The organism is Nocardia sp. NPDC050175 (assembly GCF_044459885.1).
Lineage (GTDB): Bacteria > Actinomycetota > Actinomycetes > Mycobacteriales > Mycobacteriaceae > Nocardia.
Genome location: NZ_JBITJI010000012.1, coordinates 168,466 through 282,543, shown reverse-complemented (window position 1 = coordinate 282,543; position 114,078 = coordinate 168,466). Strand labels below are relative to the sequence as shown.

Annotated in this window: 104 protein-coding genes and 1 tRNA gene (2 of these 105 cut by a window edge); 48 read left to right on the top strand and 57 right to left on the bottom strand. The window is 67.7% G+C overall.

Going from position 1 to position 114,078, the window contains the following annotated elements:
- The 6 genes from ACIBK2_RS34540 to ACIBK2_RS34515 form a co-directional block, all read left to right on the top strand.
- Positions 1–440, top strand: partial view of a uroporphyrinogen-III synthase gene (locus ACIBK2_RS34540; protein ID WP_396973541.1) — the 3' end only. The gene continues 772 nt to the left of window position 1, outside the view; only the last 440 of its 1,212 coding nucleotides appear in the window; its start codon lies off the left edge, out of view; the stop codon is at positions 438–440.
- Positions 437–1,195, top strand: a complete 759-nt coding sequence (locus ACIBK2_RS34535; protein WP_396973539.1) for a sirohydrochlorin chelatase — start codon at positions 437–439, stop codon at positions 1,193–1,195. Before ACIBK2_RS34540 ends, ACIBK2_RS34535 begins: the two co-directional genes overlap by 4 nt.
- A 226-nt stretch (positions 1,196–1,421) precedes the next feature.
- Positions 1,422–5,465 (top strand): amino acid adenylation domain-containing protein, encoded by a 4,044-nt coding sequence (locus tag ACIBK2_RS34530; protein WP_396973537.1) that lies wholly within the window; start codon positions 1,422–1,424, stop codon positions 5,463–5,465.
- Positions 5,462–6,175, top strand: coding sequence for a DUF6875 domain-containing protein (locus ACIBK2_RS34525; RefSeq protein ID WP_396973535.1), 714 nt, complete (start codon positions 5,462–5,464; stop codon positions 6,173–6,175). The genes ACIBK2_RS34530 and ACIBK2_RS34525 overlap by 4 nt, the downstream gene beginning before the upstream one ends.
- 40 nt (positions 6,176–6,215) lie before the next feature.
- Complete coding sequence (locus ACIBK2_RS34520; RefSeq protein ID WP_396973533.1) at positions 6,216–7,193, top strand: alpha/beta hydrolase; 978 nt, start codon at positions 6,216–6,218, stop codon at positions 7,191–7,193.
- 42 nt (positions 7,194–7,235) lie between these two features.
- Positions 7,236–7,577 (top strand): TfoX/Sxy family protein, encoded by a 342-nt coding sequence (locus ACIBK2_RS34515; protein WP_396973532.1) that lies wholly within the window; start codon positions 7,236–7,238, stop codon positions 7,575–7,577.
- Positions 7,578–7,579: 2 nt separating this feature from the next.
- Here the strand turns inward: ACIBK2_RS34515 and ACIBK2_RS34510 are convergent, their stop codons facing one another.
- Positions 7,580–9,283 (bottom strand): metallophosphoesterase, encoded by a 1,704-nt coding sequence (locus ACIBK2_RS34510; protein WP_396973530.1) that lies wholly within the window; start codon positions 9,281–9,283, stop codon positions 7,580–7,582.
- Between the two features lie 193 nt (positions 9,284–9,476).
- Between ACIBK2_RS34510 and ACIBK2_RS34505 the strand changes: the two genes are divergently transcribed.
- The 5 genes from ACIBK2_RS34505 to ACIBK2_RS34485 all read left to right on the top strand — a co-directional run bounded on the left by ACIBK2_RS34505 (position 9,477) and on the right by ACIBK2_RS34485 (position 12,253).
- A complete protein-coding gene (locus ACIBK2_RS34505; protein ID WP_396973528.1) occupies positions 9,477–9,923 on the top strand; it encodes a cupin domain-containing protein in 447 nt (148 codons plus the stop codon).
- 62 nt (positions 9,924–9,985) lie between these two features.
- A complete protein-coding gene (locus ACIBK2_RS34500) occupies positions 9,986–10,903 on the top strand; it encodes a hypothetical protein (RefSeq protein WP_396973526.1) in 918 nt (305 codons plus the stop codon).
- Between the two features lie 29 nt (positions 10,904–10,932).
- A complete protein-coding gene (locus ACIBK2_RS34495) occupies positions 10,933–11,190 on the top strand; it encodes a hypothetical protein (RefSeq protein WP_396973524.1) in 258 nt (85 codons plus the stop codon).
- 153 nt (positions 11,191–11,343) lie between these two features.
- Positions 11,344–11,796, top strand: a complete 453-nt coding sequence (locus ACIBK2_RS34490; RefSeq protein WP_396973522.1) for a VOC family protein — start codon at positions 11,344–11,346, stop codon at positions 11,794–11,796.
- Between the two features lie 22 nt (positions 11,797–11,818).
- A complete protein-coding gene (locus tag ACIBK2_RS34485) occupies positions 11,819–12,253 on the top strand; it encodes a YdeI/OmpD-associated family protein (RefSeq protein ID WP_396973520.1) in 435 nt (144 codons plus the stop codon).
- A gap of 4 nt (positions 12,254–12,257) precedes the next feature.
- On the opposite strand, the gene mtnC is transcribed toward ACIBK2_RS34485, so the two are convergent.
- From mtnC to ACIBK2_RS34460, 5 genes are all read right to left on the bottom strand, one after another.
- Entirely contained in the window at positions 12,258–12,947 is a 690-nt protein-coding gene (gene mtnC / locus ACIBK2_RS34480; protein WP_396973518.1) for an acireductone synthase, read from the bottom strand.
- Complete coding sequence (locus ACIBK2_RS34475; RefSeq protein WP_396973516.1) at positions 12,944–13,519, bottom strand: 1,2-dihydroxy-3-keto-5-methylthiopentene dioxygenase; 576 nt, start codon at positions 13,517–13,519, stop codon at positions 12,944–12,946. Before ACIBK2_RS34475 ends, mtnC begins: the two co-directional genes overlap by 4 nt.
- Positions 13,516–15,186 (bottom strand): S-methyl-5-thioribose-1-phosphate isomerase, encoded by a 1,671-nt coding sequence (mtnA, locus tag ACIBK2_RS34470; RefSeq protein ID WP_396973514.1) that lies wholly within the window; start codon positions 15,184–15,186, stop codon positions 13,516–13,518. The genes ACIBK2_RS34475 and mtnA overlap by 4 nt, the downstream gene beginning before the upstream one ends.
- A gap of 127 nt (positions 15,187–15,313) precedes the next feature.
- On the bottom strand, positions 15,314–15,661 hold the full coding sequence (locus tag ACIBK2_RS34465) for a DUF1330 domain-containing protein (RefSeq protein WP_396973512.1): 348 nt from the start codon (positions 15,659–15,661) through the stop codon (positions 15,314–15,316).
- 104 nt (positions 15,662–15,765) lie between these two features.
- Positions 15,766–18,078, bottom strand: coding sequence for an arylsulfatase (locus tag ACIBK2_RS34460; protein ID WP_396973511.1), 2,313 nt, complete (start codon positions 18,076–18,078; stop codon positions 15,766–15,768).
- A gap of 276 nt (positions 18,079–18,354) precedes the next feature.
- On the opposite strand from ACIBK2_RS34460, the gene ACIBK2_RS34455 reads away from it, so the two are divergent.
- From ACIBK2_RS34455 to ACIBK2_RS34440, 4 genes are read left to right on the top strand one after another with little or no spacing between them, the layout of a single operon-like run.
- Complete coding sequence (locus ACIBK2_RS34455; protein ID WP_396973510.1) at positions 18,355–19,941, top strand: ABC transporter substrate-binding protein; 1,587 nt, start codon at positions 18,355–18,357, stop codon at positions 19,939–19,941.
- Between the two features lie 5 nt (positions 19,942–19,946).
- Positions 19,947–20,906 (top strand): ABC transporter permease, encoded by a 960-nt coding sequence (locus ACIBK2_RS34450; RefSeq protein WP_396973508.1) that lies wholly within the window; start codon positions 19,947–19,949, stop codon positions 20,904–20,906.
- The gene (locus ACIBK2_RS34445) at positions 20,903–21,772 is read left to right on the top strand and encodes an ABC transporter permease (protein ID WP_396973506.1); all 870 of its coding nucleotides are present in this window, start codon (positions 20,903–20,905) and stop codon (positions 21,770–21,772) included. Before ACIBK2_RS34450 ends, ACIBK2_RS34445 begins: the two co-directional genes overlap by 4 nt.
- The gene (locus ACIBK2_RS34440; RefSeq protein ID WP_396973504.1) at positions 21,769–23,577 is read left to right on the top strand and encodes a dipeptide ABC transporter ATP-binding protein; all 1,809 of its coding nucleotides are present in this window, start codon (positions 21,769–21,771) and stop codon (positions 23,575–23,577) included. The genes ACIBK2_RS34445 and ACIBK2_RS34440 overlap by 4 nt, the downstream gene beginning before the upstream one ends.
- Positions 23,578–23,647: 70 nt before the next feature.
- Here ACIBK2_RS34440 and ACIBK2_RS34435 read toward each other — a convergent pair whose 3' ends face one another.
- The 6 genes from ACIBK2_RS34435 to ACIBK2_RS34410 form a co-directional block, all read right to left on the bottom strand.
- On the bottom strand, positions 23,648–23,848 hold the full coding sequence (locus tag ACIBK2_RS34435) for a hypothetical protein (protein WP_379285514.1): 201 nt from the start codon (positions 23,846–23,848) through the stop codon (positions 23,648–23,650).
- A gap of 145 nt (positions 23,849–23,993) precedes the next feature.
- Complete coding sequence (locus ACIBK2_RS34430) at positions 23,994–24,755, bottom strand: methyltransferase domain-containing protein (protein WP_396973501.1); 762 nt, start codon at positions 24,753–24,755, stop codon at positions 23,994–23,996.
- Between the two features lie 44 nt (positions 24,756–24,799).
- A complete protein-coding gene (locus ACIBK2_RS34425; RefSeq protein WP_396973499.1) occupies positions 24,800–26,533 on the bottom strand; it encodes an NTP transferase domain-containing protein in 1,734 nt (577 codons plus the stop codon).
- 100 nt (positions 26,534–26,633) lie between these two features.
- Positions 26,634–27,377, bottom strand: coding sequence for a VOC family protein (locus ACIBK2_RS34420; RefSeq protein ID WP_396973497.1), 744 nt, complete (start codon positions 27,375–27,377; stop codon positions 26,634–26,636).
- 40 nt (positions 27,378–27,417) lie between these two features.
- Positions 27,418–27,714 (bottom strand): MGMT family protein, encoded by a 297-nt coding sequence (locus ACIBK2_RS34415; protein ID WP_357380677.1) that lies wholly within the window; start codon positions 27,712–27,714, stop codon positions 27,418–27,420.
- Positions 27,715–27,717: 3 nt separating this feature from the next.
- Positions 27,718–28,494: an alpha/beta hydrolase gene (locus ACIBK2_RS34410; protein WP_396973495.1), complete on the bottom strand. Its 777-nt coding sequence runs from the start codon at positions 28,492–28,494 to the stop codon at positions 27,718–27,720.
- 113 nt (positions 28,495–28,607) lie between these two features.
- Between ACIBK2_RS34410 and ACIBK2_RS34405 the strand changes: the two genes are divergently transcribed.
- Both ACIBK2_RS34405 and ACIBK2_RS34400 read left to right on the top strand, forming a co-directional pair.
- The gene (locus ACIBK2_RS34405; RefSeq protein WP_396973493.1) at positions 28,608–32,438 is read left to right on the top strand and encodes a PD-(D/E)XK nuclease family protein; all 3,831 of its coding nucleotides are present in this window, start codon (positions 28,608–28,610) and stop codon (positions 32,436–32,438) included.
- Positions 32,439–32,634: 196 nt separating this feature from the next.
- Entirely contained in the window at positions 32,635–36,498 is a 3,864-nt protein-coding gene (locus tag ACIBK2_RS34400) for a UvrD-helicase domain-containing protein (RefSeq protein WP_396973492.1), read from the top strand.
- Here ACIBK2_RS34400 and ACIBK2_RS34395 read toward each other — a convergent pair.
- Positions 36,455–36,868, bottom strand: a complete 414-nt coding sequence (locus ACIBK2_RS34395) for a hypothetical protein (protein ID WP_396973491.1) — start codon at positions 36,866–36,868, stop codon at positions 36,455–36,457. The genes ACIBK2_RS34400 and ACIBK2_RS34395 overlap by 44 nt on opposite strands.
- Before the next feature lie 140 nt (positions 36,869–37,008).
- Here ACIBK2_RS34395 and ACIBK2_RS34390 point away from each other — a divergent pair, with 140 nt between their 5' ends.
- Positions 37,009–38,064, top strand: coding sequence for a potassium channel family protein (locus tag ACIBK2_RS34390; protein ID WP_396973490.1), 1,056 nt, complete (start codon positions 37,009–37,011; stop codon positions 38,062–38,064).
- 45 nt (positions 38,065–38,109) lie between these two features.
- Positions 38,110–39,012: an NAD(+) diphosphatase gene (gene nudC / locus ACIBK2_RS34385; protein WP_396973488.1), complete on the top strand. Its 903-nt coding sequence runs from the start codon at positions 38,110–38,112 to the stop codon at positions 39,010–39,012.
- 60 nt (positions 39,013–39,072) lie between these two features.
- Here the strand turns inward: nudC and ACIBK2_RS34380 are convergent, their stop codons facing one another.
- Positions 39,073–39,303, bottom strand: a complete 231-nt coding sequence (locus tag ACIBK2_RS34380) for a mycoredoxin (RefSeq protein ID WP_379285741.1) — start codon at positions 39,301–39,303, stop codon at positions 39,073–39,075.
- Positions 39,304–39,424: 121 nt separating this feature from the next.
- Between ACIBK2_RS34380 and ACIBK2_RS34375 the strand changes: the two genes are divergently transcribed.
- From ACIBK2_RS34375 to ACIBK2_RS34365, 3 genes are read left to right on the top strand one after another with little or no spacing between them, the layout of a single operon-like run.
- On the top strand, positions 39,425–39,847 hold the full coding sequence (locus ACIBK2_RS34375; protein WP_396973486.1) for a hypothetical protein: 423 nt from the start codon (positions 39,425–39,427) through the stop codon (positions 39,845–39,847).
- Positions 39,844–40,278: an EVE domain-containing protein gene (locus ACIBK2_RS34370; protein ID WP_396973484.1), complete on the top strand. Its 435-nt coding sequence runs from the start codon at positions 39,844–39,846 to the stop codon at positions 40,276–40,278. Before ACIBK2_RS34375 ends, ACIBK2_RS34370 begins: the two co-directional genes overlap by 4 nt.
- A gap of 9 nt (positions 40,279–40,287) precedes the next feature.
- The gene (locus tag ACIBK2_RS34365) at positions 40,288–40,740 is read left to right on the top strand and encodes a MarR family winged helix-turn-helix transcriptional regulator (RefSeq protein WP_396973482.1); all 453 of its coding nucleotides are present in this window, start codon (positions 40,288–40,290) and stop codon (positions 40,738–40,740) included.
- On the opposite strand, the gene ACIBK2_RS34360 is transcribed toward ACIBK2_RS34365, so the two are convergent.
- Positions 40,735–41,994: a low temperature requirement protein A gene (locus ACIBK2_RS34360; RefSeq protein ID WP_396973480.1), complete on the bottom strand. Its 1,260-nt coding sequence runs from the start codon at positions 41,992–41,994 to the stop codon at positions 40,735–40,737. The two genes, ACIBK2_RS34365 and ACIBK2_RS34360, sit on opposite strands and share 6 nt — an antisense overlap.
- Before the next feature lie 51 nt (positions 41,995–42,045).
- On the opposite strand from ACIBK2_RS34360, the gene ACIBK2_RS34355 reads away from it, so the two are divergent.
- The 3 genes from ACIBK2_RS34355 to ACIBK2_RS34345 all read left to right on the top strand — a co-directional run bounded on the left by ACIBK2_RS34355 (position 42,046) and on the right by ACIBK2_RS34345 (position 45,119).
- A complete protein-coding gene (locus ACIBK2_RS34355) occupies positions 42,046–44,214 on the top strand; it encodes an ATP-dependent DNA helicase UvrD2 (protein WP_396973612.1) in 2,169 nt (722 codons plus the stop codon).
- Positions 44,215–44,325: 111 nt separating this feature from the next.
- Positions 44,326–44,658: a hypothetical protein gene (locus ACIBK2_RS34350; protein WP_396973478.1), complete on the top strand. Its 333-nt coding sequence runs from the start codon at positions 44,326–44,328 to the stop codon at positions 44,656–44,658.
- 137 nt (positions 44,659–44,795) lie between these two features.
- Positions 44,796–45,119 (top strand): WhiB family transcriptional regulator, encoded by a 324-nt coding sequence (locus tag ACIBK2_RS34345; RefSeq protein WP_396973476.1) that lies wholly within the window; start codon positions 44,796–44,798, stop codon positions 45,117–45,119.
- Positions 45,120–45,360: 241 nt separating this feature from the next.
- Here the strand turns inward: ACIBK2_RS34345 and ACIBK2_RS34340 are convergent, their stop codons facing one another.
- A complete protein-coding gene (locus ACIBK2_RS34340) occupies positions 45,361–45,969 on the bottom strand; it encodes a helix-turn-helix domain-containing protein (RefSeq protein WP_396973474.1) in 609 nt (202 codons plus the stop codon).
- A gap of 142 nt (positions 45,970–46,111) precedes the next feature.
- Here ACIBK2_RS34340 and ACIBK2_RS34335 point away from each other — a divergent pair, with 142 nt between their 5' ends.
- Both ACIBK2_RS34335 and ACIBK2_RS34330 read left to right on the top strand, forming a co-directional pair.
- Positions 46,112–47,215 (top strand): aryl-sulfate sulfotransferase, encoded by a 1,104-nt coding sequence (locus ACIBK2_RS34335; protein WP_396973472.1) that lies wholly within the window; start codon positions 46,112–46,114, stop codon positions 47,213–47,215.
- Positions 47,197–48,591, top strand: coding sequence for a uracil-xanthine permease family protein (locus ACIBK2_RS34330; RefSeq protein WP_396973470.1), 1,395 nt, complete (start codon positions 47,197–47,199; stop codon positions 48,589–48,591). Before ACIBK2_RS34335 ends, ACIBK2_RS34330 begins: the two co-directional genes overlap by 19 nt.
- Here the strand turns inward: ACIBK2_RS34330 and ACIBK2_RS34325 are convergent.
- The 4 genes from ACIBK2_RS34325 to ACIBK2_RS34310 all read right to left on the bottom strand — a co-directional run bounded on the left by ACIBK2_RS34325 (position 48,528) and on the right by ACIBK2_RS34310 (position 52,950).
- A complete protein-coding gene (locus ACIBK2_RS34325; protein ID WP_396973468.1) occupies positions 48,528–48,944 on the bottom strand; it encodes an SSI family serine proteinase inhibitor in 417 nt (138 codons plus the stop codon). The genes ACIBK2_RS34330 and ACIBK2_RS34325 overlap by 64 nt on opposite strands.
- Before the next feature lie 162 nt (positions 48,945–49,106).
- Entirely contained in the window at positions 49,107–50,450 is a 1,344-nt protein-coding gene (locus tag ACIBK2_RS34320) for an ABC1 kinase family protein (RefSeq protein ID WP_396973466.1), read from the bottom strand.
- A 77-nt stretch (positions 50,451–50,527) separates the two neighbouring features.
- Positions 50,528–51,433 carry a hypothetical protein gene (locus ACIBK2_RS34315; protein WP_396973464.1) on the bottom strand — a complete coding sequence of 302 codons (906 nt, stop codon included), beginning with the start codon at positions 51,431–51,433 and terminating at the stop codon, positions 50,528–50,530.
- An 86-nt stretch (positions 51,434–51,519) separates the two neighbouring features.
- Positions 51,520–52,950 carry a zinc-dependent metalloprotease gene (locus tag ACIBK2_RS34310; RefSeq protein ID WP_396973462.1) on the bottom strand — a complete coding sequence of 477 codons (1,431 nt, stop codon included), beginning with the start codon at positions 52,948–52,950 and terminating at the stop codon, positions 51,520–51,522.
- A gap of 125 nt (positions 52,951–53,075) precedes the next feature.
- Between ACIBK2_RS34310 and ACIBK2_RS34305 the strand changes: the two genes are divergently transcribed.
- Positions 53,076–54,101: a PDZ domain-containing protein gene (locus ACIBK2_RS34305; RefSeq protein WP_396973460.1), complete on the top strand. Its 1,026-nt coding sequence runs from the start codon at positions 53,076–53,078 to the stop codon at positions 54,099–54,101.
- A 2-nt stretch (positions 54,102–54,103) separates the two neighbouring features.
- Here the strand turns inward: ACIBK2_RS34305 and ACIBK2_RS34300 are convergent, their stop codons facing one another.
- A complete protein-coding gene (locus ACIBK2_RS34300; protein ID WP_396973458.1) occupies positions 54,104–54,712 on the bottom strand; it encodes a PPA1309 family protein in 609 nt (202 codons plus the stop codon).
- A gap of 224 nt (positions 54,713–54,936) precedes the next feature.
- On the opposite strand from ACIBK2_RS34300, the gene ACIBK2_RS34295 reads away from it, so the two are divergent.
- Positions 54,937–57,933 carry a UPF0182 family protein gene (locus ACIBK2_RS34295; RefSeq protein ID WP_396973456.1) on the top strand — a complete coding sequence of 999 codons (2,997 nt, stop codon included), beginning with the start codon at positions 54,937–54,939 and terminating at the stop codon, positions 57,931–57,933.
- 236 nt (positions 57,934–58,169) lie between these two features.
- Here the strand turns inward: ACIBK2_RS34295 and ACIBK2_RS34290 are convergent, their stop codons facing one another.
- Positions 58,170–58,730, bottom strand: coding sequence for a transglycosylase family protein (locus ACIBK2_RS34290; RefSeq protein ID WP_396973454.1), 561 nt, complete (start codon positions 58,728–58,730; stop codon positions 58,170–58,172).
- Between the two features lie 553 nt (positions 58,731–59,283).
- Here ACIBK2_RS34290 and ACIBK2_RS34285 point away from each other — a divergent pair.
- Positions 59,284–59,357, top strand: a tRNA-Met gene (locus ACIBK2_RS34285).
- Positions 59,358–59,455: 98 nt separating this feature from the next.
- Here ACIBK2_RS34285 and ACIBK2_RS34280 read toward each other — a convergent pair.
- A complete protein-coding gene (locus tag ACIBK2_RS34280) occupies positions 59,456–59,707 on the bottom strand; it encodes a hypothetical protein (RefSeq protein WP_396973452.1) in 252 nt (83 codons plus the stop codon).
- A gap of 371 nt (positions 59,708–60,078) precedes the next feature.
- Here ACIBK2_RS34280 and ACIBK2_RS34275 point away from each other — a divergent pair, with 371 nt between their 5' ends.
- Complete coding sequence (locus tag ACIBK2_RS34275) at positions 60,079–61,500, top strand: NaeI family type II restriction endonuclease (protein WP_396973450.1); 1,422 nt, start codon at positions 60,079–60,081, stop codon at positions 61,498–61,500.
- Between the two features lie 36 nt (positions 61,501–61,536).
- On the opposite strand, the gene ACIBK2_RS34270 is transcribed toward ACIBK2_RS34275, so the two are convergent.
- Together ACIBK2_RS34270 and ACIBK2_RS34265 are read right to left on the bottom strand one after the other, a co-directional pair.
- Positions 61,537–61,983 carry a GNAT family N-acetyltransferase gene (locus ACIBK2_RS34270; protein WP_396973448.1) on the bottom strand — a complete coding sequence of 149 codons (447 nt, stop codon included), beginning with the start codon at positions 61,981–61,983 and terminating at the stop codon, positions 61,537–61,539.
- A gap of 78 nt (positions 61,984–62,061) precedes the next feature.
- On the bottom strand, positions 62,062–62,724 hold the full coding sequence (locus ACIBK2_RS34265) for a TetR/AcrR family transcriptional regulator (protein ID WP_396973446.1): 663 nt from the start codon (positions 62,722–62,724) through the stop codon (positions 62,062–62,064).
- Between the two features lie 101 nt (positions 62,725–62,825).
- Between ACIBK2_RS34265 and ACIBK2_RS34260 the strand changes: the two genes are divergently transcribed.
- On the top strand, positions 62,826–63,452 hold the full coding sequence (locus ACIBK2_RS34260; RefSeq protein ID WP_396973444.1) for an NAD(P)-dependent oxidoreductase: 627 nt from the start codon (positions 62,826–62,828) through the stop codon (positions 63,450–63,452).
- A 2-nt stretch (positions 63,453–63,454) separates the two neighbouring features.
- On the opposite strand, the gene ACIBK2_RS34255 is transcribed toward ACIBK2_RS34260, so the two are convergent.
- Positions 63,455–64,717, bottom strand: coding sequence for an MFS transporter (locus tag ACIBK2_RS34255; protein WP_396973442.1), 1,263 nt, complete (start codon positions 64,715–64,717; stop codon positions 63,455–63,457).
- Between the two features lie 203 nt (positions 64,718–64,920).
- On the opposite strand from ACIBK2_RS34255, the gene ACIBK2_RS34250 reads away from it, so the two are divergent.
- On the top strand, positions 64,921–65,724 hold the full coding sequence (locus ACIBK2_RS34250; protein ID WP_396973440.1) for a VOC family protein: 804 nt from the start codon (positions 64,921–64,923) through the stop codon (positions 65,722–65,724).
- Positions 65,725–65,787: 63 nt separating this feature from the next.
- Here the strand turns inward: ACIBK2_RS34250 and ACIBK2_RS34245 are convergent, their stop codons facing one another.
- The 4 genes from ACIBK2_RS34245 to ACIBK2_RS34230 all read right to left on the bottom strand — a co-directional run bounded on the left by ACIBK2_RS34245 (position 65,788) and on the right by ACIBK2_RS34230 (position 68,308).
- A complete protein-coding gene (locus ACIBK2_RS34245) occupies positions 65,788–66,351 on the bottom strand; it encodes a hypothetical protein (RefSeq protein WP_396973438.1) in 564 nt (187 codons plus the stop codon).
- A gap of 120 nt (positions 66,352–66,471) precedes the next feature.
- Entirely contained in the window at positions 66,472–67,143 is a 672-nt protein-coding gene (locus tag ACIBK2_RS34240) for a response regulator (RefSeq protein WP_396973436.1), read from the bottom strand.
- Entirely contained in the window at positions 67,140–67,976 is an 837-nt protein-coding gene (locus tag ACIBK2_RS34235; protein ID WP_396973435.1) for a sensor histidine kinase, read from the bottom strand. Before ACIBK2_RS34235 ends, ACIBK2_RS34240 begins: the two co-directional genes overlap by 4 nt.
- Positions 67,937–68,308, bottom strand: coding sequence for a hypothetical protein (locus tag ACIBK2_RS34230; protein ID WP_396973433.1), 372 nt, complete (start codon positions 68,306–68,308; stop codon positions 67,937–67,939). Before ACIBK2_RS34230 ends, ACIBK2_RS34235 begins: the two co-directional genes overlap by 40 nt.
- A 210-nt stretch (positions 68,309–68,518) precedes the next feature.
- On the opposite strand from ACIBK2_RS34230, the gene ACIBK2_RS34225 reads away from it, so the two are divergent.
- Positions 68,519–69,406, top strand: coding sequence for a sterol desaturase family protein (locus ACIBK2_RS34225; RefSeq protein WP_396973610.1), 888 nt, complete (start codon positions 68,519–68,521; stop codon positions 69,404–69,406).
- Positions 69,407–69,448: 42 nt separating this feature from the next.
- On the opposite strand, the gene ACIBK2_RS34220 is transcribed toward ACIBK2_RS34225, so the two are convergent.
- A complete protein-coding gene (locus tag ACIBK2_RS34220; protein WP_396973432.1) occupies positions 69,449–70,255 on the bottom strand; it encodes a nuclear transport factor 2 family protein in 807 nt (268 codons plus the stop codon).
- 87 nt (positions 70,256–70,342) lie between these two features.
- Positions 70,343–71,320 carry an SDR family NAD(P)-dependent oxidoreductase gene (locus ACIBK2_RS34215; RefSeq protein WP_396973430.1) on the bottom strand — a complete coding sequence of 326 codons (978 nt, stop codon included), beginning with the start codon at positions 71,318–71,320 and terminating at the stop codon, positions 70,343–70,345.
- 86 nt (positions 71,321–71,406) lie between these two features.
- Between ACIBK2_RS34215 and ACIBK2_RS34210 the strand changes: the two genes are divergently transcribed.
- On the top strand, positions 71,407–72,750 hold the full coding sequence (locus ACIBK2_RS34210) for a TIGR01777 family oxidoreductase (RefSeq protein ID WP_396973428.1): 1,344 nt from the start codon (positions 71,407–71,409) through the stop codon (positions 72,748–72,750).
- Positions 72,751–72,759: 9 nt separating this feature from the next.
- Here ACIBK2_RS34210 and ACIBK2_RS34205 read toward each other — a convergent pair whose 3' ends face one another.
- The 5 genes from ACIBK2_RS34205 to ACIBK2_RS34185 form a co-directional block, all read right to left on the bottom strand.
- Complete coding sequence (locus tag ACIBK2_RS34205; protein ID WP_396973426.1) at positions 72,760–74,016, bottom strand: class I SAM-dependent methyltransferase; 1,257 nt, start codon at positions 74,014–74,016, stop codon at positions 72,760–72,762.
- Positions 74,013–74,735, bottom strand: coding sequence for a DUF1365 domain-containing protein (locus ACIBK2_RS34200; RefSeq protein ID WP_396973424.1), 723 nt, complete (start codon positions 74,733–74,735; stop codon positions 74,013–74,015). The genes ACIBK2_RS34205 and ACIBK2_RS34200 overlap by 4 nt, the downstream gene beginning before the upstream one ends.
- Positions 74,732–76,039 carry an NAD(P)/FAD-dependent oxidoreductase gene (locus ACIBK2_RS34195; RefSeq protein ID WP_396973422.1) on the bottom strand — a complete coding sequence of 436 codons (1,308 nt, stop codon included), beginning with the start codon at positions 76,037–76,039 and terminating at the stop codon, positions 74,732–74,734. The genes ACIBK2_RS34200 and ACIBK2_RS34195 overlap by 4 nt, the downstream gene beginning before the upstream one ends.
- A gap of 291 nt (positions 76,040–76,330) precedes the next feature.
- Positions 76,331–77,176, bottom strand: a complete 846-nt coding sequence (locus ACIBK2_RS34190; protein WP_396973421.1) for a MerR family transcriptional regulator — start codon at positions 77,174–77,176, stop codon at positions 76,331–76,333.
- Between the two features lie 90 nt (positions 77,177–77,266).
- Complete coding sequence (locus ACIBK2_RS34185) at positions 77,267–77,629, bottom strand: hypothetical protein (RefSeq protein WP_396973419.1); 363 nt, start codon at positions 77,627–77,629, stop codon at positions 77,267–77,269.
- Between the two features lie 131 nt (positions 77,630–77,760).
- Here ACIBK2_RS34185 and ACIBK2_RS34180 point away from each other — a divergent pair, with 131 nt between their 5' ends.
- The 3 genes from ACIBK2_RS34180 to ACIBK2_RS34170 all read left to right on the top strand — a co-directional run bounded on the left by ACIBK2_RS34180 (position 77,761) and on the right by ACIBK2_RS34170 (position 80,781).
- Positions 77,761–78,327 carry a lipocalin family protein gene (locus ACIBK2_RS34180; protein ID WP_396973608.1) on the top strand — a complete coding sequence of 189 codons (567 nt, stop codon included), beginning with the start codon at positions 77,761–77,763 and terminating at the stop codon, positions 78,325–78,327.
- 119 nt (positions 78,328–78,446) lie between these two features.
- Complete coding sequence (locus tag ACIBK2_RS34175) at positions 78,447–79,772, top strand: cryptochrome/photolyase family protein (protein ID WP_396973417.1); 1,326 nt, start codon at positions 78,447–78,449, stop codon at positions 79,770–79,772.
- 223 nt (positions 79,773–79,995) lie between these two features.
- Positions 79,996–80,781, top strand: coding sequence for a PIG-L deacetylase family protein (locus ACIBK2_RS34170; protein ID WP_396973415.1), 786 nt, complete (start codon positions 79,996–79,998; stop codon positions 80,779–80,781).
- Positions 80,782–80,786: 5 nt separating this feature from the next.
- On the opposite strand, the gene ACIBK2_RS34165 is transcribed toward ACIBK2_RS34170, so the two are convergent.
- On the bottom strand, positions 80,787–82,313 hold the full coding sequence (locus ACIBK2_RS34165) for a sensor histidine kinase (protein WP_396973413.1): 1,527 nt from the start codon (positions 82,311–82,313) through the stop codon (positions 80,787–80,789).
- Positions 82,314–82,685: 372 nt separating this feature from the next.
- Here ACIBK2_RS34165 and ACIBK2_RS34160 point away from each other — a divergent pair, with 372 nt between their 5' ends.
- Positions 82,686–83,504 (top strand): amidohydrolase family protein, encoded by an 819-nt coding sequence (locus ACIBK2_RS34160; RefSeq protein WP_396973606.1) that lies wholly within the window; start codon positions 82,686–82,688, stop codon positions 83,502–83,504.
- Here ACIBK2_RS34160 and ACIBK2_RS34155 read toward each other — a convergent pair whose 3' ends face one another.
- Entirely contained in the window at positions 83,505–83,900 is a 396-nt protein-coding gene (locus tag ACIBK2_RS34155) for a hypothetical protein (protein WP_396973411.1), read from the bottom strand.
- Positions 83,901–84,134: 234 nt separating this feature from the next.
- Here ACIBK2_RS34155 and ACIBK2_RS34150 point away from each other — a divergent pair, with 234 nt between their 5' ends.
- Entirely contained in the window at positions 84,135–84,653 is a 519-nt protein-coding gene (locus ACIBK2_RS34150; RefSeq protein WP_396973409.1) for an AAA family ATPase, read from the top strand.
- A 63-nt stretch (positions 84,654–84,716) separates the two neighbouring features.
- Here the strand turns inward: ACIBK2_RS34150 and ACIBK2_RS34145 are convergent, their stop codons facing one another.
- Positions 84,717–85,364: a class I SAM-dependent methyltransferase gene (locus ACIBK2_RS34145; RefSeq protein ID WP_396973407.1), complete on the bottom strand. Its 648-nt coding sequence runs from the start codon at positions 85,362–85,364 to the stop codon at positions 84,717–84,719.
- 61 nt (positions 85,365–85,425) lie between these two features.
- Positions 85,426–87,129 carry a cytochrome c oxidase subunit I gene (gene ctaD, locus ACIBK2_RS34140; RefSeq protein ID WP_396973405.1) on the bottom strand — a complete coding sequence of 568 codons (1,704 nt, stop codon included), beginning with the start codon at positions 87,127–87,129 and terminating at the stop codon, positions 85,426–85,428.
- 375 nt (positions 87,130–87,504) lie between these two features.
- Between ctaD and ACIBK2_RS34135 the strand changes: the two genes are divergently transcribed.
- Positions 87,505–88,797, top strand: coding sequence for a cytochrome P450 (locus tag ACIBK2_RS34135; protein WP_396973604.1), 1,293 nt, complete (start codon positions 87,505–87,507; stop codon positions 88,795–88,797).
- Between the two features lie 6 nt (positions 88,798–88,803).
- Here the strand turns inward: ACIBK2_RS34135 and ACIBK2_RS34130 are convergent, their stop codons facing one another.
- Positions 88,804–89,040, bottom strand: coding sequence for a hypothetical protein (locus tag ACIBK2_RS34130; RefSeq protein WP_396973403.1), 237 nt, complete (start codon positions 89,038–89,040; stop codon positions 88,804–88,806).
- 230 nt (positions 89,041–89,270) lie between these two features.
- Here ACIBK2_RS34130 and ACIBK2_RS34125 point away from each other — a divergent pair, with 230 nt between their 5' ends.
- The gene (locus tag ACIBK2_RS34125) at positions 89,271–90,101 is read left to right on the top strand and encodes a mycofactocin-coupled SDR family oxidoreductase (RefSeq protein WP_396973401.1); all 831 of its coding nucleotides are present in this window, start codon (positions 89,271–89,273) and stop codon (positions 90,099–90,101) included.
- Between the two features lie 117 nt (positions 90,102–90,218).
- Positions 90,219–92,192 (top strand): cytochrome c oxidase assembly protein, encoded by a 1,974-nt coding sequence (locus tag ACIBK2_RS34120; protein WP_396973399.1) that lies wholly within the window; start codon positions 90,219–90,221, stop codon positions 92,190–92,192.
- 61 nt (positions 92,193–92,253) lie between these two features.
- Here ACIBK2_RS34120 and ACIBK2_RS34115 read toward each other — a convergent pair whose 3' ends face one another.
- Together ACIBK2_RS34115 and ACIBK2_RS34110 are read right to left on the bottom strand one after the other, a co-directional pair.
- Positions 92,254–94,515 carry a heavy metal translocating P-type ATPase gene (locus ACIBK2_RS34115; RefSeq protein WP_396973397.1) on the bottom strand — a complete coding sequence of 754 codons (2,262 nt, stop codon included), beginning with the start codon at positions 94,513–94,515 and terminating at the stop codon, positions 92,254–92,256.
- Positions 94,516–94,525: 10 nt separating this feature from the next.
- Entirely contained in the window at positions 94,526–95,269 is a 744-nt protein-coding gene (locus tag ACIBK2_RS34110; RefSeq protein ID WP_396973395.1) for a zf-HC2 domain-containing protein, read from the bottom strand.
- Positions 95,270–95,411: 142 nt separating this feature from the next.
- Between ACIBK2_RS34110 and sigC the strand changes: the two genes are divergently transcribed.
- Positions 95,412–95,978 carry an RNA polymerase sigma factor SigC gene (gene sigC / locus ACIBK2_RS34105; protein ID WP_357380574.1) on the top strand — a complete coding sequence of 189 codons (567 nt, stop codon included), beginning with the start codon at positions 95,412–95,414 and terminating at the stop codon, positions 95,976–95,978.
- A gap of 8 nt (positions 95,979–95,986) precedes the next feature.
- Here the strand turns inward: sigC and ACIBK2_RS34100 are convergent, their stop codons facing one another.
- Positions 95,987–96,838 (bottom strand): helix-turn-helix transcriptional regulator, encoded by an 852-nt coding sequence (locus ACIBK2_RS34100; protein ID WP_396973392.1) that lies wholly within the window; start codon positions 96,836–96,838, stop codon positions 95,987–95,989.
- A gap of 87 nt (positions 96,839–96,925) precedes the next feature.
- On the opposite strand from ACIBK2_RS34100, the gene ACIBK2_RS34095 reads away from it, so the two are divergent.
- Positions 96,926–97,702, top strand: a complete 777-nt coding sequence (locus ACIBK2_RS34095; RefSeq protein ID WP_396973390.1) for an SDR family NAD(P)-dependent oxidoreductase — start codon at positions 96,926–96,928, stop codon at positions 97,700–97,702.
- Positions 97,703–97,704: 2 nt separating this feature from the next.
- Here ACIBK2_RS34095 and ACIBK2_RS34090 read toward each other — a convergent pair whose 3' ends face one another.
- The 8 genes from ACIBK2_RS34090 to ACIBK2_RS34055 are packed head-to-tail and all read right to left on the bottom strand — an operon-like array spanning position 97,705 to position 108,215.
- On the bottom strand, positions 97,705–98,493 hold the full coding sequence (locus ACIBK2_RS34090; protein WP_396973388.1) for an ABC transporter ATP-binding protein: 789 nt from the start codon (positions 98,491–98,493) through the stop codon (positions 97,705–97,707).
- Complete coding sequence (locus ACIBK2_RS34085; RefSeq protein ID WP_396973386.1) at positions 98,490–99,536, bottom strand: FecCD family ABC transporter permease; 1,047 nt, start codon at positions 99,534–99,536, stop codon at positions 98,490–98,492. The genes ACIBK2_RS34090 and ACIBK2_RS34085 overlap by 4 nt, the downstream gene beginning before the upstream one ends.
- Positions 99,533–100,582 (bottom strand): ABC transporter substrate-binding protein, encoded by a 1,050-nt coding sequence (locus ACIBK2_RS34080; protein ID WP_396973384.1) that lies wholly within the window; start codon positions 100,580–100,582, stop codon positions 99,533–99,535. Before ACIBK2_RS34080 ends, ACIBK2_RS34085 begins: the two co-directional genes overlap by 4 nt.
- Positions 100,576–105,075: an amino acid adenylation domain-containing protein gene (locus ACIBK2_RS34075; RefSeq protein ID WP_396973382.1), complete on the bottom strand. Its 4,500-nt coding sequence runs from the start codon at positions 105,073–105,075 to the stop codon at positions 100,576–100,578. Before ACIBK2_RS34075 ends, ACIBK2_RS34080 begins: the two co-directional genes overlap by 7 nt.
- Complete coding sequence (locus ACIBK2_RS34070; protein ID WP_396973380.1) at positions 105,042–105,278, bottom strand: phosphopantetheine-binding protein; 237 nt, start codon at positions 105,276–105,278, stop codon at positions 105,042–105,044. Before ACIBK2_RS34070 ends, ACIBK2_RS34075 begins: the two co-directional genes overlap by 34 nt.
- A gap of 5 nt (positions 105,279–105,283) precedes the next feature.
- On the bottom strand, positions 105,284–106,822 hold the full coding sequence (locus ACIBK2_RS34065) for a long-chain-fatty-acid--CoA ligase (protein ID WP_396973378.1): 1,539 nt from the start codon (positions 106,820–106,822) through the stop codon (positions 105,284–105,286).
- The gene (locus ACIBK2_RS34060; protein ID WP_396973376.1) at positions 106,819–107,358 is read right to left on the bottom strand and encodes an FcoT family thioesterase; all 540 of its coding nucleotides are present in this window, start codon (positions 107,356–107,358) and stop codon (positions 106,819–106,821) included. The genes ACIBK2_RS34065 and ACIBK2_RS34060 overlap by 4 nt, the downstream gene beginning before the upstream one ends.
- A complete protein-coding gene (locus ACIBK2_RS34055; protein WP_396973374.1) occupies positions 107,355–108,215 on the bottom strand; it encodes a TauD/TfdA dioxygenase family protein in 861 nt (286 codons plus the stop codon). Before ACIBK2_RS34055 ends, ACIBK2_RS34060 begins: the two co-directional genes overlap by 4 nt.
- Positions 108,216–108,528: 313 nt before the next feature.
- Between ACIBK2_RS34055 and ACIBK2_RS34050 the strand changes: the two genes are divergently transcribed.
- The gene (locus ACIBK2_RS34050) at positions 108,529–109,206 is read left to right on the top strand and encodes a hypothetical protein (RefSeq protein ID WP_396973372.1); all 678 of its coding nucleotides are present in this window, start codon (positions 108,529–108,531) and stop codon (positions 109,204–109,206) included.
- Between the two features lie 90 nt (positions 109,207–109,296).
- The gene (locus tag ACIBK2_RS34045) at positions 109,297–109,728 is read left to right on the top strand and encodes an STAS domain-containing protein (protein ID WP_396973370.1); all 432 of its coding nucleotides are present in this window, start codon (positions 109,297–109,299) and stop codon (positions 109,726–109,728) included.
- Here ACIBK2_RS34045 and ACIBK2_RS34040 read toward each other — a convergent pair.
- On the bottom strand, positions 109,725–110,738 hold the full coding sequence (locus tag ACIBK2_RS34040) for a DoxX family protein (RefSeq protein WP_396973368.1): 1,014 nt from the start codon (positions 110,736–110,738) through the stop codon (positions 109,725–109,727). The genes ACIBK2_RS34045 and ACIBK2_RS34040 overlap by 4 nt on opposite strands.
- Before the next feature lie 203 nt (positions 110,739–110,941).
- On the opposite strand from ACIBK2_RS34040, the gene ACIBK2_RS34035 reads away from it, so the two are divergent.
- A complete protein-coding gene (locus ACIBK2_RS34035; protein ID WP_396973366.1) occupies positions 110,942–111,226 on the top strand; it encodes a hypothetical protein in 285 nt (94 codons plus the stop codon).
- A 9-nt stretch (positions 111,227–111,235) separates the two neighbouring features.
- Here ACIBK2_RS34035 and ACIBK2_RS34030 read toward each other — a convergent pair whose 3' ends face one another.
- From ACIBK2_RS34030 to ACIBK2_RS34020, 3 genes are all read right to left on the bottom strand, one after another.
- A complete protein-coding gene (locus ACIBK2_RS34030; protein ID WP_396973364.1) occupies positions 111,236–112,093 on the bottom strand; it encodes an alpha/beta fold hydrolase in 858 nt (285 codons plus the stop codon).
- A gap of 111 nt (positions 112,094–112,204) precedes the next feature.
- On the bottom strand, positions 112,205–113,854 hold the full coding sequence (locus ACIBK2_RS34025; protein WP_396973362.1) for a class I adenylate-forming enzyme family protein: 1,650 nt from the start codon (positions 113,852–113,854) through the stop codon (positions 112,205–112,207).
- 18 nt (positions 113,855–113,872) lie between these two features.
- Positions 113,873–114,078 carry the 3' portion of an NAD(P)-dependent alcohol dehydrogenase gene (locus ACIBK2_RS34020; protein WP_396973602.1) on the bottom strand. It continues 835 nt past the right edge of the window, so only the last 206 of its 1,041 coding nucleotides appear in the window; its start codon lies off the right edge, out of view — the gene reads right to left on this strand; the stop codon is at positions 113,873–113,875.

Below are 114,078 nucleotides of genomic sequence, written 5' to 3'. Positions count from 1 at the left end.
CGTCGATGCCGGGACGCGCCAGGCTCGGTGCGCTCGCCCGGCACGTCGCCGAGGAACTGCCGCGGCGGGCCAACCGGATCTACGCCGCCGGGCACACGCTCAGCGTGCGTGGCGGCTGCGTGGTGGTCGACGGTGAGGTACGTCAGCTCGCGCCCGCGCCGATGGCACTGATGCGGTCGCTTGCCCGGCAGCCGGGCCGGGTTGTGTCTCGGGAAAACCTGCTGGCCGCGCTACCCGGTGGCGGTGATGACACGCACGCGGTGGAGACCGCGATCGCTCGGCTGCGCGCGGGACTCGGTGCGCCGAAGGCGATTCAGACGGTGGTCAAGCGCGGCTACCGGTTGGCGCTGGACGCGGCCGAATGCATCGACAACAACCCGCGGCCCGAGCCGGTCGTCGGCGCGCCGACTCGGTATGTGCAGACCATGGGGACCTCGTGAGTGACCCCGCCCTAGTGCTGGTGGCGCATGGCACCAGAAGTACTCGTGGGGTACAGATGATCGCCGCGCTGGCCGAGGCGGTGGCCAGGGAGCTCGGCGTCGCGATTTCGGGGCGCGATGCCGAGCTCCCCGGGATGTCGCCGGTGCGAACCGCTTTCGTCGATGTACTCGGTCCCTCGCCCGCCGAGGTGCTGCGCGATCTGACCGAACCGGCGGGGGAATCCGTTCCCGCCGTGGTCGTTCCGGCGTTCCTGGCCTCCGGCTATCACGTGTATCAGGACGTCCCACGGGAAGTCGCTGACAGCCGCCACCCGGCGGTGGCGGTCACCCCGGCGATGGGGCCGGACCCGGCACTGGCCCGGATCATGACCATGCGCCTGCGTGCCGCGGGCTGGCGACCCGGCGACGCGGTGGTCTTCGCCGCCGCCGGTTCCTCGGATCCCCGTGCCCGCCAGGATGTTCGCCGGGCCGCCGCTATGCTCACCGAGCGACTCGGCACGCCGGTCCGTCTCGGCTACATCGCTACGGGAACGCCCCGCGTACCGGAAGTTGTTGCTGCTCTCCGTGATTCCGGTTCGGAACGCGTTTTCATCGCGTCGTACCTGCTGGCGCACGGGCTGTTTCAGCAACGCCTGCACGAGGCCGGTGCCGACGGTGTCGCCGAACCCATCGGCGTTCATCCCGCCGTGGTCCGGCTCATCGCGGACCGCTATCGCGCGGCCGCGCGGGATCTGGTGCGGTCGCGCGTCGTCTGAGCGAGGGCGCCTTTGTCGAGGTGAATGCCATCGCGTAGCGATATCCATTTCAGGAGGGCTCCTCGCGGTGGGCTGAGCCGGACCGAACGCCTCGCCCTAATTCATTTGTGCTGACAGTGGCCCCGGCACGCGCCGATCGCGCTGGAATTACGGCTCGTTCCGGCGTGGATGCCGTAAGTTTGCCCGTGGACAATTCAGCGGTGGCTTCCGAATCGAGGGAGGCGTGTTGACCGGAGCCGACGACGCCGTGTCGCTCGACCGGGCGGAGGCAACGGCACAGTCGATGTATCCACTGTCGACGGCGCAGCTGCGGTGGTGGGTGGCCCAGCAATTGCACCCGACGGTGCCGATCACGGTCGCGATGTACCTGGACCTGACCGGCCCGCTCGACGTCGCCCTGATGTCGCGGTGCGCTCGCCGCGCGGCCCGCGAACTCGAATCGCCGAACCTGCGGTTCCGCCTCGTCGACGGGTATCCGCACCAGTACATCGACGAATCGGCGGAGCTGCCGATACGGCTCGCGGACCTGACCAACGAGGCGGATCCGATCGGTGTGGCGCAGGATCAAATGGAACGCGACTACAGCTCGCCGCTGGATCCGCGCACCGACGATCTCACCGTCGCAACCGTGTTCCAGATAGCGCCGGACCATCATCTGCTGTATCTGCGCAGTCACCACATCGTCGTCGACGGCGTGGGGGCCGCAGCCGTGCTACGTCGCACGGGCGAGCTCTATCGCTCGGAAGCCGTTGCGGGGCAATGGATGTCGATACCCGAGCTCTTGGAAGACGAACGCCGATACCAGGATTCTTCCCGGGCCAAGGCCGACCGCGACTACTGGCACAACCAACTCCAAACACTCGGCGAACCCCTCGGCCTGGCCGGACGCCCCGCCGCACCGGGGCCTCGACCACACCGGGTGACCGCGACCCTGGATGCCGCGACGGCGGAACTGGTCGCCGCCGCCCGCACCCGCCACGGCGCGACCTTCCCCGAACTGGCCGTCACGGCCTTCGCCTGCTATCTGGCCAGGATGACGGGCCGCCGCGAGGTCACGCTCACCTTGCCGGTCACCGCGCGTCCCACCGCGGCGCTGCGCCGCTCGGCGGGTTCCATGTCGAATGTGGTGCCGCTGAGGCTGAGTGGCCTCGACACCGGCACCGTCGGCGCGATCATCGCCCAGGTGCGATCGCGAGTGATCGGCGCACTGCGCCATCAGCGGTACCGGTATGAGGACATGCAACGCGACCGCGGACAGCACCACGTGGTGCGCGGCGGATTCGGGCCCGTCGTCAACGTGCTCGGCTTCACCGAGCCGTTCGGCCTCGGGGCACTGACCGGCCAGGTGCGCCTGCTGTCCCTCGGCCCGGTCGAGGACCTCCTGGTGAACGGCTATCAGGCCGGTCCCGACGAACGCTCGATCAGCATCGACTTCCACGCCAATCCGGCTCGCTACCGCCCCGACATGGTGGCCTGGCAGCACCGCATGTTCCTCGACTACTTCGCCCGTTTCCTGGCCGCCGAATCCGATTGCCCGATACCGGCATTGGATCTCACGCCGCCCGCTCCGGTGGCGGCGGAGCCAGCAGGCCCGATCCGAGCGCTGCCTGACCTGCTGCGCGCGGGCCTCGTGCCGGACGCTGTCGCGATACAGGACGGCAGCCGCACGATGACCTACCGCGAATTGGACGAGGCATCGTCGCGATGGGGCCGCGAACTGATGGCGGGCGGTGCCCGGCCCGGCGAGTTCGTCGTGGTCGCCATCGCGCGATCACTCGAATCGGTACTAGCGCTGTGGGCGGTCGCCAAGGCCGGCGCGTGTTTCGTGCCGGTCGACCCGAACGACCCCACCGATCGCATCGCCACGGTGATAGCGGATTCTGGAGCGCGACAAGGGCTTACGGTCGCTGCGGTACGCGACCACCTCCCGTGTGACACCGCCTTCGCCGATCGCGACGCCGAACCCATCCCCGTCGGGGACGGTAGACAGCGTCCGACCACCCGGGCCGAGGGTGCAGTCGGCGGACGCAAGGGCGCGGGCCGGTGCGGCATTCATTGGCTGATGCTCGACGACTCCCGGACGACGGCGGAAGTCGGTCGCCGAGCGGGCACACCGATCGACGGCAAGGAACGCCCACGGTCGCTGCGGCCCGATCATCCGGCCTACTTGATCTACACCTCGGGCACCACCGGAGCGCCGAAGGGCGTGCTGGTCACCCATCGCGGGCTCGGGTCGCTGACCGGCTACATCACCGAACACTATGGGGTCGGTCGAGATTCGGTCGTGCTGCACGCCCACGCGCCGTCGTTCGACGCGCATCTGCTCGAGCTGCTCGCCTGCTTCGCGGCGGGCGCCCGACTGGTGGTCGAGCCGCCATCGGTGGTCGCGGGCGGTGCGCTGGCCCGGCTGATCGAGGACAGCGGCAGCACCCACTTCCTCACGACGCCCGCGGTTCTCGCCACCCTGACACCCGCCGACGTGCCCGGCCTGCGGGCCGTCGTGGTCGGCGGCGAGGCCTGTCCGGCGGCGCTGGTGCGCGCGTGGGCACCGCACGTCCGCCTGTTCAACGGCTACGGACCGACCGAAACCACCGTCATGGCAACGCAAACGGCGGCGATGATGCCCGACGAGCCCATCACGATCGGCGCGGCGCTGCCGGGAGTGCTTGCGGTGGTGTTCGATTCGCGGCTGATGCAGGTGCCGCCCGGTGCCAGGGGCGAGCTCTACCTTGGTGGTCTTGGTGTCGCGGACGGTTACCTCCGCAACCCGACCGGCACCGCCGTCCGGTTCATCGCCGACCCATTCGGCATCGGACAACGGCTGTATCGCACCGGCGATCTGGTCAGCGCGGGCCCGGACGGCGCCTTCGAATTCCTCGGCCGGGTGGACGGGCAGGTCGAGGTGCGCGGACGGCGCATCGAACCGGCGGAGGTCGAGTCGGCGCTGCGCGCGGAGCCCGGGATCGCGGACGCGGTGGTGACCGTCGCCGATGCCGGGCAGCCGGAGGCCAGGCTGGTCGGTTATGTGGTGGCGGTAGCGGGGATTCGGTTCGATCCCGCCGAGACGTCGCGCAGATTGCGCGGCATCCTGCCCGCGGCGCTGGTTCCGTCGGCGCTGATCGAGCTCGATCGACTACCGGTGTCGGGCAACGGAAAACTCGATCGCACCGCCTTGCCGTCCCCGGTCGTGGCACCGCGTCCCTATCGGGCTCCCGACACCGCAGCGCAGCAGCTGGTCGCCGAGCACATCGGCAGGGCAACAGGGCAACCGCGCGTCGGCCTGGACGACGACTTCTTCGAGCTCGGCGGGAATTCCCTACTCGGCGTGACGGTCTCGGCCGAACTGGCCGCCGCGACCGACGTCCCGGTGACGGTGCGCTGGCTCTACACCACACCGACCGTCGCGGCGCTCGCCGAACGGATCACCGGCTACGACGGCGCGGACGGTACCGCCGACGACGCGCTGGGCGTCCTACTCACCCTGCGCCGCATGGGAAATCGACCGCCGCTGTTCTGCGTCCACTCCGCAGTCCCGCTGGCCTGGTGCTACGCCGGGCTGGCTCGCTACGTCACCGACCGCCCGGTGTACGGCCTGCAGGCACCGACCCTGACCGGCCCCGATCGAACGATCAGCACGATCGACGACCTCGCCGACGCCTACGTCGACGCGATGCTCAGCGTCCAGCCGGATGGCCCGTATCATTTGCTCGGCTGGTCGCTCGGCGGTCAGATCGCGCATGCCATCGCAGTCCGGCTGCGTGCCCGCGGCGCCTCGGTCGCCGCGCTGGCCATGCTGGACAGCGTCGTCTTTCCCGACGGCGCCGATCCGCCGCCGGTGCCGCGCATGCGAGACCTGTTGACCCACTTGCTCGGTGACGAACCCGACGATGCCGACGCCGCGCCCGAGCTGACGGCGGTCCAGGCCGCCACCGAATTGGCCTGCGCGGGTGCGTCCTTCGGTACCGGCCTGTCCGCGACCCAGCTCGAACGGCTGCATCGCGGTTACGTCGACGGCGTCGCCCTCTCGCACCGCTACCGTCCCGGCGTCTTCGACGGTGACCTGCTGTACTTTTCGGCCACCCGTGGCCCGACCGAGCTGTTCGGCGCCGAGCTGTGGCGTCCGTTCGTCACCGGCGACCTCATCGAACACCCGGTGGCCGCCACCCACGCCCAGCTCACCAACCCGGCGGTGGTCGGCGTGATCGGCCCGATCCTGGCCAGGCATCTCGAGCGCATCACCGTGCCCGCCGCGGCGCGGACCGGGCCGTGACGGCCTCGACCGCGCGCAGGCACGTCGGTGCGCGCACCGGATTCCCGTGGTGCAACGTCTTTGACGATCCAGGAGAGTGGGAGCGGCGAAATCCAGACGCCGCCACCTTGGTTCGCTACCTCGGCGACCACTTGGTCCACCCACACCCGCAATTGGGCCGCGACGGCCCGGTGTGTCCCTTCGTCCGCCACACGATGACGCACCACAGTCTGTGGGCCGCTGCCGTTCCCGGCGGCAACGACCTCACCGTCGAAACCATGACCGCGGCGGTGGACGACGCCTTCGAGATCTATCGCTGCCTGCGCACCGACGCCGACGCTCGAATGCTGGCCTCGGTCACCCTCTTTCCCGGACTCACCCGCTACGAATTGGTCGACGCCGTGCATCTGGCGCGCAAGACCGCCGTGGTGGACGAGGGTCTGATGCTCGGCCAGTTCTATCCGGGCTGCGGCGTATCCGGCTTGTGGAACAAGGACTTCCGTCCCCTCGACGCCCCGGTACCGATGCTGGTGATCCGGAAGATGATGAACACCGATTTCCCGTTCCTGGTCGGCCGCGCGGAATGGCTGTACGCGTATCTGACGCAGGTCGCGCCCGACCTCCCGCGCCGACTGCGCTGGTCGATTGCTGAGCGACTGCACATAGCCGATGTCGCCGATGATGCCATCACCGACCTGCGCGTTCATTCGTTCGGCGAACACGCCCGGTGAATGCCGGGCGTCCCGGCGACCCTGATAGATACTCGACGCCATGCGCCGGCTGATGCGATGCCTGGTTCCCCTTCTCGCGGTGGTCGCCGCGATCGTCCCGGCCGGTACGGCCGCCGCCGATCCCGATTCCCGCATCCTCGATGTGCGTCCGCTCGGCGGCCGGGAACTGGAGGTCGTCGTGCACTCGGCGGCCATGAACAAGCCCATCACGCTGTGGATGTCGCATCCGGGCACGGGCGCGCCCGCGCTGTATCTGCTCAACGCGGTCGACGGCGGCGAGGACGGCGGCCCGTGGACGCGGCGCACCGATGTCGCGGAGTTCTTCGCGGACAAGAACGTCAACGTGATCGTCCCGATGGGCGGGCGCGCCAGCTACTACACCGACTGGCTGCGCGACGACCCGGTGCTCGGGCGCAACCAGTGGACCACCTTCCTGACCAAGGAACTGCCGCCGCTGCTGGAGGCCAAGTTCGGCATGACGGGCCGCAATGCCATTGCGGGACTGTCGATGTCGGCCACCTCGGCCCTGAACCTCGCGACCGGCGCACCCGGCCTCTATCAGGCGGTCGGCGCCTACAGCGGCTGCCCGCGCACCAGTGATCCGGTGGCGCAGGCGTACGTCTCGGCACAGCTCGCGGTGTTCGGCGCGAACGCGTCGAACATGTGGGGCGGGCCGGAAAACCCGGCGTGGGCCGCGAACGACCCGATGGTGCAGGCCGAACGCTTACGCGGGCTGGCGCTGTACGTTTCGTCGGGCAACGGGGCGCCGGGCGAGCACGACAACATCGCTGACCGCGGTATCGACGGCAATCCGGCCCGGCTGGCGGACCGCGTACTGGTCGGCGGCGTGATGGAGACGGTCGTCGGCGGGTGCACCCGGCCGTTCGTGGACCGGCTGCACGAACTCGGCATCCCGGTCACCGCGAACCTGCGCCCGGCGGGCACGCACGCCTGGACCTACTGGCAGGACGACGTGCACCTGTCCTGGCCGCTGTTCGCCGGGGCGATCGGTGCCTGAGTAACCGTCGAACATGTCGGTGCCTTGGTCGACAATTCCGCTATGGCATATGACGAGGAACTGGCCGACCGTATTCGGTTTCTGATCAAACCGGGGCCCGAGCTGTCCGAGCGGAAGATGTTCGGCGGGCTGGCCTTTCTGATCGGCGGCAATATGGCGGTGGCGGCCAGCAGGCGGGGCGGCCTGCTGGTCCGGGTCGATCCGAAGGAAAACGACCAGTTACTCGCCATCGAATTCGTCGAGCCCATGGTGATGGGCGGTCGCGAAAGGGTCGGTTGGTTATACGTCACTCCCGACGCGGCCGACGACGACACGGTGTTGCGGGAATGGGTCGACCGCGGCGTCGGCTACGCGCGGTCGCTGCCGCCGAAAAAGAAGAAATAGGGTCAGCTGCGAACCTGCCTGCGGTAGGTGACCCGGTCGAACTCGCGGCCGTACTCGTCGACGGCGGTCACGTCCATTTCGCTGGCGAAAACGCCGGGGCGGACGTCGACGCGCAGGAACGAGTAGTTACGGAAGCGCACCCGTGACCACGGGGCGGCCTCGTCCTGCTTATCGCCGCCGGAGGACCACACGTAGCTGTTGGGCACCGAGGTGTCCGGTATTTCGTTGCCGCGGTAGGACTCCCGCGAGCCCGGCTGGAAGTCGTAGCGAGGCCGACCGCCGCCGCCGACCGTGTAGTAGACGGTGCCGTCGGTCTCCGGGTACACCACAGAGTTGTCGCCCGCGACCTTCGTCGCGGCGTTGCCGCGGATCGGGTCCGTGCGTTCGAAGACGTGATTGTGCCCCTGCAGCACCAGGTCCACCTGGTAGCGGTCGAACAGCGCCACCCAAGCATCGCGAACGCCGCCGTCGCTGGCGTGCGCGTCGGTCGTCGAGTAGGCGCAGTGGTGGAAGAAGCAGACGAGGAAGTCGATGCCGGGGTTCGCCCGGTAGGCGGCGAGTGTGCGTTCCACCCAACTCGTTTGCGCCCCACCGGAATACCCGGTGTTGGCGCGAATCTCGTAGGAGACGTCGTTGGCGTCGAGCGAGAGCACCGCGACATTGCCGTAGGTGAACGAGTACGCCGACGGACAGCCGGACGGCCCGTTGCCCGGAAGGTCCAGTCGCGCAGCGTGTCCGCCGTAGCCGAGGCTGCCGTAGGTCGCCTCCATGTCGTGGTTGCCGGTCGCGAACATCCACGGGGTCTGGGCCGCGCTGGCCTCGATGGCGCCGAAGTAGACGTCCCACACGTACGGGTTGAACTTGTCGAAGCCGTCCGGGAGTTGCGCACCGTGCGCGATGAATTGGGCGGGCTTGCCCGCGCCGGACGGATCGGCGTAGGCGATATCGCCGGCCAGGATGTGGAAATCCGGTCTGGCCGCGGCGATTTGGCGCAGCACGTTGCTGGCGTGCGGTGCGTTCGGGTCGTTGTCCGCCTTGTAGTACTTGTCGTCGTAGTCGCCGGGCGCGACACCCGATGGCTGCGCCGGTGTTTCGTCGGTGCCCTGGTCGCCCATCATGGTGAAGCGGAACGGCACGATCGCGGCCCGTGCGGTGGGCATCGCGGTGGCGGCGGCGCGGATGTCGCCGGTGAAACCGTCGGCGGTGCGCCAGCGGTAGAAATGCGGCACCCGGCCGGGCAGCCCGTCCACCGGCGCGTGCGCGTAGAACTGTTCTGCCGCAAGCACTCCGCCGTCACTGCTCGGCAGCTGGGTCAACAGGTTGCGCACCTCGGCCTCGACCGTCCCGCCGAGTGCGGGCGTGGGTCCGTGATCGAGAAACACCTTGGTACCTGCCGGCTGCCTGGACAGCTGGGCCGCGAAGCGCAGCTGGCTGGTCGAATCCGGCCCGAACCCGACGTGGCGGCCACCCACCGCGAGCTGCGCGCCCTCGGCGTAGGCGCGCTTACCGAACGGCGACGTGCCGACCGCCGCCACGGCCGCGGCCGCGGCGGCCCCGCGCAAGATATTGCGGCGCGTCACCGGATGTCGGCGTAGATAGCCGCGGTGCCATTCGTGCTGCTCGGCCATTGTCATGTCGGCGGAGAGCCCGCCTGGAATTCCGGTTTCCGGAATATCGCCTACGGGATTCAGCGGATTCGACGCCATAACGACCGATGCTGCGCCGCTCGAGCCGACCCGGCAACTCGACACTGCGAGCCGAGTGCGAACAATGGGTGAACTCTGCCGATCCGGACATTCGCGGCCAGGCGACCCCGGCGCGCATTCGAAGCCGGCAATTCAGCCACGACCAGCCCGAATTCACCTGTTCGTGCCCTGCGCCGCCCGATATGCTCCCGCGATGACGCCATTCACACGCGCAACCGCCGTCGCGTTCCTGCTCGGCGCCGCCCTCTGCACCGGCGCTCCCGCCGACGCCACTCCCGGCACGGACATCACCGCCGTCACCCTCACCCAAGCCCAGATCCCCGCCGGACTGCTCCCGTTCGTCGCGGGCACCGACTTCGTGGTCCGCGAAATCACCATCGCCCCAGGCGGTTCCACCGGCTGGCACTACCACGACGGCCCCGTCTTCGGCATCATCCGCGCAGGCACCCTCACCCACCCCGGCCCCGACTGCATCGCCCCCATCTACCACGCAGGCGACTTCATCTACGAACCCGAAGGCGACTGGAACGTCCACATCGGCCGCAACCTAGGCCCCGACCCCCTCATCCTCGACGTCGTCTACGCCCCACCCACCGGCAAACCCCTCTTCGAAGACGCCCCCGCCCCACCCTGCGCCTGACCTGGTCCGCAACCATATTGTGACTCGAACATATTTTCGAATCTCGAGGTATCTTCGTCGGCATGGTCGGTTCCCAACATGAAGCGTTGCACCGGATCTTCCAGCACCACCCAGAGATGTTCGCGCGTGCATTCCACGCGTTGAATGTCCCCCTGGGCGACCCGAGCGAAGTAGCTTTGCTACCAACTGATCTCACCGAGATCAGACCGCTCGAGCGCCGAGTCGACACCCTATTACGGTTCACTACGCCGTCAGGCAAGTTTCTGCTACTTGTCGAGGCGCAAGGCGAAGACGACCCGGACAAACCCTCGGCGTGGGCCTACTACCTGGCCCACGCCCACGCGAAGTACCGCCTTCCGGCGGTGCTGCTGGTCGTCTGCCATGACCGCCGCACCGCAGAATGGGCAGCCCGCACCGCCCAGCTCGGACCGTCGTTCTGGGCCGGCAGCCTCACCATGTCCCCCCTCGTCCTCGGGCCGGACAACGTGCCCGTCGTCACCGATCCGGCCATCGCGGCCGCCGACGTCCCACTAGCCACCCTTTCCGCAATGACGCACGCCAAAGACCCATGCATTGATGCGATACTGAAGTCGCTGGCCGCCGCATTGCGAGGGATCGACGAAGAAGACGCCCACGTCTTCGCCGAACTCACCGAACTCGGCCTTGGCATTGGCCAGGCCGCCGAAACTTGGAGGCACCTGATGTCGCTCGACCCATCGTTCTTCCGCTCGGAGACCTCGCAGCGCCTGCGTGAAGAGGGGCGGACCGTGGGTTTGGCCGAGGGCCTGACCAAAGGCAAGACCAAGGCGGTCGTCAGAAGCATTCTCGACATCCTCGATGCGCGATCGATCGAAGTTCCGCCCGATGCTCATCTGCGCATCACATCGTGCGAAGACCAGGACGTGCTGCGTGCATGGCTCCGTCGTTCGGCGACGGTGCCCAACGCTGCCGACCTCTTTGTCGACGATCGACATGCATAATCGGCGCGCTGCCCGACCTGGAGGCCAGCATGCCGATTGACCTGGCGTTCTTCCGCTCGGAGACCTCACAACGCCTGCGGGATGAGGGATGGATCGAAGGGTGGATCGAGGGGCTGACCGTGGGACGTGTCATAGGCATTCTGCGGATCCTGGAGAGTCGTGGATTCGTCGTTGGGAACGATGTGCGGGACCGCATCACGTCGTGCACCGACCTTGGTGTGCTGCGCGGTTGGCTCGATCGGTCGGTGACGATTGCCGAGGTCGATGACCTTTTCGTCGACGACTAGGCGCAGTCCGGACAGCTACGCTGACCTTGCTGAAAGGCCTGGTCGGACCGGGCGGAAAAAGCCTTCGGGGAATTTGGCGAGATAGGTCGAAGTGGGGATGGTGGCTCCGACCAAGGGGTGACAGCAAGTCATACACCACGGTTAGGAGCCGTCATGTCTATCAATACTTTCTTCTGGTTCGAGAGTGCGGCTGAGGAAGCGGCCACTCTGTATACGGCGCTGGTGCCTAACTCGCGGATCACCGATGTTGCCCGGAACTCGGAGGGGGTGGCGTTTGTTGTTTCGGTCGAGCTCGATGGGCAGTCGGTGACGTTGATGAATGGTGGGCCGGGGCATCCGTTGACTGATGCGGCCTCGCTGCAGGTGGTTGTGGAGACTCAGGAGGAGGTCGATCAGTTGTGGGATGCGCTTGTCGAGGGTGGCGAGCCGGGGCCGTGCGGGTGGCTGACTGATCGGTTCGGGCTGTCTTGGCAGGTAACGCCTGCGGTTTTGTCGACGCTGATGAGTGGTGATGACCCGGCCAAGACGATCGCGGTCGGGACGGCGCTGCGAAGTATGTCCAAGCTGGATATCAAGACTCTGCAGGACGCGTACGACAACGCGTAGGTGCGGGGTTAGGGTCGGGTTCATGGCGGAATTCGAGGCGACGATCGAGTCCGGGGCCGGTGGCGGTGCGTACGTTGCGGTGCCGGACAAGGTTGTCGTGGCGCTGGGCGGAGGCGGCCGGATTGCGGTTGCGGCGGCCTTCGACGGCGTCGAGTATCGCGGCTCTATCTCCGACATGGGTGCTGGGCCTTGCCTCGGCATGCTGAAGGCGATCCGCACCGAGCTGGGCAAGCAGGCCGGTGACCGCGTTGTGGTGACCGTAGTGCGCGACGAGGGCGAGCGAACCGTCGAGGTTCCGGACGACCTGGCCGACGCACTGCGATCCGCCGGGCTGCGCGCCGCGTTCGATGCGCTGTCCTATTCGCGGCGCCGCGAACATGTCACGGCGGTCATCGAGGCAAAGCGCGCGGAGACGCGGGCCCGGCGGATCGCGAAGGTGGTCGAGTCGCTGAGCTGATCCGCTACAGCGCCCGAGGGTCCACGTCGGCGAACGTATCGACCCAACGATGCGGTGGGCGTGGCGGATTGGGCTCGCCGGGGCGGGCGAGACCGATCGCATGCCAGCCCGCCGCGACGGCCGCGTCGACCTCGTCCGGGTGATCGGACAGGAAGAGGATGCGGTCGGCGGGGACACCGATGGCGCCCGCGATCTTCTCGTAGGACGCGGCCTCGCGTTTGCCGCCCGCGGTGGACAGGTCGAAGTGGCCGCTGATCAATGAGGCCAGCTCGCCGCCGCGGGCGAACGCGAACCAATCCTGTTGGTTGCGAATAGATCCCGACGAATACACGTACAGCGCGAGACCGTCGGCGTGCCAGGCGCGCAGCGCCGGTGGCACGTCGGCGAAGAACTCACCGTGCAGCGCGCCGTTGCGGAAACCTTCCGCGCAGATCAGTCCCTGGGCCGTCTTGAGCGACTCTGCCTTGACGTCGGTATCGAGCCAGCCCCGCAGGATGGCGGCAACCTCGTCGGTGTCGGCCTCGGGCCGCCCGGCCTGTTCCCGGGTGGCGGCGATGATGGGAACCGCGGCGTCCGTACGGTTTTCGGCCAACCAAGCCGGAAGCCGTTCGCGGGTATAGCCGTACAGATCCTCGCGCACCGAACTGGTCGGGCTGGTGGTTCCTTCGATGTCGACAACTACCGTCGTGATCATGAGTTGGTGAGCAGTTCGTCGAGGGTCGGGAACCCTTCGCTGATCCGGTCGCCGCTGAAATCGCCGACCCAGCCGTCTTCCTCCTCGAAGAAGCGGATGGCGATGAAGTCGGGTCGGCTGCCCATGTCGAACCAGTGCAGCGTGCCGGCGGGCACCGAGAGCAGGTCGCCGCCCTCGCAGACGACGGCCAGTACCTCGTGCCCGAGGTGCAGGTAGAAGCAGCCGCGGCCGGCGGCGAAGTAGCGGACCTCGTCCTCGGCGTGCCGGTGCTCGTTGAGGAACTTCTCCCGCGCGCCCTTGGCGATCTGCGGCCACTCCGGGTTGGCGTCGTCCGGGTGGATGCGGGCGATGTCGATGTGCTTGTAGCGCCCGGACTCGTTCAGTTCGGCGACCTGGTCGGTGTAGTGCGTGAGCAGCTCATCGGAGTCGACCGCGGCGGCGTTGTCCACCACCGGCCAGTGACCGAAAGTGATGCCGTGCTTTGCCAATTCGGTGCCGATCACCGCGTCGTCGGTGGTTCGCACCCACACGTCGGCCGCGTTGTCGGCGGCCATCACCTGGAGCAGGGTCATGTCAGTCCAATCTCGAGAGTCTCGTCGCGCGCACCGAAGGCCTGCCGCCGCCCGGTGCGGGCGACCAGCTCGCACAAGGCTTCCAGGCATTCGGCGCGATCGCGCGCCTGGGAAAGATTGTCCCCCCATGCGGTGATCCCGTGCCCGGAGATGAACAGGACCGGGGGAGCGGCCGGGTGATCGGTGAGGTAGCGCTCGATATCGGCGCCGATGCGCGGCACATCCGGCCAGTTGGGGAACACCGGGATGTCGATGGCCGCGGGATCGGTGCCGCCGAGACCCTTGATCAGCTCGTAGTCGGTGATGCGCAGGAAGGTCACCTCGGCGGATGCGCCCGAGCGGGTTGCCAGCGCTGTGGCGTAAGGCGGGTGAATGTGCACGACGGCCTGGGCGGCAGTGGCTCGATACACCGCAGTGTGAATTGTGGTCTCCGCCGAGGGTTTCCGGCTGCTGCCCGCGATCGGTGCCGAATCCGCCACCTGGACGGTCACCATATCGTGTTCGGTGAGTTCACCTTTGGACAAGCCACTGCCGGTGATCACGGCCGTCTCGCCGGTCCGTACCGAGATATTGCCAGCGGTGCCCGGCATCCACCCACGCTGGTACAGCCCGCGCGCGATATCGGCAATTGCCTTGCCGGGCAGGAGATTCGCATCATCGACGGCCAGGGCCGACGCACCATGCACCACACCCAACTCCGTGACGACCGCCGTCACCAATTCGCCTGGCGTCACATCGAAGGCCGGATTGAAAACCTCGGTTCCCTCGGGAGCCGTTGCGACACCACCGAATCCGATCACCTCGGCGGCCGCCCGTTCCTCTACCACGATGTCGCGCCCGGTCGCCATGTTCGGATCGCGGGTCGATTCCGGCGCCACCACGATGAACGGAATCCCGTGATGCCGAGCCGCGAGCGCGAGCGAATACGTGCCGATCTTGTTCGCCACATCCCCGTTCACGGTGACCCGATCCGCGCCGACCAGCACACAGTCGACCTGCCCGGTCGCCATGGCCCACGCGGCCGCGGAATCGATGGTCAGCCGATGCGGAATCCCCGCCTCGGCGAGTTCCCAGGTCGTGAGCCGCGCGCCCTGCAGCAGCGGCCGGGTCTCGTCGACCAGTACGTTCTCGATCGCACCACGATCGGACAGCACTCGCAGCGTGCCGATCGCGGTGCCGAACGCGCTCGTCGCGAGCCGTCCGGTATTGCAGTGGGTGAGCACGCGCAGCGGCCGGTCCGGGCAGAGTCGCTGCACGAGATCGGCGGCGTGCGTCGCGGCGGCCCGGTTGACCCGGCCGTCCTCGGCGAGCATGTCCAGGGTTTCGGTGAGCACGGCGTCGGCGCCCTGCGCGACCTTGGCGCGCACCCGTCGCACCGCCCACGCGAGGTTCACCGCGGTCGGCCGGGCGGCCGCGATGCGGTCGGCGTCGGCCTGCGCTCGTACCTCGTCCACCACGCCGTCGACGGTGTGCGCGATGGTGGCGATGACAACGCCGAACGCCCCCGCGATGCCGATGGCAGGCGCGCCACGAATGGCCAGCGCCTGAATGGCGTCGATGACCGCATCGACCGTGCCGAGCCGCAGCTCGCGGACTTCGTGCGGCAGCCCACGCTGGTCGATGGTGACCAGCGCACCGTCGTCCCAGATCAGAGAACTGTCGTCCATCAGGCGCATCCTTTATCGCGTGGAGCCGTGTTGTGCCTGGTCAACGGTATCGGACAGGAGTGGTTCGGAGAAAGTCGGCCGAATGTCCGCAGTCGATCACTGACAGCAAGTGGATGCGCGAGCCGGTTTACCCGACAGCGGCCTCGGCGCGCAGCTTCGCGGCCCGTTCGCGCGGGTCGTAGCTCGGACCGACGCCCTCGATCAGCAGCAGATCGCCATCGATGTGATCGGTGCGCAGCCGGATGATCGCCTGATACGCGGGGGAGCGGTACCACGCCCGTGCCGTGTCCAGATCGGGGAATTCGATCAGCACCATGCTGCCGGGCCAGTTGCCCTCCGCGATCTCGGCGGGCGGGCCGTGGATGACGAAGCGACCGTGGAACGGATCCAAGGTGTCCTGAATGCGCTCCAGGTACTCGAGGATGTCGGCGTGCGGCCTGCGGGCGCGCAGATGGGCGAAGCCATAGGCGGACATGAACTGTTCCTTTGTTCGGTGACGTCGCCGAAACACGACGCCGATCCGAACGTAGGCCGCACACCGGGGCCGGACAATTACCTCCGAGGTAAGCGCCGATCCGCTTATTCCGCAACGAATTCCGCTTCCCGCTCCACCGCCTCGATGGTGCCGGTCGGCACTCGGATCGGGCCGGGGGTGTAGGTGATCGCGCGCAGTGTGCCGGTGTAGCGGAAGGCGCCACGGCGCTCCCGCAGGTCCCAGGACACCGGCCCGCGGGCGTCGACGCCGACGGAGATGCCGGTCCACGGCGACATGCCGACCAGTTGCACCTGGTCGCGGAGTTCGGCGACGCGGGTGCCGTCGACCTCGATGCCGAAATCCCAGCGCAGGCGCGGACGCACCGTCGCGGACACTGAAATCCGCCGGGTACCCGGCGCGAGCGGACCCGTCGACACCGCGTCGTACCTGCCGTAGCTGTTCACTCCGAACGTCAGCCAGCCGTCTTCGATGTACAGCAGATAGCCACCGAGCGGATCACCGTGTGCGACAAGGACTCCCTCGTCGCCGGGCTGATAGTTGTCCAGCTCCGCGGTAATCGTGAAGTCCCGGTAAGCGATCAGGCGTTGTGAGCGATAGCGCTCCAACGTGGGCGTGCCGGGCAGCAGCCGCAGCGGCTCGCTGAACCGTCGCTCCTCGGGCCGCCTGCGGGTCAGGTCCTGCCGGGTGAGTAGCGGGAAAACGGTATTGGCCCAGGCGGATTCGTCCCAGGCGGCAGCCAGCTCGGCGGCCTTCTCCGGGAACTGAGCCGAAAGGTCGTGCAGCTCGGTCGGATCGGCGCGCACATCGAACAGCTGCCAATTCGGCGCGTCGACGTCGGCGCCGCGCTCGTGCAGCGACAACAACTTCCAGCCGTCGCGATAGAAGCCGCGATGTCCGGTCATCTCGGAATACTGCTCGGTGTGCCTGGTGAGTGCCTGCGGATCACGCAGCAACTCGGCGGCGGAGATGCCATCGAACTCCTTGGCGGGCAGTCCGTTACGCACGCTCGGCCGCTGCAACCCGGCCAGCTCCAGCAGCGTCGGCGCGAGGTCGGTGACGTAGGCGTACTCGTGCCGGATGCCGTTGTCGTCGTCGGTCCGCGCCAGCCCCTTCGGCCAGGACACGAGCAACGGCACCCGCACGCCGCCGGCGAACGTCTGTCCCTTGTAGAAGCGGAACGGCGTGTTCGACGCCTGCCCCCAGCCGCGCGGATAGTGCACGCCGAGCTGCGCGGTGCCGATCAATTCCTCGTCGAGCGGGACGTCGCCGACCCAGTCCGGGTCGTCGATGTGCGCGAATTCGGCGAAGTAGGTGCGGGTTCCCTCCGGGCCGCCCTCGGCGGTGCCGCCGTTGTCGGAGGTGAACACCACGATGGTGTTGTCGAGCTCGTCGAGCTGTTCCAGGGTGTCGAGGATGCGCCCGAGGCTCTGGTCGATGCTGTCGACCATGCCCGCGTACACCTCCATGTACCTGGCGAAGCGTCGCTGCTCGTCCTCGGAGAGCGAATCCCACTCCGCCGCTTCGTAACCGGGCTCGGTGTTGCGTGGCTTCTGCTGGGTACCCTCGGGAAACAGGCCCTGCGCCAGCTGCGCGGCGAACCTGTTCTGCCGCAGCTTGTCCCAGCCCTCGGCGTAGCGGCCGCGGTACTTGGCCAGATCGTCGGGCTTGGCCTGCAGCGGGCCGTGCATGGCGACGTGCGCGAAGTAGAGGAAGAACGGCTTGGTCGAATCGTGCGCGCGCAAGTCCTTGATGTAGGAGATCGCCTTGTCGGTCAGGTCATCGGTCAGGTAGTAGCCCTCCGGGTACTCCTCGACGTCGACGACGGAACTGTCCGACACCAGCTGATTCGGATAGTAGAAGGAGTTCAGGCCCTCCAGCGAGCCGTAGTAGCGGTCGAAACCGCGCTGGGTCGGCCACGAATCCCGGTGCGCCGCAGGGTTCATCGTGGCGTCGCGCACCAGATGCCATTTGCCGACCGCGTAGGTCGCGTATCCGTTGGTGCGCAGGATCTCCGGCAGCGTGAGCACGTCATCGGCGAGTTCCAGTCGCAGGCCGGGATATCCGGGATCGGCGTTCGCGACGAAGCCGAAACCCGCACGGTGGGAGTTGATTCCGGTCAGCAGCGCGGCCCGCGAGGGCGAGCACAGCGGCGTGGTGTGATAGTTCGTCAGGCGGACACCGCGCGCGGCCAGCCGATCCAAGGTGGGCGTGTCGATTTCGGAGCCGAACGGCCCGATGTCGCTGTATCCCATGTCGTCGACCAGCACCACGATGATGTTCGGCGCGTCCGCCGGTGCCGTCGGCGGGTAGGTCCACTCGGGGGTCGAATCCGCGGTGGTGCGTCCGATGGTGCTGGCAAAGGACTCGTAACCGCGTGCATGGGAGGGAACAGGCATCCTTCCAGTAAATAGTGGAATATGTCCAGGTCACCAGCATTTCGCGCACGATGCGCGGAACCGGTGCCCGCGCGGTCGCTACCTGTTAGCGTCACCGGCATGGACTCGAATCAGCCCTGCGCTCCCCAGGTGGAGTGCGCGCAGGACCCCTGCTGTTCGTGTTGTCCGTCGCGTGGCTGACGCCTGCCACCGCTGATTCTTTGCCCTTCTCCCGGCGCCACTGCGGCGCCGTAGTCGGCCCATGTCCCGGCCGGTGTGTCTTCGAGGATTTGTCAGATGAGCTCTTCCATCGGCGGGTTAGATCGCCGTAATTTTTTGCGTGGCACCGGCATTGCCGCGCTCGCGATCTTCGGCACCGGCGCACTCGCAGCCTGCACGTCGGCGGTGAGCGAGCAGAAGTCGGCCGGTGACAATGCCGCGCCGGTCCGCGGCGGCACCTTGAAGGTCGGCACGCCGGTGGACATCGTCCCCGGAAACTTGCTGACCAACACCGGCGCGACGCCCGCGGTGATCGGACTGGTCTACGAGACGCTGACCCGCTACCCGAACGACAAGCTGGAACCCGCACCGCGACTGGCGAAGTCGTGGAATCTCGCGCCCGACGGACTTTCGCTGGCCGTCGAACTGCGCGACGACGTCAAGTTCCACAGCGGCCGACCCTTCACCTCGAAGGACGTCGAGTTCTCGCTGCGCACCTACGCCGACCCCAAATGGTCGGCACAGCTGAAGAGCACAGCCGCGGCGATCACCACCTTCGACACCAGCGCGCCGCATCGCATCGTGCTGCAATTCGCCCATCCGCTCGGCAATATCTTCGACCTGCTCGACACCGCGCCGATCCTGGACAGCGAATCCATCGAGCAGCTCGCGACCGGCGACAAGTTCGTCGGCACCGGCCCGTTCAAGCTGACCCAGCGCATCCCGAACACCCAGCTGATCTTCGAGAAGAATGAGCAGTACTGGGTGCCCGAGCGCCCGTACCTGGACCGGGTCGAGGTCGCGATCATCCCGGACAGCCAGGCGCTGGTGAACTCGCTGAAGTCCGGTCAGATCGCGCTGGCCCACGACCTCAACTACCGCGACAACGAAAACCTCGCCAAGAACAGCGGATTCAAGACCATCGACTACGAGGGCGCCGAACTGCAGCTGTATGTCGGTGCGAACGTGCAGGATCCGGCCCTGGCCGACGTGCGCCTGCGGCAGGTCGTCGCGTACGCGATCGACCGCGAACGGATCATCGCCGAGGTGTTCCGCGGCTCGGGCTATCCGCTGAACCTGCCGTGGCCCAAGACCTCTCCCGCCTTCGACGGCAACCGCAACACCAAGTACGCCCGCGACCTCACCAAGGCCAAGCAGCTGCTCGCTCAGCTGCCCAAGCCGCCGAAGCTGCCGCTGACCTACGAAACCAGCACGCCCTATTACGAATCGGCCGCGCAGATCGTGCAGGCGAACCTCGCCGAGATCGGCGTCGAGGTCACCCTGGATCCGATCGATTCGGCCACCTTCATCAAAAGGCTTGTCGGCGCGCAGTTCCCGGGCCTGTGGATCACCGACCACTCGTGGGCGCAGTTCGTGCCGTCCACGCTGACCGTCAGCGCCTATCCGTTCAACGCGCGCAAGAACGCCTCGCACTACGAGTCGCCCGCCTATGTGACGGCGGCCGACGCCGCGTGGCAGGTCACTCAGGGCACCGGGCCGGAGGCGGTGCGCGCCTACCAAACCCTCAGCGAGCAGCTGCTGGACGGACTGTTCCTGATCGAGATCGGCGCCAGGTTCAAGCAGGTCGCCACCGCGAGCAAGGTGCACGGCCTGTCCTGGACCAAGCGCCGCGAGACCGTGCTCACCGACGCCTTCCTGGCCTGACGCCGATGATCCGATACCTGTTGCGGCGTTTACCCTCCGCCGTTCTGGTGCTGTTCGGTGCCTCCGTGCTGATCTTCCTGCTGCTGCGGCTGGTGCCCGGCGACCCGGCGACCACCCTGGCGGGTTCGGACGCCTCCCCGCAGACGATCGCGGCGATCCGGCATCAGCTCGGGCTGGATCGATCCATTCCGGCGCAGTACATGACGTGGCTCGGTGACCTGCTCACCTTCGATCTCGGCCGGTCCTACATCATCGGCGGCCAGATCGCCGATCTGGTCGGCCGCGGGCTGACCAACACCGTGGTGCTGACCGTGTCAGCGCTGGTACTCGCGGTGGTGGTGAGCCTCGTGGTCAGCGTGGCCTCGGTGGTGTGGCCGAGCCGCTGGCTGAATACCGTTGTCGCCGCGGCTAATACGGTGGCGATCGCACTACCGACGTTCGTGACCAGCGTGCTGCTCGTGCTGGTGTTCGCGGTAGCGCTGCCGGTGCTGCCCGCGGGCGGCGTGCCGCCGGACGGCTTCATCGCGCGCCCGGATATCGCCGTGCAGTACCTGCTGTTGCCGTCGATCTGCCTCGCGCTGCCGGTGGCGGCCGCGTTGACCCGCTTCCTCACCGAGTCGTTGCGCACCGAACTCGGCAAGCCGTACGTGCTCACGGCTCGGTCGCTGGGTATCTCGCACTGGCAGATCGTGACTCGCGGCGCGCTGCGCAACGCGCTGCCGACCATGTTGACGGCGTTGGGCATGCAGACCGGGCAGCTGCTCGGCGGTGCCGTGCTGGTGGAGGCGGCGTTCGCCTGGCCGGGTATCGGGCAGCTCATCGAGCAGGGCATCAGCCGTCGCGACTATCCCGTGGTGCAGGTGCTGTTGCTGCTGTCGGTCTCGGTGTTCGTGGCGATCCAGCTGCTCACCGATATCGCGCACGCGTACTTGGATCCGCGGATCCGGATCGGTGGTCGGTCATGACCGAAGTCGCGGTCGAACCCCTTGCGCTGGAAGCGGTTTCCGAGCGGCCGCCACATCCGCTGCTGCGTGCCTTCCGCACCGGCCAGGGGCTGACCGGCGTGTTGCTCGTCGGTGTGATCGCCGCGGCAGGCATTTTCGCCGGAGTACTCACCTCCTACGATCCGATCGCGCAGATTCCGGGCGCGAATCTGCTGGGGCCTAGCGGCGAACACTGGCTCGGCACCGATCATCTGAACCGCGATGTGCTCGCGCGGGTGCTGCACGGTATCCGGATCGACCTGCTCATCGTGTTCCTCGCCGTCCCGCTCGGCGCGCTGATCGGTGCGCTGGCCGGATTGCTGTCGAGCATGAACGCGATCGCGGATGTGCTGGCGCAGCGGGTATTCGACCTGATCCTCGCTTTCCCCGCGCTCATCTTCGCGATCGCGTTGACCGCGATCACCGGGCCGGGCGCGCACGCGGTGGCCGTGGTCATCATCGCGGCGGAGATCCCGATCTTCGGCAGACAGATCCGGACGTCGATCCTGCAGGTTCGCGAGCTGCCTTTCGTCGAGGCCTCCGAGGTCATCGGTGCGGGGCCGTGGTGGACGCTGCGAAAGCATGTGCTGCCCAACGCCGCCGAGCCGCTGGCCGTGCAGCTGGCGCTGTCCATGTCGGTGGCGGTGTTCCTGGAGGGCGCGATGAGCTTCATCGGCATCGGCGTGCGACCACCGGATCCCTCACTGGGATCACTGATTTCGGAATCCATCGGCAATCTGGACGCCAACCCGGCGATGGCGATCGGCCCGCTGGCCGTAGTCGCCGGGCTGACCCTCGGATTTCTGTTGATCGCCCAGGCTTTGGGCCGGGCCAGGAGGATCGGATGACCGGGGACGCGCTGCTCGAGATCCAGGATCTGGTGGTGCGCTTCGGATCACGCACTGTGATCGACGGAATCAGTTTCGCGGTGCGCCGTGGTGAAGTGGTCGCGCTGGTCGGGGAATCCGGTTCCGGCAAGTCGCTCACCGCCCGCGCCGTCCTCGGCCTGCTGCCCGACGGAGCGCGGCCTACCGGCTCTATCCGGTTGGGCGACAATGAGATCATCGATGCACCCGAGGCCGGACTCCGCGCCTTGCGCGGCACCCGCGCGGCCATGGTGTTCCAGGAACCGCAGACCGCGCTGAACCCGGTGCAGCGGGTCGGCACACAGATTGCGCAGGCGCTGCGGGCACACCGGCGGATCTCGAAGTCCGACGCACGCGCGCGGGCGGTGGAACTGCTTCGCCTGGTGGACATTCCGGAGCCGGAGTGCCGCGTCGACTGGTATCCGCACCAGCTCTCCGGCGGCCAGAAGCAGCGCGTGGTGATCGCGCTCGCGCTCTCCGGCGAACCGGATCTGCTGATCGCCGACGAGCCGACGACCGCGCTCGACGTGACGGTGCAGGCGGAGATCCTGGCGCTGCTGCGCACGTTGCAGCGCACCAACGGCACCGCGATCCTGTTCATCACGCACAACCTGGGTGTCGTCGCCGAGATCGCCGACCGGGTCGTCGTGCTGCGCGCCGGGCAGGTGGTCGAGCAGGGGGCGGTGTTCGACCTGTTCGCCGCGCCGCGCGAGGACTACACCAAGGCGCTGCTGGCCGCCGTACCTCGACTGCCAGTGACCTCGTCAGGGCCGCCCCCGCTGCCCACCAGTTCAGCCGGCCCAGCCGTGCGCCCGCTGGTCGATACCGCGCCTGCGACGGCTCAGCCGTCTACCGGTCCGGCTCCAGCCGTACGCCTGCCGGTCGACACCGCGCCCGCGACGGCTCAGCCGTCTATCGGTGCGGCTCCAGCCGTGGGCTCGCCGGCGGACGCTGAGCAGGCCACCCCCGTGCTGCGGGTCAGCGACCTCACCGTCGTCTACCGCGGTCGCGGAGGAGCGGGCGAGTTCCGCGCCCTGCACGACGTATCGCTGACCCTCGCGGCCCGCGAAGTGGTCGGCCTGGTCGGCGAATCCGGTTCCGGCAAGAGCACTCTCGGCCGCACCGCGCTCGGCCTCGTGCCCGCGCACGCGGGACAGGTCGAGCTGCAAGGGGTTTCGCTGCGCGGCCTCGCCGCCAAGGAATTGCGCGCCTTACGCAAGCACGTCGCACTGGTGCACCAGGACGTCGCCGCATCGCTTGACCCGCGCCGTTCCGTCGAGGACGCCATCGGTGAGCCGCTGCTGGTGCACCGCGTCGCGTCGGGTTCCTTGGTGCGCGCGAAGGTAGGCGATCTCCTCGAATCCGTCCGGCTGCCCAGGGATTACGCGTCGCGCCGCCCCGGTGAGCTGTCCGGTGGCCAACGGCAGCGGGTTGCTCTCGCTCGTGCGTTGGCGCTGGCGCCGCGCCTGCTCGTCGCGGACGAACCGACCAGCGCGCTGGATGTTTCGGTGCAGGCGCAGGTGTTGGATCTGTTCGCCGATCTGCGGGCCGAGTACGGCTTCGCCTGCCTGTTCATCAGCCACGATCTCGCGGTGGTGCATCAGGTGGCGGATCGGGTGGTGGTGCTGCGCGACGGCTCGGTGGTCGAAACCGGTCCGGTAGCAGAGGTTTTCGCGCATCCGACGGCGGAATACACGCGGCGCCTGCTCGACGCGGTGCCGACGCCCGATCCGTTGGTCGCGCGTGGCCGCGGCGATGGTTCGTTATTGGTGGCCGTCGGCGCGTAAGGCGCATCGGAACGACCACAACCGCAGCCGCCGGTTCCACAGTGAACCGGCGGCCCGCGGTGCGGATCAGTTAGTTGTGGCCCATCCTGCGCTGATCGTCATTGCGCCGGTCGTTGTCCGACTGGCGCTGGTTCGGCATGCGCTGGCCATCTGAATTCGCGCCTGGGCGGTTTGCGCCCTGGTTCTGGTTTTGATCCTGGCGCTGTTGCTGCTGCTGCCGATCCATCTGCCTCGGCGTTTTCTTAGGCGCGTTCTTAGACTTTTCAGCCATCTCCACTCGGTCCTTTCCGGGGATTGATATTCGCCTAACATCACTCACGATAGCGAGCCGCGAGCAATTCCGGAAGGGAAAGTGAAAATTGCCTGTCGCATCGGCGATCCGGGGAGTTTCCCCAGGTAGAAGCGATATTGGTGCGTTAAGGCTTGCGTGCTTCGATAAGAAATCGGGTCGAGTGGGCGACGAATGGACCATGTGCTTCGATCTCGTCGTGCATAGCCAGGAGCCGGTCGCGGTACCCGTCCACGGTGAAGTCGGGGACCATCCACGGCACCTTCCGCAGGAAGTACACGACCGCGCCGATATCGCCGAACTCGACGCGCAACCGTTCGTATCGGAGATCGACGATTTCGAGTCCGGCGGCAATCGCCGCGGCCCGATCGTCATCCGGATTGCGGCGCTTACGAATTTCCTCGGTTTGTGCGCCGATGAAATACTCGACGAGTTCGAAAACACTTGCATCGCCGACATGTTGCGCTAAATAAGTGCCGGATGGCCGAAGCACGCGCGCGATCTCGGACCACCACACGGTGACCGGATGCCGACTGCTCACCAGATCAAAGGCATTGTCGCCGAATGACAACGGCGGCTCATCCGGATCCGCGACCAACGCCACCCCCAGCGGATGCAGCAGTTGCGTCGCCTTCGCGATGTTCGGCGGCCACGACTCGGTCGCCACCATCAGCGGCGGCAGGTTCCCGGCTCCGGCGAGCACCTCGCCGCCGCCCGTCTGAATGTCCAGTGCCGCAGCGGCTTTGCCCAGCCGTTCACCCAGCACCCGCTGATACCCCCACGACGGCCGCTGCTCGCTGGCCCGCCCATCGAGCCACCCGAAATCCCAGCCGGCCACGGAGACCGCACCGGCCTCCGCCACCAGATCCTCGAAGCTGCGTCGTCCCATGCCCCGATTGTTGCCGAGTGGTTGCCGTCGAGGCAACAGGTTTCCTACCTGGGCAGCGGCAGGAACTCGACCGTCGCGCCGTCGGTGGCGTCGGCGGGGACGATGACCAGGCCGTCCCGGTCGACGAGGCCGCCGAGGTGGGCGGTGCGGATGTTCGGGTCGCCGAGCCAGCCACCCTGCGGGGCGAAGCGCGCGGGGACGATGCGGGCGACCGGTCCCGATATTTCCTCGGCATTGTGCAGCGGGCCGAGGAAGGGATGGCGAGTGGTGCCGCCGGTGCGGCCCTCGACGAGGGCGGGAGCCAGCGCCATCAGGGTGGCCACCGCGGCGAAGGGATTGCCTGGTAGGCCGAGAACCGTAGTGCCCGAAGCCAGTTCGGCGACGACCGTGGACCCACCAGGCCGTAGTCGTAGTCGCCGCACCAGGACTCGTGCCTCGGTGCGGTCCACCGCGGCGCGTAGCTGATCGGCCGCGCCACTGCCGGTCGCGCCGACGATCACCAGCAGGTCGCAGTCGAGCGGTGCGGTGAGCACCTCGTCGAAGCCGTTCGGGGTGTCGCGCAGATGCACCCGATCGGTGGTGCGAATCCCGTACCAGGAGAGCAGGTCCGGCAGGATCGGCCCGATCGAGTCGCGGGTCTGGCCGTTGTGCAGCGGACCCTCGCTGCGGATCTCGTCGCCGGTCATCACGATCCTGGCGCGGACCGGTCCGCGCACCGCCGCCGCGGTCACCTCGACGCTCGCGGCCGCGGAGATCAACGCGGCGGTGACCGGAGTTCCCTGCGGCGCAACGAGATCGCCGGGGTGCCGGTCTTCGCCCCGGCGGCGGACGTCGTCCCTGATCGGGGTGTCCGGTAGTCGATGCAGGCGGTCATCCGCTGCCACCCGGACGAATTCGTCGCGCACCACGCCGGTGGTGCCGTCCGGCACATGCGCGCCGGTGGCGATGCGTACCGCCTCGCCGGGCAGCAGCCCGACCGGGCGCTGACCGCCCGCGAACCCGATATCGCGGCGCAACCGCCACGGCCCGTCGCCCGCCACCGCGTATCCATCCATCGCGGAGACGTCGAAGCGGGGTAGCGGCCCGACGGCCGCCAAGGGGGCCGCGAGCGCCGCGCCGCGCACCGAGCGCAGGTCGGCTTCGTAGCTGACGAGCCGGGAAAGGTTGTCGCGCAGGATGTTCCGCGCCTCGTCCAGGGAAAGTGCGGGTGTGGCGACCGCGGCGCGGGCCTGCCGGACCTCCTCGTCGGTATCGCAGTCGGCGACACCGGGTAGCGCGATGATCGCCGAATCGGCGGGAATCAGCGCCTTCATCGGCTGATTGATCAGCGAATCCAATCCATCGAGCGCCGCCGCCAGCGCGGTCCGCCGCCACACCCCGATCAGATACTGCGGCCGCCCCGCCTCGTCCGCCGCGAACACCGCGTCGGCCCCGGATTCGCAGGTATATCTGATCAACTCGGTGATCGACCGGGCGGACAGGAACGGCAGATCGGCCGCGAGCACCACCACCAGCGGTGCCGCCGAGCCGAGTGAACGCAGCCCGGCACCGATCGCCGCCACCGGACCGGACCCGGGCGGCACCTCCCGCGTCTGCTTGATCTCCGGCGGCAGCTCGGGCCGGTGCGGTCCGACCACGACGGTGTGCGCGCACGAGGCGACGGCGGCCAGCGCGGCGTCGAGCATGGACCGACCACCGATGACGATCGCCGGTTTGTCGACACCGCCCATCCGGCTGGCCCGGCCACCCGCGAGCACGATCGCGTCGGCAGCGGTCACCGAGCGCGGCCTCGAGCTAGGTACACCATGGCGGACATGCTAATTCGTCGCCGCCGTGCGGCCGGGAGGCGGCCTCGAGGATTCGCTCCTTGCGGACTGCCTACACAGTCGAGCAGTCGCGCACGGGCCGGAGCAGGCAGAACTCGTTGGTCTCTGGATCGGCGAAGGTGAGGCTCGGCGCGGTCGACGGGTGCACACCGTCGATCTGTGTGGCACCGGCGGCGCGCAACCTGGCCACCTCGGCGTCCTGATCGTCGAACGAGGCCAGATTCAGATGCAGCAGGTTGCGGCCGGACTTCGCCTCGGGCGTGCGCACGAACTCCAGCCACGAGCCGAGCCCGGTCGCTGACCGCAGCCCGGCGACCTGCTCGCCGCCGTGCGCGACCGGCCAGCCGGCGGCGGTGGCCCAGAATTCGGCCAGCCGCAGCGGATCTCGCGTATCCAGCACGATCGCCGCGACCGCGCCGGTGTCCACATATTCCTCGCGCGGTTCGAGTACGCAGAATTCGTTGCCCTCGGGATCGGCGAGCACCACCCACGGCACCGTGCCCTGCCCGATGTCGACGCGACGGGCGCCCAGCGACAGCGCGCGATCCACCTGCAGGCGCTGATGGTCGATCGAACGGCTGGCCAGGTCGAGATGAATGCGGTTCTTGCCGTGCTTGGCCCGGACGGCGGGCAGGAAGGATAAGGCCAGGTCGGCACCGTCGGGATCGGGGGCCGCCACGTCTACTTGTTCCGGACGATCGATGGTCACGCCCCAACCGAGCAATTCGGCCCAGAAGTCCGCGATGAACCGCGGGCGGTCTGCATCGAACACGACACACGCCAGGCGGGTGGACATGATGCAACGGTAACCGTCGCGCGGCTCGCCCCGTGCACGTTTACGGAAACGGAAAACGCGCCGCCCGCAGGTTCACTCGTCCCTCGCGGATGGGCACGCCCTCGGTCGCGAGCAGCCGCAACTGCCGGTCCGCCAGATGCGCCGCGGGCTTGCCGCCCGCGCCGATCACTCGATGCCACGGCAGGTCGGCGGCATCGGTACGCATGATCCAGCCGACCGTGCGCGGCGTGGACAGCCCGGCGGCTGCGGCGATGTCGCCGTAGGTCGCCACCCGGCCGGGCGGGATCGACGCCACCAGGGCTCGAACCCGCTCGACCTGATCGTCGGTGGTGGCCATCGCTCAGAGCACCGAGCGGATCAGCGCGGCCGTCTCGGTGGGCAGGGCCTGCGGGATCATGTGGTCGCTGTCCCACTCGTGCACGGTGAGGCGGTCGCCGAGGTGCTCGGTGAGCGCGGCCAGGAACGCGGGCGTGACGAACGGCGGCTGTACCTTCAACGCCTGCACGAGCACCGTCGGCAGGTCCTGCGGCGGCAACACGAAGGGGCGGGCCAGCTGGCCCCAGTAGGACGTGATCGCGGGAAGGCTCATCCGCCAGGCGAATCGGCCCTGTGGCGTGGGCACCAGATGTTCGGTGAGCTCGGCCGCAAGAATGTCCGGTGCTACATCAGCCCAAGAGGAGGCGAGTTTGTCTTCGCGAGCCCGGGCGACCGATACGTAGTCGGGCTCGGCCAGCAGTGATTCGGCGATGTCGCCGACCAGATCGGGCTCGAGCGCGATGGCCGGATCCAGCAACACGAGCCGGCGGACCAGGTCCGGGCGGCGCCGCGCGAGATGCAACGCACTCGCGCCGCCGAACGAGTGCCCGACCACAGTCACCGGCTCCGCGGTCTCCGCGACGAGCAACTCGACCAGGTCATCGACGACGGCCTCGAAGGTCCACGGCGGCAGTGCGCTCGACCGTCCGTGTCCGCGCAGGTCAGGCGCGATGATCCGGACGTCGGGCAGATGGTTGGTGGCCAGGTGTTCCCAGCGTTTGCCGTGGCCGGTCACGCCGTGCAGGGCCAGCACGGCCGGTCCGGTCGCCGGGCCGAATCGATAGACATTCAGAGCAGACACCGGTCCATTCTGACCGGTGCCGCGAACACTCGTTGGGCGAGTCGCGCGAGGGGGCCGTCGGCGTGTCGGTCGTGTCTGTTGCAATAGCCCGCGTGGTGCGATCGGATAGCGCGGTGCGACTTGTTCGCCGGAACGTGGCGGCACCCAGGCCGCGCGCCTGGGGTGCCGACGTTCGCGCGCTGTTCGACGCCGCGGCCGCGGCCGGGCCGATGCGCCCGGGGTGGCGGCCCTGGCAGGTGCTCGGCGGACCAGGCACGGGCAAAACAGCGCTGCTCGTCGATCTCGCGGCCGACCGCATCGCGGCCGGCGACGATCCCGAATCCGTGCTGGTCCTTGCCCATTCGAAGCAGGCGGCGAGCGCGGCCCGCGATGCCATCACCGCCCGGTTGAGCTCACCCACTTCGTCGGAGTCGCCGCTCACCGGTCCCGACGCCGAGGGCGGAGTACCCGGCGCGACCAGGGAGCCGCTGGCCCGCACCCTCCATTCCTATGCTTTCTCGGTACTGCGCAGGCACGCGACCGCGCACGGCAACCCGCCGCCGCGTTTGCTGACCGGTGCCGAACAGGATGCGGTGCTGCGCGAAATGCTGCGCGGTGACCTGATCGACATCGCCGAAGGTGCGGACGGGCTGTGGCCGGAACGCCTGCAACCCGCGCTGGCGCTCGGCGGGTTCGCCGAACAGTTGCGCGATCTGATGCTGCGCGCCACCGAACGCGGGCTCGGGCCGGAGGATCTGGTGCGCCTCGGCCGCGAGCACGGCAAACCGGAGTGGGTGGCGGCGGGCAAGTTCGCGGTGCGCTACGAGCAGACGATGCTGTTGCGCTGGTCGGTGGGCGTCGAGGCGCCGGAGGCGACCGCACCCGCGCTGGACGCCGCTGAGCTGATCGGTGCCGCGCTGGACGCGCTGGCCGGCGACGCCGAACTGCTTGCCGCCGAGCGGGCGCGGATCCGGTACCTGCTGGTCGACGACGCGCAACATCTCGACCCGCAGGCCGCGATTCTGGTCAGGGCGATCGGGCACAGCGCGCACACCACCGTCGTCGCGGGCGATCCCGATCAGGGCATCTTCGCCTTCCGCGGCGCGGACGCGCGCTTCGTCGCCGATCTGGCCGCGCCGGACGGACAGCGCATCATCCTGCGGGACAACCATCGGGCCGGCGGGCCGGTGCGGCTGGCGGTCGCCAGGGTCGCAGCCAAGTTGCCCGGCAGTGCGCCGCAACGCTTTTCGCTGCCGAAGCGGGCCGAGCAACCGGCCGACGACGGCACCGAGGTGCGGGTGCGGGTGCTCGCCACTCCGGCGAAAGAGGCCGCGCTCATCGCCGATCACCTGCGGCGGGCGCACCTGACCGGTGGGGTGCCGTGGTCGCGGATGGCGGTGATCGTCCGGTCGGTGCCGCTGTCGTTGCCGCCGCTGCGCCGTGCGCTGCTCGCGGCGGGGGTGCCGGTGCAGCAGCCTGCGCTGGATACGCCGCTGGCTCGGCGGCGCGGTGCGGCCTGGATGCTGCTGTCGTTGCGGGCGGTGCTGGCAGGGGAGAAGGGCTCGGCGTTCGAGCCGGAGGACGCGTTGGATCTGCTCGCGGGTCCGCTCGGCGGCGCCGATCAGATCACGCTGCGGCGGTTGCGGCGCGGTGTGCGCCGCAGCGTGCTGGAGTCCGAGCGGAACCGGGCCAGGTCCGGGCGGGCGGCTCCGGAGAGCGAGTATTCCGAGCGGAGTGGCGAGCCGACTATCGAAAGCTCGGAGCGGAGTTCCGGCTTGCCTGAACCGAGTCCTGGCAGTCTCGAGCGGGACGCTGATGACGCCGATTGGTATGGCGTAGAGCCCGAATGGACTCCGGAAGACTCGGAATGGCGGGGCAGCGAGGCCGAACAAGGTAGTGAAGCCGACGAGGTCGAGCAGCGCGACGAGGCTGCCGAACGGCCCGTCAGCTCGCCCGATGCAAGCGCCGAAGGGACTGTCGGCGGGGCCGACGCGGGTGCTGAGAGCCCCCAACAGGGTGCGGTTGACTCCGGCCAGCCCGCCGAGAGTTCCGACGAGTCTGTCGAGCTGCGACACGGCATCGACCAATCCTCCGCAGAAGTCTTGCGGGATCTGCTGATCGGGGTCGGGGACTCGCGAATCCTGGATCGGCTGACCGATGTCGAGGCCGCGCCGCTGCGGCGAGTGCTCGACGCGTTGGAACGGGCCCGCAAGGCGCGTCGTCGCGGGGCCGGCCTGGAGGACGTGCTGTGGGCGCTGTGGACCGCCTCGCGCCTGGAACGCCGCTGGGTCGGGCAGTCCGAACGCGGCGGCGCCGTTGGCATGCAGGCCGACCGCGATCTCGATGCCGCCGTCGGGCTGTTCGACGCCGCCGCGGGCTATGTGGACCGGCTGCCCCGCGCGAGCATCGAAGGGTTCGTGGAATACCTGCTGCAGCAGGAGATTCCGAACGGCTCGATGCCGCGCACCGCGCCGAAGGAGGCCGTCGCGCTGCTCAGCGCGCACGCCGCCGCGGGCCGGGAGTGGGACGTGGTCGCGGTTGCCGCTGTGCAGGAAGGGATTTGGCCGAACCCGCGGTCGCGCGGCACGCTGCTGAACACCGAGGACCTGGTCGATCTGACCGCCGGTGTCATCGACGGTGGCGAACAGGTGAGCCGCGCGGCGCCGATCCTCGCCGAGGAACGCAGGCTGCTGCTGGTCGCATGCAGCAGGGCGCGGCGTTCTTTGCTGGTCACCGCGGTGGAATCGGTGTCGGGCGAACGGGATCTGGTGCCGTCGCGGTTCCTTGCCGAATTGCTCGGGCACGACGAGGACGGCGAGCCCGGGGCGCTGCCGATCGCCGACCCCGGTCGCGCCCTGGTGATGCATTCGCTGGTGGCCGAATTGCGTGGCGCTGTCTGCGATCCCGAGTCCGATCCGGACCGCAGGCAACGCGCCGCGCACCAGTTGGCCCGCTTGGCCAGCGCGGGCGTACCGGGCACCCATCCCGATGATTGGTATGGCACAGCCGAATTGAGCTCGCAGCGGACGCTGTGGGAGGAGGACGACAGCGCGGTGGGCCTGTCGCCATCCACCGTGGAGCTGCTGCGCACCTGCCCGCTGCGCTGGGCGCTGGAACGACACGGCGGCACCGACGGCGACAACCCGCACGCCGTCAAGGGCAACCTGGTGCACACGCTGGTCCAGGCGCTGGCCGGGCAGGTGCCGGAGGCGCAGGTGCGTGCCGCGCTCGACAAGGCCTGGCAGTCGGTCGATCCCGGGTCCGGCTGGCACTCCAGGCAGGAGCTGCGCCGCACCGAGACCATGCTGGAAACCTTCATGGCGTGGGTGCGCAACACCCGCGGCGAACTCACCCAGGCCGGGGTCGAGGTGCCGGTCGACTGCGTGCTGCCGCCGCGCACGGAAGACGAACGGCCCGTGCGGATTCGCGGCCGGGTGGACCGGCTGGAGCGGGATGCGCTCGGCCGCTTCGTGATCGTCGATGTGAAGACCGGGAAGTCGCCGGTCACCAAGCAGGCGGCGGTCGATCACGCGCAGCTGGCGACGTATCAGGTGGCGGCGGCGATGGGTGCGCTCGACGCGGCCACCGAGGAAGCGCGTGCCGAGGCGGGTGAATCGGATTCGGGTGAAGGCGAATCGGACGCTTGCGAACCGAGCTCGGCTGCTGGCGAATCGGACGCGGGCGAACAGGGTTCAGCCGCAGGCGAATCCGGTGCGCTGGGCGAGCCCGGCGGTGCCCGGCTGGTGTACGTCGCCAAGCCGAGCAGCAAGGAGGGCGCCACCCAGCGCATGCAACCGCCGCTCGACCCCGAAGCCCTCGGCAAGTGGCGCGACACCATCCACGACGCCGCCGCGGCCACCCAGGGCCCGAGCTACCTCGCCATGCGCAACGATGGCTGTCGCCACTGCCCGGTCGCAGGCAGCTGCCCGGTTCAGGACACCGGCAGGCAGGTGACCGACGAGTGAACGAAAAGCGCTTTCGTGTCCCGCTGCCGATCTGTGGCGCCGAATGTCTTTGCTGCACAGTCATTCCGGAGCGAGCGATCGATGCCGCTGCGCACGGTATCGGACGTCGAGGTGCGGTCCACCGCATCCGTCGCGCGCGCCCCGGCGGCCCGGTGCCCCCGGGATCGTCGGCGTGCGACGCCGATGAGGCACAGCCGTGACCGGCGGACGGGTCACGCCGCATCAACTGGCCGACGCACTCGGCTTGCCGCCACCCACCGACGAACAGGCGGCGGTGATCGCCGCGCCACCCGGCCCGACGCTGGTCGTCGCAGGCGCGGGGGCGGGCAAGACCGAGACGATGGCCGCCCGCGTGGTCTGGATGGTGGCCAATCGCCTGGTGCTGCCCGACGAGGTGCTCGGCCTGACCTTCACCCGAAAAGCCGCGCAGCAGTTGACCGCTCGCATCCGGACCCGGTTGGCCCGGTTGGCGGGCGCGCCGCTGCTGCGCGAGCTCGACCCGTCCGGTCAGCTGCGGGCGCAGCTGTCCGGCGCCGAGCCGGAGATCAGCACCTACCACTCGTACGCGGGCAGGCTGCTCACCGAACACGGCCTGCTGCTGCCGGTGGAACCCTCGGCGACGCTGCTCACCCAGACCCAGCTCTGGCAGCTCGCACACCAGGTGGTGCGCACCTGGGACGGCGATCTGGACACCGATCGCACCCCGGTCTCGGTCACCGAGGCGATCCTCGCCCTGTCCGGACAACTCGCCGAGCATCTGGTCGAGCCGGAACAGCTGGCCGAGGCACACACCGACCTGGAAAAGCTGGTGCACACCCTGCCGCCCGGCCCACGCCAGCGCGGCGGGCCGAGCCAGGCCCTGCTCAGCATCCTCCAGGTCCAGCGCGAACGCATCGCCCTGCTGCCGCTGGTCCAGCAGCTGGCCGACGCGTTACGCCGTCGCGGGGCCTTGGATTTCGGCGCGCAGATGTCCCTTGCTGCCCGCCTCGCCGCAGAGCACCCCGAGGTCGCCGCCTCTGAACGCACCCGCTTCCGGCTCGTCCTGCTCGACGAGTACCAGGACACCGGGCATGCCCAACGAGTCCTGCTGGCAGCACTTTTCGGTGGTGCGCCGGAGGCCGATCCGACGCCTGCCGATTCGACATCAGCTGACGCGCAGGGCGGGCCGCGTGCGCAGGAGCCGAGGTACGTCAACCGGCCGATGAACGAGGAGTCCGAGCGACAATCGGGCAGAAAGCGCAGTGCCGCCAAGCCCGCGAATACGGCTGGGCAGGAAGCCGCACCGCGTCGCGACCAACGGCTGGCCGTCACGGCGGTCGGCGATCCGATGCAATCGATCTACGGCTGGCGCGGTGCCTCTGCCGCGAACCTGCCGCGCTTCGCCACCGACTTCCCCATGGCCCCCGGCGTTCCCGCGCCGACCCTGCCGCTGCTGACCAGCTGGCGCAATCCACCCGAGGCGTTGGCGCTGGCGAACCTGGTCGCGGACCCGTTGCGCCGCAAGGCCATCGAGGGTGGCGGCGTGACTGTCGACGCGTTGCGTGCGAAACCCGATGCGGGGCAGGGCGTGGTGGCCTTCGCACTGACCGACACCATTGCCGAGGAACGCGATTGGATCGCCGAGCGGATCGCCGAGGAGTGGGCGGTCCGTCGCGCCGCGGGGGAGCCACCGCCTACCTCGGCGGTGCTGGTGCGGCGCAACGCCGATGCGTCACCGCTCGCGGAAGCACTACGTGCGCAAGGGCTGCCGGTGGAGATCGTCGGGCTCGGTGGTCTGCTCGCCACCCCCGAGGTCGCCGATATCGTCGCCACGCTGCGCCTGATCGCCGAACCCGGCTCCGGCAGTGCGGCGATGCGCGTACTCACCGGCGCGCGCTGGCGCATCGGCGTCGCCGATATCGCGGCGCTGGCCCGCCGCGCGCGCACCCTGTCGATCAGCCGCTTCTCCAGCGGTGACGCGCCGGAGATCACCGACGGGAGCACGTTGGCCGCGGCATTGCGTGAGGTGGCGCCGGAACCCGCCGAACAGGCGGGCCTGGCCGACGCGATCGCCGATCCTGGTCCGCGCGAACAATATTCGGAGTCCGGTTTCGTCCGCATCGAGGCATTGAGCAGGGAGCTCGGCGCGCTACGTGAACGCAGCGGCCAGTTGCTGACCGAGCTGGTCGCCGATGTGGAGCGCACCATCGGCGTCGGCGTGGAGACGCAGGCCCGTCGGGCTATGTCGGGCACGGGTGCCGGTCGCGAGCACCTGGATGCCTTCGCCGAAGTGGTCGCCGGGTACGCCGCCGACTCCGGTGCGGCGCTGAGCGGGCTGCTGTCCTTCCTCACCGCCGCCGAATCAGTCGAAAACGGCTTGGAGCCAGGCGAAGTCGAGGTCGCCAAAGATCGGGTGCAGGTGCTGACCGTGCACGCGGCGAAGGGCCTCGAGTGGGAGATCGTCTCGGTACCGCACGTGGTGCGGGGTGTCTTCCCGTCCGGCACAGCGTCGGGCACCTGGCTCGGCGCCCTCGCCGAACTCCCGACCAAGCTGCGTGGCGACCGTCAACAGGACGACGCCGCCGAGGGCGTGCCCGTCCTCGACCTGGCCGACCTGTACGACCGCGCCGACCTCGAACGCGCCATCAAGTCACACAAGGAAGCGCTGGAGCGCCGCCGCATCGACGAAGAGCGCCGCCTCTTCTACGTCGCACTCACCAGAACCGAACGCGTGCTGCTCGTTTCGTCGCACCACTGGGCCGAAACCGGAACCTCGCCCAAGGGGCCGTCCGACTTCCTGCTCGAACTGAAGCACGCCAGCGAGTCTGCCGACAGCTCCGCCAACGGTGTCGTCGATATCGCCCGCTGGGACGACCCACCGGAGCACGACGCGGTGAACCCGTTCACCGACAACCCCGCCACCGCCGAATGGCCACGCGACCCGCTCGGCAACCGCCGCGACCCGATCGAACAGGGTGCCGCCCTGGTCCGCGCCGCCTTGGCCGAACTCCGCAGCAAGCCCGCCGCACCTCGCGACACCGCGAAGGTCGCCGAAAAGCCCGACGTCGGCTCGGCGCTCGAAGCAGAACAAGCCCCCGAGGGCCTCTTCGACGAAACCACCTTCGCCACCGACGAATTCAGCGAGCCCTACCCCTTCGAGCCGCCGGACGACATCGATGCCTTGCCGCCGGATCCCATGGACGCGCCAGTCCACGCTCCCGAAGAGCCCCCGCACCTCAGCGATATCCCACCCGACCCCATGCACGATCACCTCTCCGACGAGGACATCGCCTTCGCCGCAGCGGAATTCATCGACGACTACCCCCTCGGCCCGACACCGGACCCCGACGACCCCGACGGCTGGGCCGCCGACGTCGACGCCCTACTCGCCGAATTCGAATCCGAGCAGGCGGCCGCCGAGGAGGTCGAACTTCCCGGCCAGATCGCCGCGACCGCCCTGGTGGAAATGCGTGCCGACCCGACGAAACTCGCTGCGCGCCTGCGCCGCCCGCTCCCGTTCCCGCCGAGCCCGCTGGCCCGCCGCGGCACCGCGTTCCACGCCTGGGTGCAGCGCTGGTTCGGTTCGACCCGCCTGCTCGGCCTCGACGAACTCCCCGGCGCGGCCGACAGCGCCGCCGCCGACGCGGGCGTGGACGACGAGCTGACCGCGATGCAGGACGCGTTCCTGAACTCCTCGTGGGCCAACCGCAGCCCCATCGACGTGGAGGTCCCGTTCGAAACCTCGCTGGCGGGCACCGTGATTCGCGGTCGGATGGACGCGGTGTTCGCCGAACCGGGCGGCGGCTGGATCGTGGTGGACTGGAAGACCGGCGCCGAGCCGACCCCCGCCGAGGAACCCGCGGTCGCCATGCAGCTAGCCGTCTATCGGCTGGCCTGGGCCAGGCTGATGGCGTCCAGGACGGGCCGACCCGAGCAGGAGATGCTCGAACGCATCAGTGCCGCTTTCCATTACGTGCGCACCGGTCGCACCATCGCCCCGGCCGAGCTGGCCGGGGCAGCCGAACTGGCCGAGCTGATCAGGAATTCCGCGCCGACCGGCTCACCTTCAACGACTGGGTGATCAGCGGGATCTGCAGCGGCAGCCGCAGCACCGCGCCGGCCTTGAACAGCTGCGACGCCTTCTTGTTGCCGAGCACGTCGGCGGCCATCTGCACGTTCGCAGGCAGGACCGCGACGAACAACAGTGCGGCCAGCCGCCCGCCGAGGCTGCGGGTCCGCGGGATCGCCAGCGCGGCGGCAATGCCGAACTCGGCGACGCCCGAGACATACGTGTAGGTGCGCGCCTTGCCGGGCAGCGACCGGGGCACGGTCGAGTCGTAGGGCTTCGGTATGACGAAATGCAGCACCCCCGAGGAGAACAGCAAGGTGGCGAGGGCCAATGCGGGCCGTCGTCCGGAGTTGCGGACGGGTGTGTGCGCGTTATCTGCCATGAGGGCACCTTTACATCTATTAGGTGTTCGCGTCGAGACCGGGTGGTATCGCGGGCAGCAGGTAGGCTCCCGTGCTGTGCTGGCGGGACAAACAATGCCGGAGACATCCGACACGAGGTATATCAGGGCGGGTGCGTCCGGTGTTCGGTGATCGAGCGCGCACGCTCGGGCTGTCGAATCGCCCGCATTTCGCCTTAGTGGGCGTGCTGCGCATTCCGGAAGTTCAGACCAGCCCGTGGATTTCACTGTCGCGCCGGGTGTTTTTCGCGGTCGGGCTGCTGTTCGCCGCGGCCTTGGTGGTCTACATCGGCCGCGACGGTTATCACGACAACGCGGGCGATCCGCTCGGCTTCCTCGACGCGCTCTATTACGCGACGGTGTCGCTGTCCACCACCGGTTACGGCGATATCGCCCCGGTGACGGCCGAGGCGCGGCTGGTCAACATCGTCATCATCACCCCGCTGCGCATCCTCTTCCTCATTGTTCTCGTCGGAACCACCCTCGGCGTGCTGACGGAACGGTCCCGGCAGGCTTTCAAGATTCAGCGATGGAGGCACAGCGTGCGTAATCACACCGTGGTCGTCGGATACGGCACGAAGGGCCGGACCGCGATCGACGCCATGCTCGGCGACAACGTGCAGCCCGCCGACATCGTGGTGGTCGACACCGATGTCGTCGCACTGGACGCGGCCGCCAACGCTGGCCTGGTGACGGTGCACGGTTCGGCGACCCAGTCCGACGTGCAGCGGCTGGCCGGTGTGCAGAACGCGTCCTCGGTGGTGGTCGCCACCAACCGGGACGACACCGCGGTGCTGGTCACCCTCACCGCCCGCGAGCTCACCAAGAGCGCCAAGATCGTGGTCTCGATCCGCGAGGCGGAGAACACCCACCTGGTCCGCCAGTCCGGCGCCGACTCGGTGGTGGTGTCCTCGGAAACGGCGGGCCGGCTGCTCGGCATCGCGACGACCACGCCCTCGGTGGTCGAGATGATGGAAGACCTGCTCACCCCGGAGGAGGGGTTCGCGATCGCCGAGCGCGAGGTCGAGTCCGCGGAAATCGGTGGCTCGCCACGGCATCTGGGCGACATCGTGCTCGGCGTGGTGCGCGGCGGCGTGCTGGCCAGGGTCGGCGAGCCGGAGGTCGACTCGCTCGAGGCGGGCGACAAGCTGCTCTACATCCGCCGCGCGGCCAAGTAAGGCCGCGCGAGGGGCGCCGGCGGCCCGGCGCGATAGTCTCGGTGGGTGCCGGTCTTTCAGCTCAATGGTGTTCCGAAGCTGTCCCGTTCTGTGCTCGATCGCGCCGAGGAGACGCGGGCCGACGCGCAGGCTCTCCAGGAGGGGTGGCGCGACGCCAAGCTGCTGCGGGTCAACGCCCGCGGCCAGGTCAAATACGAAGACGGCGCGTTGATCCTGGACAAGGCGATCGATCTGTCGCCCGAGCCGAGCCCCGAGGCGGTGTTCCTCGGCATCGACGGCGGTGCCCACCTGTGGGCCGTGCGCGATCGTGAGCTGCAGGGCTCGCTGACCGACCTGCGCGGCATGTCGAACACGGTCGACGATCTCACCGCCAGCGTGCTCTCCACCGCGGCCGCCCTGCTGAACTGGCACGACAAGGCCGGATTCAACAGCGCCGACGGCACGGTGACCACGCCGAGCAAGGCCGGTTGGTCGCGGGTGACCGAGGGCGGTTACGAGGAGTTCCCGCGGATCGATCCCGCGGTCATCTGCCTGATCCACGACGGCGGCGACCGGGTGCTGCTCGCGCGGCAGCACAGCTGGCCGGAGACGCTGTTCTCGCTGCTCGCCGGGTTCGTCGAGGCGGGCGAGTCGCTGGAGCGCTGCGTCGAGCGGGAGATCAAGGAAGAGGTCGGCGTCGACGTCCGTGACATCAACTACCTGGGCAGCCAGCCGTGGCCGTTCCCTCGGTCGTTGATGCTCGGGTTCGCCGCGGTCGGTGATCCGGAGCAGCCGCTGGTCTTCTCCGACGGTGAGATCGCCGAGGCGCACTGGTTTACCCGCGCGGAGGTGCGCGAGGCGTTGAACGCGGGCGACTGGTCGGCGCAGGGCACGGGCGCGCGGCTGTTGCTGCCGGGTTCGATCTCCATCGCCCGGACCATCATGGAGTCTTGGGCCGAGCTCGACTGAGCACAAGCGAAAACAGCGCGGGCCGAGGTGGCCCGCGCGTATTTCAGAACTGTGTAGTGATCAGGCCAGTGCGGCGAGCGCCTGCTTGACGGCCACCAGCGTCGGATTGGTCGCGGTGGAGCCGTCGGCGAACTTCACGGTCGGCACCACGTGGTTGCCGCCGTTGACGCTCCCGACGAACTCGGCCGATGCCGGATCGTCTTCGATGTCGATCTCGATATAGCTGATACCGGACTCGTCCAGCTGCTTCTTCAGCCTGCGGCAGTAGCCGCACCAGGTGGTCGAGTACATCGTCAGGTCGGGCGTTGCTTCAGTCACGGAGTGTGCAACGCCGTTCAGGTCGCGGGTGTTCCAGTCAAGTCTTTTTCCGTTGCCCCTTGCGCTGCTTTTAGTAAGCGCGCATACTAATCACATGACGATCATCGCCACCGCGCAAGCCAGCTCGACCGCACCAGCCGCCGCCTTCTTCGCTAAATGGGCGGACATGGCCACCTGGCCGGAATGGAACAACGACACCGAATGGGTTCGCCTCGACGGCCCGTTCGTCCAAGGCGCGACCGGGACGCTGAAGCCGAAGGGTGGACCGAAGGTGCCGTTCGTCGTCGAGCGGCTCAGCGACACCGAATTCGTCGACGTCTCCAAGCTCATCGGCGCCCGGCTGACCTTCGACCACCAGATCACGGTGGCCGACGGCCGCACCACGATCAGCGTCACCGTCTCGATCGACGGCCCGCTGCGCTGGCTGTGGACCAAGGTGATGGGCGGCGACCTGGCCAAGTCGGTCCGGCCCGACCTCGACGCACTCATCGCCGTCGCCGAGGGGGTGCGGGCATGACCAGGTATTGGTTGGGCGTCGTGTCCAAGGAGCACGTGCTGCGCGGCGTCGAACTCGGCTTTGCGCAGGCCAATCACGGCAAGCGCACGCCCGTCGAACGCATGCAGCCCGGCGACACGCTCATCTACTACTCGCCGCGTGAGGGCATCCGCTCGGGCGCGCAGATCCGCGCGTTCACCGCGATCGGCACCATCGACGACCGCCCCGTCTGGCAGGCCGACCCGGTCGATCTGCCGGACGGGAGTTGCTTCGAGCCGTGGCGCCGGTCGGTCAGCTATCGGACCGACGCGAAGGAGACGGCGATCGACGAGCTGCGCGACGAGCTCGATCTGACCAGCTCACCGAACTGGGGAATGGTTTTGCGGCGCGGCCTGATAGAACTCACCGCACACGATCATGCGGTGATCGCGAAGGCGATGACCGGCGAGTGAGGGAGGCCGATGAGCAATGAGGGGCTACGCACCGAGTTCGAGCAGGCCGACGAGAGTCCCGGCTTGTTGCTCTGGCAGGTGACCAACCGGTGGCAGGCGGCACAGCGCGCGGCGCTCGCGCCGTTCGATCTCACCCACGTGCAATTCGTACTGCTCGCCTCGCTCACCTACCTCGCGGCGGCCGGCGATCCGGTGATGCAACGCGACCTCGCCGCGCACGCCGCCACCGACCCGATGATGACCTCCCAGGTGGTGCGGGCGCTCGAGCAGAAGGGGCTGGTCGAGCGCCGCGACCACCCGAGTGATCGGCGGGCGAAGTCGCTGGTGCCCACCGAAGCCGGTGCGGCGCTGGCGAATCGGGCGGTGGTCGTGGTGGAGGCCTGCGATCGCGAGTTCTTCGGCCCGCTCGGCGCGCGGATCGGGCAGTTCGCCACCGACCTGCGCAACCTGCGGCGACTATAGGACCTCGTCGATCCCGAGGCCATGATGCGGCTTCCGGCGTTGCCGATCGGGACCGGATCCGGCGCCCCACTGACCGGCGGCGTGCGTCTGGCACAGCAGGGCCCAGATGCACAGGGCCACAACGCCGTACACGAGCCCGAGGGCGCCGATGTACGGGCCGGCGGCGCCGAGCACCACCGCGAGCACCGCGCACGGCAACGGCCAGGACAGTAGCCAGCGCCACCCCGCCTCGCTGCGTGCGCCACCGATTCCGGTGATCACGAAATACGCTGCGGCCCCGCCACCGAGGGACCAGCCGATGCCGGTGGACACGTGTGCGTCCGCGTGTTCGACGGCGAGGCCGAGACCGGCGGTGATGGTGGCGATCGAGGCGGTGATCCAGCAGTGCATCGCCATCACGTACTGCCTCGGTATCGAGCCGCCCGGGCTGTCGCCGGTCATCAGGCGCGGCACGAAGCCGAACATCAGGGTCAGCGCCCACAGGCTCGCCAGCACCACGAACGCGCCGAAGCCGAGGGCGAGCACCTTCGGGTGCCACACCACGCCGCCCACCGCGGTGATCACCACGATGACGCCCTCGCCGAGCACGATGATCACGTATAGCCCGAGCCGCTCGCCGAGATGCACCGAATCGGCGTGCAGCGCCTTGACTTTCGGCGGCTCGACGTCCTTGAACCGGCTCGAGTCGCGGATCCGGCGGTCGATCGCTTCCTGCGCGCCCACCATCCACTTGTCGCCGCTCACCGCGAACATCAGCCACAGATCGATGACCAGGCCGAGCGTCCACAGGTAGTACTTCCAGGGTTCAGGCACCCAGAGCGAGGCGATCCACGGCAGCACGCCGACCGACAGTTGGGCGATCGGCCAATCGACCACCAGCCTGCCGCGACCCCAGACCTGCGCGGCGACGAGTCGCACGAGCACGTAGACCGCGGCGAACGTGGTCGCGTGCCGATCCGGAATCCCGGCCACCGCCGCGGCCATCACGCCGAGGCCGAGCATCGCCCCGAGCATCAGATAGATCCTGGTGTGGTCGCGAGCGATGTTGCCGTACAGCATTATGCACGCCCAGACCGTCCAAAAGGCCAGGTAGAGCAGGATATACAGGGCGAAGTCACCGAGCGAGGGGCCGCGGTGCAGCAGATGGGTGAGCTGGCCGATGCCTGCCACCGCGACGAGGTCGAAGAACAACTCCATCCAGGTCGCGTGCCGGTCGGCGGGTCGAGCGTCGGTTGACGGCGTGTCGTGTGCCACGAGGCGACAGTATTGCGCGCGCGGCGAGAGTTGTCGGCGGGCACTGTCATGATGGGTGCCGTGTCGCCAACCAGTACACACCAACCGACCGGCCCCGAGCTGGATTCGCTCGACCCCGAACAGGCCGCCGCCGTGCGCGCGCCACGGGGTCCGGTGTGTGTACTCGCGGGGGCGGGCACCGGCAAGACCAGGACCATTACCCATCGGATCGCGCATCTGGTGTCCACGGGACATGTGAAGGCCGACCAGGTGCTCGCGGTCACCTTCACCGCGCGGGCGGCGGGGGAGTTGCGCAACCGGTTGCGCGCGCTCGGCCTCGGCGGCGACGCGAACCAGGTGCAGGCGCGCACCTTCCACGCGGCCGCGCTGCGGCAGCTCAAATACTTCTGGCCGCAGATCGTCGGCGACGTGCCGTGGCGACTGATCGACGGCAAGTTCCCGATCGTCGCGCAGGCGGCGAACCGGGCCGGGCTCTCCTCGGCCACCGACAGCGTGCGCGACCTGCTCAGCGAGATCGAATGGGCTAAGGCCTCGCTCATCGCGCCGGAGGATTATCCGGCGGCGGTGGCCAAACACCGCCGCGAGATTCCGTACGACGCGCTGCGGGTGGCCGAGGTGTACGCGGGGTACGAGAAGCTCAAGGCCACGCCGGATGGCCTGCTACTCGACTTCGACGATCTGTTGCTGCACACCGCGGCGGCGCTGGAGGACTATCCGGCGGTGGCCGACGAATTCCGCGGCCGCTATCGCAGTTTCGTGGTGGACGAGTACCAGGACGTCACGCCGTTGCAGCAGCGCGTGCTCGACGCCTGGCTCGGCGAGCGCGACGATCTGACCGTGGTCGGCGACGCCAACCAGACGATCTACTCGTTCACCGGAGCCACCCCGGGCTATCTGCTCGACTTCTCCCGCCGCTTCCCCGACGCCACCGTGGTCCGGCTGGAACGCGACTATCGCTCGACGCCGCAGGTGGTCTCGCTGGCCAACCGGGTGATCGGCGTCGCGCGCGGCCGCATCGCGGGTACCAGGCTGCAGCTCATCGGCCAGCGGCCCGATGGACCCGAGCCGGTCTTCGCCGAATACGACGACGGCCCCGCCGAGGCCACCGCGGTGGCCAAGTCGATCAAACGGCTGATCGACGCGGGCACGCCCGCCGCCGAGATCGCCGTGCTCTACCGGATCAACGCCCAGTCCGAGAGCTATGAGCAGGCGCTCACCGAGCGCGGCATCGCCTACCAGGTGCGCGGCGGTGAGGGGTTCTTCCATCGAGCCGAGGTCAGGCAGGCCGTTTCGGTCCTGCGGCAGGCCGCGTCGCGTGACGACCTGCCCGACGAGGCACGCAGCGGTGCCGCACTGGTCACCCTGGTGCGTGCGGTGCTGGCACCGGTCGGCCTGACCACCGAGGAACCTGTCGGTGCGCAGGCACGGGAGAAGTGGTCCTCGCTCGTCGCGCTGGTCAACCTGACCGAGGAACTGGTCACCCACGACGACAAGCTCGACCTGCCCGGCCTGCTGCGCGAGCTGGCCGCCCGCACCGAGGCCAGGCACCCACCGACCGTGCAGGGCGTCACGCTCGCCTCGCTGCACGCCGCCAAGGGGCTGGAGTGGGACGCGGTCTTCCTCGTCGGGGTGGCCGACGGCACGCTGCCGATCGCGCACGTGCTGGCCGACGACGGCTCGGTCGGCGACGAGGCGAAACTCGAGGAGGAGCGCAGGCTGCTCTACGTCGGCGTGACCAGGGCACGCGAACATCTGCAGCTGTCCTGGGCGCTGGCCCGCAGCGAGGGCAAGCGACGCACCCGCCGCCGGTCCCGGTTCCTCAACGGACTCGTCCCCGACGATTCGCCCGCATCCAGGATCGCGACGCCGGTGGTCGAGGCGAAAGGCATGCGTCCCACCTGCCGAGTGTGTGCGAAACCACTTATCGGCACCTATGCGACTATGCTTGGCCGCTGTCGTCGTTGCCCGGCAGATCTCGATGCCGAACTTCTGGTGGCGCTGCAGGAGTGGCGCGCCGAGAAGGCACAGGCGTTGCAGGTGCGCGAATTCGTTGTGTTCACCGACACCACGTTGACCGCGATCGCCGAACAACTCCCTGGTGACGACGCCGCGCTGGCCGCGATCGCGGGCATCGGCGCGAAGAAGCTCGAACAGTACGGCGGCGACGTGCTCGCGATCATTGCCTCGCGGCTGCGCGCAAGACCCCAAAACCGCAGGTAGAAAATAGGTTGTACCACCCGGCGAACTTGCCTATGGTGGGTTTTACGCACCGGGAGGTTATCCCGGCGCGCAGAGTTCAAACAGACACAACGAGTTAGGAGGGAGGCAGACGTGAACATCACATTCTTCAATGCGACCGACGTTGCGGTGAATTCACCCATGTCGGCCTCCCGGGGGATCCTCGCCTTGCAGGGGATCGGTCTGTCCGAAATCGGAGTCTTCGGCACGCAGGCGCAACTCGAGCGCACGCATGCCCAGATGTGCACCGTCATTGCGGACAAGCCCAGTGCGGGTGGCTGGCACCCGTCTGTCGTCGACACGGCAGACGTCAATGTCGCCGCAGCAGCCGGTTATGAGCCGGCGGATCTGCAGGCAACACGCCTCCGTCCCGCACACCAAGCGATCGTGATCAGGACTCGACAGAGATGTCGAATACCTAGGTAGGGAACTTCCCTCCCAGACCTCCTGGCCACGGATCGCACACCGCGAAACCGTGGCCATTCTTTTCGGCCCTTCAGCCAGCCGGCCCCGGTTTCGCGGACAACACAACGAACCGCTGCAACGAGCTGAAGGAGAACGACGTGTTCACCGCCCAGGATTGGCCATCGGCCACTACTGACGTGACATGCGGAACCGTGGCGCCGACCACTCGGACCCGGGAGGGCAACAAGTCCGTGCCTTGTCGAGCCGGAGATCCCGATCTCTGGTTCGCCGAGAGCCCCAATCAGTTGGAGCAGGCCAAGGCGCTGTGCGCCAGCTGCCCCATCCGAAAGGGCTGCCTGACCGCGGCCATGGATAGGCGTGAGCCGTGGGGTGTTTGGGGTGGCGAGATCTTCGATCAGGGGGTCGTCATCGCCCGTAAGCGCCCGCGCGGACGTCCGCGCAAGGTCGCGGTCCCGGCATGAAGCTCGGGTTGAATCGGCGGCGTTCGTGGGGCCCTACGTGGTTACGCTCCGCTACCGCCTCCGGGCCCGGCACTCACGCCGCAGGAGTAACTTCCCTCCCTCCGGTCGATGTGCTCGATTCGGTTGGTCCTGACACGGGCCGAGCCAACGAACGAGAAAGCAGACGAACCGCTCACCGCAGCTCGGTGAGCGGCTCGTTTGCGTTGTCGTGCAGTACTTTCGGGGAGATGGGGGTTGGGGATCAGGTTCGTCGTGGCCCGTGGGGTGCCCGGCGGACCGTCAGCCCGTCGGCAACGGCGAGCAAGAGTGTTTTGGTGTCGTCGGCGTGCGCCCACCAGCGGTGGCGCACGCCCGACGGGCAGTAGTAGGACTCTCCGGTAGACAGCGTCACCTCTTCGCCGTTGGCGGCGACCGTGATGGTCCCGGAGACCACGTAGATCAATTCATCGTTCTGATGCGTGAATTCGCGCTCGCCCCGGTCGGTGCCACCGGTGAATTCGAGCGCGCGCAGGTCCCGCGGTCCGTGGACCAGCGAGCGCACCGAACCGTCGTTGTTCCGGTCGGCCTGCTCGAGCACGCCCTCCCCGGCCCGGACGATCACCGAGCCCGGCGTGCTGTCGGCCGCCGCAAGTAGCTCCGTCGCCGTGGTGTTCAGCGCGTCGGCGATGCGTTGCAGCGAGCGCAGACTCGTGTTCGTTCGCCCGTTCTCCAGTTGGCTCAGGAACGACTGCGACAATTCGGTCTTCGCAGCCAGCTGGGCCAGTGTCAGTCGTGCCGCACGCCTGCGGTCGTGCACGACGTTGCCGAGCCCGGGCCAGCGCGCCTGGTCGTCGCTTCCGTTCTGCTGCACTTACTCAAAACCTCTCTCGTTGCTTCGCACATTGTCAGCAGCGGGGTACTGAATCCTCGTGTTTACATCACGGTGATCGCAATGCTTCCAGCGGCATCTAGCGTACTGAATATTCAGTGACACTGAATATTCAGGAGGATTGGTGGAGCAGAACACCCTCAAGCGCCGGGGCACCGGGCTGATCGGTATCGATACGGCCCTGGCGTCGCCCGGTTACACGCTGTATGCACCGTTGGCCGGGCGCGGTCTGGTCGAGTTGGTCGATCTCGCGGGCGAGGTGGTGCATCGCTGGCAGTTGCCGTATCGGCCGGGCAGGCATGCCCGGCTGCTCGCCGACGGGTCGCTGGCCTACAACGGCGCGACGCTGGCGCGGCCCGCGTTGTTCGCGATGTGGCGTAAGTACAGCGGCGGATCGATGGGCCGCTATGACAAGGACGGGACGCTGCTGTCGGAGCATCGCGACGATTTCCAGCATCACGACGCGCACCACTACGACGACGGTCGCATCCTCTACACCGGCGTCGAGCCGCTGACCGGGGCCGCCGCGGCGCGCATCGAGGGCGGCGTGCCCGGTACCGAGGCCGACGGCATCGTCTGGTCGGACGTCATCAGGGAGGTCGCGCCGGACGGCAGCCTGCTCTGGGAGTGGCGGGCCGCCGAGCAGCTCGATCCGAAAGACTTTGCACTGCAACCGCATTACTGGCGTGAGCACTGGCCGCTGATCAACAGCGTGCATCCGCTCGACGACGACACCATCGTGGCGAGCCTGCGCAGCGTGTCGGCGGTGATCACCATCGATCGACGCACCGGCGCGGCCTCGACCCTCACCGGCCGTGCCACCGTCGCCCAGCAGCACCACGCCACGCCGGTCGGCGACGGCAATATCCTGCTGTTCGACAACGGCACCTTCCGCACCGGCGAATCGGTGACCTACAGCCGGATCCTCGAAATCGACCGTGCCACCGGTGAAATCGCCTGGAGCTACCAGGATTCGCCGCGCGAGGCCTTCTTCACGCCGTTTATGGGTGGCGCGCAACGGCTGGCCAACGGCAACACCCTCATCACCGAGGCGGCGTTCGGTCGCATCTTCGAAGTGACTCCGGCGCAACAGATCTGCTGGGAGTACGTGGTGCCGTCGTTCACCACCTACCCGGATCCCGATACCGCGCAGGTCTTTCCGGGTATCTCCAACGCCATCTTCCGCGCCTACCGCTACCAGGACATTCCGTGGCTGCCGACACGGTGACCGCGCATCCGGTCGACGAGGTGCCGCCGCCCGGCCGTGCGCTCGCGGCGGCGGTGCAGCACCTGGTCGTGATGGTCGCGACGCCGATCGCCTCGGTGTTGTTGATCAGTCGCAGCCTGCATCTCGATGACGGGCAGTCGCGCGCATTGCTCTGCGCCACTTTACTTTTCAGTGGCGTCGGCACGATCCTGCAGTCGAGCGGCCGGTTCGGGCTCGGTGCGGGCTTGCCGTTCGTCATGCTGCCCGGCGGTGCGGCGGTGGTGCTGTTCATTCAGATTGCGCAGGAATCGAATCCGGCGACCGCGAGCGGTGCGGTCATCATCACCGCGCTGGCGGGGATCGTGCTCGTCCCGCTGGCCCGGCGGCTGGTCACTCGGCTGCCCGCCGTCGTGATCGCCAGCATGATCGTGGTGATCGGCATCAACCTGGTGAAGGTGGCGGGCAATCTGATTACTACACCAGACGATCGGTCGCCGGTGCGTTCAGTAGTGCTGGCCGCCATCACCATTGGCGCGACGGTGCTCGCCTACCGACTCCTCCCTGCGGGCTGGCGGCGTTTGTCCGTGCTGCTCGGCATGGCGGTCGGCAGTGTCGTCGCGGCGAGCCTAGGGCAGTTCCATCTGCAATCGGGCTCGGCGCTCGCGCAGGCTCCCGACCTATTCCTTTTCGGCACGCCGCATTTCGATCTGCTCGCCACTGTCCCGTTGCTGGTATTCAGCATCGGCTCGATGGCCGAGGCCACCGGCCAAACCGTGCTCAACGCGAAGATCGTCGGCAAGCAGATCGACACGCCGTTGACCGTCGGCCGTACCATTCGCGGCGATGCCGTCACCTCGCTGCTGTCCGGCCTGTTCGGCGGCCCGACCATGGTCACCAGCGGCGAAAACATCGGCCTGATCCGTCTCACGAACATCCGCAGCCGCTACATCACCGCCATCACCGGCGCACTACTCGTCGTCGCCGCATTCCTCGCCCCGATCGGCCGCCTCGTCAACTCGCTCCCCGGCCCGGTCGTCGGCGGCACGGCGGCCATCACCTTCGCCATGATCATCACCGCCGGTCTCGGGATGTTCCGCGACGTCGACCTGACCTCGGACTCGGTACTCCTCACTGCCACAGCAGCTTTGACCGCGGGCCTGCTCCCGATTCTGATCCCCGGTCTCTATCGTGGCTTCCCCACGGATCTCCGCCTGCTGCTCGGCAGCGGAGTGACGATGACCGCCCTCGTCGGCGTGCTCGTGCACCTGGTGTTCGCCATCCGACTGCGCCGCACTGAAACTGATAGCGGCCGTCCACCTTTGGTGAAACGGAGTCAGAAGTCGAATACCGCCACGGTGGTGGCGAGCAATACGCACGTATTGGAAAAGAACCCATGATCGGAGACCGGCTGCCCGCGCCAGACACCGTCGATGGTGGCGACGACGGGTACGAAATCGTCCGAGCACAGCGGCGGCACCGTGAAATCCGCGAGCTCCCGGATGTTTCCGTCGGCGGCCGTCAGGTTCTTACAGGCTTCCTTGGCCTTCGGATGGGTGCCGCCGATCTTCGGCGCGCACGTCAAGCTGACGACACGCTTGTCGACAACATTGACCGATACGCCCGGCCCCACCGAGAGCGACACCACCGATTGCACATCCTCGTCGGTCGCGGCACCGACCGGCGCCATCGACGACCCGAGTACTACCGCCGCACTGATCGAAACACCGATTACCCGACCGGTGCACGACATGGCCATCACCCTTCGTAGACGGAGCCGATCCGACCTGAGACGAGGCTAACCGACCAACCACCCCGTTCCCCGCAATTGGCGTCGCCCGGCAGGGTCCCGCCGACCGGGCAGCTTACGCCTGGGGCGGGCGCGCAATGCCTTCGACTCAGCGATGTCTTCGCCTCAGCTGGCCGTGCGTTCCTCGCGGAAGCCGGGCATCCAGGTGCGGACCAGTTCCATGAAGGGCAGTTCGGCGTCGAGCTGGGCGAGGATGCCGACGGAGCCGCCGAGGACGCGGAAGATCATTACGTATTCGGCCGGGAGCTGTAGGGCGCGTGCGGTTTTCATCTCCTGGCTGGAGATGTCGGAGGCCTTGCCCGCGACCCGCTGCATCCACTTGCGGGTGAAGTGGAACGAGTCGGACTTGATCGGATCGGTGAACGGGCGCAGGTAGTCGGCGATCTCCTTGTGCGTGACGGTGCGGCCCGGGATGACCCAGCCGTTGTCGTACATGAGCGTGGTGAGTTCCTCGAAGCGCTCCTCGACGGACAGCGCGAGCATCCGGCCGAGCACCACGGGAAAGCCGTTCGGCATCGGCGCGCAGGCGCCGAAGTCGATGACGGCAAGCTTGTCGTCATCGAGCATCATGAAGTTGCCGGGGTGCGGGTCGGCGTGCAGCAGGCCGACGGTCTCGGGGGAGGAGAAGTGGAAGCGGCCCATCAGGCCCGCGACCCGGTTGCGCAGCTCGCGGGTGCCCGCGGGATCCTCGGCGCCCGCCTTGATGATCGAGGAGACCGCGGTGCCGTCCAGCCATTCGGTGACGATCACCTTCGGCGCGCTGGCCACCACCTTGGGCACCACGATCTCCTGGTGCCCGTCGAAACCCTTGGCGAAGGCGCGCTGGTTGGCCGCCTCGTTGCGGTAGTCGAGTTCTTCCTCGGTGCGCTCGGTGATCTCGGCCAGGATCGGCTTCACGTCCGCACCGGGAATGACCGACGCGAGCAGCCCGGTCATCCGGTTCAGCGTCTTGAGGTCCGCGCGCAACGCCTCGTCGGCGCCGGGGTACTGCACCTTGACCGCGACGGTGCGCCCGTCCGACCACACCGCCTTGTGCACCTGGCCGATGCTGGCCGACGCAGCCGGGTTGTCGTCGAACTCCTGGAACCGCTGCCGCCACTGGGTGCCGAGCTGCTGGTCGAGCACCCGGTGCACGGTCTCGGCCGGCATCGGCGGCGCGGCGGCCTGCAGTTTGGTGAGGGCCTCGCGGTAGTGCTCACCGAACTCCTCGGGGACCGCGGCCTCCATCACGCTGAGCGCCTGCCCGAACTTCATCGCGCCGCCCTTGAGCTCGCCGAGCACGGTGAACAGCTGCTCAGCGGCCTTCTGGTTCAGCTGTGCGTTGATCTCGGACCGGTCGCCGCCCGCCAGCTTCTTCCCGAACCCCACGGCCGCCCGCCCGGCGATGCCGAGCGGAATCTTGGCCAACTTGGCGTTACGGGACGAGCGACGGCGCACAATCTCAGACACGTACCCATCATGGCGGAAGGAACCACAACTTAGCCATGGCAATCTTGAATCGGCGCCGCCGACGGGAGTGACCCCGATCACTTGATCTCGGATCCGGCCGGCGGCCGAGGGCGCGCTCGACATGCGGTGAGCCCAGCGGGAATTCGACGGCAATCGCACTCCGCGTGGCGCGGCCACTGCCGCCGATCGAGCAGCCGTGCGGCCAGGTCTAATTCGAGAGTCGCATCCAACGTGGCCAGCTTCCGGCGGGTCGACAGCGCCAGGATGTCCTCCACTTCGCTGACCGCGAGGGCGGCGGTGGCGGCGATCTTGGCCGGGGACGCGTGCCCGACTCGGTCGAGCAGCTGCGCGGCCAGATGCGGCCAGTCCGCGTCGTTGTCGGCGCGCAGCAGATCGGCACAGCGCAGGCAACTGGTCGCGCCGGGCAGCACGAGCGGGCCGATCACGCCGCGGCCGTCGCGGATCCGCACCGGCAGGTGGGCGATCCGGTGCCGCACCAGATCGTCGATGAGCCGCGGGTCGGCGATGATCGTGTCGGCCAGCACCACCAGGTCGGCCCGCCAGCTGGACACCGGCGCCGCGTGCGGACGGTAGTCGCGCGAACGGCTCGGCCGCACACCGAGTTTGCGCAGCCCCGCGACGATCGCGTCCGATATCGGCCCGAGCCCGTGCACCCGCACCGACCGGATCCGCCCGCCGCGATCCTCGGGATGTTCGAGCAGCCCGGCCTCGTCGAGCACGTCGAGCAGCGCCATCGCGAGATCCGGCTCGATGCCGCATTCGCCTGCCCGCCAGACGATTTGGGGCCGGGTCTGGGTCCCGTCCAGCAGGCGTAGGAAGGCCAGCACGGTGTCGGCGTCGAGCCCGGCCGCGTCGAGCAGCAACGCGGTCTCGGGATGCCAGCCGAGCTGCACGGTGCCGGACGGGCGCACCAGCACGGTGAGCTGCGGGGGCAGCATCGGACCACGACACAGTGATGTCATGCCCGGCAGTATGCGTAACCCGGACCGACGGATTGGTGCCGAATCCCGCAGTTATCCACAGGGATTCGGCACTACCAACAGGGCAATCAGGCGGACGTGCCGCTGTCCTTGTCCAGGTCAGGGCCGGACTCGCCGCCGTCCGCGCGCCGCTGAGCAGCCTCGTCGGACTTGTCGCGCTCGGCCTTCTCCCGCGCCTCGGTCTCCTCGAGTTGCGCCAGCGGATCGTCGAACGCGGTGGTGCCGCCGCCGATCACCGAATCGATGAATCCGGCGGGGGAGTCCAGGTCGTTGGAGTCGGGCAGCAGGTCCGGGTGCGCCCAGACGCCGTCACGCTTCTCCATGCCCGCATCGTTGGTGAGCCTGCGCCACAGCGCCGCGGCCTCGCGCAGCTTGCGCGGCCGCAGCTCCAGACCGACCAGGGTCGCGAACGTCTGCTCGGCTGGACCGCCGGTGGCACGCCGCCTGCGCAGCGTCTCGGCCAGCGCGCCCGCGCCGGGCAGCCGGTCACCGACGGCATCGGTGACCACGACCTCCACCCAGCCCTCGATCAACGCGAGCAGGGTCTCCAACCGTTCCAGCGCCTGCTTCTGCTCCGGCGTGGTCTGCGGCTCGAACGCGCCCTGCGACAGGATCTCCTCGAGCTTGCCCGGATCGGTCAGCGCCGTCGGGTCGATGCCCTGGGCGGCCTCCTCCAGCGCGGAGAAGTCCATCCGGATGCCGCGCGCGTAGTCCTCGACCGCGGCGAGCACCTGCTGGCGCAGCCACGGCACGTGCCCGAACAGTCGCTGATGCGCCGCTTCCCTGGCCGCGAGGAACACCATGATCTCGCTCTCCGGCTGCTCCAGGCCAGCGCTGAACTCAGCGATGGCGGCGGGCAGCAGGGCGGCGGTACCGGTCGGGCCGAGCGGCAGGCCGATGTCGGTGGAGGTCAGCACCTCCTTGGCGAGCTGGCCCAGCGCCTGACCCAGCTGCGAGCCGAACGCGAGGCCGCCCATCTGACCGAGCATGCCGACCATCGGCGCCGCGAACTCCCTGGCTTCCTCCGGCAGCGACGCGGTCCACATGCCTGATATCTGTTGGGCCACCGGGTCGCACAGCCGCTGCCAGGTGGTCAGCGTCTCTTCGATCCAGTCGTTGGCGGTCCACGCCACGGTCTTGCTCGCGCCCGCGGGCAGGGTGGTCGCGCCGTCGAGCCACAGCTCGGCGAGGTGCGCGGCATCGGCGACGGCACTCGCGGTGCTCGCCGACACCGGCGTCACGCTCGCGCCGAGCTGCTGGCGGGCCAGTCGCTTGGCGACGTCGTAGTTCACCGGGCCGGACTGCGCCGAACCCGGCTGTCCCATGCCACTGAGCATCTGACCGAGCGAGGTCAACATCTGCCCGAGCTGTGACGGATCGAAACCGCCGCCCGGTCCACCCACTCCGAACGGGTTGTTCGACTCGGGACCGCCCGGCTCGTCACCGCGCTTGCGGTCGTCGTCGTCGCGGTTCGAAAATCCGAAGGGGACGTCACTCATATGCTTCACGTTACGCGTCCAGTGCAGGCAGTTGATGTTCGCGCGGCGCGAAACCGGGGACGCGCGGGAAGGCCGAATGTCGCCTCTGCCGTCGTTCGACAGCGGCCATCATTACTGTGGTCCAGGTGAATCGTCGGATCCTGACCCTGGTGGCCGCTCTGATCCCGGTGCTCGTGCTCGGCGCGCTCGGCACCGTGCTCACTGTGCCGTTCGTCGCACTCGGCCCCGGCCCCACCTTCAACACGCTCGGCAAGGTCGATGGCAAAGAGGTGGTGGACGTCCGAGGCACCGAGGTGGACCCGACCACCGGCCACCTCAACATGACGACCGTGTCGGTGCGCGACGGGTTGAGCATCTTCGAGGCGTTCGGCTTCTGGGTGAGCGGCAAGCACGGCCTGGTGCCGCGCTCGGAGGTGTACCCACCCGGGGTGTCGCGGGACGAGATCGACAAGTCCAACCAGCAGGACTTCAAGGATTCCGAGGGCAATGCCGAGGTCGCGGCGCTGCACTACCTGAACATGCCGACCGTGGTGCTGCTGCGCAAGGTGGCCGACGACGGCCCGGCCAAGGATGTGCTGCACCAGGGCGACGAGATCATCAGCATCAACGGCGCGCCGATCGCCGCGCCGAAGGACGTGGTCACGGCCGTGTCGGCGCAGCCGCCGGGTGCCAAGCTGACCATGCGGCTGCGCCGCGACAGCGCCGAGCAGACCGTTGAGGTGACCCTCGGCGCGCGACCGGACGACAAGAACAAGGGCTACCTCGGCGTGACTCCGGGCGAGGGCGCGCGCCCACCGCTGCAGGTGGACTTCAACCTCGCCGACATCGGCGGCCCGTCGGCCGGTCTGATGTTCAGCCTCGCGCTGATCGACAAGCTCACCCCCGGCGAGCTGGACGGCAGCAAGTTCGTCGCGGGCACCGGAACCATCGATCAGGACGGCAAGGTCGGACCGATCGGCGGCATCCAATACAAGATGATGGCCGCGCGCGACGCGGGCGCGGAGACCTTCATGGTGCCCGCCGCGAACTGCAACGAGGCCAAGCAGCGCACGCCCGACGGCCTGCGCCTGGTGAAGGTCGAAACCCTCACCGGCGCCGTGCAATCGCTCAACGACATCAACGCGGGCAAAGAAACCGTCAGCTGCGGCTGAGGTCAGTCCAGCCCGGACCACTCCAGCGTGGCGTGCAGCGCGTCGATCAGGTTGGGCGCCAGGTTCGGGTAGGTGCGCAGGTCCATGTCGCCGAAATCGTCGGCGTCGTCCTCGGGACGCAGCTGCAGCAGACACAGCGACGCGCCCTCGCGCAGCACCGCGGCGAACAGCCTGGCCTCGCGCCGGTCCGGATGGGCCTCGGCGGCGGCGCGCGCGGCGGCGTCGGCCGCCTCGTGGTCGGCCAGCAGCGGCACCAGCGCCTCGTCCAGGGTGGATTCGGCGTCCGGCGGCAGCACCACGATCTCCTGCACCAGCACGCAGCCCTGCACGGCGGGTGGCCAGCTGGTGGTCGCGAGGAACTCGTCGAGCGCCACCGAGCCGCCGGTGATGTCGTCCGGAAACAGTTCCTGGGCAACGGGAGTGAGCTCGGCCGCCTCGTCGACTTCCTCGAGCAGCTCGGGCTGGGCCGCGACCAGGTCGGCGGTGGGCACCAGCGCGAACATCTGCGGCGGTCTGCCCCACCCTTCGACGTCGACGAATTCGGCGACCTCGCGGACGGAGCGGGCGAGGACGAGTTCGGCGTGCAGATCTGCGGGGGTCACGGGGAACATCCAATCAAATCGACCCAGCAGCCAATCCACAAACCCGAGCTTCGCGCCCAATTCACCGCCAGGCGAGAGTTCTCCGGGCGTCGAACAATAGGCAGAGCGTGTGATCGGTGTCCGATTCCGTAGAGTGGGGCCGAACGGTCCGAAAGGACCACCCGCAACATCGGACTGCGGCATCTCGGCCGGGCTTTCGGCGCGAGTGCCGCCGGACCTTGGAGAGTGGCACCGTGGGCATGCGGCCCCCCACCGGATTACCTTCGCTTTCCCGACGCAGCCGCGTGCTGCTGCTGGCGGCCATTGCCCTCGCGGCGTTGCTGCTGCTCGGTCCACGACTGACCGACACCTATACCAATTGGTTGTGGTTCGGCGAGGTCGGTTTCCGCAACGTGTATCTCACCGTGTTGCGGACGCGGATCCTGTTGTTCCTCGCCGTCGCGCTTTTCGTCGGTCTGGTCGTCTGGCTGGCGTTGCTGCTGGCCTATCGGTCCCGGCCGGTGTTCGTGCCGGTGGCCGGTCCGAACGATCCGATCGCGCGTTATCGCACCACCGTGATGAGCAGGTTGCGGCTGTTCGGTGTCGGCATCCCGGTGCTGCTCGGCCTCCTCTCCGGCCTGGTGGCGCAATCGAATTGGGTCACCGTCAATCTGTTCCTGAACAGCAGCTCGTTCGGCCAGCAGGACCCGCAGTTCCATCTCGACGTCAGTTTCTACGCCTTCGAGCTGCCGTTCTATCGGATGATTCTGAACTGGCTGTTCGTCGCGGTGGTCATCGCGTTCTTCGCCAGCCTGGTGACGCATTACGTGTTCGGCGGGCTGCGGCTGAGTGGTCGCGAGGGCACGTTGACCCGCGCCGCGCGCATCCAGTTGGCCGTGATCGCCGGGCTTTTCGTGCTGCTCAAGGCGATCGCGTACTGGTTCGATCGCTATGAGCTGTTGATGAGCAGCCGTAAGGAGCCCACCTTCACCGGTGGTTCCTACACCGATATCAACGCGGTGCTGCCCGCCAAGCTGATCCTGCTGTCCATCGCGGTGATCTGCGCGCTCGCCTTCTTCGCGGGCATCGTGCTGCGCGATCTGCGGGTGCCCGCCATGGCGGCCGCGCTGCTGGTGCTGTCCTCGATCCTGGTCGGCGCGGTGTGGCCGCTGGTGGTCGAGCAGTTCTCCGTGCGCCCGAACGCGGCGGACAAGGAAAGCGAATACATCCAACGCAATATCGCCGCGACCAGGCAGGCGTTCGGGATCACCGACGACAAGATCACGTATCAGGACTACAAGGGCGAGAGCGCCAAGAGTCCGCTGCAGGTTCCGGTCGACGCCGCGACCATCGGCAACGCCCGGCTGCTCGATCCGAACATCTTGTCGCCCACCTTCACTCAGCTGCGTCAGCTGAAGAACTTCTACGGGTTCCCGGAGTCGCTGGACATCGACCGCTACAACCTCGACGGCGATGTGCAGGATTACATCGTGGCGGCGCGTGAGCTGTCGCCCGCGGCGTTGAGCGGTAACCAGAAGGACTGGATCAACCAGCACACCGTCTACACGCACGGCAACGGTTTCGTCGCCGCGCCCGCGAACCGGGTGAACAAGCCGCAGACCGACGATCCGAACGCGACCGGCGGCAGCAGCGACAGCGGCTACCCGATCTTCATGGTCAGCGATCTGTTCACAGCGACGGACAAGCAGAAGATCAAGGTCGACCAGCCGCGCATCTACTTCGGCGAGGTGATCTCGCAGGCCAGCCCGGACTACGCGATCGTCGGCGCGAAGGACGCCCAGCGGCCCCGCGAATACGATTCCGACACCCAGCAATTCACCTATGACGGCAAGGGCGGCGTGCCGATCGGCAACTGGTTCAACCGGCTTGCCTTCGCCGCCAAGTACGCCGAGCGCAACATCCTGTTCTCGTCGGCCATCGGCAACGACTCCAAGATCATCTTCAACCGCGATCCGCGGGATCGGGTGCAGAAGGTGGCACCCTGGCTGACCACCGACGGCAACGCCTACCCGGCGGTCGTCAACGGGCGGATCCAGTGGATCGTCGACGCGTACACGACGCTGGACGACTACCCGTACGCGCAGAAGACGTCGCTGGACGGTGTCGAGGACAGCATCGACAAGAAGACCGGCAGGCTGTTGCCGCGTAAGCAGGTCAGCTACATCCGCAACTCGGTCAAGGCCACCGTGGACGCCTACGACGGCACCGTGAAGCTGTACGAGGTGGACTCGAAGGACCCGGTGCTCAAGGCCTGGCGGGGCGTGTTCCCCGGGGCCGTGCAACCGGAGAGCGCGATCACCCCGGAGCTGCGCGCGCACTTCCGTTACCCGGAAGACCTGTTCAAGGTGCAGCGCGAAATGCTGACCAAGTACCACGTCGACGATCCGCGCGAGTTCTTCACCAACAACGCCTTCTGGTCGGTGGCCGCCGACCCGACGATCGATGGCGGGGCACCGGCCAACCAGCCGCCCTACTACGTGCTGCTCGGTGACCCGAAGGGCGGCAACAAGCCGGTCTTCAATCTGACCAGCGCGATGGTCGGCTACAACCGTCAGTTCCTGTCGGCGTATATCTCGGTGCGGTCGGATCCGGACGATTACGGCAAGTTCACCATCTTGCGGTTGCCGACCGATACGCAGACGCTCGGCCCACAGCAGACGCAGAACCGAATGACGACGGCGCCGGAGGTCTCTCGAGAGAAGACGCTGCTGTCCAACTCGAACAAGATCAAATACGGCAACCTGCTGACCCTGCCGATCGCCGACGGCGGCATTCTCTATGTTGAGCCGTTCTACAACGAACGTAATACCGGAGCTAACACCGCGACCTTCCCGCAGCTGCTGCGCGTCCTGGTGAGTTACCGGGACGACGCGGGCAGTGTGAAGGTGGGCTACGCCTCCACCTTGGCCGAGGCGTTGAACCAGGTACTACCCGGAAGTGGTGCGCTGGCAACACCATTCGGCGGTGACTCGGGTACTCGGCCGCGTCCGGGTTCCGTGCCGCCGCCGGTGGATCAGGGCACTCCGCCGCCGAACACCGGTACCCCGCCACCGGCCGGCACCGCGCCGCCGACCGGTTCCTCCGCGGCGAAGGATGCTGCGGCCGCTGCGCTGAACCAGAAGATCGACGCGGTGCGTAATGCTATGCGCACGGGCAACTTCCAGGACTTCGGTCGAGCACTCGACGAACTGGACGCGGCGGTCAAGGCGTACCAGGACGCAGGGCGCTAGCAACGTCGATAACGGAACGAAAATACGCCGCCATCATTGATGGCGGCGTATTTCGTTACGGTAAATACTTTTTCGGTTCCGAATGTTGCTTCCGACGTAGTTGTAGTACCAACGTTGGTTCCCAGAACGTTGGTAGCAAACTCATGAATACCTATTCGAGTTTGCTCGTCGGACAAACGGATCGGCGCTGCTGTCCCTTGACGGGATAACAGCGCCGATTCGGTGTTGGCTGAAACTCAGCGACCCGCGATCGACTCGATCAGCGAGCCGTTCTGCTCCAGGATCTGCTGGAACTGTGCGTCCAGGCCGTGCTGCTTCGCCAGGTCGCCGCCGACGGACTTGGCCTGATCGACCAGGGCCTTGGGGCTGCCGGGGACGGCAGGGAGGGCGGGTGCGGCGGGCTCGGGGGCCTGCTCCGGCTCCTGGACCGCCTGGGGCTCCGGCTCGGACGTGCCGGGACGCAGGTACTGGCCGCACACCGGCCAGGCGCCTTGGCCCTGGCTGGCGAGCACGTTCTCCGCGACGCGGATCTGCTCGTCCTTGCTGGCGTTGTTGGCGGAGCCGTGGCCACCGTTGGCGGCCCAGGTGCTCTGCGAGAACTGCAGACCTCCGTAGAAGCCGTTGCCGGTGGCGATGCCCCAGTTGCCGCCGCTCTCGCACTGCGCGACGCCGTCCCAGTTGTGGGCAGGCGCGGCCGATGCGGTCGCGGAGGAGAGTGCGAACGGGACGGCAACAAGTGCGCCGGTAACGGCGGCAAAGCCGAGGGCGCGGGCGTTGAACTTCCGGTTCTCAGTCATAAGTGCATTTCCCTCCCTGCGCCTACCAACTCGGCGAAAGAGCCGCCGGTCCCTGCCCCCAGGTTGTCGGGGATCCTCGAACCGTGGGACAGGGTCGCCGGTATTCGAACGGTTCGAGTTCGAGCCCTTCACGGATGATCCGGGCCGTGAACGCACGGTAACGAAGAAATCTCGGCAGATCACGTCTTGATAACACTCGCATTCCATGATGCGAATAACCCGAATATGGCCCTTTGTGCAGGTCGCAAATGCCGCCGACACGCATTCTGGACGGTCTGTTATAGCAACGTTATGTGTTCGAGATCACTACGATATTGTGACCCGCATCACGTTTAACCGGTTGCCGCAACCAGTGATAGGCCCATCCGCATCATCGAACCGGCCGCGCGGCCCGCACGGTTCGCCGCCGCAGGGCCTGTGTGACCCCGCTCTCCGCCCCCGCTTCCTGGCCATTGGAAACCGCGTCGCTACCCACCTTCAAGAGCAGCAAATGCGCTTCCAACCAGGCGATTTGGCATCAACGTGAACCCGTGTGTAATGTTGTGTTTACCGACGCGGGGTGGAGCAGCTCGGTAGCTCGCTGGGCTCATAACCCAGAGGTCGCAGGTTCAAATCCTGTCCCCGCTACAACGAACACGGCCCGGAACACACAGTTCCGGGCCGTTTTTCTGTATCCGGCAGTGGCGGATCTGGGAGCCGTAGCCACGCTCGGACTTCCGGATCGATCACCGCCCTCGGCCTAGCCGGTTGTGTCGTTGCGTCGCCTCGAGTTGCGCTTGGGCCCGGACAACCGCAGCGCGCTGGTCATCGCCCACCCCCTCCAGCGAATTGCTGAGACGAGCGTTGACGGCGTCGCGATCATTCTTGTCGCTCAGGTAGATCAGGGTGTAGCGCAAGGCGGCCAGGCCGTAGGTCGCAACCGCCAAGCACACGGTCTGAACAGCCGTGAGGTCGGGCAGGACGGCTCCTATCGTCACCTGGCCACCCTCACTTCGTCGAGGTCGAAGCACACCGTCAATCGTTCTCCTCGGCACGTTGGCGAGCTGTGCGCTCACCGGATACTTCAACTTTGGCGGCGAAGATCGTCAGAGGTAAAGTTGTCTCAGAGACAATCCACATTGTTGCGAGACAAAGGGGAGGGATGGGACGTTCAGGTCGTCCATGGGGGGAGCTCAAGGGTGGGACTGACGAGATCAACGAGCTCGCCCTGCTACTCCAGGAACAGCTACGAAGAGCTCGGATGTCGGTGCGGGAGCTATGCGAGGCGTTCGAAGACAAGCATTTTCCGGCCGGGACGCCGCCCCCGTCTCGCGCCACCGTGAGTCGCCGTCTCACTGGCATAGACCTTTTGAGTGCGAGCTCGTTGATCGACGCGATCATCACGATCTGCGTACCGCCGGGCGAGGTGGAGTCGGTTCGGCAGCGGGCAACGGATCTGCAGCGGCAGGCTGCCAAGCCGACTCCTCGCGTTCGGGTCGCGACCGGAGCGGATCCCACGGTGAGTGGCCTGCGTTCCGAGATCGACAGGCTTCGACAGCAGCTGCTCGCGACTCAGGACGAGTTGCTCGCCGAACGCCGGCACCAGACGGAAACACGGCGGTCGGAGTGGAACTCGGCCGCAATCGTCTGGTTGCTCGCGTCCCACCACGCACGGGCTCAGGCTCAGGTGGAACCCGGTGCCTCGGCCACCGTAGTCGCGAACCTCGAGCGCGATCTCCGGCGTACCGAGAAAGAGCGAGATGCGGCCAGGAGCGCACTGGCGATCGCGCAGCGCAGGATTCGCGATCTCGAAGCACACCGCGCGGTCGATGTTGTGGCGCATCCACCTGCCGCACTCGACACGCGGCCGGAGCGGACCGCGTCCGGCTTCGTCCCGCACGCCACCAGAGCTGACCTCGAGACCCTCGAGCGTGCACTCCGCAGCGCGGACCCGGACGGCAGCAAGATGGCGGCTGTGCTCCGTCGCGCGCTGGACTTTCCGCTGGATGGAAGTCGTACCGGCCGATTCCGGTGGGATCAGCTCAGCAAGGTCGAGCGAGCAACGGTGGGCACCCGGGTCGAGATCGAGCTGCGGCGTGAGTTCGGATTAGAGCGGGGAGCGCAGCTTGCCTTCACCTTCGGCGGCATAGAGTTCGATTGCCAGTACTCGACAAAGCCCGCCGGATGGATGATCGCACCCAGAGCGGCGGGCGGCATCTTGTTGCTGCTCACTGCCGAAGATCGAACGTCCACATGGAGCGGTGGTCTCGTCCGAGCCGATCCAGAGTTGCTCAACGTTGGCAGAAACCGTGATGGGAAGATCACCCTCTCAGTGGAAGGCCGCAAGGCCATCCGCTGGCTGCACCGGGATGCCGCGTTGCCGAACAACGTCCTTGTGCACCTTCCGCAGCCGGATCTCGACGCGATCTTCGCGCCTCAGTCGGCCAAGGAGCGAATCGCCGAGTTGTTGCGGCGGGCGCAGCGTCAACCGATTTCACGGACGACCGCAGCGACCGTCGCGCTGCAGGACGACTACGGACGCAGGGTTCGTGAGGCGCACCGACTGGTAGCGGCGGAAGGCATTGTGCTGCTCAATGGTTCACCGCGCGGTCAGCAGATAGCCCGCGTCTTGCACCTGCCGGTACCTGCAGGCGACGAGTGGATCAGTGTCCGCCTGACCCCCTGGGACGACCACGACGAGAACACGCCGTTCGTAGAGGCGGATGGTCTGCGCTGGGTACTGGCGAAGCCGGACGATCCGGTGCTTCGTGCACCGGATCTGCTGCGCTGATCGCTTATCGATGCCGAGCGACAGGCGGTCGGCCGGTCAGTAGCTGTCTGTCGACACGGTGAAGTGGTGGGCGGTGATCGCCAGGTGATGGCGCATGTAGAGGCGGTGGGCGGGGGCGCGGTCGGGGCCGACGCCGGAATCGAGGTGGACGGCTTCGCAGTTCAGGCGTCGCGCTTCCTGTTTTGCCCAGGTCATGAGGAGATCGGCGTGGCCGTGACCGCGTGCGGCGGGCGTGGTGATCAGGTCGTCCACGTACAGATGATGGCCCCATGCGCTGTGCCAGGCCTCGCGAAATCCCAGTACCGAGACTGCTGAGTCGTCGGCCTCGGTGAACACTCCGACGAGCCGGTAGCCGCGCGGCCGCAGGTCGGTGTCGACGAAGTCGACGAGCGCGTCGACCGTGCCCCAGCGCGGCCGCAGCTTGAGCAGCGCCGCCGCACCCAACTTCGTCTGGTCTGCGTTGATTTCGCGAATCTCGGTCATATCAAGCGACGTTAGCGCTGCCATTTGGCCGAGCCGAGGGCCACTTCGACCCAACTCCGATAGGCCACCAGGTCGGATTCAGGACTGCGCGAGCAATCCGTCGATGATGACGCGCAGCTTCCATGTCGCCCGCGCGCCCCCTCCGCTGGTGAGCAGTGGGGCCAGTTCCCGGATCGTGGGGTAGTCCTCGGCAGGCAGTGCTTGGTAGACCGCATCGAGCCGGGCGGCGGTCGCATCGACGGTCTCGGTGTCGGTCCGTGCGGCGGACTCCAAGGCGGCGGAGGCGATGTACTGGCCGAGCAGGTCGACGGCCCAGGCGCTGGCGGCGTCCTCGAGCCCACCGAGACGGAGCAGCCGCAGCATCTCCTCGATGAGCCGCAGGATGTGCGGGCCCGTCGGCGCTTCGGTGAATCCGACGGAGGCTAGGTCGCGGTGCTCAGCGAGCGCGGCGACGACCCGTTCGACGAGTAGTTCCAGCCGAGTGCGCCAATCGCCGTCGGTCGGCAGTTCGACGGCGGCCACGGCGAGGTCGTGGGTCAGCAGCATCAGCTCACGCCGGTCGCTCACATAGACATACAGCGACGCCGACCCCGTATCGAGAACCTGCGCCACTCGACGCATGCTCACCGCGGCGCAGCCCAGCTCGTCGACGAGGTCGAGGGACGCGGCCACGATTGCGTCGAGGCTCAGTGGCGCCTTCGCGGGGCTGGTGCGGGGATTGGGGCGGGGGCTGCCGGGCATGTGTCGAATCCTAGCTTGACAAACAGTGGTCGGAGCGAGCATCGTTCGGAACGATCAGTGATCGTTACGATCACTGATCGAGAGACTGCGGAGGAGTTGCCATGAAGGTGATCGTTTTCGGAGCCGCCGGACGAGCGGGTCGAGTAATCGTGACCGAGGCGCTGACCGCCGGTCACGATGTCACCGCAGCGGTCCGCGATCCGGCAAAGCTGTCATCGGCCGACCAGCGACGGCTCACCGTGGCCCGTGCCGACGTCCGCGACCCGGACAGCGTGCGCGCGGCCGTCGCGGGTCACGACGCGGTGGTGAGCGCGATCGGCCCTGCGGGCCGACATGCCGACGGCCTCTATTCTGACGCCGCCCGCGCCATGGTCGCGGCGATGCAATCCACCGGAGTGCCCCGCCTGATCGCCATCACCTCCAGTGGCGTTCGTCGAGACGACCCGAATCACGCACTGTGGTACCGCCTTCTGGCACGAACCCTGATGAACGAGCTCTACGGTGACATGCGCCTGATGGAATCCATCATCAGCGAGTCCGCCGTGGACTGGACCTTTGTCCGCCCTGCCCGCCTGACCGACGACCCGCCGACCGCGACCTACCGAGTCGTGGACGGCGAAAATCCAAGCGGCGGTTGGAAAGTGCCGGTAACCGACCTCGCCCGCTTCATCGTTGCAGAACTAGCTGAGCACCGCTGGTCGCACACCGCACCCACCCTCGCTCAATAGGTTCACACCTCATCCAAGGCACGCCTGCCGGTGATCGGGCCCCACACCCCGACGAGCGCGACCATCACGAGCAACGCGACGGTGATCACCGAGAACACCAGCCCTGGCCCGTTCGCCCGGTCGAGCAGCGGCAGCAACAGGAACGGCAGCAGCGCGGTGCTCACCTTCGACAGCGAATAGGTCGCGCCGGATGCGGTGCCGCGCACCGCGGTCGGGAACGACTCCGGCAGGTACGCGTGGATAGCGTCGGAGAAGACATTGCTGGCGATGGTGAACAACCCGCCCGACAACAGGATGAGCGGCACGCTGGTGGCGAAGCCGAAGGTCAGGCCGAACAGTGCCATCAGTGTCGCGGTCCCCATCACGAGGTACTTGCGTTCTATCCGCTCGATCAACGGGATCGCCAGCAGTGACCCCAGCGGGTAGCCGAGATAGGTGATGGCCAAGTAGCTCAGCGAGGTGACCACCTCGAATCCCTTGCGGTCCAACACAAGTACCGCCAGGGTGCCGAATCCGTAGTAGCCGAACACCTGCAGGATCATCACCGCGGAGAACAGCGTCGTCTTGCCGCGGTACGGCGGCCGGACGATCGCGCTGAACGGCAGGCCCTTCGTCTTGTTCTGCTGCCGCGCAAGCCAATGCGGCGACTCCGGCATGTCCCGCCGCGCGACGACCACCACCGCGGCGCCGAGCCCGCCGATCACGAACAGCCAACGCCAGCCGTCGACACCGAAGGGCTGCAACGGAACCAGCCATTTGGCGAGGAACCCGACGGTCGGCACCGCACAGAACCCGATCGTGTACGCCATCGCGATCATCCGCCCACGCACCTGCGGCGGAACCACTTCCGACAGATAGGTATCCGACACGGTCATCTCGGCACCGATCCCGAGCCCGGCCAGGAATCGCGTCGCCATCAGGAACATGATGTTCGGACTGAACGCGCCGAGCAGCGTGAACCCGGAATACAACGCGATGTTGATCATGAACATCCGCCGCCTGCCGAACACATCGGACAACCGCCCGATCACCAGCGCACCGAGGAACTGCCCGGCGAACGCCGACGCCAGGATCCCGCTGAGCTGGAACGTGGACAGGTGCATCTCCTGCTTCAGCACCCCGGTAATCGTCCCGGCGAGGAACAGCTCATACAGATCGAAGAACAATCCGGCACCGACGAGCGCCACCAACTTGCGATGAATGGGACGAACCGGAAGCTCGTCCAGCCGTAGCGGTTCCCGCCCGACGTCGGATGTTGTGATCATCCCGCCATACTCCTGATCAAGCCCCCTTCCGGCAACAAATCAGCGTGGTGTGTCCGGTTCGCGTCGCTTGCCCCGCCGTTGCCAGAACGTGCCCGTCCGGAAAGCCGATTCCGCCCTGCCCGGTAGTGGCCCGGTGGTTGACTTGCCGCGTGCCGGCCGCGTCCGGCCGCACATCAGTACACCGAGGTCAGGAGGCCACGGATATGCCCACTCATGACGGAAGCTGGCCACAGGGGACACCGTGCTGGGTCGACAGTCAGGTCGACGACACCACGCGGGCCCGCGAGTTCTACGGGGATCTGTTCGGCTGGGAAATCCAGGATGGCCCGCCGGACGCGGGCGGCTATCTGATGGCGCTACGCCACGGCAGGCCCGCCGCGGGGATCGGGCTCAAGCCGGACGGCATGGCGATGCCGTCGGTGTGGACCACCTACTTCGCCGCCGACAGTGCCGACGAGATCGCCGAAAAGGTCACGGCCGCCGGTGGTTCGGTGATGATGCCGCCCTTCGACGTGCTCGATGTCGGCCGGATGTTCGTCGCCGCCGACCCGGTGGGCGCGATCTTCGGCGTGTGGGAAGCCAAGGCGCACACCGGCGCAGGCATCTACAACGAGGACGGCGCCTACTGCTGGAACGAGCTGCACACCGATCAGTACAAGCAGTCCCAGGAGTTCTACGCGGCCGTATTCGGTTGGCACTACACCGAAATCGGCGACGGCCAGGATTTCGTCTATGCCACCTTCGGCCTGACCGAGGGCAGCGACCCGGTCGGCGGCATCAACGACGCGAGCAAGACGCCCGGCGACTCCCCGTCGTTCTGGCTGACCTGGTTTCAGGTCGACAACACCGACGCGTCCGTCACCAAGGCGACCGAACTCGGCGCGACGGTCCTGATGGGCGTGCACGACAGCCCGTTCGGCCGGATGGGTGTGCTGCAGGGCCCGCAAGGCGAGGCGTTCGGCGTCATCGATCCCACGACAGTCAGCGAGCCGCAGGCAGGCGCGTAGTCGGCACGGAAGATAGATATAAGGAAGGGCCAGCGTTCGGCGCTGGCCCTTCGTCTATCCGAACTATCGCTTCTTGATCGGGGGAACCGCCACGTCGGTCCGTCGAGTGGTCACCTTGACAGCCCTGTTCTCCGCCGCCGCTGCGGCATTGGCCAGTTCGACGTTCTCAGGAGCGGCGGCGGCTTCGTCAGCGGCCCGAGCGGCGCGATCGGCTTCGAACGCGCCGAGGAAGCTGGCGGTGGCGTCCTCGGTGGCGAGGACGGCGGTCAAGGCGGCGTGGGCCGCGTCGGCGGCGGCTTGGGCGGCAGTGGCAGCCGACGAGGCGGCCTCGGCCGCCTTCGTCGCGCTGTCGATCCCGGTGTGGATGGTGTCGCGCGGGCCGACGCTGGTCTTCGCCTTACCGCCGGCTTTCGCGCTCGGAACGTCGGCGCGTTGCGCGGATTCGGCGCGGTCGCGGGCACTGGCGGCCCGCTGCCGCGCCTGGTGGATCAGGGCTTGCTGCTCGACCGAACGAGCACCGGGCGCCTGGCCGCTGCCGTCGTGGGCGGCCGCGACGCCGACTCCGGAAAGGATCAACGCCGAACACGCGAGGACCAGGACAACGGCTCGGGGGCGATCCCTACGCATAGCGCTCCATCCCTCGAAGAAGACCAGGCAGTCGGATTTACCGTACGTCCCATTAGTCGGATTTGCGACGACCTTCGGTGGCGCGCCGTGTCGCATCCATGCTGGTCACCGCCCTGCTGATCAGCGATATCCCGGCGGGTTGCGCGCGATCAAACCGTGCTCGTGGGCGTAGACGACCGCGTGGATGCGGTCGCGGACACCGAGTTTGGCGAGCACGCGGGAGACGTGCGTCTTGACTGTTTCCTCACCGACGCCGAGCAGTACGGCGATCTCGGCATTGCTGCGGGCATCGGCGAGCAGCAGCAACACTTCCAGCTCGCGGGCGGTGAGATGTTCGACTTCCGGCGGCGTGTGCGGCGGAGCGAGGGTGGTCGCGAACCGCGCGGCCAGTCGGCGCGTCATCGACGGATCGATCAGCGCATCCCCACGAGCGGCGATGCGGATGGCGGCGACGAGTTCCTCCGGCGGCAGGCTCTTCAATAGAAACCCGCTCGCCCCGGCCTGCAGCGCGCGATAGAGATTGGCGTCGCTGTCGTAGGTGGTGAGCACCAGCACGTGCGTGCCGCCCGCCGCGACGATCGCCTCGGTGGCGGCCAGCCCGTCCAGCTTCGGCATGCGCACGTCGAGAATCGCGACATCCGGTCGCAGCCTTGCGGTTTCGGCGATGGCCGCGCGGCCGTCGCTGACTTCGGCGACGCAGTCGAAATCGGCCTGGCTGTCGACGACCGCGCGCAGTCCGGAGCGGAACATGCTGTGATCGTCGGCGATCAGCACCCGGATCGGCCGGTTCATGATCCACCGATCGGGACGGAAACCGTGGTGTGCCAAGAGGTTCCGGAAGAATCGGGTCCGTAGTCGAGTTCACCGTCGAAAAGCTCGGTGCGGCGGCGGATCCCGCCGAGGCCACGCGGCACGGCGGTATCGCTCGAATTCGGTACGGGTGGCATCGGATTGGTAGCCCGGATCACCACTCGATTCGGCTGATACACCACCGCGAGCCGCGCGTGCGCACCGTCACCGTGCCGCAATGCGTTGGTCAGCATCTCCTGCACGATCCGATACACCGTGACATCCAACGACTCCGGCAACTCGACCACCGAACCATGCACGGCGACTTCGACCGTCAATCCGGCGGCCCGCACATGCTCGATCAGTCCGTCGATGTCGACCAGCCCGGGCTGTCGCTGCCCCGCGTCGTCGCGGCCGTGCAGCAGATCCAGCTGGCGCCGCAGATCAACCATCGCGGCTCTGCTACTCGACTCCACCGCCGCCAGCGAACGGGTAGCCGCGCCATTCACGGTGTCTGCCATGGCCATTCGTGCCGCGCCCGCGTGGATCCCGATGGCGCTCACGTGATGCGAGATGACATCGTGCAGGTCTCGCGCGATGGCCGCCCGCTCTTCGGTCACCGCTCGCTCCACCGCGACCTGATGCTCCTGTCGCCGCAGCCGCTCCCGCTGCTCCAGATCGGCGATATAGGCGCCGCGGGCCGCCGTGTACCGGCCGACCAGCCACGGCACACAGCCCGCGGCCACCGTCGACGTGAGCATCAGCCGCCAGTCGTGTCCGGCATGGCCGCGCGACATCAGATGCGAGGCGGCGACGCCACCGCACAGCAGAAGCATGGTCGACACCGATTTCGGTCCGGAAAGCCACGCTCCGGTGCGATACCCGGCAACCAATAGGCCGACCCCGGCGAATTGACCGTCGAAACCGTGTCGGTGCAGCAGCCAGGCGGCCGCCAGCCGGACCACGACCTGGGCCACCGCGACCACGCCCGCGGTGCGTGGCGGCGCGGCGCGGCCAGATCGCCGACGATGATGCCCGCCATCACCGCACCGGTCTGCCACGGCGCGACGGCGAATACGCCGCACAGTCCCAGCCCGACGGCGTCGATCAGCGCCGCGACCGCCGCGACCACCAGCGACTGCCGGGCCAGCGACCTGCTCACGTCCAACAGTTCGCCACCACCTTCTGGTCGTCGGAGCCGTCGCGGGCGATCCTAGCCAGCTCGGCCACCCGGCCCGCTAACTCTGCCCTGCGACCGGCGTCGTCGCGTCCCCCGCGCGGGGGACGCCGAATCCCTCGGCGGCGCGATGTTTGCGCAGGCCATCGACCGTAGCGTCGAGATTCGACGACGGACGATCAAGGAGATCCAGTGGACCGAGTGGAGCTGTTGACCTATGCCCTCCCCGCATTCGCGTTGTTCATGGTGGTGGAGTGGATCGCGTATCGCCGCGACCCCGATCGCCCGAAGAACGGTGGTTCGGGGCGAGACACCGCGTCCAACGTGGCGACCTTCACCCTGGGTCGGCTCAGTAAACCGCTGACGCAGTACCTGATTCCGTTCTCCGCGGTGGTGGCGGCCGCGGCGATCACCCCGCTGCACCTGTCGGCGACGTCGTGGTGGGTGTGGGTGCTCGGCCTGGTGGTCACCGATTTCTGCTACTACTGGGCGCATCGCGCCGACCATCGGGTCCGCCTGCTCTGGACGTCGCACAGCGTCCATCACTCCAGCGAGCACTTCAACCTGTCCACCGCGATCCGCCTGCCGTGGGTGCACCCGGTGGCCAACATCCTGCGCGGAATGGCTTGGGTCCCAGCGGCTTTGCTCGGCTTCCCGGTGTGGATGATCTTCCTGCTGCAGAGCATCGGCCTGCTCTACCAGTTCCCGATCCACACCCAGCGCGTCGGCACGCTGGGGCGCCCGATCGAGTTCCTGTTCAACACCCCCGCGCACCACCGCATCCACCACGGCTCCAACCAGCCCTACATCGACCGCAACTACGGCGGCATCCTCATCATCTGGGACCGCATGTTCGGCAGCTTCGCCGCCGAATCCGAGCCCATCCGCTACGGCCTCACCAAGAACATCGGCACCGACAACCCGCTGAAGGTCAACTACCACGAACTGGCCGGACTAGTCCGCGACGTACGCGGCGCCACCACCTGGCGCGCCCGCCTCGGCTACGTCTTCGGCCCGCCCGGCTGGACCGAGCACAAACAGGTCGCGCCGGAACCGGTGCCACAGACCAAGTCGGTCCAACTCACCTGAGTGAGAGTGCATCGCCCGGATTCGCTTATCCAGCAGTCGGTCTCACACGCCGTCGAGGAAGAAGCGCAGGCTGGCGATGCTCGGCGAGCCCGCGGCGAATTCGACGAACGCGACGCCGCGGGTGTCGCCGAAACGTACCGACGCCGTCACGGTGCGGCCGGCCGCGATCAGTTTGCCCCACCGCATGTTTCGCGCCCGATTGGTGAACTCCTCCACCGAAATCGGTGTGCCCGCGGGCAATTCGACAACGGCATAGTGTCCGAGTAGTCCGCGGACGCGGACGATGTCCGTGCTGCCCGCCGCGGCGAACAGCCGGGACGTCACGCGCCTGCCCGTCCGTCCGATCCCGCCGAGCGCCCGCATCATGCCGAGCGCGCCGTCGACGCCGAGATTGTTGATCAGCTGCGGCCCGAGTCGCAGCGCGGCACCGAGCCCGCTCGGCCCGGTCCGCAAGAGCTGCACGATCATCGGGCCCAGCTCCCAGTGCGCGGCCAGGTGCGCGATCTTCCAGTCGCCGTCCTCCTCGACGAGCTGATAGCGCAGGTGCATCGGGACCGAGACCCTGGCGCCGGTCGACATGGTGGTCTCGATGGTCAGATCGCGCACCACCGTCGGCGGCTGCACGATGTCGCGCTCGACCCGGAAGGCGATGTCGTTCGGGCCGATGAAGGTGTCGTAGAAGCTTTCGATAGCGGTGCGGCCGACGTGCGGGCGGGAGCCGACCGGGTCGTTCACCTCGGCGTCGGCGGTGAATAAGTCGACCCACGCGGACTTGTCGTGCGCGGCGACCGCGCGTGGTGACGCCTGGACGGCCGCCAACAGCTCTGCGGCCGAGGGTTCCAGCGGCATGACAAATCCTCCGATGTCGACGATGACTCGACCCCATGGTAGAACAAGTTCCAATTGGGCCAGCGCGTCCGGTGCCGCTCGAGCCGCCTATCCGACGGCGAGACCAGCGGCTTCCCGGCAGAACAGCCAGAGCCGCCAGGCCTCGTCGGCGGTGTAGTGCGTGCGACGCAAATAGTGCTCCGGACGCACCCGGCGGTCGTGCCAGAAGCGGCCGGACGGCAGCGTGGCCGAGGTCGCGGCGAGCCAGATCGCGGTGTCCGCACCCTCCTCGGGCGTACGCAGCAGCGGCCGCATGAGTCGATGGAAGGCGGGTAGCGACGTGATGACCCCGGGCGTGTCCGCCCAGCCGGGATGCATGCTGTGTACCGAAATACCCTGGGGTGCATAGTGTTCGGCCAGAAGTGGGGTAAAAGCAACCTGCATGCGTTTGGTGCGGGCGTACGCGGTGGTGCCGGAATATCGACCTTGCCGGTATTCGGGGTCGTCGACGGCGAGCCGCTGCGCGTACATGCCGCCGGAGGACATCAGGATCACGCGCGACCCGTCGGCGGCATCGAGCAGCGGCACCAGCCGGTCGGTGAGCAGCAGCGGGCCGAGCACGTGCGTGGCCAGCGTCAACTCGTGCCCGTCGGCCGTTTCGATGCGCCGTGGTGGCAGCAGGCCCGCGTTGTGGATCAGCACGTCCAGCCGAGATAGTCGCTCGCTGAGCTCGTCCGCGCAGGCCGCCACCGAACCAGGATCGGACAGGTCGCACACTGTCACGGACACATCGGCGGCAGGGTCGGCCGCGCGGATCTCCCGACAAGCCTGCTCGCCACGTTCGCGGTCGCGCACGGCGAGTATCACCGAGCCGCCGAGTCCGGCCAGTCCGGCCGCAATCGCCTTGCCGATACCGGAATTCGAGCCCGTCACCAGTGCCGTGCGGCCGTGCATGGCATCCGACTGCGGGTCGTCCGCAGGCCAGCCGCGGCGGCGGAACCGAAAGCCGAGGCGGCTGTAACCCGGCACGATCGTCCGGTCGAGCAGGGTGTCGAAGAACGTGGGTGTACCGGACGCATCGGTCATGGCGTAATTCTCCGGTCTGCTGGCATAGTCCGGCAATAACGATGCATGAACGTTGCATTGGCCGTTCGTCTCGCTAGAGTCGAGGCATGGGCATCGAGTGTTCGAGCGTCGTCGCGGCACCCCGGTCCGAGGTCTTCGACTGGCACGCCCGACCAGGCGCGTTCGCGCGGCTCGCGCCGCCGTGGCAGCCTGCCTCGGTGCTCGCCGAGGCAAATTCGCTGGCCGACGGCACCGCCGTGCTCGGACTGCCCGGCGGGCTGCGCTGGGTGGCCGAGCACGATCCCACCGGCTACGACCCGCCGCAACGATTCGTCGATCAGATCGCCGTCGACGGTCTCGGCTCGCTGCCTGCCGGCCTGCTGCTGCGCTGGCGGCACACGCACGATTTCGAGGTGGTCGACGAAACGCACACCAGGGTGCTGGATCGGGTCGAGTCGCCGGTGCCCGCGTTCGTGCTGCGCCCGATGTTCGACTACCGCTATCGGCAATTGGCGGACGATCTGGCCGCGCACGCGGACGCGGTGCGAGCGGGCTTCGCGGCCAAGACGATTGCGGTGACCGGCGCGTCCGGACTGGTCGGCTCGGCGCTCACCGCGTTCCTGACCACCGGCGGCCACACCGTGCTCCGCCTGGTCCGGCACGCGCCGAAAACCGGCGAGCGGCAATGGAACCCGGACGATCCCGCGTCCGACCTGCTCGACGGCGTGGACGCGGTGGTGCATCTTGCGGGTGCGTCGATCGCGGGCCGATTCACCGGCGAACACAAGCGGGCCGTGCTCGACAGCCGGATCGGACCGACCGAGCGGCTCGCCGCGCTGGCCGCCCGCGCGGGCGTGCCGACCTTCGTCAGCGCGTCCGCCGTCGGCTACTACGGCTACGACCGCGGTGATGAGCGGCTTTCCGAAGACGCCTCGCGCGGTGACGGTTTCCTCGCCGACGTGGTCGACGCATGGGAGGCGGCCGCCGACGCCGCCACCGGGGTCCGAGTGGTCAAGGTGCGCACCGGCATCGTGCAATCGCCGCGCGGCGGCACCCTGCGACTGCTGCGGCCGCTGTTCGCGACCGGACTCGGCGGCCGGATCGGTGACGGTGAGCAGTGGCTGTCCTGGATCGGCATCGACGATCTGGTGGACATCTACTATCGCGCGCTGTGGGACAGCAACCTGTCCGGCGCGGTGAATGCTGTTGCGCCGCAACCTGTTCGCAATAGCGAATACACCCACATCCTGGCCGGCGTGCTGCGCAGGCCCGCGCTGGTTCCGGTGCCCGAGTTCGGCCCAGCGTTGCTGCTCGGCGAGCAGGGTGCGCGTGAACTCGCCGCCGCGAGTCAACGGGTCGTGCCCGCCGTGCTGGACAAGGCCGGGCATCGGTTCCGTACACCGGATCTCGTCTCGGCGCTGCGACATCTGCTCGGTCGTGCCCGCCGCTGAACCGCGCGCTCAGCGGGTGAGCAGGATCTGGTGCACATCGAGGTAGCCGCATCGGAATCCGGCCTCGGCGTGCGCCAGATACAACCGCCACATACGCCGGAAGATCGGATCGAAGCCCAATTCCGCGACGCGGTCGGCACGGGCATTGAACCGCTGCTGCCACAGTCGCAGGGTGTGCGCGTAGTGCTCGCCCATCGACAGTTGTTCGCGGACAACGAGTTCGGTGCGCCGTCCGGCCACATCCGCGAGTAGCCGGGTAGACGGCAGGAAACCGCCGGGGAAGATGTATTTCTGCACCCAGGTGTAGGTGTAGCGGGTGGCCAGCATGCGGTGGTGCGGCATGGTGATCGCCTGGATCACCGCGCGCCCGCCCGGCGCCAGTACCCGGTCGATGGTCTCGAAGAACGTCTCCAGGTACTCGTAGCCGACCGCCTCGATCATCTCCACCGAGACCACCGCATCGAATTCGCCGGTCACCCGGCGATAGTCGAGCAGATCGATGGCGACGCGTTCGGAAAGCCCTGCGGCGGCAATACGATTCAGGGCCAGCGCGCGCTGCTCCGTCGACAGCGTCACCGAACGTACCGTCGCGCCACGAGCGGCCGCACGCAACGCCAATTCGCCCCAGCCGGTACCGATTTCGAGCAGGCGGGTGCCGGGCCCGACGCCCGCTCGGTCGAGTATCCGATCGATCTTGGCCTGCTGCGCGGCGGCGAGGTCGGCCCAGCGCGGCGGCGGCGCGGTGGCCGGGAACAACGCGCTGGAATAGGTCAGCGTCTCGTCCAGGAACAGCTCGAACAGATTGTTCGACAGGTCGTAATGCCTGGCGATATTGCTTCGGCTGTTCGATTCGCTGTTGCGCTCGGCGGCAGGGTGTCTCGAGACATAGAGGCGGCGTAGCGCCCGGAGCGGTGCGGGAACGAGCGTGTCGATGTTCTCGGCGAACACCGCGAGCGTCGCGGCCGGGTCGGGTGCCGACCAATCGCCTGCCATATACGCCTCGCCGAAGCCGATCAGCCCGCCCACTCCGAGCCGGGCGGTGAAGTCATCCGGGCGGTGCAGTATCAGCCGCGGCGCGTCCGCCGCACCACGGCCGAGCACCGTCCCGTCCGGATACTCGACCCGGATCGGCAGCGTGCGCACGGCGCGCCGGAACAGTCGGTGCGCCATCGCCGCGGCGATGGCGGCCCGGGTACCGGTCGGGACCCGCTCGACGTCGGGCCAGTACGTCGAGGTTTGTGCTGTGACGTGCGTTTGTATGCTCACCGCGAATACTCCTCGAAGTGCTTGGCCGGTCGGGGAACGAGAGGTAGGCCGCGCGCCCAGAGAATCACGCCGTGCCTGCGAATGAGCGCCGAGACCACAAGTGGGGCAAGGGGTACCGCCACTGTCGCGCGCAGGATGGTACGGACGGTGGCCGAATGGCAACGTCCGGTCATCGAGGCGGCGAAAATCGGCTGGTGATCGGTGAGGGTGATGGATACCCGCAGGCGGTCGGTGGGCTCGGGGAGGCGCATCCGGTATTCGCCGCGTACCTCGTTGAAGGGCGACACATAGAAGCGTTTCTCGGTGGTCGCGACGCCGTGGTTGTCAGGGCGGACCAGGTAGCAGTGCCGTTCGCCGTAGGTGTTGTGCACCTCCGCGATGACGCAGACCAGGTCGCCGGTGCTGTCGCGGCACCAGAACAGGGTCAGCGGGTTGAACACGTAACCGAGCACCCGCGCGTTGGCGAGCATCAGGACGCGACCGCCGCGCAGGTCGATGCCGTGCTCGGCGAGGTAGTCGTCGACGTTCTCGCGCAGGGTGCGCTGCGGGTCGCCGAGATGGTCGGCGGCGCGGAACCCGGCTAGCGGGCGCAGCCAACGCGGCAGCCTCGGCATATCGTCGAGGTCGATCAGCCAGCTGTAGCTGCGATAGCTGAACTCGTGGTGCAGCGGTGCGCGGCGCACGTGGTGGATCCGGGTGCGGACGATCTGCGCCTTCATGAGGTGTGCACGGCCGCAACAGGTTTGGCTGTCCATCGCGCACCGAGCCGCTCGGCGGCGCGCAGCCCCGACAGTGCGCCGTCCTCGTGGAAGCCCCAGCCATGATAGGCGCCCGCGAAAGCAATTCGCGCACAACCGATCTCGCCGAGCCTACGCTGCGCCGCCACCGAACTCGGGGTGTAGCGCGGATGCTGGTAGACCATCCGATCGATGATCAGCTCCGGATCGACCCGGTCGCCATCGCCGAGGGTGACCAGGAACCGCGGCTCCTCGTCGAGTCGCTGCAGGCGGGTCAGGTCGTAGCTGACCAGCACCCGATCCGGCTGTGCCGCGCAGGACGGCAGCCGGTAGTTCCAGGAGGCCCGTGCTCGCGGGGCTCGCGGCAGCACCGACGCGTCGGTGTGCAGCACTGTGTGATTCACCGAATATGGCATAGCGGAGAGGATTTCGGCTTCCGCGCCGGTCGGCTCGGCGAGCAGCCGCAGCGCCTGATCCGGATGGGTGGCGATGACTGCCGCGTCGAACACCCTGATCTCGTCCGTGTCGTCGCGCACCGCGACGCCGTCGGCGAGGCGATGCACGGCCCGCACCGGGGTGCCGACCAGCACGGTGTCGAGGTGCGCGGCGACCGCCTGAACGTAGGTGGCCGAGCCGCCGACGACGGTGCGCCAGGTGGGGGAGCCGAACACCGTCAGCATGCCGTGATGGTCGAGGAAGGTGAACAGATATCGCGCCGGATACCGCAGCGCGGTGCCCGGATCGCACGACCACACCGCCGCGACGAGCGGCGTGAGGAAGTGCGTGACGAAGTAGTCGGAGAAACCGTTCGCGAAAACGAATTCTGCTACGGTGCGGCCGGTTTCGGCCGCACGGGTTAATTCGGCGCGAGCCAGGCGATGGAACCGCGGCACCTCGGCGAGCAGGCGCAGATAGCGTCCACGAGCCATCGATCGTGGCGTAGCGAACAGTCCGCCCGCACCGCGGGCGCCCGCGTATTCCAGGCCGCAGCCGTCGCAGCGCACCGACATGCTCATGTCCGATTCCTGGGTCGCGATGCCCAGCTCACCGAACAGCCGCAGCAGTGTCGGGTAGGTGCGGTCGTTGTGCACGATGAACCCGGTGTCCACGCCGATCGCCGCGCCATCGCGTGCGGTGACCCGGTGGGTGTCGGCGTGACCGCCGAGTCGATGGTCGGCTTCGTAGAGGGTCACCTCGGCGGACCGCGACAGCACCCAGGCCGCGGTTAAACCGGCTACTCCGCTGCCGACGACGGCGATCCGTCTCGGCTCGGTGTGCTGGGCCATGTGTTCCTCCTCGTCGCCGAATGCGGTGGCCAATCGATTGCTACCGCAGTCGGGGTGTGCGGGTCGCCGTCGCTGTTCTGCTGAAGCGGGCCGTCGACGCCGTGCCCCGATTATGCATCGTTTCAAGGCGACGGCAACAACGGAGGCCTCTCGCAGCAGCCGCCGTCGTCGTCGGATGCGGTCGATCTCGGAAAGGACTTCGCCCAGATGTCGTCGTCGGATTGCTCGTGGCGTGAGAAATCGGATGTGCCGTGCGATCGCTCGCGGATTCGGCCGGTCGGCCCGAGCGGGTCAGCTCAGGTAGTCGATGGCGTCGGTCAGGCTCGCGACCCGCTCCGCCGCCTCGGGCAGGATCACCGAATCCCAGCCGGGCCCGCCGACGAGCACCCGCGACCCCGCATCGAGGCAGGCCCGCACCGCCGAGGTCAACGCGGTCGATTCCTGCTGCGACCACAGCAGCACCGATGCGGGCTGCTCGTGTCGCGCGAGACTGTCGGTCAGTGCGTCGGTCGGCACATCCGCGCCGAGCATGTATGCGCTCACGTTGCGCTCGGCGAGGCCGGCCCGCAGCACCTCGAGCGGGAGTGCGTGCGTCTCACCGCCGGTGCAGGCCAGCACGACCGGCCTCGACGCAGGCCCATCCGGCGGCGGATTGGTGCGATGCAGCACCGAGGTGATGCACCACGACAGCAGGTGCTCCACATCGATGCACCCCTCGCCCGCGCCCTGCCGCGCGACAATGTCGGCGAAGGCGGGGCGGCACAACCGATCCCAGGTGTCCACCACCCCGAATGCGCGGAAGTGCGCCTCCAGATAGTTGGACACCGCGCGCGTCTCGAGCGTGAATGCCGCAGCGAGCAACGGGAATCGGTCGCCCAATCGCGGCGTGGGTCCGCGCACCGCCGCGGCCGCGCCCGCCGGGCTCGCACCGTCCTGAATGAGGGTGAGCATCTGCCCGAGCAGGGCGATATCGGCTTCGGTGTAGAGCCGGTGCTTGCCGGGTCGATGCTGTGGCGGCCCGATGTTGTAGCGGCGGTTCCAGCTCCGCAGCGTCGCCGTGGGGATGCCGAGGCGCTCGGCAACCGCGCGGACCGTGTATCCGGCCGCGTCGGAAGCGGGAGCGGAACCGGCGGACATCGCTCTATTCTGCCTGTTCCGGATCGCCCGATTCGCCATGCCCGGGCGATCGCGCGTCGCATGGGTTGTCCGGCGCCCGCGGCACGGCGATCAGCTCCGCCCGGTGGTGGCCGCGGTCGCGCCACACAGCAGGCCCCAACCCGCCGCGACCGCGATCGCCTTGCCGCGCTGTGGTCGTCCGCGCAACGCGATCCCCAAGATCGTGGCATCGGACAGGTCGGCCAGCACCCGCGCGGCAATCGCCAGCCGGAGTGCGTTCGGCGTCGGCGCCGCCAGCATGGCCAGCCCGGATGCGACATCACGCAATGCGGTCATCCTGGCTACTGCGCGCAGGGCGGGGTCGTCGGCGGACCAGCCGCACGGTCCGAGCATGACTGCGGGCCGTGCCGCGACCGCGACGCCGTATCCCGCCGTCAGCGCGCCTGCGATCCGGGGCAGCCAGGCAAAGGTCACGAGTTCCTCCTTGATGAGTGCATTGAATCAATCATGCATCGTTATGAGATAACATGGCCAGTGTCGTCGATTTCCGAGGAGTTCGCGTGACATCTCGAACGAAGCGTTATCCCGTTCGCCTGTTGATTGCTATGGTCGGAGGGGCCGTCGCGATCGCGGCGCCGGGTAGCGCGCAAGCAGCCCCGGTCGCCGCACCGGCACCGGTGTCGTCGCTCGACCTGACCAGGTACCTCGGTACCTGGAACCAGCTCGCGGCGGTGCCGCAGTACTTCAACCTCGCCTGCGCGCGCGATACGCAGGCGAACTACGCGCTCGACCCGCAGGGCAACGTCTCGGTCCGCAATACCTGCACCACCTGGTCGAACATGGACAACGAAATCGCAGGCACCGCAACGATCAACGACCGGATGACGGGCGCGCAGCTGCACGTCAGCTTTCCCGGCGTGCCGACTCAGGACCGGATCGATGGGCCGACCAACTACATCGTGACCGCCCTCGGCCCGGACTATTCGTGGGCTGTCGTCACCGATCCCGGCCGGATCTCCGGCTTCGTCCTCGCTCGCGCGCCGATGCTGGATACGGCATCGTGGCAGCGGGTACGTGCGGGAATCGTTGCGGCAGGCCAGGATCCGTGCCTGTACCTGACCTCACCGACCACCGGCGGTCTCGCCGACATCGTTCCGCTCTGCACGCTCTGACCACACGCTCCGGCGCCCGTGAGGGTCGCGTCATAGGTGCCGGGCATTGAGCCGCCCACGCCACCATGGCGCCACCCTCACGGGCGCCGGAGGTCACTTCACCCCGCGAAGAGGAGCAGATGACCGTCACCATCGCCCTGTTCACCCGTGACCTGCGGGTGCACGACAACCCCGTGCTCACCGCCGCACATCGCGAAGGTGCCTCGGTGGTACCGCTTTTCGTCGTCGATGACGCCATCGCGGCCGGTCGTTTCGCCGCGCCGAATCGCGCGCGGTTCCTCGCCGCCGCACTGAGCGAGTTGGACGCCGAGCTACGGGCGATCGGCGGTCGTCTGGTGGTGCGGCGCGGAGATGTCGTCGCGGAGGTGGAACAGGTTGCGGCGCAAGTGCATGCCGACAGCGTCCATATCGCCGCCGACGTGAGCAGGTACTCCCGCAAACGCGAACAAGCACTGCGGGAACGGTTGGAGCAGCGCGGATGCCTGCTGCACACGCATGCCTCTACGATCACCGCCGCCGATCCCGCGGAACTCGTCCCGTCCACCGGGCGTGACCATTTCGCCGTCTTCACTCCGTACTTCCGGCGCTGGGCCGAGACGCATCAGCGCAAGTCGTTCGGGAAGCCGCGCGAACTCACCATGCCACCGGTCGCAAGCGATCCACTGCCGGAAGCCGAAGAACTCTGCCCCGGCCCGACCTCGCCTCAGCTCGCGGTCGGCGGCGAGACGACCGGGCGAAAGTTGCTGCGCGACTGGCTTTCCGGACCCATCGAGGGATACGAAGAGCACAACGACGACCTCGCCGCCGACGCCACCTCGCACCTGTCCCCCTATCTGCACTTCGGTTGCGTGTCACCGGTGGACCTGGTGCGCCGGGTCGACATGTCAACGCCCGGCGGTAACGCCTTCGCCCGCCAGCTGGCCTGGCGCGACTTCCATCACCAGCTGCTCGCCGCCCGCCCGGACGCTGCCTGGTCGGACTACCGGCCTCGATCGATCACTTGGCGGGACGATCCCCAAGCCGTCGAAGCCTGGCAGGACGGCCGCACCGGATACCCGGTCATCGACGCGGCCATGCGGCAATTGCGCGCGGAGGGCTGGATGCCGGGACGCGCCAGGCTGATTGCCGCCAGCTTCCTCACCAAATCGCTGCGGGTGGACTGGCGGATCGGCGCCGAACACTTCCTGCGCTGGCTGGTCGACGCGGATCTGGCGAACAATCAACTCAACTGGCAGTGGGTGGCCGGCACCGGCACCGATACCAGGCCGAATCGGGTGCTCAACCCGCTGCGCCAAGCCAAGCGTTACGACCCGGACGGCGATTACGTGCGTCGTTGGCTGCCCGAGCTGGCGCACATTTCCGGTGCGGCGGTGCACACGCCGTGGCGCGAAAACGTCGATCCCGCCGCCTACCCCGCGCCGATCATCGAATGCGTCGGCATGTAGCGCACCGATATTGCCCCAGTTGTCGCAATGCCCTTCCTAATCCCGGGTGCCAGGTCTTGAATCGATGCATCGAGGCTTTGCCTTGCCCGACGAAAGGGGCCTGTGATGATGGGCACCGTGGACATTGTGATCACCATCGGTCGCGTATTGGACACCTTGCAGAAAGCGCTGTCGCTACTCGTCCTCGGCGGCTGACGACACCGCCGGGTGCCAGACTGGTCCGATGGCAACCGTTGTCGCTTTCCATGCGCACCCGGATGACGAAACTCTGCTGACCGGAGGCACATTGGCCGCCGCGGCCGCGGCCGGGCACCGGGCGGTGATCGTCGTGGCCACCGACGGGCACATGGCCGCGCTCGATGGGCGAAAAGCCTTGAGGCTGACCGAATTAGCGGCGAGTGCCGCTGCGCTCGGCGTCGCCAGGGTGGTGCATCTCGGCTACGCCGACAGCGGTCACGGTGCCGTGCTGTTCGCGGACCCGCCGGATCGCGTCCGCTTCCTGCGGGCTGAGAGGGACGAGGCCGCCGAGCGGCTCGCCGCGATCCTCCGCGAGGAGAACGCCGAGATTCTGCTGAGCTACGACCGCAACGGCGGCTATGGGCACCGCGACCACGTGCGGGTGCACGAGGTCGGCACCCGAGCCGCCGAGTTGGCCGGTGTGCCACGGGTGCTCGACGCGACCATGCCTCGCGAAAACGTCGCTCACATAGTGCGTTTCCTCCGATTCCTGCGGGGCCGGCTCGGCCCTTCCGTCCTGGGATCGCTCTACAGTTCGGGTGCCGAGATCACCCACCGCATCGACGTGAGTCACTACGCGGCCCAGCGCAAAGCCGCTGTCGCAGCGCATCGTTCGATCATCGAGGGATCGGGCTCCTTCGCCGCGATCGCCAAAGTCCTGCTGCGGCTGCCGACGCCGATTCTCGGCCGAGTGATGCACTGGGAGTGGTACATCGAAGAGGGCGCCCAGCCGACGGACAACCCGCTCGACGACATCTTCAAGCCCGCCTGACACTTTCAGCGGCTCGTCGTCACGTCGACAGCCTGACAGCGCGGCAGTATGACCGTAAAGATGGCCCCTTCACCGGGTTCGCTGTGCACCGTGACCCGGCCGCCGTGCGCCGCGACCAGCGCGTGCACGATCGAGAGCCCGAGCCCGCTGCCGCCGCTCGCCCTGGTCCGGGAGGTGTCCGTGCGGTAGAACCGCTCGAAGACGCGGGCGGCGGCATCGGGCGACAATCCGGGCCCGGAGTCGATCACATCGATGCGGACCTCGTCGCGAGAAGGGGTGAGCCGCACCATGACAGCGGCCTCGGGCGGGGTATGGACGAGGGCGTTGCCGAGCAGATTGGCGAGTACCTGGCGCAGTCGCGGCCCGTCGCCGATCACGTCCATCGTGCCCTCGCCGGTGTCCACCACGACGCCGATGCGTCGTTCGGGCGAAGTGGGCGTTGGTTTCTGGCGTGCGGCCATCGCTTGGGCGTTGTGCACGGCGTCGCCGGCCAACGCGAGCAGATCCACCGGTTTGCGCTCCAGCGGCCGCTTTTCGTCCAACCGTGCCAGCAGCAGCAGATCCTCGACGAGCAACCCCATCCGCTCGGCCTCGGACTCGATGCGCCCGACCACCATCGTGGCGTCGGTGCTCGCGCCCTGCCGGTACAGCTCGGCGAAACCGCGGATGGTGGTGAGCGGCGTCCGCAGCTCGTGGCTGGCGTCGGCGACGAACTGGCGCATCTTGGCCTCGGAACGGCGGGCCGCTTCCTCCGAGGCTTCGGTTGCCGCGACTCCGTATTGGATCTGGGCGAGCATCTCGTTCAACGAGCGGGCCAGATGATCGACCTCGGTGTCCACGCCGCGCACCGGGACCCTGCGGTGCAGGTCGCCGCCCGCGATGGCCGCCGCGGTGTCCTCGACCTCGCGCAACGGTCGCAGGCTGCGCTGGATCACCAGGTAGCCCACCACGCCCAGCGCGACCAAGGCGATGGTGCCGGTGGCGAGCTCGAAGAAGATCAACCGGGAGACCGTCTCCTGATTGTCGGTCAGCGGCAATCCGATGGTGGTCGAGCCGAATTGGTTCGACGTGGTCAGCACCCGCCAGTGCACCGACGAGTCGTCGGCGGAGTCGACCGTCGTCGGACTGTCGCCGACCGGTCCGCTGAGATCCGGTACGCCCGAGGCACTTCCGCCACCCGGCACCTCGAAGAACACCTGACCGCCCGCGCTCTTGTGCAGCTCGAAGAACCGGCGCGGCTGTTCGGCCACCGATCGGGGCTGTGGTGACGGGCCGGGGGAGTCGGCCGGAACCCATTGCACGGACCCGTCATTCGTCCGCACCTGCTTCATCGGCCGCGGCTGAGCCCAGCTACGAGACGCGTCGTAGAGCTGCTCGTCGGTGCGTTGGGTCAACGACTGGCTCAACGCCGACGTCACCGCCGCCCCCGAGGCGATCAGCGCCACCGCCGTCAGCAGCAGCAACGCGATCACCAACCCGATCCGCAGCGGAACCGACGCCACCCGCCGCGACAACTGTGCGCGCGCGTTCATGCCCGGCTCGGCTGTACTGCCCGCAGCAAGTGACCAACGCCGATCCCGATTCCCGCGAGAGGTGTGCCGATCATGACCACATGATCGCGTCACTACCGCTGTCCGAGCTGCGAGCGACCTGGGTATCTGCTGTGAGGAGGGGACCAGGGGCGCCCGCACCGCGCCGTTGCGCTACGGACACCCGGGCCGGTTGGCTCCTGCCGATCTGTGGCGATACGGCGTAAAGACCTAGTACCCATTCGGTGGGCCGGTCACCCCACGAATTTCGGTGAGTTCGATCGTGCGCGTGAATTCGCTGAATCTTGTCGGGTAGGGGGAGGCGTCTGGATACCGTGAGCGGCGTTGGCCGATCCGATAGTGGTGGGAGTGGCGATGGCGATCATCGATGCGTGGGCGCAGCATCCGACGATGCGGATGATCCAGCACGACATGTTCGATTCGCTGCGGCGGTGGGGTGCGCCGCTGCCGACCGAGCAGCCGCCGGTGGCCGCCACGCTAGCCGCGATGGATGCGGGCGGTGTGGACCTCGCACTGATCAGTGCCTGGTATGGGCCGGAAGGGGTGTTGATCTCCAACGACGAGGTCGCCTCGTTCGTCTCGGAATCCGACGGCAGGCTGGTCGGCGTCGCTTCGGTGGATCTGCGTAAGCCGGTCGCCGCGGTCCACGAGTTGCGCCGTGCGGTAACCGAATTGGAGATGAAGGCGCTGCGCATCGTGCCGTGGTTGTGGGGTCTGCCGCCGAACGACCGCCGCTACTATCCGCTCTACGCCGAGTGCGTCGAGCTGGGCATTCCGTTCTGCACCCAGGTCGGTCACACCGGCCCGCTGCGCAGCTCGGAGACCGGGCGGCCGATTCCCTACCTCGACGATGTCGCCCTGGACTTTCCCGAACTGACCATCGTCGGCGGCCACATCGGCTACCCCTGGACCACCGAAATGATCGCGGTCGCAACCAAATACCCGAATGTCTACATCGACACCTCGGCCTACACCGTGCGCAGGTACCCACCCGAACTGGTGGCCTATCTGAAAAAGCATGGCCGCGAGAAGGTCCTGTTCGGCACCAACTTCCCGATGATCATGCCGGACCACGCCCTCGCCGGACTCGATGATCTGGAGCTGGACAACGAAGTTCGCGAGCTGTTCCTGTCCGGCAACGCCCGTCGCGTCTTCCGCCTCGACGCCGGGTGATCAGGGATGCTGGATCGGAGTCTTACTGCGGTGACCGGTATCCGGATCCACCACGGACAACGCGAGCTGGCCCTCCTCACCGGCTATATACGGCTCGAACCGGCTGAAGTGAAAGTTTCCGTGCGCGTCGGTGTCGGCCTGCCCCCAACTCCGCGTGGTCGGTAACCGGGACCAGCCAGCCACATAGATGTGCACGGTCGCGTCATGCGCCCACCCCGCACCTTCGACGTTGTAGGTGGTGCCGGTCTGCAAAACAGTCGCGCGAACCTCCACAGCGAACCGTCCCTCCGGCCGAACCTGTTCCGCGACAACACTTGTGGCATCGGCCGTCGGACCCACTACCACGGTCCCGAAGGCAGCCAGCACCAGCAGTGTCGCGAGTCGAATCCGTGTCATCTAGCGGCCTCCTCAGCCGGTGGTGGGACGCGACGCCGGGTCAATGCTCGGCGCAGCGTCCGCTCGCCCCGACCAGATCCGTCGTGTGCATGGGTCCATCATGCGGCCTGCCGCAACCGATATTCCGAGTCTTGGTTAACGCCACCGTCCGCAGCGGCGAAAGACCCATTACCCAGCGCCGAGGGCAGCTGCGCTGATCCGTCTCGTCAGCAGGAAGACCGCCATGATGGGTGGGTGGCTGAATTCGTGGTGTTGGTCAATGGATTGCCGGGGTCGGGGAAGTCGACGTTGGGGCGACCGTTGGCTGCGGCGTTAGGTGCCACGTTCTTGTCGAAGGATGTGGTCAAGGAGGCCTTGGCGGGTTGTGTCGACGACGACGCCGTGGTTTCCGCGTTGGGTGGCATTGCGATGGATGCCGTGTGGGCGTTGGCTGGGGTGGCTTCGGGGACTGTCGTCGTCGACTCTTGGTGGTTCAGGCCGCGGGACTTGGGGTTCGCCAGGGCTGGAATCGAGAAGGCAAGGGCCGACCGCGTTGTGGAGGTCTGGTGTGACGTTCCCGCCGAGGTAGCGAGGGCTCGTTATGCGAGTCGGCGTCGTGCGGCGGTGTACTGCGACGAGCAGCGTCTCGCCGAGGATTGGGACACGTGGGCCGGTCAGGCCGTACCGCTCGGGCTTGCGCCCATCGTTTGGGTTGACACGACCCAACCGGTTCCTCCTGCTGACCTGGCCGCGCGAATCGAGCGTCTCGTGTGATCGCGCGACCGGGTCGAGTGCCTCGGTAGGTCGAGTTGGGTTGTGGGGCAGGCGGATTCGTGATCAGTGGCGGCGGATGCGCAGGACGTTGTCCTTGCGGACGCCGGGCTGGCCCTCGGGGCCGGTGTACTCGCGTTCGGCCAGGCCGTCTACTTCGACGGTCCATTCGGTGGGGTCGAGGTGCAGGCCGGCGAGGACTTCGGTGGTGGTGGGGAAGTGGACGTCGTGGGGTGGGACGGTCACCCAGGAGGGCCATTCGGCGTGGCCGACGATCAGGAGTTGACCGCCGGGGGTGACGGCTTCGGCGGCGTGGCGGAGGATCTGTTCGCGTTCGTCGGCTTGGGCGACGGGGGAGTGCAGGTATTGGGCGGTGACGAGGTCGAATTGGCCGGTGGGGAAGGTGTTCGCGAGGTCGTGGCGTTGCCAGTCGATGTCGGTGATGTCCTGCTCGGCGGCGCGGGCTCGGGCGCGGTTGAGTGCGGTCTCCGAGACGTCGACGGCGGTGACCCTCCAGCCGCGCTCGGCCAGCCAGATCGCGTCGGCACCTTCGGCGCAGCCCAGGTCGAGTGCGGAACCTGCTTGGGCCGAGGCGATTTCGCGCACCAACAGGAAGTTGGGCGAGCCGGACCAGACTTGTTCCCGCTCCTGGTAGAAGTTCTCCCAGAACTCAACCGTGTTGCCGTCAGCGTTGTGGGTGTGTGTCTCGGTCATGGACACCACGATCCCTGGCGCGGAGCTATAGCGGCAAACTTCTTTGCTGATTCGGCAACAATTATTCGTCGGTGGGCTCGGTATCCGTGGATTTCTCCAGCGAAGGCTTGGCTTTCTCGTCGGCTACCGCGCGGTCCTCCACGAGCATGGCCGACCGATGCCCGGATCCCCAGCCCGCGTGCGCCTCGGTCCGCATCCGCTCGACCATGTGCGGATAGTGCAGCTCGAACGCCGGACGCTCGGATCGGATCCGCGGCAGCTCGTAGAAATTGTGCCGCGGCGGTGGGCAGGTGGTGGCCCACTCCAGGGAGTTGCCGTAACCCCATGGATCGTCCACCGTGACGACCTCGCCGTACCGGAAGCTCTTGAAGACGTTCCAGATGAACGGCAACATCGAGGCGCCCAGGATGAACGCGCCGATGGTGGAGATGGTGTTCAACGTGGTGAAACCATCGCTCGGCAGATAGTCGGCATACCGCCGCGGCATCCCCTCCGCGCCGACCCAATGCTGCACCAGGAACGTCGTGTGGAAGCCAACGAACGTGGTCCAGAAGTGCCACTTACCCAGTCGCTCGTCCATCATCCGCCCGGTCATCTTCGGGAACCAGAAGTAGATACCCGCGAACGTCGCGAAGACGATCGTCCCGAACAACACGTAATGGAAGTGCGCCACCACGAAATACGAGTCGGTGACGTGGAAGTCCAGCGGCGGACTGGCCAGGATCACGCCGGACAGCCCACCGAACAGGAAGGTCGTCAGGAAGCCGAGGGAGAACAGCATCGGCGTCTCGAACGTCAACTGCCCACGCCACATGGTGAAGATCCAGTTGAAGAACTTCACCCCCGTCGGCACCGCGATCAGGAACGTCATCAGCGAAAAGAACGGCAGCAGAACAGATCCCGTCGCATACATGTGATGCGCCCACACCGCCACCGACAGCGCGCCGATCGAGATCGTCGCGTACACCAGCGCGCTGTAACCGAACAGCGGCTTACGCGAGAACACCGGGAAGATCTCGGTCACGATGCCGAAGAACGGCAACGCCACGATATACACCTCGGGATGCCCGAAGAACCAGAACAGATGCTGCCAGAGCAGCACACCGCCATTGGCCGTGTCGTAGATGTGCGCGCCGAGATGCCGGTCGATCGCCAACGCGAACAGCGCCGCGGTGAGGATCGGAAAGGCAAGCAGCACAAGGATGCTGGTGACCAGGATGTTCCAGGTGAAGATCGGCATCCGGAACATGATCATGCCTGGGGCGCGCAGGCAGATGATCGTGGTGATCATGTTGACGCCGCCGAGGATGGTGCCGAGCCCGGACAGGATCAACCCCATGATCCACAGGTCGGCGCCCGCCCCCGGGGCGTGCTCGAAGTTGCTGAGCGGCGCGTAGCCGGTCCAGCCGAAGTCGGCGGCGCCGCCCGGCGTGATGAAGCCCGCGGTCGCGATGGTCGCCCCGAACAGGTACAGCCAATAGCTGAACGCGTTGAGTCGAGGGAACGCGACGTCCGGCGCCCCGATCTGCAAGGGCAGCACGGCATTTGCGAAGCCGAACACGATCGGTGTCGCATAGAACAGCAGCATCAGCGTGCCGTGCATGGTGAACAACTGATTGAACTGTTCCGTCGACAGGAACTGCATCCCCGGCCGGGCCAGCTCGCCGCGCATCAGCAGGGCCATCAGCCCGCCGATGAAGAAGAAGGTCATCGCCGTGACCAGATACATGATCCCGAGCACCTTCGGATCGGTGGTCGTGATCATCTTCCAGAGGTAGGAACCCTTCGGCCCCCGCCGTCGCGGATAGGGTCGAACCGCCTGAAGTTGTTCGGTCTGCGTCACACTCACAGCCGTCGCCACCTTCCGAACCGCCGGGCAACTCGAGGCCGGCGCGACCGGCCTGCATCAACCAAACCATGTGACCGCTGTCTCACGCCACCCCTAGATCGACTTTGCCAAAGGTTTGCCATGGCGGCTCGAATAGGCTTCTCCAACTGGGCTTCTGCGGATAGGAACCGCCGCGATGTCCGCTCGGAGTGATACGCCCTGGATATCAGGGCTATCTGCGACCGAGGGTTGATGCGTCGCGGCACTCAGGTGCGTACCGTGAGGGCCAACAAACGACAGGCGGGGGCCGAAATGAAAACCTGGGTTCGTTGGGCGACACTGCACGGCATGCCGCGCATGTACTTCAACAAGCGCGCCCGCGACGGTGATCCGTTGTCGGAGATCCTGACGAACTCCCTGGCCGAGAACCCCTACCTGTTCGGCGACCGCATTCGCGAGCAAGGCCGACTGGTCCGCACCGGGGTCACCTGGGTCACCGCCGACCACGAGGTGTGTCGAAAGGTTCTGCGCGACAAAAATTTCGGTGCCAGCTCGCCGGAGGCGCTGAAGCTGCCCCGGTCGATGCGCAGGCTGGTGCGCGCGACCGACCTGAAGCTGGCCAACCCGGTCGAACCGCCGTCCATGCTGATGGTCGACCCGCCGCAGCACACGAGATATCGCAAACTCGTCGCGCAGGAATTCACCCCGCGCGCGGTCGGCCGGCTGCACGATCGCATCGTCGAGGTGACTGACGAGCTGCTCGCCGGACTGGCGGCACGCCGCGACGCCGACCTGATCGCGGACTTCGCCACGCTGCTGCCGGTGGCGATCATCTGCGAAATCCTCGGTGTGCCAAAGGAAGACCAGGACTACATGCTCGAGCTCGGGCACGCGGGCGCGCCTCTGCTGGATATCGGCATCTCGTGGCGCACGTTCCGTCGCGCTATCGCCGCCTTACGTGCGAGCGAGGAATTCGTCGAGGGACACATCGCCCGGCTGCGGGTCGACCCCGGCGACAACATCCTCAGCCAACTGGCCGTCAGCGGCAGTCTGACCATGCCCGAACTCAAGGCGACCGCAACGCTGGTGGCCGGTGCCGGCTTCGAAACCACGGTGAATCTGCTCGGCAACGGCATGGTGGCGCTGCACGAGCATCCGGACCAACTCGCCCTGCTGCGGGCCGAGCCGGAGCGATGGCCCGCCGCGATCGAGGAGATCCTGCGTTTCGACAGTCCGGTCCAGATGACCTCCCGAACTGCGTTGTGCGACATAGAAATAGCTGATCGGACGATCCCCCGCGGTGACTCGGTCACGCTGCTGCTCGGTGCCGCCAACCGTGACCCCGCCGTCTTCGCCGACCCCGGCACCTTCGATGTCACCAGGGCCAACGCGCGCGAGCACCTGTCGTTCAGCAGCGGCGTGCACGCCTGCCTCGGCGCCAGCCTGGCCAGGATGGAGGGCACCGTCGCCCTGTCCGCGCTCTACGATCGTTTCCCCGAGCTGCGGCTCACCGGCACCCCCGAGCGGCGCGGCCTCGTCAATCTCCGTGGCTATCAACGGATACCGGCCGCGCCGGGGCTGTCGGCGGCCAGTCGCACCGCCTGAGCCCGCTCAGAACTCGAGCGGGTCCTGGATGAGCATGCCTTCGACGGCGCGCAGGCGGTCGCTCATGGTGGACAGCAGGTCGATGGAGTCGTGCGAGAGGCCGACCGCGGTGTGCACGAGTCGGCGCAGCCGCGGGCTGTCGAGCGAGCGGGCCACGGTCGCGTCGTAGTCGGTCGTCGGTGTGCTGTCGAAAGGTCGAACGAGCTGGTCGAGATCCACGGCGAAGTACTCACAATCGGTCATCTGGCCCCCTGGGACCATTGTGGGCGCGCTGGGCCGCGCGCCTGCGCGATGTGCCGCCGGCGAGTACTGCCTGATGCTGCGACGCACACCGCATACACTTCGTCGCTGCGCCGACCTGGAACGTTTCGTGTGTAGTTGTGGACAATACGAACGTAAACGGCAGCTACACGACATGCCAGCGTGAAACGATGAGTTCGGCCGAACAAATACCGATCTGGTGAGGGGCCGACATGGCGAATCTCGACGGCAAGGTAGCGCTGATCACCGGCGGCGCCCGAGGTCAGGGGCGTGCGCACGCGGTGGCGCTGGCGGTGGCGGGCGCGGACATCGTGGTGTGCGATATCGCCGAACAGGTCGCGAGCGTGCCTTATCCGATGAGTTCGGAGTCGGATCTGGCCGAAACGGCCAAATTGGTCGAGGAAACCGGACGCCGCTGCGTGGCGCTCAAAGCCGATGTGCGAAGCCAGACGGAGATGAACGCGGTCGCCCAGCGCGCGATCGATGACTTCGGTCACATCGACATCCTGATCGCCAACGCGGGCATCGCCTCCAACTCCTCGATCGCCGAGATGGCCGACGAGTTGTGGCAGGACATGATCGACATCAACCTCAACGGCGTCTTCCACAGCTTCCGCGCGGTGGTGCCGCACATGATCGAACGCCGGTGGGGCCGCATCGTGGCCACCTCCTCCATCGTGGCCAGGATGGGCGTGCGCAACGCCGGGCACTATGCGGCGGCGAAATGGGGCGTGCTCGGGCTGGTCAAGTCGTTGTCGCTGGAGCTGGTGGAGTACGGCATCACCGTCAACGCGGTGCTGCCCGGCGGCGTGGACACCGACATGATCCAGAATCCGGCGATGTATCGAATGATGCTGCCGGACACGGAGAATCCCACCAAGGAGGACGTGATGGCGATGTTCGCGTCCGGTCCGCCGAACTCCGATCTGATCGCGCCCGCCGAGGTCGCCGACGCGGTGGTGATGCTGGTGTCCGAGCAAGGGCGGCACTTCAACGGCGAGGCCTTGACGATCTCCGGCGGGCTCAGCGCCAACACCGTCTGAACGTCAGCACCGACGAAATGTGACCTGCGTCGCAGACGTCGCGGCGCCGGAACTTTCCCGGCGCCGGATCCGACCGATCAACGAGGCCCGGTTCCGGGCGAACTTTCGTTCTCGAGGATGGTGGACGGCAACGTGCAGGTGAAACGCTCGACAGTCCACCTTGTCTGGCTGGTCGCGGCGGCCGTTCTGCTCGCCCTCGTCGTCGGCTCGGTGGTGGAAGCGGGTGACGCGCCCTACCGAGCCGCAGGCACCGCCTATCCCGGTTTCGCAGATGTGCTCGGCTACGTGCTGCTGCGCGTGGTCGCCGCGCTGGCCGGCGCGACCGCGCTCGGCGCCCTGGTCTACGCGGTGTGCTGTACCGCCGTCACCGGCCGCGGCCGCCTCGACGTCGACGGCTATTCCGGCCTGCGGCTCGCCGAGCGAGCCGGTCTGGTGTGGCTGCTGTCGGCGCTGGCGCTGATCCCGGTGACCGCGGCGAATGTCGGCGGGCTGACGGTCTCCGGGCTCTTCCGGATCGGCGCGCTCGGCGCGCTGATCGACGCCAGCGAGAAGCCAAAGGCCTGGATCGTGGTCGCCGTGCTGGCCGGTGTGGTGACGCTGGGTGCCCGAATGCTGTTGTCCTGGAACGGGGCAGCGGTGTTGCTGATGGTGGCCGCGATCGGCGTGCTGCCGCCCGCGATGGTCGGCAATGCGGGGGAGGGGCCGAATCACGACTACGGCACCGGCGCGATGATCATCTTCCAGCTGGCGGTGTCGGTGCTGCCCGGACTGCTGTGGTGCGTCGCGGACCACCTGCGCCGCAACGGATCACACGCGGCCACCGCGGTCCGCCGCGGCGCGGTGATCGCGCTGCTGTGTCTGGCGGCGGCAACCCTGAGTGGTCTGGTGCTCTGGGTGATCCTGCTGCCGTGGTCTGATGTGTTGACCACCGGGTACGGACGGCTGGCGCTAGTGGTGGTCGCCGTCGGCGTCGACCTGGGGCTGACGATGCGTGCGGTATTGAAGCACCGCGACCCCGGCGCCCGCACCGCCTTCCTGATCGCCTGCAGCGGAGCACTTTCCGCGGTGGCGATCGCCGCGACGGTGGCCATGGCGGTCCAGCCTGCCCCGGCCTTCGCCGATCGATCGTTCACCGCGCAGGAGGTGTTCCTCGGTTTCGACCTGTTCGATCGACCGAACCTGCTGCGCCTGATCACGGTGTGGCGCTTCGACATCGTGCTCGGCACCGCCGCGTTGGCCGCGATCGTGCTGTACACGCTCGGCGTGCTGCGGTTGTGGCGGCGCGGCGACGGATGGTCGCGGTGGCGCACCACCTCGTGGATCGGCGGCTGCGTTGCGCTGCTGATCGCTACGTCCTCGGGCATCGGCACCTACGGTTTCGCGATGTTCAGCATGCACATGATCACGCACATGGCCTTGAACATGTTCGTGCCGGTGCTGCTGGTACTCGGCGCGCCGGTGACCCTGCTGCTGCGCGCCGTGCCAGCGGCCAAGCGCGGCCATGTGCACGGTGTGCGCGAATGGGTGCTCGCCCTGCTGCATTCGCGACCGACCGCGGTGATCGCGCATCCGGCGACGGCGCTGTCGTTGTTCGTGATCTCGCTCTACGGCCTGTATTTCACGCCGCTGTTCGAGAGCCTGATCCGATACCACTGGGGGCACGTGCTGATGAACGTGCACTTCCTGATCGTCGGCTACCTGTACTACTGGGGCATCATCGGCATCGACCCCGGCCCGCGCCGCCTGCCACACCTCGGCAGGCTCGGAGTCCTGTTCGCGGTCATGCCTTTTCACGCCTTCTTCGGTGTCGCGGTGATGTCGATGAACACCGTCATCGGTTCCCGCTTCTACACCAACCTGCAGCTCCCGTGGAACATCGACCTGCTCGCCGACCAGCGCGTCGGCGGCGGAATCGCCTGGGTCTCCGGCGAAATCCCGATCCTCCTGGTAGTCGGTGCACTACTCACCCAGTGGGTAGCCCAGGACCGCCGCACCGCAGTACGCACCGACCGCAAGGACGACGACTACGGCGACTCCGACCTCGCCGCATACAACGCCATGCTGGATCAGTTGGCCCGAACTCGCCGCTGACCCGCCGACCGAAGGCGCCCTTCAGTTGGTCTTGCCTGCTGAAGGGCGCCTTCGGTCGGGTCTAGCGGTTGAAGCGAACTCGGCGCAGGCGCAGGCTGTTCGAGACCACGAAGAATGACGAGAATGCCATGGCGGCGCCGGCGATCAGCGGGTTCAGGAAGCCGAGTGCGGCTATCGGGATGGCGATCACGTTGTAGCCGAAGGCCCACACCAGGTTTCCCTTGATGGTGCGCAGCGTGGCATGGGCCAGTTCGATGGCGTCGGCGACCGCGCCGAGGTCCTCGCGGACCAGGATGACGTCGGCGGCGGCGATCGCGACATCGGTGCCCGCGCCGATCGCCATGCCGAGGTCCGCGGTGGCGAGCGCGGCGCCGTCGTTGATGCCGTCGCCGACCATCACCACCCGATGTCCCTGCTCCTGCATGCGGGCGATCAGTTCGACCTTGCCCTCCGGAAGTAGTTCGGCGACAACCTCATCGATGCCGATCTCGTCGGCCACCGACTGTGCCGCGTAGGCATTGTCGCCGGTGAACATCATGACGCGCAGCCCGAGCCGGTGTAGCCGGGCGATCGCGGCCGCGGCGGTCTCCTTGACGGTGTCGGCCACCGCGATCACCGCGACGACAACGCCGTCGACGGCGACGAGCACGACGGTGCGTCCGGACCGTTCCTGCTGCCGGACAGCACGATTCAGGTCCTGCGGGATGCCGATGCCCTGATCGTCGAACAGCCGCGACCGGCCGACCAGCACCCGACGGCCGTCCACCACGCCGCGCGCGCCCAATCCCGGTAGGGCCTCGAAGGATTCGACCGAGGGCAGTGCATCGATCGCTTCGCGCGCGTGCCGAGTGATCGCCGCCGCCACGGCGTGTTCGGACGCGGCCTCCACCGCACCGGCCAGGCGCAGCACCTCCGCCGCACTGAACGACTCGTGCTCGATCACCGCGACCACACTCATCGCCCCATTGGTGACAGTGCCGGTCTTGTCCAACACCACGGTGTCCACGTCCCGGGTGGCTTCCAAAGCCTGATGGCCCTTGATGAAAATGCCCAGCTGCGCACCGCGTCCCGAGGCCACCATCAGCGCGGTCGGAATCGCCAGACCCAGCGCGCATGGGCACGCCACGACCAGTACCGCCAGCGCGGCCGCCGCGGCTCGATCCGCACCGGAGCCGGTCGCCAGCCAGATCACGAACGTCACGGCCGTCACCAGGAAGACGAACGGAACGAACACCGCCGACACCCGATCGGCGATCCGCTGCATCCGCGCCTTGCCGGTCTGCGCCTGCTCGACCAGCCGGATCATCCCGGACAGCTTCGTATCCGCCCCTACCGCAGCGGCTTCCACGATCAGCCGCCCGGTGAGCGCGGTGGTGCCACCGATCACCGCCATGCCCGTATTCACGTCGACCGGAATGGATTCGCCGGTCATCGCACTGGCGTCGACACTCGACTCGCCGGACACCACCAGGCCGTCTGTGGCGATGGTCTCCCCGGGCCGCACCACGAAGCGCTGCCCCTCCACGAGTTCGCCGATGGGAACCCGCATTTCGCGATCGTCGCGGGTCAGCACGGTGACCTCACGCGCGCCGAGCGCGGCGAGCGCACGCAACGCGCTACCCGCCGAACGCTTCGCCTTCGCCTCGAAATACCGTCCCGCCAACACGAATGCGGTGACGCCTGCGGCAACTTCGAGGTAGATCGCATCACTGGCCCAGATCGCCGCCCAGACTCCGTCGGGCGCGGGCCCGGAACGGTTGGGGTGCAAGAACATCGTGTCCAACGACCACAGCGTCGCGGTGAGCACGCCGACCGAGACCAGCGTGTCCATGCTCGCCGCACCGACCTTGGCATTGGCAAAAGCCTTGCGGTGGAACGGCGCCGCCGACCAGACCACCACCGGCAGCGCGAGCACGGTGAGGATCAGCTGCCACCCGGTGATCCGGGTGCTGGGGATGGTCGCGAACATCACCGAAAGATCGGCCAGCGGGAAGAACGCCATCAACGCCACGACCAGCCTGCGCAGCAGGTCGTTCACCGCCGCGTCCTCGGGCGCCGAGCTGATCGGCTCGGAGCGGTCGGTGATCGGCGACGCACCGAACCCGGTGGCGTCGACTTCCGCGCACAGTTGCTCGGCGGTGACATCACCGACCGCGTCGATCGTCGCGATCCCGGTGGCATAGTTCACCGACGCGGTGATCCCGTCGATCTTGTTGAGCTTGCGTTCCACCCGGGTAGAGCAGGCCGCACAGCTCATCCCGGTGACGGCGAGGGAGATGCGGTTCGGTTCGGTGCGAGTGATCGAGTCGAGCTCGATGGTCATGACATTCCGTTCAGGCAGCGGGATCTTGGGTCGAGCGGAGGTGGCGGGTGCGCCTGCCGAGCTGTGCGCCCGGCGGCAGCACCAGGTCGACCGGGACGCGGTCGCGGGTCGGCGGCGAGGTTTCCGGGCGGCGCGTCCGGTGCACGACCACGACCAGCACCAGGGCGACGACCAGCAGTCCGTGCGAGAGGACCCGCGAGATCGGCACCACACCGGAGTACAGATCGGACACCACGAACGCGCTCAACGCGGCAACCAGCACACCGAGCACCGGCAGCACTCCGGCGGCGGCGTGCGGCCGCAGCGCGCAGTAGATGAACCCGACACCGATCGCCAGACTCCACGCGGTGCTCTCGTTGAGCAGATGACGAGTCATCTCGGCACCGTGATGGTGACTCATGCCGAAGTCGAGCCCGGCCAGCTGGGCCAGGGCCAATGCGCACTGCAGCAGACCGAGCACACCCAGCAGGACGCGGGTCAACGCGATTCGTGAGGTCGGCACCGCAGCGCGCAGCCTGGCCAGCGGAGACGGCTGCGGCCGCTCCAACTCGGCTGCGGCAAAGATCGCGTCGGTCAGGTCCGGCGCGTACGCCGAGCCGCCGCGCAATTGCTTCGAGGTCTCCACCGCGGCGACGTACCAGGAGCAGCACTCGGCGCACTGCTCGAGGTGCTCGTCCACCCGGGCGGCGGGCACGGTTTCGCGCTCGCCGTCGATCCGGGCCGACAGCGCCGTCCGGCACACTTTGCACTCCACGTCCAGATTGTCGTCTATTCGGACACCGAAGTTCCCGGCAGTTGATTTTGGTGGCGCCGCTCACGGAAACCAGCGTGGTGACCTGCGTTACCTCGGCCGGGCCGGTCCGTCGACGCCGTGGCAGCGGGTTATTGTCGACACCATGCCGACGCCCGCCGAGGATGACGAGACGACCCGCCTGGCCCTGGCGGCGGCGCGTGGCGACCGGCGGGCACTGGAAGGTTTCATCCGGGCCACCCAGAAAGATGTGTGGCGGTTGCTCGCCCATCTGACCGAGGTCGGCCGGGCCGACGACCTGACCCAGGAGACCTACCTGCGGGCGCTCGGCAGCATCAAGCGTTTCGAGGGCCGCGCCAGCGCGCGCACCTGGCTGCTGTCCATCGCGCGCCGGGTCGTGGTCGATCAGGTGCGGATGGCGGTGGCCCGGCCGAAGATCGCGCACGGCGTCGACTGGGTCGCGGCCGCCGACCGGCAGGTGCCGCGGCGCGACGGGCTGACCGAGATCGTCGAACTCAACCTGCTGCTGGACGATCTCGCGCCGGAGCGACGCGAGGCGCTGGTGCTCACCCAGGTGCTCGGGCTGTCCTACGCCGAAGCCGCATCGGTCTGCGGCTGCCCGGTGGGCACGGTCCGCTCCCGCGTGGCTCGCGGCCGCGAAGATCTAGTCGCTGCAACAAGATTCGGCACACGGCGCAGCGCCAACGGCTGACGCCGGGCTCAGGGAGTGGCGTCCATGCGCTGGGTGCCGATGACCGACAGCAGCTGGAGGGCCTGCTCGGTCGGTGAGCCCGGGCTAGCGGTGTAGATCACGACTCGCTGGTCCCGGTCGGTGATGTCGAGGACATCGCAATTGACGGCGATCGGGCCGACCAGCGGATGCTCGAACGTCTTACACAAGGTGGGCTCGGCAGTCACATCGTGAGATGCCCACAGGCGGTCGAACTCCGGGCTTCCGGCGCGCAGCTCGGCCACCAGCTCGTTCACCTCCGGATCGTCGGGGTAGCGGGCGGCGGCGGCGCGCAGATCCTGGGCCGCGCTGCGGGCGAAGGTGTCCGCGTCCGACACCCCGTACAACCGTCGCCCGTGCAGGCGCGGCCCGAGGAAGGTCCGCCGCACCAGGTTTCGGTCGCGTCGCGACAGGGCGGAGAAGTCCTCCATCAACGCGGCCGCCAGCTCGTTCCAGGCGAGCACCTCCCAGGTGGCCGACGTCACGATCGCGGCGGCCTGCGGCAGCCGATGCAGCAGGTCGAGGATGCTCTGCCGCACCTCGCGTGACGGCCCCGCCGGTGGGCCGGGCGGTGCCCCGGCGAGGTGGTGCAGATGGTCGCGTTCGGCGTCCGAAAGGCGCAGTGCGCGAGTCAAACCGCTCAGCACTTCGCGCGATGGGCGCGGGCCGCGGGCCTGTTCGAGCCGCGTGTAGTACTCGGTCGAGATGAAAGCCAGCTGTGCGACCTCCTCGCGGCGCAGCCCGGGAGTGCGGCGGCGTGGTCCGGCGGGCAGACCCACGTCGGACGGGGTGATCCGCTCGCGTCTGCTGCGCAGGAAGTCCGCCAGTTCTCGTCTGTCCACACCTTCAGTGTGCTCGGCGGTCGCGGAACCGAGCCAGGTACAGCCGGTACCTGGCTCGGCCCGGTGTTCGAGCCGACGCTCGGAGCCATGGACAACACACTGCATGCGGGTCTACTGGCCGACAAGGTCGCCTTCATCACCGGTGCCGGACGCGGTATCGGCGCGGCGGCGGCACGACTGTTCGCGAGGGAGGGTGCCCGGGTGATGCTCGCGGCCCGGACGGAGGCGCAGCTGAAGGCGGTGACCGAGGAGGTCAGGGCGGCAGGCGGCACTGCGGACTACGTGGTGTGCGACCTGGCCGACCCGGATAGCGTGCGCGCCGCCGTCGACCACACCGTCGACCGGTTCGGGCGGCTCGACGTCGCCTTCAACAACGGTGCGGCACTGGTGCCGTCCGGTCCGATGGATCAGGTGCGGGAGGCCGATTTCGACTATGTCTACGCCGTGAATCTGAAGGGCCCGTGGCTGTCCATGATCGCCGAGGTCGCCGCCATCCGGGCGACCGCGGGCACGGGCGCCATCGTCAATACCTCCAGTGTCGGCAGCCTGATGGGCAACTCGGAGCTGCCCGCCTACGGTGCGATGAAGCGAGCGGTCAACAGCCTCACCGAATCTGCCGCTGTCACTTACGGTCCGGAGGGTATCCGCGTCAATGCGATCGCACCTGGTAGCACGCTGACCGAGATGATCCAGGATTGGGAAAAGGACTCACCGGGCGTCATCGAGCGACTCAACGCGCTCACACCGCTGGGCCGGGTGGCCGACCCGGACGAGATCGCCCAGGCCGCCGCATGGCTGCTCAGCGACCGCTCCTCCTATGTGACCGGCACTATCCTGCGGGTCGACGGCGGCCTGCGCGCGTGAAGTCAGGCCTCCGCTAAAGGGTTTGCAGCGTAATGCAATCGGATGACGCCGTCGTCGTGGCGGGTCGCGGTGGCATGCACGCCGAACACCTTTCGGAGTAGTTCGGGCGTCATCACCTCGAGTACCTCGCCCGCCGCGACGACGCTGCCGTGGTCGAGGACCACCAGTCGGTCGCAGCAGCGCACGGCGAGGTCGAGTTCGTGCAGTACCGCGAGGGTGGTGATGCCGGTCGTGCGGATCAGGTCGAGTAGTTCGAAGCGGGCTCGGACGTCGAGGTGGTTGGTCAGTTCGTCGAGCACGAGCAGGCGCGGCTGTTGGGCGAGTGCCCTTGCGAGCAGGACACGTTGGCGTTCGCCGCCGGACAGGGAGCCGATGGTGCGGTCGGCGTAGGCGGTGCTGCCGGTTCGTGCCATGGCGTCGTCGACGGCCTGATGGTCGGTCGACGTGTCCCGGCTGAACAGACCGTGGTGCGGATTGCGGCCGAGGCCGACCACCTCGGCGACCGTGAGTTCCGGTGAGCCGGAACCGTTCTGGAGGACAGCTGCGGTTTCGCGGGCTGCGGCGCGGATCGACATTCCGGCGATGTCGGCACCATCGATCGCGACGATGCCCGCGGTGGGCTGTAGTGACCGGTAGATAGTGCGCAGCAAGGTGGTCTTGCCGCTGCCGTTGGGGCCGACGATGCCGACGACCGTGCCCGGCGGTGCGTGCAGGGTCACCTGGTCGAGGACTTGCGCGTCGCCGAAAGTGACACTTACTCCGGCAATGGATAATTCGGCCGAGGACGTCATGCCAGTCCACCGTTTCGGCGCAGCAACCAGAGGAAGAACGGCGCGCCGAACGCGGCGGTGAAGATGCCGAGCGGCAATTCGTTCGGCGCGTCGATGGTGCGCGAAAGCAGGTCCACCGCAACCAGATACACGGCACCGATCAGCGCGGACAGCGGTAGCACCCGCCGATGGTCCAGGCCGAAGGCGAGGCGGACGAGGTGTGGAATCATCAAGCCGACGAAGCCGATTCCGCCCGCCACCGCGATCAGCACGCCGGTCAGCAGCGAGGCGAGCACCAGCAGAATGATCCGGAGCGCGCGCACGTCGACGCCGAGCGCGGTGGCCTGCTCATCCCCGGTGCCGAGGACATTGAGCCGACGCCCGAAGGCGAGGACCACGGCGACGGTCACCAGCACCACGACGGTGACGGTGCCGAGCCGATCCCAGCTCGCCCCGGCGACGCTGCCCATGGTCCAGAACATCACCGTCCGTAGCTCATTCGGGGTGGCGCGCAACTGCACGTAGTTCGTCGCAGCGAGGAGGAGGTAGCCCACCGCGACACCCGCCAGCACCAAGCGGGTCGGCACCAAGGTGCCGCGTTGCTGCCCGAGCAGGAACACCACCGCGATGGTCGCGATCGCGCCGCAGAAGGCCGCGGCGGTCACCCCGATGCCGCCGAGTACGCCACCGGCGGTGACGATCACGGTCACCGCGCCGAGCGAGGCGCCGGACGACAGCCCGAGCACGTACGGGTCGGCCAGCGGATTGTTCACCAGCGCTTGCAGAATCACGCCTGCCACGGCGAGGCCGCAGCCGCACAGCGCGGCCAGGATCACCCGGGGCAGTCGGTAGTTCCAGACGATCTGGTCGACGGTGAAGCCGACATCCGGTGTCTTCCCGGACAAATGAGCCAGGATCACCCGGCCGGTGTCGGCAACGGACACGGTGACCGAGCCCGCCGCGATCGACAGCAGCATCACGGCGAGCAGGACCGTCGCCGACACGGCGAGCGCGATCGGCAGCGGCGTCGCGGCCAGCGGTGGGCGGGTGGTGCTGCGGGTCATCGGAACTGCTCGGGGTGCACCAGTTTCGCGATGCGCTGCACGGCCACGTCGTTGCTCGGGCCGAGGTAGATCGAATCCGACAGCACCGCATAGTTATTGGTCTTCGTGGCGCTCCATTGCGGGAACTGCTCGAGGATCCGCTTGGCGGCGGCGTCGATGTCGGGGCTGCGGTAGTTGACCACGATGAGCCCGTCGATCGGTGTCACCGCGAGCTGCTCCTTGCTGATCGTGACGAAGGTGGTGCCGTCGTCCCGGTTGAACGGGTTCACCCCGCCCGCCTCGCCGATGACGTCGTTCCAGATGCCGCCCGCCGCGATCGCGGAGAAGTCCGACGAGTCGCCCATGCCCATGCCCGGGAAGACCAGCAGCACATTCTTCTTCGGTTGCCCGGCGACTCGGCCCGCGGTCTCGGCGATGGCATGTTGTGCGTCGGCGATGAGCCGCTCGGCTCGGCCGGGCACGTCGAAGATGGTGCCGAGATCGCGCAGCAGGGCGTAGCTTTCCTCGATCGTCGGTGTGCCGGTGACGGCACCGGTGACGCTGCAGTTCGCCCGGGGCACATAGGTATTGGCGCCTGCCGCGGCCAGTTCCTCGCGGGTCGCGAAACCCTGATCGGCGGCGAAACCGCCACCGCCGGTGGAGATCACCAGGTCGGGGTGCTGGTTCAGCATCGCCTCGCGGGGGATGTCCTGCAGCGCGTTCGGCGTGAACTTACCGGTCGGCAGGGCATCGATCGCGGCGGCGCGGTCAGGTACGTCGGAGGTACCGTAGGACTGTGCGTTGGCCACCACGCGGTCGGCGACGCCGAGCGCGATGAGCGAGGACACCTCGCCGACCGAGCCGCCGTTCATCACGACGACGCGTTTCGGTGCTTCGGTGAACGTGTAGGTCTTGCCGCAATTCTCCAGGGACACCGGGTATTTGGTGACACCCTCGGTGGCCGACGACGGTTTGTTGTCCGTCGCGTCGGTCACCGAGGTCGTGCAGCCGGTGACGGCGAGGGTGCTTGCCGCGAGCGTCAGTAGCAGCGCGCGTTTGATCAGCATGGGAGCCTCTTCGATCGGTGCGCCAGGACCGGGACGGCCGGTGGCGCAGGGAGGAATCGGGTTTCGATCAGGTAGTCGATCCCGGCGGCGAGTGCCTTGGCGGAATCCGGTTGGGGGAGAGATAAATCGGTGAGGTTGTCGCGTCCGTAGGTGACGGTGCCGCCAGGTGGTGCCAGGTGCGCGGTGTGCGCGCGAGCAATGGTCAACGAGTGGTCGTCCTGGGCTGACGCTCGATCCGCCATGGAGGTCAACCTCGCCTGCCAGATCGAGGACGGGATGGCCGCGATCGGGTAGCCGCGATCACGCAGTGCGTCGACGATGGTGGCGAATGCCAGCGGGGGTCGGCTGGTCAGATGGAAGGTCCGGGCCGTCGGGCGGTGCGTGACGAGGTGCGCGATGGTGGCGGCGACCCAATCCACCGGCACCATGTCGATGGTGCCCGCGTCGTAGATCGCGTCCGGGACGGCCTCGAGGACGACCATCGCGCGGATCAGGCTCCAGAACGCGTCATCCGGGCCGGAGGCGCCGGTCAGTGAGTGACCGCCGATGCGACCGGGGCGGTACACCGTTACCGGTACGCCGCGGTCGGCCGCCGCGTACACCAGGCCCTCCGCTACCCACTTGCTGGCGACGTAGCCGTTGTGCGGCAACGAGGTCACGGCCACCCGCCGGTCTTCGGTGAGGATCGACGGGTTGCCGTCGACGGCGAAGGCGGTGTCGACGGAGGACACGAAATGCACCGGCTTCGGCGTGCCGGTGGTCGCGAGACGCAAAATACGTTCGGTGCCTTCGACATTCGCCGGGCGCAGCCGGGAGTACGGCTCGAAGTGATGCACCCGAGCGCCGTTGTGCACGATGGCATCGACGGTGTCGGCCAACTCCTGATAGCGCGCGGGTGACAGACCGAGCCGGGGCAGGGCGAGATCGCCCGCGATCGCGGTGATGCGGCCGTCCGTCGGCGTGCTGTCGAGACCATAACGGGCAAAGGCGGATTGGATGCGATGCAGCGCTGCGGGATCGTCGTCCGCGCGCACCAGGCAGTACACGTGCAGCTCGGTGTGTTCGAGCAGGGCCGCCAGTAGGAACGCGCCGAGAAATCCGGTGGCACCGGTGAGCAGCATCGTCTGCGGCATCGCGGGTGGTTCGGCCGTCGCGCGGATGGTGACATCGAGCTGCGTGTCCGCTTCGAGATCGGCCGCCGTCCAAGTCAACTCGTCACTGTCGCGACCGGATTCGAGGTGTTCGGCGAGCCCGGCGACGGTGGGTGTGTCGAACATGGCGCGCAGATCCCACCGCACGCCGAAGGCTTCCCTGACGCCGTTCAGCACTCGCGCCGCGCGCAGCGAATGCCCACCGCGTGCGAAGAAGTCGTCATCGATGCCGACCGACTCGACCTCGAGTGCCTCGGCGAATAGCCGGGCCAGCGCACGCTCGGTGGGAGTACGCGGGGGCCGCTCGGTGAACTCGGCATCCGGGGGCGCGGGCAGCGCCGCGCGGTCCAGCTTCCCGTTCGTGGTGTGCGGCAGACGATCCAGCACGACGTACACCGATGGGACCATGTAGTCGGGCAGCCGTCCGGCCATGTGTACACGCAGGGACTGCGTCTCGGGTTCGCCCGCGTCGGGTGTCGGTACTACATAGGCGACAAGCACCTCGGCATGAACGCGCACCGCGGCCGCGTCGACCTGCGCATGTGTGGCAAGGGCCGCCTCTACTTCGCCGACCTCGATCCGATACCCGCGCAACGACATCTGACTGTCGCCACGGCCCAGGTATTCGAGGTGACCGTCCTGATGCCACCGCACCAGATCGCCGGTGCGGTAGAGGCGGCTGCCGTTCGGATCGAACGGATCGGCGACGAAGCGCGCCGCGGTCGCGGCCGATTGGCCGAGATACCGCTGACCAACCGGCATTCCGCCGACATACAGTTCGCCGACTACTCCCGGCGGCACCGGACGCAAGCTTCGATCCAATACGTAGCAGCGGCCGTTGGTGACGGGAACCCCGATTGATGGCTGGGCATGCACGTCGAGGCTGGTCCAGGTGGCGTCGACGGTGCATTCCGTTGGGCCGTACAGGTTGTAGACCGCGAGACCCGGCTCGGCCCGCAGCGTGGTCCACAGCGCTGGGTCGGCCGCCTCACCGCCGAGCGCGACCACTGTCGGACGATGTGCCCCCGTGAGGAGTCCGGCAGTCAGCAGCTCGCGCGCGAAAGTCGATGTGACATCGAGGAAGTCGATGCGCTGGTCTTGGATGTAGCGCACCAGACGATCAGGATCACGCCGTAATTCGTCATCGATGAAGTGCAACTCATGTCCCGCGAGCAGCCAGAGCAACCCTTCCCACGCGGTATCGAATGTCATCGATGCGGTCAGCGCCGCCCGCATCCGCCGCCCACCCCGTGCGGACACCGCGGGCTCGATCAGATGCTCACGATGGTGGTGGTACAGATTCACCACCGAGCAATGCGAAATGACCACGGCCTTGGGAGTTCCGGTGGTGCCCGAGGTGTGAATGACCCACGCCGGATGTTCGGGGTGCAGCCGGACCGGAGGATGTGCGCGCAGGGGCGCGGCGGCGCTCGCTGGGGCAATCGTGTCTGGTGCCGATCGAACCGCACTCCTCGGGTTCGGGACCTTGCCGTCCGGCGGCGCATCTCCGCTCGTAGCCGGTGTCGTTGTGGTGAAAGGCAATTCGTCGAGATCGATAACAGCGTCGTGCAGTGCGTCGGGTATCAGCACGGCCAGCGCGGTCGTGGTGATGACGGCGGCGAGTTCTGTCCCATCAGGGGTGTCCATCAAACCGTCGAGGAGTAGCGCCAATCGTGGTGCCGGCTGTCCAGGATCCAGCGGCACATACGTTGCACCACAGGCGAGTACGGCGAACAGCGCGGCGATCGCGTCGCTCGTACGCGGAAGCAATACTGCTACCGCGTCACCGCTGCGAGTACCTGCGGCCGTCAGCGCGGCACTCATTTCTCGCGTGCGTGCAGCCAGTTCGGCATACGTGAGAGCGCACGGCACGTCATCGGTTCCGGTGGCAACGAGCGCGGTAGCCGTCGAGGTGCGGGCGACCTGAGCAGCAAACAGGTCGTGCACACTGCTGTCGGGCCTTGGACGATCCACGCCACGGCTGTTGGCGTGCAACCACTCTCGTTCCCCGGTCAGGAACAGATCGGCTGCGTCGAGCCGCTGCTCCGGCTGCTCCAGGACGCGGCGGAGGAACGCCGTGAAACGGTGCAGATGGGTGGCCAACTCGGCTGCCGTATACGCGCCCGGGTGACCGTCGAGGTAGAGCGTTGGGCCGGTGCCGTCGATCCGGTCGTAGAGGTTGAAGACCAGGTCATCGATCATGCCCGCGGTGACGTTGTGCACCGCACTGGTGCAATCACCGAAGCTCAGGTCGTAGTCGAACAGCATGATGTTGACCGACGGCCCGTACATACTGCGATCGCTGCCGACCAAGCCCAGGTCACGGCGCACCTGCTCGCTGCGGTACCGCTGATGGCGTCGGCTGCGGACCAGGTGCCGCGCGACCCGGCCGGTGAGCTCCGTCAGCGTCGGATCGTCGGTGAAGTCGGCCCATAGGGCGACACCGTTGAGCGTCATGCACGGCACGCGCAGCGCCGGGGTGCCGGTACGCAGCATGACCGGCAGGGCGAGACACACCTCGTCGGCTCCGGTCATCCGGTGCACGTACGCGGCGATCGCGGCGGTGAGCACATCGGTCCAGTTGGCGCGGGCGGCCTCCGCGACGCCACGCAGCAGTGTGACCGTCTCGGAATCCAGCGACGTGAACTCCCGAAGTGTCTGCCCTGCAACCGATGTGGGGCGTGGCCCGGCCCCGGACAAAGTGACGGGCGCGGGCCGATCGCGGAGATAGTCGAGCCAGAACGTGCGGTCGCGCTCGATGTCCGCGGAATCGGCGTACGCGACATCCGCCGCGAGCACGGCGTCCCACGAACCGAATGCATAAGGCGGCGGTGCGGTTCCGGTCACGCTCGCCGTGTACAGCTCGGCAACACGTCGCGCGATCAGCGCCATGCCATAGCCGTCGAGCAGAATGTGATGCACCCGGTGGTACCAGAGCGTCCGCCTTGCATCGAGCCGGAACACGATGTGCGCGAACAGGATGTCGCTGGTCAGTTCGACCGGCTGCGAAACGTCCCGATCCATCAGATCCAGCGCGGCGCGCAGCGGATCCGGTTCGCCCGAAACATCCACCACGCGGACTTCCCAGACGGGCGCCTGCACAACCTGCTGCGGACCGTCCTCGATGAACCGAATGTGCAGCGCCGCAGCCTCATCGACCGCCGCGCGAATCGCGTTCACCAGCACGTCCACCGCCACCGCCCCCGAGATGTCCACGTACTCGGCGATATTGAAGACCGCCGAGGCCGGATCTAGCTGTTGACCGAGCCAGACGCCCAGCTGCGCGGAGGTCAGCGGCCGCCCCGACGTCACGGCGCGGACCGCGGCGCGAGCAACGGCCACCAGGCGGCCAGCGTCGGATTCTCGGCCAGATCCACGAAAGCCGGTGCCGCGCCGCGCGACTTCCAGCGTTCGATCAAACCGATCAATCGCACCGAGTCCAGTCCCGCGGCGAAAAGATCGTCGGTGTCGGCCAATTCGTGCGGTTCCAGATACAGCACATCGGCGATGTCCGCCCGCACGGTGTCATAGGTGAGTGGTTCCATCGCGCTCAGTTGACCTGTCTGTCCCGGTCGGCCCAGAACCGGTCGCGCAGCTGCCAGCGCAGGATCTTGCCGCTCGGATTGCGTGGAATGCGTTCGACGAACTCGAAGCGCACCGGAATCTTGAACCAGGCCAGGTGCTCCCGGCAGAACGTCATCAGCTCGCGCACCCGCACCTGCTCACCGGGCCTGCACGCGACGAACGCGTGCACCGATTCGCCGAGCGCGTCGTCCGGCACGCCGATCACCGCCGAATCCGCTACGGCCGGATGGCGGGCGAGCGCGTTCTCGATCTCGGCGGGATAGATGTTCTCGCCGCCGACAATGATCATGTCCTTCAACCGGTCTCGGATGTAGAGGTAACCGTCGGCATCGACGTATCCGGCGTCACCGGTGTGGATCCAGCCGTCGATCAGGGTTTCCGCCGTCGCCTCCGGCAGATTCCAGTAGCCGAGCATGGCGGCCGGCGAGTGCAGGCAGATTTCACCCACCTCGCCGGGCTGTCGCGGCGTGCCGGACGCGTCGATGATCCGCACGGACACACCGGGATACGGTCGACCTGCCGCAGCCAACCGGTGATTGCCCGGCACGTGTTCCTTGGGCGGCAGGCAGATCGCGGTGTTCCCGGTTTCGGTCAGCCCATAGATCTGCGCGAACTCGGCACCGAAGAGGTCCAAGGCTTCTCGTAGCAGCGTCTCCGAAATGGGTGATCCGCCATAGACGACCTTGCGCACCGAGCCGACCGCCTCCGGCGTCACGCGCGGCTCGCCGAGGATCAGCCGCAGCATCGACGGGACGACGCACATGGTGGTGATCCGGGCTTCCTCGATGATGGCCACCGCGGTGCTGCTGTCGAACTGTGGCATCGCCACATTGGTGATCCCGGCCGCGAAACCCTGCATGGCCCACCAGATTCCACCTACGTGAAAGCCGGGGATACCGATCAGATTGCGGTCGCCGTCGCGGAACTCGAGCCAATCCAGCCCGGCCTCGTCGAGCGCGTCCGCGATGGCGAAGAAGCTGCGCTGAGCCAGCACAACACCTTTGGGTAGCCCGGTGGTCCCGCTGGTGTAGAGCTGGATCACCGCGTCGTCGCGACCCGACGGGCACTCGACGAGATCCGGGTCGGCGACACCGGTCAGCCATTCGGCGAACTCGGCACCATCCATCAGGACCGACCGCACATCCGGTGCGGCAGACCGGGCGACGTCGGCGGTATCGGCGTCGACCAGCACGAGCGCGCTACCGGAATCACGAATGATGTGCTCGACTTCCGGCGCGGTCAGCCGGAAATTGATGGGCACCAGCACCGCGCCGAGCCGCGCGCAGGCGAAGAAAAGACCGTAGTAGTAGACGGATTCCTTGCCCAGGTAGGCCACTCGGTCGCCCTTGGCGATCCCGGCGGCACGCAGCGCACGGGCGAGCCGGATGCTGTCCGCGCGCAGCCGCGCGTAGTCGAGCCCCACTCCGGCGCAGGCGATAGCGAGGGTGTCCGGACGATTCCGTGCATGCTTGGCCAGCATCGACGTCACAGTGGGGGCACTCATCGGACCGCTCCCAGCGGACGCGCCGCGGAAACGATGGCCAAGCGGACGGTGCCCGCGCACTGCCCGCCGTTGTCGTCCCAGAATCGGAACGACGTGTCCAGCGACGTGAACGGCGCACCGTCGACCGTGCTCGTTCGTTCCTGGCTGCCGCCGAGGGCGAACTCACCGTAGAACCGTCGCGGATCGATCGGCCGTCGGTATTCACTGTCGAGCCGGGTGATCAGGATGTCGGGTAGCTGGCGTCGCCAGTAGTCGTCCATGGTCCAGTCACCGAACAGCGGGCCGACGCGATGCCGCACCAGCACCGCGATGGTCTGATACAGCATCTGGTTGTAGCAGATGTTCACCTCGACCGAATTGAGGTGACCGGTCGCGTCGATGTAGCAAGACTCGGAAATCTCGAATGTGCCAGTGGCGCTGGCCTGTTCGCCCAGCGCCTCGACCGTCAGCTCGCGCAGATAGCGACAGTGCGGCTTGTAGCAGCCCAGCACCTCCGACAGCAGCAACGGATCGTTCGGGAACACCTCGCCGGTCATGCCGGGATGCCCTCGTCGTCGTACACGGTGACCCGGTGCGACACCGCGGGCTCACAGGTGGAGTTGTGCAGCGCCCGGTGCACCAGGCTGCGGTTGTCCCAGATGAGCAGATCGCCCCGATCGAAGGTCTGCAGGCGGATCGCCGGATGCTCGAAGGTGTCGTCGAGCTGCCCTGTGGCAGAAAGCAATTCGTGCAGCAGATCGGGCCGGTCGGTGCCGTCGGCCGCGGTGATGGATTCGGTGAGACCCTCGCTGACGTACACGACCGGCTCCCCGGTGTGTGGGTGCGCGTGGACGGTCGGCAGCGTCACCGGCGGCGTCTTGCGGTCGATTTCGGCGAGTACCTCCGAGATGGGCCGGTAGACATCGCTCGGCCGGATCTTGAAGTAGCGGCGGACACTGTGCGTCGCCACCGTATCGGCCACGGATTCCCGCAACTCGGGGCTGAGCTGCTGGTAGGCGCGGGCGAGGTCGATAAAATAGGTGCCCCGGCTGTGCGTCGGCACCACCTGGGTGTGGGTGAAGGTCAGGTCGAACGGGCGCGCCATGAACTGGTAGTCCGAGTGCCAGAACTTCCCGGTCTTGGGCACGCCGACCCGCTGCTTGCCGGTGTCGACATTGGACGACACGAACACCTCCGGCATGTCCGGGTGGTGATAGATCGGCTCGTAGTACCGGACCGGCTCGCCGAAACCGCTTGCCAGCGCCACGAATTGGCGCGGATCGAGCTCGATGCCCTTGATCACCGCGATCCGCTCGCGGTACACGGCGCGCTTGACCGCATGGACGTCATCGCGCGATGTGGGGTCGAAGTCCTCGACCACCACACCGAAATCTCCCAGCGGGCTGATCCGCATGGCTGTTCGCTGCATAACCAGGTAGTCGGCCCACTACGCCCTGTAGTTCCCGGCAATTTCGGGCGATTTGTCCGTACCGTTGCAGTCGCTGTGAGCTGGGCGACACTTGGCGAGCGCTGGTTGCACGGCACGCCGACGTAGGGCTAGCGTCCTTCCGCGGTACCGAGTACCGCTCCGCACGGCGACCCGACCAGTCTCGGCTGATTCGCCAATATTACTTCTCCGCAACAACTTTCGTACTCAGCAGTGCGCCATGAGCGTACCTGAGACCGCGCGCCCGGCTCATGCCGAGGCGAGAAGATGAGGGATTCCCATGGGCAGAACAACATTCGTGACAGTGGCCGCGTGCACGGTTGCCGCACTGGTCGGTTCGGCGGGCACGTCACATGCCGACCCGGCGGCACCCGAAATGCACTACACCGCAAGCATGGTCGACAAGTCCGTGGTGCTGACCACCGACGCGGGCACGCTGACCACCGGCGACGGGCAGTTCCTGGTCAACGATCGCACCGGCCGCGTGCTCGTCTCGATGCCGCTCAGCTATCAACGCGACAACAAAGTGTGGCCGATCACAGCGAAGATCGACGGCAACACCGCCACCCTGACGCCGAGTACCGATCCGACCGCCGCCCACCCCGCCCCGGCCGAGCTGCGCGACATCGCCATCGACCCGCAATCCACCGACTTCAACGCCGCCGTGATGAACTTCGCGACGGTCGCCGGCCTCGGCGTCGCGCTCGGCACCCTGATCGGTACGGCGATCGGCGCGGGCATCGGCTGCGCCGCGGGTGGCGCGCTGGTCGGCGCGGCGGCGGCGGTCCCGACGATCGGTGTCCTCGCCGTCCCCGGCTTCCTCGGCGGCTGCCTGGTGACCGGCGCCGCCGCGGCCCCGATCGGCGCGATCATCGGCACCATCGCCCTCGGCGTTCCCGCCGCGGTCATCGGTGGCCTGCTGTTCGCCGGTGCGCTGGGCAAGCAGGCGGCGAGCTGAGCGAAATCCGGTCGCTGTACAGACCTGACCTGCCATGCTTCACTTGGTAGACAGGTCTGTTCCGGGCGGGGCAGGCCGAGGAGTCGGCATATGTCCCTCAACGACGACGAGCGGTTCGCTGCCCCACCTCCGAACCGGTCGGCACTGGAAGTCACTGACGTTCTTCGTTTTTCGGTGTGCTGTCCGCGCCGCAATATCGCCATGATGCTGGTGGACGGCGAGATCGATCTGCGTACCGCGCCGAGCTTCCGTGATCAGCTCTGCCGGGTGTTCGGTGCCGGGCCGGTCATGATCGTGCTCGACCTGTCGCCGGTCACCTTCCTGGCCGCCGCCGGGCTCCGGGTGCTCGTCGATGCCCAGACGCAGGCCGAAAAGAGCAGGCGGCGAATGGTTTTGATCACCGAGGCACGCTGTGTCGATCGCGCGCTGGAGGTGACCGGCTTGGCGCCCAGCTTCCATCGGGTGCGGTCGCTGGACGCCGCGCTGGCCGACGCCGCTGTCGGATACGAAGAAACGGCCTAGCGGCGGCGCGCTTTATCGGCGAACCGGCCACCGCGCTTGCGGGCGGTGTCGGCGAGTTCGGGACCACGCTCACGTGCGGTGTCCGCCAATTCGGCACTGCGTTCCTTGGCGACCTCCGCGAACTCGGCGCCGCGCTCCTTGGCGAGTTCGGCCCATTCGGCGCCACGGTGCTTGGCTACATCGGCGAGTTCCGCGCCGCGCTCCCTGGCCAATTCGGCCAGTTCCGCGCCGCGTTCGCGCGCGAGCTCGGCCCACTTCGGGCCACGCTCGCGTGCGAGTTCGGCCCATTCGGCACCGCGGTGCTTGGCCACATCGGCGAGTTCCGCGCCGCGCTCCTTGGCCACATCGGCCAGCGGGGCCGCGTGTTCCTTTGCGGCAGCGGCCCATTCGGGGCTGTGCTGCTGCACGGTCTCGGCGAGCTCGGAACCCTTGGCGGCCGCGGCGCTGCCGAAACTACCTGCCGCCGAGGCGACTTCGTGCGCGCGACGCTTCAGCAGCTCACCGGTCGCGCTATCCGAAGAACCGGTGAACGGCAGCGCTGCGGTGACCGTCGCGGCGGCATCGCGGGCGGCCCGCTTGCCGCGCCAGCCCAGCGACGGCTTGCCCTCGGTGTCGGCCGCGGCGATCATCAGCCCGCCGAGCAGCCCGAGATCCTTGAGGAACGCGTTGCGCTTGCTCGCCTTCTGTGCCGGGTCCGGTTCGTTCCAGAAGTCCTGCTCGGTGACCGTGGCCGGGATGACGGTCGCGGCCAAGACCAGCGCGGCCAGGCGTGGCGCCTTGCCGAGGGCCAGCAGCACACCACCAGCTACCTGGGCGCCCGCATTGATCCGTACGGCAGTCCCTGGATCGCTCGGTAACTTCGCGGCGTATTCCTCGGGCAACTGACGCTGGCCTCGCTGCACCAGCTCGGTCGCCGCCTTGACGCGTGTTTCCGGGTGCCGCAACGTATCGACACCCTCCACGACAAAGACAGTGGCCAAAAGCGGGCGGGCAAGTCGGCGTAACAACATGACGGATCCCTTTCCTCGACGGCTCTATTCGACCGGGTTCCCGGAAGGTCTCGCATCAAACCCGGTGGACGGGGAGTAACGGGCGTATCGGACGTCGAATCTACACCGAGTAACGGCAAATATTTGGCGAACGATCAGCATGGTGTGGATCCGAGGAGATCCGCCCGACATGGTCCGCCATGCCCCGCCGGAAGGTACCGCCGATGAACTTCATCACCGCCCCAACGACTTTCGCGGCAATCGTCGCCCCGCTCCCGGTCGCGCCCGGCTGCACCTTCCGCTTCGATACCGTCCCGTGCCGACATCGGGCCGAATGGTTCATCCGTAAGCGGCCCTGCTGCCACGCCGAGGGTGTCGACTTCATGTGCGACACGTGTCACACCCGTATCCACTGGCTGCTCACCATGGGCATCGAATTCGAGTGCGCCGGTTGCGGTGTGCGTTCCGACAGTTTTACCGCGCTCTACCCGACCGCAGCGCCGCTCTGAGCAGAGCGATCAGGAACCGCCGACGGCCTTCGGGACCGTGGCCCGGCTCGTCGTCGCCAGGAAATCGGTGATGATCGCGGTGACCTTGTCCGGGTCCTCCATCATGGGCAGGTGGCCGCAGTCCGGCAGCTCGACGGCAGTCTGGACGTGCAGTCCGCGATTGAGGCGGGCACCGGCCTTGGCCGAGAGGATCCGGTTCTGCTTGCCCCAGATCGTGCAGATCGGCGGGAAGTCCGGCGGTGGGTCGAACCGGTCGAGGGCGGCGTAGCTGGGGAAGTCCTGGACGAGCTCGTGCAGGGCGTGCAGGCGGCCGCGATCGGACCAGTGCGCGCGCAGGCGGGGCGAGTGCTGCAGCTGCTGGCGCTTGCCGCGGGCACCGAGCTGGTTGGCGACGATCAGCGAGATGGCGCGGCCGGGCAGTGCGAGCCTGCGGGCCAGCGGTCCGAGTGGCAGCCGTGCGTCCGCCCAGGCCATTGCCGCGGACTGGCCGGAACTGACGGTGTCCCAGGTCAACGGGTTGATCAAGACCAGGGCCCGGACCCGGTCCGGGTGTCCCATCGTGTAGCTCAGCGAGGTGGCGCTGCCGAGACAGTTGCCGACCAGCACCACGTCGGTGAGCCGGTGGGTGTCCAGGAAGGCGTCGAGCATGCGCACGTAGTCGGCGAGGCGGTAGCCGTCTGCCGGCTGGTCGGATTGACCGTAACCGGGCAGGTCGAGGGCGAATACCTGATGGTCGCGCCGCAGCGCCGCCACCTGGTCGTCCCAGATATGGCGTTGGGTGCCCGCGTTGTGCAGGAACACCACCGGCGCGCCGCTACCGGCGCGATCGAAGGCCACAGCCCTGCCCTGATGCTCGAAAATGTCCACATTGACTCCTTGCGAGCGGCCGGGTGCGCAACGTCACCCGATCCGACCCAATTTTACGATGTTGTCAAGCGGTGAGCTGGGACTTCGCCGATTCCTGTCCCTTCGGTCCGGTTACACCTCGATGCCGGTGCGCGCGACCTTGCCGGTGGCGTTTCGCGGTAGCGCCGTGGTGGTGAGTCGCCAACGTGCGGGCACCTTGTAATAGGCGATCCGCTCTGCGGTGAAGGCTTGAAGCTCCTCTTCCGTTGTCGCCGAGGCGCTTTCGACGACAACCAAGGCGGCGACCTGTTGGCCGAGATCGGGGTGCGGTATGCCGATGACCGCGCATTCGCGGACCGCGGGATGCTCCTCCAGGCACTGTTCGATCTCGGTGGGGTAGACGTTCTCGCCGCCGCGCAGGATGAGATCCGAACGCCGACCGGACAATCGGAGCCTGCCCTCGGTCAGCACGCCGATATCGCCGGTGCACAGCCAACGGTCCTCGGTGATCGCCGCCGCGGTCGCCGCCGCGTCGTCCCAATAGCCGAGCATCACGTACACACTGCGCACGCAGATCTCGCCTTCGGTGCCATCCGGAACGGCGTTGCCCGCGCTGTCGCGGACCTGCACGGCGGCCCCGATCACGGGGCGGCCCACCGTATCCGGGAACGCGGCGAGCTCGGCGGGACTGGCCAGGGTGGCCGCGGTGCTGCACTCGGTGAGCCCGTAGCTGGTCACCAGCGCGGTCTTGGCCACCGGAAGTTGTTCGCGCAGTTGATGTTGCAGCGCCGCCGAGGACGGTGCCGAGTTCAGCGAGAAGGAGGCCAGCGAGGACAGGTCGTACCCGGACAGATCCTGCTCCAGCAGTCGGGTCGCCATGGTCGGCATCGCGCCCCAGTTGGTGATGCGTTCGCGTTCGATCAGGCGCAGCACCCGATCCGCGTCATAAGAGCCCTGGTAGATCACCGCGGTATCGCCGGTCACCAGCCGCGGCACCACCAGGTTGTGCAGGCTGGCGATGTGGAACAGCGGTGAGGTGAGCAGAAACCGTCGGCCGCTCGGCGGTTCGGTGGCACCAGCGAACTCGGCACCCAGCGTGTCGTTGAACTGGTGATAGCCGATGACCGCCAGCACGTTTCGCTGCGAATGCACCGCGCCCTTAGGTCGTCCGCTGGTGCCGCTGGTGTACAGGACGACCGCTGGGTCGTCCTCGTCCACTTCGGTCAACGGGAGTGTGCCGCTGTCGAATTCGGCGATCAGCGCGGGCAAATCGTGTTCCATGGTCAGCACCGGCACGCGAATATCCAGCTCCGCCACCAGTGCCGCGCGTTTCGCATCGACGACCAGTACGGCGGGCTTGGTGTGCTCGACACCGTAGGCAATTTCACGCGCCGTCCACCATGCGTTGTAGCCCACCGCGATCGCGCCGAGGCACTGCGCGGCCCAGAACGTCATCACCCATTCCGCAGTGTTCGCGGCCAGAATACCGATCCGATCGCCCTTTTCGACGCCGTACCGGTCGCGCAGCGCCCTGGCCAGCGCCCCGACCGCGTCCGCGTGCTCGGTGAACGACAGTCGACGCTCCTCGGTGACGAGATAATCGCGCTCACCCCAGCTGACCGACGCGGCCAGCAGATCACCGAGCGATTTCCCCCGGTGTCGCATTACCGGCACCGGCGCGCCGAGCACCTCCTCGACCACCATCTCGAAGCGTCCACCGGGACCGGTCAGCCGGGCCACCGCCGCGGCGGCGAACGCCTGCGGATCGAAAGGCTTTGTCATCTACCGCCACTCTCTCATCTACGGAACCAGTACCGCGCGGCCGGTGACCAGGCCGCGTTCCAGCCGGTCGAGCGCGTCGCGGCCTGCGGCCAGGTCGTAGCGCTCGACCTCGACCCTGAGCTTGCCCGAGTGGGCCAGGGCGACGGACTCGATCAAGTCGGATTTGGTGCCGCCGTACGACTTTCGGACGGAGGCTCCCCACGGCCAACCCTGTCCGGTCGCGG

Excerpts from the sequence above, each read along its gene's own strand:
- ACIBK2_RS34520 (WP_396973533.1), top strand. The coding sequence starts at position 6,216 with ATGCGCCGGCTGATGCGATGCCTGGTTCCCCTTCTCGCGGTGGTCGCC.
- ACIBK2_RS34515 (WP_396973532.1), top strand. The coding sequence starts at position 7,236 with ATGGCATATGACGAGGAACTGGCCGACCGTATTCGGTTTCTGATCAAA.
- ACIBK2_RS34510 (WP_396973530.1), bottom strand. The coding sequence starts at position 9,283 with ATGGCGTCGAATCCGCTGAATCCCGTAGGCGATATTCCGGAAACCGGA.
- ACIBK2_RS34505 (WP_396973528.1), top strand. The coding sequence starts at position 9,477 with ATGACGCCATTCACACGCGCAACCGCCGTCGCGTTCCTGCTCGGCGCC.
- ACIBK2_RS34500 (WP_396973526.1), top strand. The coding sequence starts at position 9,986 with ATGGTCGGTTCCCAACATGAAGCGTTGCACCGGATCTTCCAGCACCAC.
- ACIBK2_RS34495 (WP_396973524.1), top strand. The coding sequence starts at position 10,933 with ATGCCGATTGACCTGGCGTTCTTCCGCTCGGAGACCTCACAACGCCTG.
- ACIBK2_RS34490 (WP_396973522.1), top strand. The coding sequence starts at position 11,344 with ATGTCTATCAATACTTTCTTCTGGTTCGAGAGTGCGGCTGAGGAAGCG.
- ACIBK2_RS34485 (WP_396973520.1), top strand. The coding sequence starts at position 11,819 with ATGGCGGAATTCGAGGCGACGATCGAGTCCGGGGCCGGTGGCGGTGCG.
- mtnC (WP_396973518.1), bottom strand. The coding sequence starts at position 12,947 with ATGATCACGACGGTAGTTGTCGACATCGAAGGAACCACCAGCCCGACC.
- ACIBK2_RS34475 (WP_396973516.1), bottom strand. The coding sequence starts at position 13,519 with ATGACCCTGCTCCAGGTGATGGCCGCCGACAACGCGGCCGACGTGTGG.
- mtnA (WP_396973514.1), bottom strand. The coding sequence starts at position 15,186 with ATGGACGACAGTTCTCTGATCTGGGACGACGGTGCGCTGGTCACCATC.
- ACIBK2_RS34465 (WP_396973512.1), bottom strand. The coding sequence starts at position 15,661 with ATGTCCGCCTATGGCTTCGCCCATCTGCGCGCCCGCAGGCCGCACGCC.
- ACIBK2_RS34460 (WP_396973511.1), bottom strand. The coding sequence starts at position 18,078 with ATGCCTGTTCCCTCCCATGCACGCGGTTACGAGTCCTTTGCCAGCACC.
- ACIBK2_RS34455 (WP_396973510.1), top strand. The coding sequence starts at position 18,355 with ATGAGCTCTTCCATCGGCGGGTTAGATCGCCGTAATTTTTTGCGTGGC.
- ACIBK2_RS34450 (WP_396973508.1), top strand. The coding sequence starts at position 19,947 with ATGATCCGATACCTGTTGCGGCGTTTACCCTCCGCCGTTCTGGTGCTG.
- ACIBK2_RS34445 (WP_396973506.1), top strand. The coding sequence starts at position 20,903 with ATGACCGAAGTCGCGGTCGAACCCCTTGCGCTGGAAGCGGTTTCCGAG.
- ACIBK2_RS34440 (WP_396973504.1), top strand. The coding sequence starts at position 21,769 with ATGACCGGGGACGCGCTGCTCGAGATCCAGGATCTGGTGGTGCGCTTC.
- ACIBK2_RS34435 (WP_379285514.1), bottom strand. The coding sequence starts at position 23,848 with ATGGCTGAAAAGTCTAAGAACGCGCCTAAGAAAACGCCGAGGCAGATG.
- ACIBK2_RS34430 (WP_396973501.1), bottom strand. The coding sequence starts at position 24,755 with ATGGGACGACGCAGCTTCGAGGATCTGGTGGCGGAGGCCGGTGCGGTC.
- ACIBK2_RS34420 (WP_396973497.1), bottom strand. The coding sequence starts at position 27,377 with ATGTCCACCCGCCTGGCGTGTGTCGTGTTCGATGCAGACCGCCCGCGG.
- ACIBK2_RS34415 (WP_357380677.1), bottom strand. The coding sequence starts at position 27,714 with ATGGCCACCACCGACGATCAGGTCGAGCGGGTTCGAGCCCTGGTGGCG.
- ACIBK2_RS34395 (WP_396973491.1), bottom strand. The coding sequence starts at position 36,868 with ATGGCAGATAACGCGCACACACCCGTCCGCAACTCCGGACGACGGCCC.
- ACIBK2_RS34380 (WP_379285741.1), bottom strand. The coding sequence starts at position 39,303 with ATGTACTCGACCACCTGGTGCGGCTACTGCCGCAGGCTGAAGAAGCAG.
- ACIBK2_RS34375 (WP_396973486.1), top strand. The coding sequence starts at position 39,425 with ATGACGATCATCGCCACCGCGCAAGCCAGCTCGACCGCACCAGCCGCC.
- ACIBK2_RS34370 (WP_396973484.1), top strand. The coding sequence starts at position 39,844 with ATGACCAGGTATTGGTTGGGCGTCGTGTCCAAGGAGCACGTGCTGCGC.
- ACIBK2_RS34365 (WP_396973482.1), top strand. The coding sequence starts at position 40,288 with ATGAGCAATGAGGGGCTACGCACCGAGTTCGAGCAGGCCGACGAGAGT.
- ACIBK2_RS34355 (WP_396973612.1), top strand. The coding sequence starts at position 42,046 with ATGGGTGCCGTGTCGCCAACCAGTACACACCAACCGACCGGCCCCGAG.
- ACIBK2_RS34325 (WP_396973468.1), bottom strand. The coding sequence starts at position 48,944 with ATGTCGTGCACCGGTCGGGTAATCGGTGTTTCGATCAGTGCGGCGGTA.
- ACIBK2_RS34315 (WP_396973464.1), bottom strand. The coding sequence starts at position 51,433 with ATGACATCACTGTGTCGTGGTCCGATGCTGCCCCCGCAGCTCACCGTG.
- ACIBK2_RS34310 (WP_396973462.1), bottom strand. The coding sequence starts at position 52,950 with ATGAGTGACGTCCCCTTCGGATTTTCGAACCGCGACGACGACGACCGC.
- ACIBK2_RS34300 (WP_396973458.1), bottom strand. The coding sequence starts at position 54,712 with ATGTTCCCCGTGACCCCCGCAGATCTGCACGCCGAACTCGTCCTCGCC.
- ACIBK2_RS34290 (WP_396973454.1), bottom strand. The coding sequence starts at position 58,730 with ATGACTGAGAACCGGAAGTTCAACGCCCGCGCCCTCGGCTTTGCCGCC.
- ACIBK2_RS34270 (WP_396973448.1), bottom strand. The coding sequence starts at position 61,983 with ATGACCGAGATTCGCGAAATCAACGCAGACCAGACGAAGTTGGGTGCG.
- ACIBK2_RS34265 (WP_396973446.1), bottom strand. The coding sequence starts at position 62,724 with ATGCCCGGCAGCCCCCGCCCCAATCCCCGCACCAGCCCCGCGAAGGCG.
- ACIBK2_RS34260 (WP_396973444.1), top strand. The coding sequence starts at position 62,826 with ATGAAGGTGATCGTTTTCGGAGCCGCCGGACGAGCGGGTCGAGTAATC.
- ACIBK2_RS34255 (WP_396973442.1), bottom strand. The coding sequence starts at position 64,717 with ATGATCACAACATCCGACGTCGGGCGGGAACCGCTACGGCTGGACGAG.
- ACIBK2_RS34250 (WP_396973440.1), top strand. The coding sequence starts at position 64,921 with ATGCCCACTCATGACGGAAGCTGGCCACAGGGGACACCGTGCTGGGTC.
- ACIBK2_RS34245 (WP_396973438.1), bottom strand. The coding sequence starts at position 66,351 with ATGCGTAGGGATCGCCCCCGAGCCGTTGTCCTGGTCCTCGCGTGTTCG.
- ACIBK2_RS34240 (WP_396973436.1), bottom strand. The coding sequence starts at position 67,143 with ATGAACCGGCCGATCCGGGTGCTGATCGCCGACGATCACAGCATGTTC.
- ACIBK2_RS34235 (WP_396973435.1), bottom strand. The coding sequence starts at position 67,976 with ATGCTTCTGCTGTGCGGTGGCGTCGCCGCCTCGCATCTGATGTCGCGC.
- ACIBK2_RS34220 (WP_396973432.1), bottom strand. The coding sequence starts at position 70,255 with ATGCCGCTGGAACCCTCGGCCGCAGAGCTGTTGGCGGCCGTCCAGGCG.
- ACIBK2_RS34215 (WP_396973430.1), bottom strand. The coding sequence starts at position 71,320 with ATGACCGATGCGTCCGGTACACCCACGTTCTTCGACACCCTGCTCGAC.
- ACIBK2_RS34210 (WP_396973428.1), top strand. The coding sequence starts at position 71,407 with ATGGGCATCGAGTGTTCGAGCGTCGTCGCGGCACCCCGGTCCGAGGTC.
- ACIBK2_RS34200 (WP_396973424.1), bottom strand. The coding sequence starts at position 74,735 with ATGAAGGCGCAGATCGTCCGCACCCGGATCCACCACGTGCGCCGCGCA.
- ACIBK2_RS34195 (WP_396973422.1), bottom strand. The coding sequence starts at position 76,039 with ATGGCCCAGCACACCGAGCCGAGACGGATCGCCGTCGTCGGCAGCGGA.
- ACIBK2_RS34190 (WP_396973421.1), bottom strand. The coding sequence starts at position 77,176 with ATGTCCGCCGGTTCCGCTCCCGCTTCCGACGCGGCCGGATACACGGTC.
- ACIBK2_RS34180 (WP_396973608.1), top strand. The coding sequence starts at position 77,761 with ATGGTCGGAGGGGCCGTCGCGATCGCGGCGCCGGGTAGCGCGCAAGCA.
- ACIBK2_RS34175 (WP_396973417.1), top strand. The coding sequence starts at position 78,447 with ATGACCGTCACCATCGCCCTGTTCACCCGTGACCTGCGGGTGCACGAC.
- ACIBK2_RS34170 (WP_396973415.1), top strand. The coding sequence starts at position 79,996 with ATGGCAACCGTTGTCGCTTTCCATGCGCACCCGGATGACGAAACTCTG.
- ACIBK2_RS34165 (WP_396973413.1), bottom strand. The coding sequence starts at position 82,313 with ATGAACGCGCGCGCACAGTTGTCGCGGCGGGTGGCGTCGGTTCCGCTG.
- ACIBK2_RS34160 (WP_396973606.1), top strand. The coding sequence starts at position 82,686 with ATGGCGATCATCGATGCGTGGGCGCAGCATCCGACGATGCGGATGATC.
- ACIBK2_RS34155 (WP_396973411.1), bottom strand. The coding sequence starts at position 83,900 with ATGACACGGATTCGACTCGCGACACTGCTGGTGCTGGCTGCCTTCGGG.
- ACIBK2_RS34145 (WP_396973407.1), bottom strand. The coding sequence starts at position 85,364 with ATGACCGAGACACACACCCACAACGCTGACGGCAACACGGTTGAGTTC.
- ctaD (WP_396973405.1), bottom strand. The coding sequence starts at position 87,129 with ATGATCACGACCACCGATCCGAAGGTGCTCGGGATCATGTATCTGGTC.
- ACIBK2_RS34135 (WP_396973604.1), top strand. The coding sequence starts at position 87,505 with ATGAAAACCTGGGTTCGTTGGGCGACACTGCACGGCATGCCGCGCATG.
- ACIBK2_RS34130 (WP_396973403.1), bottom strand. The coding sequence starts at position 89,040 with ATGACCGATTGTGAGTACTTCGCCGTGGATCTCGACCAGCTCGTTCGA.
- ACIBK2_RS34125 (WP_396973401.1), top strand. The coding sequence starts at position 89,271 with ATGGCGAATCTCGACGGCAAGGTAGCGCTGATCACCGGCGGCGCCCGA.
- ACIBK2_RS34120 (WP_396973399.1), top strand. The coding sequence starts at position 90,219 with ATGGTGGACGGCAACGTGCAGGTGAAACGCTCGACAGTCCACCTTGTC.
- ACIBK2_RS34115 (WP_396973397.1), bottom strand. The coding sequence starts at position 94,515 with ATGACCATCGAGCTCGACTCGATCACTCGCACCGAACCGAACCGCATC.
- sigC (WP_357380574.1), top strand. The coding sequence starts at position 95,412 with ATGCCGACGCCCGCCGAGGATGACGAGACGACCCGCCTGGCCCTGGCG.
- ACIBK2_RS34095 (WP_396973390.1), top strand. The coding sequence starts at position 96,926 with ATGGACAACACACTGCATGCGGGTCTACTGGCCGACAAGGTCGCCTTC.
- ACIBK2_RS34090 (WP_396973388.1), bottom strand. The coding sequence starts at position 98,493 with ATGACGTCCTCGGCCGAATTATCCATTGCCGGAGTAAGTGTCACTTTC.
- ACIBK2_RS34085 (WP_396973386.1), bottom strand. The coding sequence starts at position 99,536 with ATGACCCGCAGCACCACCCGCCCACCGCTGGCCGCGACGCCGCTGCCG.
- ACIBK2_RS34080 (WP_396973384.1), bottom strand. The coding sequence starts at position 100,582 with ATGCTGATCAAACGCGCGCTGCTACTGACGCTCGCGGCAAGCACCCTC.
- ACIBK2_RS34070 (WP_396973380.1), bottom strand. The coding sequence starts at position 105,278 with ATGGAACCACTCACCTATGACACCGTGCGGGCGGACATCGCCGATGTG.
- ACIBK2_RS34065 (WP_396973378.1), bottom strand. The coding sequence starts at position 106,822 with ATGAGTGCCCCCACTGTGACGTCGATGCTGGCCAAGCATGCACGGAAT.
- ACIBK2_RS34060 (WP_396973376.1), bottom strand. The coding sequence starts at position 107,358 with ATGACCGGCGAGGTGTTCCCGAACGATCCGTTGCTGCTGTCGGAGGTG.
- ACIBK2_RS34055 (WP_396973374.1), bottom strand. The coding sequence starts at position 108,215 with ATGCGGATCAGCCCGCTGGGAGATTTCGGTGTGGTGGTCGAGGACTTC.
- ACIBK2_RS34050 (WP_396973372.1), top strand. The coding sequence starts at position 108,529 with ATGGGCAGAACAACATTCGTGACAGTGGCCGCGTGCACGGTTGCCGCA.
- ACIBK2_RS34045 (WP_396973370.1), top strand. The coding sequence starts at position 109,297 with ATGTCCCTCAACGACGACGAGCGGTTCGCTGCCCCACCTCCGAACCGG.
- ACIBK2_RS34040 (WP_396973368.1), bottom strand. The coding sequence starts at position 110,738 with ATGTTGTTACGCCGACTTGCCCGCCCGCTTTTGGCCACTGTCTTTGTC.
- ACIBK2_RS34035 (WP_396973366.1), top strand. The coding sequence starts at position 110,942 with ATGAACTTCATCACCGCCCCAACGACTTTCGCGGCAATCGTCGCCCCG.
- ACIBK2_RS34025 (WP_396973362.1), bottom strand. The coding sequence starts at position 113,854 with ATGACAAAGCCTTTCGATCCGCAGGCGTTCGCCGCCGCGGCGGTGGCC.